This is a genomic window from Pseudomonas baetica (assembly GCF_019733355.1).
Taxonomy (GTDB): domain Bacteria; phylum Pseudomonadota; class Gammaproteobacteria; order Pseudomonadales; family Pseudomonadaceae; genus Aquipseudomonas; species Aquipseudomonas baetica_A.
Window position 1 is genome coordinate 1 of sequence record NZ_JAIHLQ010000014.1, and the last position, 115,343, is coordinate 115,343.

Below are 115,343 nucleotides of genomic sequence, written 5' to 3' on the forward strand. Positions count from 1 at the left end.
GCGGCCCCGCTCGCCGGGGGCCGCAGCACAGGAGTTCCCCATGCTTATTCAACGCATTTTCGCCTCGGTGCTGTTGCTGGCCTGCGTCGGCCTGGCACTGATGGCCTGGCCGTATCAGGCAGCCTTTTCTTACGAACCGGTTGGCCCTCGCGCCTTTCCCCTGTTGATGCTCGGTCTGATGGGCCTGGCCTTGCTGTACATGGTGTTTCGTCCGGCACCGATCAAAAGCAAAGATGACGAGCCGCCGCTGGATCGTGAAACCCTGACCAAGATCGGTATTTGCGTGATTCTGCTGCTGGTCTTCGCCGGCACCTTCGAACCCCTTGGTTTCGTCATCGCCAGCATCCTGACGGGGATACCGATGGCGCGCCTGTACGGCGGCCGCTGGCTACCAAGCATCGTGATCATCAGCCTGATGGCCGTCGGTCTTTACCTGCTGTTCGACCGCGTGATGGACGTTCCGCTGCCCCTCGGCCTGCTCGACGTTCTGGAGAACTGATATGGATACTCTTGGCTATTTGGGTCAGGGTTTTGGCGTCGCGCTAACCCCTTACAACCTGGTCACCGCGCTCTGCGGCACCTTGATCGGCACTGTCGTCGGCCTGCTGCCGGGTCTGGGCCCGATCAACGGCGTGGCCTTGCTGATCCCGATTGCATTCGCCCTCGGCCTGCCGCCGGAATCGGCATTGATTCTGCTGGCGGCGGTTTATCTGGGCTGCGAATACGGCGGGCGAATCAGTTCGATCCTGCTGAACATTCCTGGCGAAGCCTCCACCGTAATGACCACCCTCGACGGCTACCCGATGGCCCGCAAGGGTCTGGCTGGCGTGGCGTTGTCGCTGTCGGCGTGGAGTTCATTCATCGGCGCGTTCATCGCCACTTGCGGCATGGTGCTGTTCGCCCCGCTGTTGGCGAAATGGGCGATTGCCTTTGGTCCAGCGGAATACTTCGTGTTGATGGTCTTCGCGATAGTCTGTCTCGGCGGCATGGCCGGTGATCGACCGCTGAAAACCTTTATTGCGGCACTGATCGGTCTGTTCCTGTCGACCGTCGGCATCGACGCCAACAGCGGCGTGTATCGCTTCACCGGTGACAACATTCACCTGACCGACGGCATTCAGTTCGTCGTGCTGGTGCTGGGCCTGTTCTCCATCAGCGAAATCCTCCTGCTGCTGGAAAAAACCCACCACGGCCAGGAAGCGGTAAAAGCCACCGGCCGCATGATGTTCAACTTCAAGGAAGCGGCGTCGGTGTTCACGGTGAACCTGCGTTGCGGCGTACTGGGTTTCATCATGGGCGTATTGCCGGGGGCCGGTGCGACGCTTGCCAGCGCCGTGGCCTACATGACCGAGAAACGTCTTGCCGGCGCCACTGGCAAATTTGGTGAGGGCGATGTCCGTGGCCTCGCAGCCCCGGAAACCGCCATCGGCGGCGCCGCCTGCGGTGCACTGGTGCCGATGCTGACCCTCGGTGTTCCAGGCTCAGGTACCACCGCGGTGATGATCGGCGCGCTGTCGCTGTACAACATCACGCCGGGCCCACTGCTGTTTCAGCAACAACCGGACATCGTCTGGGGCCTGATCGCCTCGTTGTTCATCGCCAACCTCATGCTGGTGGTTCTCAACATCCCGATGATCCGCATCTTCACCCGCATCCTCGCCGTGCCGAACTGGGCACTGGTGCCGGTCATCGCCATCATCACCGGGATCGGCGTTTACGCGGTGCATGCCACCACGTTCGACCTGTTCCTGATGATCGGTATTGGTATCTTCGGCTACATCCTGCGCAAACTGGACTTCCCGTTGTCGCCGTTGCTACTGGGCTTCATCCTCGGCGAACTGATGGAGCAGAACCTGCGCCGCGCCCTGTCGATCTCCAACGGCGCGTTGGAAATCCTCTGGTCGAGCCCGATCACCCTCGGTTGCTGGGTGCTGACGGGGATCATGCTCTTGATGCCAATCATCCGTATCTGGCGCAAACGTTCCGCTGCCCGTCGCGCCATTGCCGGTGTCTGATCGGTCGCTCAAGACCTGGTGGGGAACGCCGCTGGTCGGTCTGCTTGGCGGTTATATCGCCAGCCAGATCGGCTGGCCACTGCCGTGGATGGTCGGCTCGTTGTTGGCGATTATCCTCGTGCGCTGCCTCACCCCTTGGCAATTGAGCGAAATCCCTGGCGGGCGCAAATGCGGCCAGTGGATTGTGGGGATCGGCATAGGCCTGCACTTCACCCCGGTGGTGATGGAACAGGTGCTGAGTCATTTCGGTTTGATCTTCTTCGGGGCGCTGGTCACCAGTGTGTCGGCGGTGGTCGGTGTGTGGCTGATGCGCCGTACCGGCGAAGATCGAGCTACCGCGTTTTTTTCCAGCATGCCCGGCGGCTCGGGTGAGATGGTCAACCTCGGCGCACGCAACGGCGCGATGCTCAGCCATGTCGCGGCGGGGCAGAGTTTGCGTGTGTTGGTGGTGGTGTTGTGTGTGCCGGCGGCGTTCAAGTATTTGCTCGGCGATGGCACGCCTATTTCCCACGCGGGCAGCGTCGACTGGCGCTGGCTGGCGCTTCTGTTTCCGGCAGGCGCCCTGCTCGCCTGGGTCTGGGAGCGACTGCGTCAACCCAATCCTTGGTTGTTCGGGCCGCTGTTGGTGAGCGCGTCGATCAGCATTGGCTGGGACTTGCACATCGGTCTGCCCGATGGCGGCAGTCAGATTGGCCAGTGGCTGATCGGCAGCGGTTTGGGCTGCCACTTCAACCGGCAATTCTTCCGGCGGGCGCCATCGTTCATGGGCCGCACGTTGATCGGCACGGTGTTGACCATGTTGATCGCAACATTGGCGGCGCTGGGCTTGAGCACACTGACCCATCTGGATCTACGTTCGCTGACCCTGGGCATGATGCCTGGCGGTATCGCTGAAATGAGTCTGACGGCGCAGACCCTGCAACTGTCGGTGCCGCTGGTGACGGCGATGCAGGTGATGCGGCTGTTGTTTGTGCTGTTTCTGGCGGAGCCGTTGTTCAAGTACTGGAACCGCAATCCCGAGTAACACTGACAGACCGAGTTGCCTTCTTCGCGAGCAAGCTCGCGAAGGGGCCAACCCGGTCAACCCATCAAACAGGCGGCAGGCGCCACTCAATCGGCGTTTCGCCATTCTGCTCAAGAAACTTGTTGGTGCGGCTGAAGTGCCCGCAACCCAAAAAGCCGCGATAAGCCGACAACGGTGACGGATGCACCGACGTCAGCACCAGATGCTTGGTCGCATCAATCAGCTTCTGCTTGCTCTGCGCATGGGCGCCCCACAGCATGAACACCAGGTGCGGCTGCTGCTCGCTGACCAACTCAATGATTCGATCAGTGAAAAACTGCCAGCCCTTGTCCTTGTGCGCGTTGGCGGTGGCGCGCTCCACCGTCATGGTGGTGTTAAGCATCAACACGCCTTGATCGGCCCAGCTCTGCAAATAGCCATGGTTGGGGATGTCGATGTTCAGGTCGCGCTTCAACTCTTTATAAATGTTGACCAGCGACGGCGGCGCCGGCACGCCCGGTTGCACCGAGAAGCACAGGCCATGGGCCTGGCCCGGGCCGTGATACGGGTCCTGGCCGAGGATCACCACTTTGACTTTATCCAGCGGCGTCGAATTCAGCGCGTTGAAAATCAGCGGCCCCGGCGGATAGATTTCCTTGCCGGCCGCCCGCTCCTGCTGCAGGAAGTTACGCAACTCTGCCATGTAAGGCTGGTCGAATTCGGCACGCAGTGCCTCCTTCCAGCTCGGTTCGAGTTTGATACGGTCGTCAGCAGTCATGGTCATACCCGGCAAAAACAATGGGGCGAACCCTAGGAAAGCCGACCACGCTTGTCAATTGATCTGACGCAGATCCGGCACTTTCCCACACAGCGATCATACTGAACGCTCAAATTCCCGATCGAGGTCACGATGAATCTGCACTTCGAAGAACTCACCGGCACCGACGGCGCCCGCATCGGTATCGCCAGCCTGGATGCTGAAAAATCGCTGAACGCGTTGTCCCTGCCAATGATCAACGCCTTGAGCGACAAACTGAACGTTTGGGCCAAGGATCCGCAAATCGTCTGCGTACTGCTGCGCGGTAACGGCGCCAAGGCTTTCTGCGCCGGCGGTGAAGTGCGCAGCCTGGTGGAAGCCTGTCGCGCCCATCCCGGCGAAGTGCCGCCACTGGCCGCGCAGTTTTTCAGCGCGGAATACCGTTTGGATTACAGCCTGCACACCTACCCCAAACCGCTGATCTGTTGGGGCCACGGCTACGTGCTGGGCGGCGGCATGGGCTTGTTGCAAGGCGCGAGCACGCGGATCGTCACCCCGAGCAGCCGCTTGGCGATGCCGGAGATCACCATTGGTCTGTATCCGGATGTGGGTGCCAGTTGGTTTCTCTCAAGGCTGCCGGGCAAGCTCGGTTTGTTTCTCGGCCTGACCGGCGCGCACCTGAACGGGCGCGATGCGATTGATCTGGGCTTGGCCGACCGTTTTATGCTCGACGAACAACAACCGGAACTGATCGAAGGCCTGCTGCAATTGAACTGGCAGGAACAGACCGACATGCAACTCAACAGCCTGCTCAAAGCCTTGCAGCAGGAAGCCGTGGCGCAAATGCCAGAGGCGCAGTGGCTGCCGCGTCGTCAGCAAATCGACGATCTGCTCGACGTCAGCGACGTCACCTGTGCGTGGAAAGCCATCAGCCTGCAACGCGACAACAGCGACCCGTTACTCGCCCGCGCTGCCAAGACTCTGAGCGAAGGCTCGCCGGTGACCGCTCATCTGGTCTGGGAACAGATCATCCGCGCCCGTTATATGTCACTCGCCGAAGTCTTTCAGATGGAATACACCCTGAGCCTCAATTGCTGCCGGCATCCTGAGTTCAGTGAAGGGGTCCGTGCGCGGCTGATCGACAAGGATCAGAAGCCGCACTGGCATTGGCCGGACGTTAGCAGCGTGCCGGATGCGGTGGTCGAGGCGCACTTTCACAAGGTTTGGGAGGGGCGACATCCGTTGGCGGATCTGACGCCGTATTGAAGATTGATTGCCCGCGATGGTTGCTTCTCGGAACCTGTCGCGGGCACGCTCAAACGGCCGTTATTTCAACTCGTAAAACTTGATAATTTCCATCGTTGCCTGCATTGCTTCGCCGTCGTTCTTTTTCAAAATATCTTCTGCGTCCCGCAGCGGTGGAAAAGGATGTAGAAACTCAGCGAGTTGGGCCGCTGAATAATCTTGAGTCGATTTCTCTTCTTTTTTGACCCTGATGAAACTGATAGCAGCATCTCCCCCTAGAAAATGATTGGACACCCGGATTTTTGGCGACATACCGTAATTCACAACAATTACAAGATCATCCCTTTCACGGTGAAACTTCAATTGTCCAATGGGCAGATCCATCTCGGAAAAATCGATTCCATCAATCCCGCCCCCCGTGTTATCAATCAAGTCTCTTCCGAGGCCATCATATATATAAACGTCATTGCCAGCGCCACCGGACAATGTGTCATGACCAGGACCACCCAGCAGCACATCATCGCCAACGCTACCAGAGAGCACGTCATTTCCCTGCATGCCTCTGATTTCACCTGCCCCGCTTAAAGTGTCATTACCGCAACCACCTACAAGCGGCAGGGGTTTACCCTCTCGAATGGATCTGGCACCCGTCGTACCTTCAACAAGTGCACCCATGTGATAAGTATCCGGGGCAGGACCTAATTGACTCGACACTAAAAGTTCTTTCAGGCTGACGCTGGATCCATCAGCGAACTTTATAGTTTCAATGCCGTAACCCTCGAAATCCCCCGCACGGGGTAGAACAATGCGAACTTTCTGACCAGTTCCCCATTTTATATCGAGTGTCGAATACAGCATTTTTGCCCGCGGCAGATGGCGATGGGCATCGCGTGGAGGATCGGGGGCCAACTCGACATTTACTGTTTCAATCAACGTTGCCCCCCAACTTAATTGCAGCTTATCCCGCCTCGCCGCAGCGGGGAGAATGACAGTATCTTGATCCACTGACCCAAACTCGTCTCTCCATCCGGAAACACCGACTTCCGGGCGATGAAAAACTGGACTCAGCACATCCGCGATAATGGTCGTTGCACCAGCATGCGCTTGCACCATGTAAGTATCGGCGCCGTTCTCGCCGTAAAGCCAATCAACCCCTGAACCACTGATTAAATAGTCGGCACCTTCGGAGCCGAGCAACGTATCGTTACCTGCTCCAGCCGATAAAATAGCGCCCGGTAATCTGTCATTCACCGAACCATAATCAAGTGGAGCAAGCGAATAAACAACTACCAGGTCATCACCTTTACCGCCATGAAACGTATTTCCTACTTCGAGATTTACTCGTCCCCCTTTATCGTCACCTTGAACAATCTTGTGCTTGATAGTTTCGGTCTTTACATTCCAGCGAAATTCTTTACGGACAGTTTCGCCAGTGCCGAAGCTTCCTGCTGGATAGATGAACCATCCTTCAATGGCGCCTGAGTCTTTTCTATCTTCTACGACCACATCCCCCGCTTTAAACGAAAATCCGCTACCTGAACCAGATCGATAATACTGAGGTTGATGGAGCGATGGGGGTGCCGTTCCTTCTGCCTTTACATCCTTGAAATTGGACTGGGATGTAGAACTTGTCTGCCTATCACTGTACACAGCACTGCCAGAGACAGATTTCATCCACTTCGGCGTATCTGACAGGGATCCGTTTTCGACACTTTCATTGATCAAGTCGATATAGGTGGTGTAGCCCGCATCGGTGGTTACTATCTGGTTTCTGACCCAGATTCCTTGGTCACTCAACGTAAAACCTGTCGCCTTTCTACTTGCCGAACGCTTCCCTTGAATGTCTGCCAGAAACATTTCCGTCTCTTCAATGCCAGTACCCACATCCAACTCGTCTCCGTCGCTGGAAACACCAATGGTTGGCCGAGCCGGAATACCCGCTAAATCTCTGGATTCAGTCGTGTTTTCTATCTTTCCTTTGTCCACCGCCTCTATTTCCGGCGGATCGATCACAGCCATCGGAGCAATCGTTTTCTTGACGACATCCTGATAACTCAGGGCCACACCATCAATAAAACTGAAAGTCGAGGTATGCCACGCCTGATGATTTTTTATCAGGACGGCGTCACCCGATCCATTCGAGAGGCGCAATACCGCGCTCATTTCAATATCAAGAATTTGCGCTTTCAGATTCTCTGCAGAAAATCCGGCTCCAAACTTCATGACATTATTGCCACCCGCGTCGACTATGACATCGAGCCCATCGCCGGCTCCGAAATGGTAAATATCATCTCCGCCCAGCGCTTCCATATAATCGTTGCCGGCCCCGCCCTCAAACACATTGTTTCCTGAATCACCGCGCAGATAGTCCACACCCTCCCCGCCAGATAGCGTGTCGTCTCCGCCGCCGCCAAGTAACGTATCGTTGCCTGAGCCACCGTCCAGATAATCTGCGCCATGCTCGGCCTCAGGAGTTTGCTCGTAGTCGCCAGACAGCAAGTCGTCGTCAGCACCACCGTAAAGCGTATCGGCGCCTAAACCACCCCAAAGGGTGTCGTTTCCCGCATCACCTCGAACATAGTCATCGTTGGTTCCGCCGTACTGCAGGTTTGGCTCGTCGCCATCCAAAGCATCGGCACCCGCCCCCCCTATCAATGTATCGCAGCCACCTAGCCCACGGAGCGTGTCGTCCCCAGGACCGCCATCGAGCAGATCATCACCGTGATAACGAATCGGGTGGTGAGGGTAATCGCCAACCAACTCATCGTTACCTGCGCCACCGAAAAGCAAATCACCTGCTCCGCCGCCCCAAAGGGTGTCGTCGCCCAAGCCTCCCTCTAAAACATCACGTCCGAAGAAATGCGCGGCGTCACCGGCAATACCGTCCAATACGTCGTCGTCACCACGCAAGACATCATTGCCGGGGCCGCCGTACAACATGTCACTACCGCCGTTGCCCGCGAGAGAGTCGTCGCCATCGCCACCCTCCAAAAGATCGTTGCCATGGTGCTTGCTATGCAGACCGCCCCCCCAATCAAGGTTGTCTCCGAGCAATGTGTCGTTGCCACTGCCGCCGACCAGCGTGTCGTTGCCCCCGTCGCCGCGCAACTGATCATCTTCAGTGCCGCCATCGAGTAGATCATCGCCCCAACCGCCGCTAAGAACATCTCGCCCGCCTTGCCCATAAAGCATGTCGTCGCCTCCTTCCAAGGCATCGGCCACGGATGATTTGTCGAAGGTGGTGCGCATGCTGATGACGCCTTGGGCCAGTACAACTTCATGCCGCTCGTATTTCCAGCCTTGCTCCAGTAGCCCGGTCGTATCGTCGCCGTGCAAGAGGTCATCACCCGCTCCCCCCACTAACGTATCTCGACCGTTGCCACCGAGCATGACATCCCGTGAGACAGTTCCGACCAGCAGATCATCGCCCAGCCCGCCGTCTAACCAATCACCACGGTTTACTTTTCCTTTAGCGCTATCAGCCAGGGCTTTTTCCAGGGTTGTTTGCTTGTCACCAAATAAACGGTCATTTCCAGCCTTGCCGAACAGTCGATCAGATCCGCCCAGACCAAGGATGAGATCATCTTCGGCTGATCCGTAAAGTAAGTCGGCTTTGTTCCGTTGCTTAACTTTGGGCAATAGCACCGCGTTGCCCAATTCATCGTAAGCAGGTTGATGGCCGGGGATACTGGGGTCGGCGTCTTTTGCTTTCCAATCGCCCTGAATAACCAGGTCGGGCGCAGACATGGGCTGACGTTGATAATCGGGGAGCTGGACGCCCAGCATGCCTGGTTTGTAGCGCTTGATGACGATGAGATCGTCCAGGCCGTACTTAATGTTAAGCGTGCTATCAACGGTTTCTTCGATGAGCGTTAGCGTTATAGATCGATCTTCCGTAAACCACGTATTACTTAGAGGAGCACTGCGCGTGAGGGCTGGAACAGGAAGACCGTTTATCAACAATTGGCCCTCAACATCCGCATCGAAAATCTCATCGATGCCGTCTCCGTTAGCGAACTCGTACCGATCATTACCCTTGCCACCCGCAAGATAATCGTTACCTTTGCCCCCCACCAAAACATCATCCCCGGTCATGCCGTACAGCGTGTCGCTCCCATCGCCACCCCTTAACGAGTCGTTGCCTCGACCACCTTCAATGACATCATTACCAGCGAGTCCGTCGATCGAATCATTTCCTGCACCGCCATACAGGTGATCGGCATTTGGCGCACCACTGAAAGCTCTCCCGCCGTCATCACCAAACATGACCAGCGGATTGGATACGCCAATCGTCATCGGCGTCTGTTTGCCCGAGGCGATATCGGTATAGGAAAATTTCTGCAGTGTGTTTTCTCCGAACGAGGCATGGGTTCTGGAAATCAAACGGGCCAACATCTCTGCGCGGTCCGAGAGCCACTGCTCGGTAATGTCGCCCTCACCGGTACTCGGGTCATAAAGCTCCAGCCCACGGCCGGGAAAACCGTCGTCTCGCTCTATGACTATTTCACTCAGCTGTTTAAGCGAATTGCGTAATGCCTGACCGACTGGCGTTTTCTGCCCAGCTTGTTTTGCCCACGAACTTGCGCTGCCATATTCGCCAATGGTTCGGGTGACGATGCTTTGGGACTGAGCGGGTGAAAACGCTGAGAAAAACTCATAGGCATCAGACGCAAATGTTTCATCTGTGGTGGGACCCGCCGTAGAGTCTCCGTCGTATGTGCGCCGGAACATGTCAAAAAAATCATGGGTGCCATAGCGCAATATCAGATTAACGGTCGGTGAAATTGGCGTGCCTTTGACAACGTATTGGATGATTGGGTTATAGCTTCCGCTGGCAACTGCAATATTGATTTGTTCAGGTAGTACAGAAAACAAACTCTCAACTGCATTCACGCCGAAATTTTTAATTGCTGCCCGAAGGCCGACACTGTATGAGTCTATGGCGAATAAAATATTCTTGAAATCATCGAGTCGATTGACTTCGGCCAGTTCATGCCTTCCTTTGATTTCGGAGCCAGGGTCTCCAGCAGAAATCAACCTCCAGGTTTCATAGGGAGGCTCTCCGCCTAACAGACTGAAACCGATCGTTCCCGACCAACCTGCGTTGCGACTAACAGCCGTATCGTCCCGACCACATTCTTTCTCGAACAAAACTTCGCCAATAGCACTCGCATCAATGGCGGCGATTTGACTGATTGAAGGTACTGTCCATGGAGCCAAACCGTCTCTCATTTCCCCATACATCAGTACATTCATGAAATTCACGGCCACCTGATTCGAGGACTGTTGCATCCGCTCCTCAGTAAACTTTTTATTTAGTCTAAGCTCGCCCTGCCGCAGGGTACAGGCACGAATTAAAGCAGAATAAGCACCGTGTCCACCATTGGCATCAATCGCCACATCAAGCCAGAGTTTGGCGCTCTGCAATACGCCTATTACATCCGTATCAAAAGCCTCAACACCGACAAGCTTTCCACGAATGACATCTGACAACAATCTATAAAAAGAAGCACAACTCCGCCCCGCTATTGGAACTGCCGTATATCGTTCACTCTCTAAATAAAACAACATCCCACCACAACTATTTGCAGCATAAATAATTGACGATCTTTCCAAATCATTAAAAACATAACTCATCGTTACTTCCCTGTAAGAATGGAGTTTGAAAGATACTCACTGATGAGTTTAAGTGCTTCAGGCGCGCCACGTAGCGAGCGTGTACTTAAGCTAACGCGCGCATCCCCACCAACAAATTCGAAGCTATGTAGCTGTACCGTACAAAAAGCTTGCAAGCCCCCGAAATCAAGCTCCTCTAACTGCGCCTTATTGAACTTAATCAGTTCGACCGCACTCAACTCTCCTGACAAAAATGAAGAGGGCGGAGAATACAAACCATCGCAATAAATTTTTCGCGGTGTTCCGTCGTGCCGACGCCAGTCACGCATAACAAACGCTGTGATGGGAAATTCATTTTTGGAGTGGGGAGGAGGAGCAGCAAGCCAAAGTTCTAATCCTGGATAGTTATTAAGCCTCACAATCAAGTTATCCGGCCAATCCACATGCCGCCCTCCCATTGAGTGCGGTTCAATAAACTCCTTTCGGGTATAGAGCCTGGCGGCGACACGGAAATAACTCCAGCTAGACGGTGGCTCTTTCCCGCTCTCCTGATACTCCGTACGAAGTTCAGTCCCCGTCCACCAAAACGAACCTTCGAGAGTATCGGCAATACACGATCCGTCACTCTTCAATGTGGAGCCGAAATAAAATCCGGGTATCCGGGTTCGATCAAGAAGGCTCCCGCCATGGATCGGAACCTGCTCCATACCCGCCAACGTTCTACGGCAGTCTGCCTGTTCCTTTTGGTAAATCGCCCTGCTCGCCGCTGCCTTCTCCCATTTGATATAGACACTGATGAGCCAAGAGCACATCAGCAAGAGTAATCCATACTTCAGTAAAGCCTTAAACCGCCTATAGGCTGCGTTGCGAGACATCTTAGACATTTCAAATTTCCATTTTAAAATGATAAAATCCGCTCTTTAAAACTTTGCAGCCATCGCATCTTCAAAAATCTGGAAATAACCCTTCAGGCCGTTTTCCACATCAAATTTTCTTGCCGTTTCCCTCGCTGAGTTTCTGATTCGGTCAAATTCATCCGGAGATTCAAGAACGTTGCAAACTGCATCAGCTATCGCTTCATAATCAAAAAAATCGACGAGAATTCCATTACATCCATGGACAATAACTTCTTTGACCGGAGCGGTATCGGAACCAATCACGGTACAACCGGAGGCCATAGCCTCCAACAATGACCACGACAAAATAAACGGATAAGTCAGGTAAACATGAGCCTTTGAGAGTTTCAGAGCAGCCCTGTACTCCTGGTAAGACAGCCTCCCGGTGAAATGCACATTAGACCTATCGAAATCCACTTCCGAAAGCATTCGCTCTCGCCAGTTCTTATAGCCGACAGGCAAACGTCCATAACTGACCTCGTCCCCCCCTATGATGACTATTTGCGCGCTCGGACACTTCGCTTGAATATGAGGAATGGACCTCACAAAGCTATGAAAACCACGATAAGGCTCCAGATTCCTGGCAACATATGTCACGACTGGCTGATCTGCGGTGATCACTACCCCATTGGACAGGATTAAAGATTCAACCGTTTCTAATCCTCGAACTGGAATAACACCTTCATGCATAACACGAATCTTGGAATGATAAACTGGCGGAAAAAGACTTCGCTGCCACACGGCAGGCGCAATTCCAATGTCACACTGCTCAATATTCAATAGATGCATTGAATTCAAGACTTTTAATCTTGAAGAGGAATTCGCCGCACAGGAAAACTCCGGATCGAAGCCCGAATCTGCACCGTGAGATTGATAATAATATTCACAGAAGTGAATAAGTGGGACATCGGGATACACATCCTTTATGAATAACGTCTCACCCCAGCCAGGATGAGCAAGCATGACATCGGGGCGATAGCCTTTTCGCTTGATCTGCCCCAACAACTCGCACACTTTCTGGCCATCAAACACAGCGTCTTCATATTTATGTAAATATGGATGACTCTCCCTTGGCTTTATTTGCGATGACCGATAACGAATCAGTTTTATCCCGGCGACACCCGGTGCCGTATCTCGCCCAATTGCCAGCACATTGAAACGCCTATGAAGCGCCGCCAATGCCACATGGCGAAACTGGCCTGGAAAATTCTGGTGAATAATAAGCAGATTCATACCTGAAAAAACTTCCGTATTTATATACCTCCATTAAATTGAAGTCTTGCGACATCAATAGGCATAGACAAACGCTAACAAGTATTCAGTAATAAAACTGTAGGAGGCTTCCGAGAATTTCCTAGGAGATGGTCACACGATTCATTTTCAGCAGACATAAAAAAGCGGCGCATCATGCGCCGCTTTTTATTTGCGGTGAGTCACCAGCGGTTGCCACGTCCGTTGTGATCGCCGCGACCGCTGTGACGGTCGTAGTTGCCACGACCGCGGTGGTCGTTGTCCCAACCGCCGCGACGGTGGCCGTTCCAGCCGCCACGATCATTGCCCTGCCAGCGACGGCTTTCGTAGTAGCGTGGCGCCGGTTGGTAGTAGCGCGGTTGCTGATAGTAACGCGGTGCTGGCTGGTAGTAGCGCGGGGCCGAGTAGTACGTGCTGCCGCCGCTGTAATAAGTGCCGCCACCGCTGTAGTACGCCGGCGCGGGGGATGAGTAGACCTCTGAGCGGTAGTAGCCATCTCCGTAGGAGTAGGGGACACAACCGCCAATGGAAAAAAGCATCACGGTAAGCAGTAGGATTCGGCGATACATGGCGGCCTCCTGGACCGCGGGTAGCCTCACCAGCGACGCTGGCAGGCGTCAGTCGTTTATTCGGTGACTGACGAATGATCTGACAACGTTTTCGGAATCTGGTGCGTTTCTGTAACAAGTTGAAACAAGTGATTCATGAAACCTTGTTCATCCGCCAACGCCGTCATTGAGCCGCTGATTAACGGTGGTCACCATGATAGCCATGACCATCGTTGGCGACCACGCTGCATCACGGTGCAACAACGCACCAACTCAACGCATCGAACCGCCCACGCGACCTTCGCGTTTCAATCCGAAACCCCGTGCCAGAGCGCCCAACACAACTTGGCACGGCTCTCGCTTTAGCAAACCCGTGCAGGAGTCATCACAGGTTCGCGGCACCACAATTTGCAATGGCTGACTAGGGTTCCGGCTCGCATCTGCGAGTGGCTGGTCCGAGAGTTGGCGACCTCCAGTTGAGGTTACACGGCGGGACAAAAGCCCGGGAGACAAGCCACCGTTCACGGTGCCGCTGCCGTCCTGTCCGCCCTTGATCAACTGGAGAATCCACCATGCCACGACTACGCCTACCCGCCCTGCTCGCCGCCGTCTTCGCCGCGCTTGTCAGCACCCAATCCCCCGCCGCCCAGAAAGACCATTTCAGCGTCTGTTGGACAATCTATGCCGGCTGGATGCCATGGGAGTACGCCGGTAGCCAGGGCATTGTCGACAAGTGGGCGAAGAAATACGGGATCAAGATCGACGTCGTGCAACTCAACGACTATGTCGAATCCATCAACCAGTACACCGCCGGCCAGTTCGACGGCTGCACCATGACCAACATGGACGCACTGACCATTCCCGCCGCTGGCGGCGTCGACAGCACCGCACTGATCGTCAGCGATTTTTCCAACGGCAACGACGGTATCGTGCTCAAGGGTGAAGGCAAGAAAGTCGCCGACCTCAAGGGCATGGACGTCAATCTGGTTGAACTGTCGGTGTCGCACTACCTGCTGGCGCGGGCGCTGGACTCGGTGGACCTGACCGAGAAAGACCTGAAAGTGGTCAACACCTCCGACGCTGACGTTTCCGCCGCGTTCAACACCGATCAGGTCAACGCCGTGACCACCTGGAACCCGATGCTCTCCGACATCAAGGCCAAACCGGGCGTGACCGAAGTGTTTAATTCCAGCCAGATTCCCGGCGAGATCATGGACATGATGGTGGTCAACAGCGCCACCCTCAAAGACAACCCGGCACTGGGCAAAGCGCTGACGGGCGCCTGGTTCGAAGTCGTCGAACTGATGAACGCCAAAAATGCTGCGAGCACAGCCGCGCTGGAGCACATGGCCAAAGCCTCTGGCACCGATCTCGCCGGGTTCCAGTCGCAACTGGACACCACCAAACTGTTCGCCACCCCGAGCGAAGCGCTGAGTTTCGCCACCAGCGAACAACTGCCGGCAACCATGCGCAAAGTCGCCGAGTTTTCGTTCGAGCACGGTTTGCTCGGTGAAGGCGCCAAAGACACCAGCGCCGTCGGCATGTCGTTCGCCAACGGTGTGACCAGCGGCGACACCAGCAACCTCAAGCTGCGTTTCGATCCGACCTACGTGCAGATGGCCGCCGACGCCAAGCTGTAAGCCACGGAGGATTTGGCCATGCGCCTGATCAATCGCCACCCGGATCGTCCGAGCCGCTTGTTGCTGGTGATCCTGCCGTTCGCGCTGTTGCTGTTCGCCTACTTCATGGGCTCGGCCGAACGACTGGCAGACAACCCCAACGACAAACTGCTGCCCAGCGCGGTGCAGATGAGCGAGGCTGTAAAACGCCTGGCCTTCAATGCCGACAAACGTACCGGTGACTACCTGTTGTGGCAGGACACCGCTTCGAGTCTGCGACGCCTGGCCATCGGCCTCGGCATCGCTGCCCTGGCCGGGCTGTGTCTGGGCATCGCTGCCGGGACATTACCGTTGTTCGGTGCACCGTTGTCACCGCTGCTGACGGTGCTGTCGATGGTGCCGCCGCTCGCGATCCTGCCGATTCTGTTCATCGTTTTCGGCTTGGGCGAATTGTCGAAAGTAATGCTGATCGTGATCGGCATCACACCGGCACTCGCTCGGGATCTGGAACAGCGCGCCCGGGAAATCCCCGTCGAGTTGCTGATCAAGGCGCAGACCCTCGGCGCCTCGACCTGGACCTTGATGCTGCGCGTGGTGCTGCCACAACTGCTGCCACGTTTGCTGATTTCGCTGCGGCTGATGCTCGGTTCGGCGTGGTTGTTCCTGATTGCCGCCGAGGCGATCGCCTCCACCGACGGTCTCGGCTACCGGATTTTTCTGGTGCGCCGCTATCTGGCGATGGACGTCATCCTGCCCTACGTCGTGTGGATCACCCTCCTCGCCTGGCTGATGGATTGGGGCTTGAAACACCTGACGCGGCGCGCATTTCCCTGGTACGAAGGGGCCGCCAAATGAGCTTCATCCGTGTGAAAAACGTCTGGCAGCAATACGCCGATCAGGTCGTGCTCGAAGGCCTGAACCTGAACGTCAACGAGGGCGAGTTCTGCACGCTGGTCGGTGCGTCCGGTTGCGGTAAATCGACCTTCCTGCGTTTGCTGCTCGGCCAGGAAACCGCCAGTCGCGGCGAGATTCTGCTCGACGGTCAACCGCTGGCCAGCGAGCCCGATGCCAGCCGTGGCGTGGTGTTCCAGCGCTACTCGGTGTTCCCGCACCTGAGCGTGCTGGACAACGTCGTCATCGGCCTTGAGCTACCGCACTCGCCGTTGCTGGGGCGTCTGTTCGGCAGCGCCAGGCGCGAAGCACGCGAACACGCTTCGGCGCTGCTGCACAAAGTTGGCCTCGGTCATGCGCTGGACAAATATCCGGCGCAACTGTCCGGTGGCATGCAGCAACGGCTGGCGATTGCTCAGGCGCTGATCATGAAACCGCGAGTATTGCTGCTCGACGAACCGTTCGGCGCACTCGATCCAGGCATCCGCAAAGACATGCATGCCCTGCTGCTGGACCTGTGGCGCGAGACGCCGTTGACGGTGTTCATGGTCACCCATGACCTTGCCGAAGGTTTCAGCCTGGGCACTCGTTTGCTGGTGTTCGACAAGGTTCGACTCGACCCGCATGCCCCCGGCGCCTATGGCGCACGCATCACCTATGACATCCCTTTGAACAGCGACCGCCGCGCCCAACGCGCCGCCGTCGAAGCCTTGCCGGCGTCACTGGCGGGCGCACTTCGAACTGCTTGAGAGGCATATTCCAATGACTGATTCGACCCAACTGTTCCCACCGTTCGCAGAAGAAATGCTGCCCGGTGGCGGTCACCGTTCCTTCGTGTTGAAGCGTGGCCAATTGCTGCGCCTGACCGATCTGCGCGGTGGCGCCAACGTCAGCCTGACCCTGCTCAACGCCAACGAAAAAACCGAGCGGCTGAACCTGCCCGACAGCCTCAAATGCCAACACACCGCCAAGCTCACCACCGGCCACTGCCTGTATTCGGACATGGGCCGCGTGCTGGCAGCCATCACCGCCGACACTTGCGGCTGGAGCGACAGCCTCGGCGGTGTGCTTTGCGCAGAAGAAGTCGCGCACAAGTACGGCCAGGGGCGCTACCAGGAACTGCGCAATGGCTTCTTCCGCAATGGCACCGACAACCTGCTGGTGGAACTGGGCAAGTGGGGGCTGGGCCTGTCCGACCTGCTGATGACCCTCAATCTGTTCAGCCGCGTAAACGTCGATGAAGCGGGACATTTCCACTTCGTCGAAGACCACTCCAAGGCTGGCGACTACATCGAACTGTACGCGCCGATGGACACCCTCATCGTCCTCACCGCCCTGCAACACCCGATGGACCCGGCGCCGGACTACGCGCCCAAACCATTGAAGCTGAGCTGGATGAACGCCGATGCCAGCGTCGCCGAACACTGCCGCACCTCGCGCCCCGAGAACGAGCGCGGTTTTATCAACACTGACCGTTTGTTCGCCTGAGGATCGCCGCCATGTCATTTGCCATCGCTACTGCTGACGTTTGCGAAAACAGACAACCCGACACTGCGGTCTACCGCGCGACCATCCCTGCCGGCGAACCCTGGCTGATGGAGGTCAAGGCCGGCCAGACCCTGCGCATTCTTGATCTGGAAGGCAACCAGGCGATCGACACTTTGTTCTACAGCGTCGCCAATCCCAAAGAGCGCTACGACGTGCAACGCACCTTGCGTCGGCAGAACAGCGTCTACCTGAGCACCGGCAGCGTGCTTTATTCCAACCTCGGCAAACCGATGCTGACCCTCATCGCCGACACCTGCGGACGCCACGACACCCTCGGCGGCGCTTGTGCGCAAGAGAGCAACACCGTGCGCTACGCCCTGGAAAAACGCTACATGCACAGCTGCCGCGACAACTACCTGCGGGCCTGTGTGCACGACGGCCGACTGGGTAAAAGCGACATCGGGCCGAACATCAATTTCTTCATGAACGTCCCCGTCACTGCCGACGGTGGGCTGACCTTCGAGGACGGGATTTCCGCGCCGGGCAAATACGTCGACCTGCACGCCGAGATGGACGTGATCGTGCTGATTTCCAACTGCCCGCAACTGAACAACCCGTGCAACGCCTACAACCCGACTCCTGCGGAGCTGCTGGTATGGAACTGAAATTCAGCCGTTTGCGCCGCTGGTTGTTTGCCCTGTGCCAGGCCCGATCCGGGCAGTGCCTGAAACCGTCCGCACGCCCCTGATCAAAAGGTGGGAGCGGGCTTGCTCGCGAAAGCGGTGTATCAGATACACCTGCTGACTGACACAGTTTTTTCGCGAGCAAGCCCGCTCCCACAAGGGTTTTGTGCTGATTGGGAGAACGTGTTTTTCATCCGGGACGACCCGGATGCCAGTCGAAAAACGGCGGGACGGCCCGCTTCCCCTTCAGGGGTTATGCCATGTTCGAAAAAGTCCTTATAGCCAACCGTGGCGCCATCGCCTGCCGCATTCTGCGCACCCTCGCGCCGTTGCAGGTCAAAAGCGTCGCCGTTTACTCCGAAGCCGATGCCGCCAGCCTGCACATCCTGCAAGCCGATGAAGCCCACAGCCTTGGCGAAGGTGCAGCGGCCGGCACTTATCTGGATGTCGATAAAATCCTCGCCATTGCCAAAGAAAGCGGTGCCACGGCGATTCATCCCGGCTACGGCTTTCTCTCGGAAAACGCCGCTTTCGCTGAAGCGTGCCAAACCCAAGGCATCGCCTTCATCGGCCCGACGCCGGAGCAACTGCGAGTGTTCGGCCTCAAACACACCGCCCGCGCTTTGGCGAAACAGCACGGCGTCCCTATGCTCGAAGGCACCGAACTGCTCGACAGCCTCGACGCGGCGCTGATCGCTGGCGAGCACGTCGGCTACCCGGTCATGCTCAAAAGCACCGCTGGCGGCGGTGGCATCGGCATGCGCGTGTGCCGCAGCGCCAGCGAATTGAGCGACTCATTCGAAGCGGTCAAGCGTCTCGGCCAGAACAACTTCAGCGACGCTGGGGTGTTCATCGAGAAGTACATTCAGCGCGCCCGGCATCTGGAAGTGCAGGTATTCGGCGATGGTCGCGGCGAAGTCATCGCCCTCGGTGTGCGCGACTGTTCAGTGCAGCGGCGCAACCAGAAAGTCCTCGAAGAAACCCCAGCGCCGAACCTGCCAGTCGGCATGGCCGATGAGCTGTGTGCGGCGGCGATCAAACTGGCCAAAGCGGTCAATTACCGTAGCGCCGGCACCGTTGAATTTGTCTTCGACAGCGCAGCGCAGCGCTTCTATTTTCTTGAAGTGAACACACGTTTGCAGGTCGAGCACGGCGTCACGGAACAGGTCTGGGGCGTGGATCTGGTGCGTTGGATGGTCGAACTGGCCGCGGGTGATCTGGCGCCGCTCGCCGACTTGTACCGCGACCTGAAACCCGGCGGCCATGCTATTCAGGCGCGCTTGTATGCGGAAGATCCGGGGCGTGATTTTCAGCCGAGCCCGGGCCTGCTGACGGCTGTCGAATTCCCACCGGCCAACGGCATTGAGTTACGCATCGACACGTGGGTCGAGGCTGGCTGCGAGATCCCGCCATACTTCGACCCGATGATCGCCAAAGTCATCTCCTGGGCGCCGAACCGTGAACAAGCGCGCACAGAACTGCATCAGGCGCTCGGTGACAGCCAGTTGTACGGCGTAGAAACCAACCGCGATTACCTGCGCCAGATTCTGCTCGACACCCCGTTCGCCAGCGGTGAACCGTGGACCCGCTGCCTTGAGAACCTGGTCTATCGCGCCAATACCTTTGAAGTGCTCAGCGCCGGCACGCAAACCAGCGTGCAGGATTATCCCGGTCGCCTCGGTTACTGGGCCGTCGGTGTACCGCCCTCAGGGCCCATGGACAGCCGCGCGTTGCGTCTGGGCAATCGCCTGCTTGGTAATGCCGACGGCGCAGCGGCGCTGGAAATCACCATGAGCGGGCCAATGCTGCGCTTCAACTGCGAGGCGGTGGTGGCGGTGACCGGGGCGCCGATTGCCTTGGCGTGCGATGGTCAGACCGTACCAATGAACACCGCGCTGCTGATCCCGGCGGGCGCGACGTTGAACGTTGGCAGCATCAACGGTGCCGGGGCGCGCAGTTATCTGTGCCTGCGCGGCGGCTTGCAGGTGCCGGACTATCTGGGCAGCAAAAGCACGTTCACCCTCGGCCAGTTCGGCGGCCATGGCGGTCGTGCCTTGCGCGCTGGCGACGTGTTGCACATACCGGCGCTGGCCGATCGCAGCGCCGGTCAACACCTCGCAGCGCAGCACATCAGCGTGTTGCCGGCCGTGCGGCAGATTCGCGTGATCTACGGCCCTCACGGCGCACCGGAATACTTTACCGAACACGCCATCGACACCTTCTTCGCGACCCCGTGGGAAGTGCACTTCAACTCCAGCCGCACCGGCGTGCGCCTGATCGGCCCGAAACCGGAATGGGTGCGCGCCGACGGTGGCGAGGCCGGGTTGCACCCCTCAAACATTCACGACAATCCCTACGCCATCGGCGCCGTGGACTTCACCGGTGACATGCCGGTGATCCTCGGCCCGGACGGCCCGAGCCTTGGCGGGTTTGTGTGCCCGGTGACGGTGATCGAAGCCGATCTGTGGCAGCTAGGGCAGCTCAAGGCTGGCGATAAAATCCAGTTCATCCCGGTGGGCCTCAAAACCGCCCGCGAACTCGCCCTGAAATGGGATACCCCCTGTGGGAGCGGGCTTGCTCGCGAAGAGGCCGTGTCCGTCAACATTGATGTGCCTGACACACCGCTTTCGCGAGCAAGCCCGCTCCCGCAGGGTTTGGTGTCGCCTGTGGTGTTGGAGTTGGGTCAGGGGGATCGGCGGCTTGTTGCGCGAGTCTGCGGGGATACTCACCTGTTGCTGGAAATCGGTGAGCCTGAACTCGATCTGGTCCTGCGCTTCCGCGCTCACGCCCTGATGCAAGCTTTGGAAAGCAAAGCCCTGCACGGTGTGATCGACCTCACGCCGGGCATTCGCTCGCTGCAAGTTCACTATCAGCCCGAACAATTGCCACTCGCCGACCTGCTCGGCATCGTCGCAGGGGAATGGGACGCGGTGTGCGCTGCCAAGGATTTGCAGGTGCCGTCGCGCATCGTGCATTTACCGCTGTCCTGGGACGACCCGGCCTGTCAGTTGGCGATCGAAAAATACATGACCACCGTGCGCAAGGATGCCCCATGGTGCCCGAGCAATCTGGAGTTCATCCGCCGCATCAATGACCTGCCGAACCTCGACGAAGTACAGCGCACGGTGTTCGATGCGAGCTATCTGGTGATGGGCCTTGGCGACGTCTACCTCGGCGCGCCGGTGGCCACTCCGCTCGACCCACGCCATCGATTGGTCACCACCAAATACAACCCGGCACGCACCTGGACCGCCGAGAACTCGGTGGGCATCGGGGGCGCTTACCTGTGCGTATACGGCATGGAAGGCCCGGGCGGTTATCAGTTCGTCGGGCGTACGTTACAGATGTGGAATCGCTATCGCGAAGTGGCGGCATTCGATGGCAAACCGTGGCTGCTGCGCTTCTTCGACCAGATTCGTTTTTACCCGGTCAGCGCCGAGGCGTTGTTGCGTATCCGCAGGGATTTTCCCCTCGGGCGTTTTGAACTGGACATCGAACACAGCCAACTCAACCTCGCTGAGTATCAGGATTTTCTGAGCCGTGAAGCGCACAGCATCAGTGCGTTTCGCAACCAACAGCAAGGCGCATTCAACGCCGAGCGCGAGCGCTGGATCGCCAGCGGTCAGGCGCACTTCGACAGCGAAGAAGTGGCGCCGCCATCAACCGAGGACGCACCGTTGGCGCACGGCTTGCAGAGCATCGACAGCCATATCGCCGGCAACCTCTGGCAAGTGCAAGTCGAGGCTGGCAGCCGCGTCGCGGCGGGTGATGTGCTGGTGATTCTCGAATCGATGAAGATGGAAATCCCCGTGCTCGCGCCAATGGCTGGCGTCGTACGCGAAATTCGTGTGCAGCCGGGTTCGGCGGTGCGCGCAGGTCAACGGGTCGTGGTGCTGGAACTCGACTGAACCCATTTGGAAAAGGATCAACTCATGAATCTGCAACTCGATGTTCTGCGCCAGGCCTATATCAAGGGCGAAACAACACCCCGCACATTGCTGCCTGCACTGCGCGAAAAAGCCGCCGCGCTGAATCCCGACTATCACCTGTTCATCCACTTGCTCAGTGTCGAAGAACTGGAGCCGTACCTCGCCGCCCTCGACGGCCGCGACATCGACGGCCTGCCGCTGTACGGCGTGCCGTTTGCGATCAAGGACAACATCGATCTAACGGGCATTCCCACCACCGCCGCGTGCCCAGCGTTCGCGTACACGCCGCAGCGTTCGGCGACCATCGTCGAACAGTTGATTGCGCTGGGGGCGGTTCCGCTGGGCAAGACCAACCTCGATCAGTTTGCGACTGGCCTCAACGGCAGCCGCTCACCCTACGGCGCATGTCCGAACAGCGTGTTGCCGCACTATCCGTCCGGAGGTTCCAGCGCCGGTTCGTCGCTGGCGGTGGCGTTGGGCGTGGCGAGTTTTGCCTTGGGCACCGACACCGCAGGTTCAGGGCGAGTACCGGCGGGCCTGAACAACCTGGTCGGTTTGAAAGCGAGCAAAGGGCTGATCTCCACGGCCGGGGTGCTGCCGGCGTGCCGGACGCTGGATTGCGTCACCACGTTTACCGCGACCGCGCGCGAGGCCAGTCAGTTGTTGGCACTGACCGCAAAACTCGATCCACGGGATGAGTACAGCCGCCCTAATCCGGCGTGGAATGACGGCTCGGCATTCGGTGCGCCACAGCCGTTTCGCTTCGGAGTCCCACGTGCGCAGGATCTGGAGTTTTTCGGCTGCGTCGAAGGCCCGCTGCTGTTCGGCGATGCCATCGACCGGCTCCAGGCCCTGGGTGGCGAAGCGGTCGAGCTGGATTTGTCGCCGTTCCTGGAAGCCGCACGCTTGCTGTACGAAGGGCCGTGGGTCGCCGAGCGCTACAGCGTGGCGGGCGAATTGATGGAAGAGAATCCCCAAGCGGTCTTGCCGGTGATCCGTGCTGTGCTGGCCAAGGCTGCGGCGGTGACGGGCGTGCAGACCTTCCGCGCCCAATATCGGCTGCAAGCCCTGAAAGCGCTTTGCGATCAGGCACTCGAAAACCTCGACTGCGTGCTGACCCCGACCCTCGGCCGTCCCGTGACACTGGCGCAATTGGACGCCGAACCGGTGCTGCGCAATTCCGAACTCGGTTACTACACCAACTTCATGAACCTGCTCGATTACGCCGCCGTCGCCGTGCCAAGCGCGTTCATGGCCAATGGTTTGCCGTGGGGCGTGACGCTGTTCGGACGGGCGTTCACCGATCAATACCTGTTGAGCGTGGCGGATGCGCTGCAGCGCCAGCAAGATTGCGCGCAGCCAACACCTGCGAACGTGGCACGCAATGACCGCGCGCGTGTGGTGGTGTGCGGCGCGCATCTGCAAGGTTTGCCGTTGAACGGACAGCTCACGCAACGGGGTGGGCGCTTGCTGGAAACCACGTTCAGCTCGCCGGACTATCAACTTCACGCCTTGGCTGGCGGCCCACCGAGGCGCCCAGGCATGGTCCGGGTGAAGGATGGCGGCGTGGCCATTGCGGTGGAAGTCTGGGAGTTGCCGAGCAGCGAGTTGGGCTCGTTCCTTACCGGTATTCCCGCCCCACTCGGCCTGGGCAAGGTGCAACTGGCGGATGGGCGCTGGGAGAGCGGGTTCATCTGTGAGCCGTATGGCTTGGAAGGCGCCGTGGATATCAGCCATCTGGGCGGGTGGCGGGCCTATCTGAAAACCCTGGTCTGAGGCGCTCCTTGGCAGGCGTGAGTCTGCTCGCGATGGAGGTGTTTGAGCCGCATCATGGGTGAGTGTCACAGCCCCATCGCGAGCAGGCGCCCACCTACAAAGGGTGGTGTCACTTCAGGCGAATACAGGAACGACCATTCGCGCCGCACATGGGGCAGATATTTCCCCCGCAGTCCCATTAGAATGTTTGCCATCGGGCCACTGCCAACGGATCTGCCATGCCGCTTCGTTCTCCGCTGTACTCCCAACGTTCACTGGTGTTGACGCTGATCGCCCTGCTGGGCGCCGGTTTCCTCGCCACCTCGTTGCTCAGCTACTACGCCTCGCGCACGTCGATCCGCGACAACATCGTCAACACCGAACTGCCGCTGACGTCCGACACCGTGTATTCGGAAATCCAGAAAGACCTTGTCAGGCCGATCCTGATTTCCTCGATGATGTCCCGCGACACCTTCATGCGCGACTGGGTGGTAAACGGCGAACAGAACCCCGAGCAGATGACCCGTTATCTCGACGAAGTCATGACCCATTACGGCGCCTACACCGCGTTCTTCGTCTCCAACAGCACCCTCACCTACTACCACGCCAAAGGCGTGCTCAAGCAGGTCAAGGTCGAGGAGCCGCGTGACGCCTGGTACTTCCGCGTGCGCGACATGAAAGACCCGTACGAGATCAACGTCGACCCGGATCTGGCCAACAAGGACAACCTGACGTTCTTCATCAACTACAAGGTCTACGACTACCACAACCGCTTCATCGGCGCGGCGGGTGTCGGCCTGACGGTGGACGCGGTGATCAAGCTGATCGACAAATACCAACAGCGCTATCAACGCAGTGTGTACTTCGTCGACACCTTTGGCCGACTGGTATTGACCGGTGCCCAGGGCGGACCTGAAGGCGCGCACATTGGCCAGAGCCTCGGCGAAATCGACAGCATGAAAAGCCTGGTCAGCCAATTGCCCAAGCCCCACAGCGGCAGCTACGAATATTCCGCCCACGGTCAGGGGCACTTCCTTAACGTGCGGTTTATCCCGGAGTTGAACTGGTACTTGTTCGTTGATAAACGCGAAGACGGTGCACTGAGTGAAATCCGTCAGTCGCTGTACCTCAATCTGCTGATCTGCCTGCTGGTGACCTTGATTGTGTTGGCGCTACTGAACCGCGTGATCAAACGGTTTCAATCGAAAATCCAGGCCCAGGCCACGCTCGACAGCCTCACCGAACTGCCGAACCGGCGCGGCTTTGATCTGCTGGCCGCGCAAGCCCTGCACGAAGCGCAACGCGAAACCAAATCGCTGACCGCGTTGCTGCTCGATCTCGATCACTTCAAAGTGCTGAACGACACCTACGGCCACATGGCAGGCGATCAAGTGTTGATCGGTTTCGCCCGGGATCTACAGAGCTGCCTGCGCCATGCCGACATCGTCTGCCGCTGGGGCGGTGAGGAATTTATCGTTTTGCTGAAGGACACCGACGGCGAAACCGGTCAGAAAATTGCCGAGAAGATCCGTCAGCACGTCGAACAACACGAATACGCCTACAACGGCCACACGCTAAATCTGACGGTGAGCATCGGCGCCACCACCCTGCAACGGGATGACACCTTGCACAGCCTGCTGTCCCGGGCCGATCATGCGATGTACCGGGCCAAACAAACCGGCCGCAACCGCACCTGCGTGGAAATGCCTCACTCGACTTATGCCTGACGTCATTGAAAGACCCGACCTCTGCCCGGCCTGCGGTGCCCGCAACGACTGCAGCCTGGCCGACCCGCGCACCGCCGACCGCGCCTGCTGGTGCTACGGCGTGAGCATCGACCCGGCAGTGCTCGAAGCATTGCCGCCCGAACTGCGCGACAAATCCTGCCTGTGCCCACGGTGCGCGCAGGTCGAGGCGCAACTGCAAGCGGCCAGCCAGCCAATCCCGTAAGATGCGCGCCCTTCACCCAGCGAAACCTGAACATGCGCGTCGACCGTTTCCTCAGCAATCTGCCCCGCTACAACCGTCAGCAGGTTCGCCTGTTGCTGGTGGAAAAGCGCGTGCGGGTTGACGGAAAAATCGTCATCGATCCCCACAGCGATGTACTGGAATTCAGCCGCGTCGAAGTCGATGACCAAGTGCTGCAACTCGGCAAACCGGCGCGCTACTTCATGCTGCACAAGCCTGCGGGCTGCGTCAGCGCCACCCGCGACCCACAACACCCGACCGTGCTCGAGCTGATCGATGAGCCGGACAAAGACGACCTGCACATCGCCGGCCGCCTGGACTTCAACACCACCGGGCTGATGTTGATCACCAACGATGGCACATGGTCGCGACGCCTGACCCAGCCGCAGACCAAATTGCCGAAGGTCTATTACGTCGAGACCGAACAGGACATTGGCGCGCACTACGCGCTCACGTTTGCCGAGGGGATCTACTTTGCTTTCGAGGATCTGACCACGCAACCGGCGCATCTGGAGTTGCTCGGCCCAAGATCGGCGCGCTTGAGCATCGTCGAGGGCCGCTACCATCAGGTGAAGCGCATGTTTGGCCATTTCAACAACAAAGTCCTGCGCCTGCACCGCGAATCCATGGGTCCGTTGCTGCTCGATCACGCGCTAAAACCGGGCGAGTACCGCGCTTTGCGCACCGAAGAGATTCAATTGTTCTAAACCCGCGACCGCTCAGCAGAAGTCGTCGAAGAATTTACCAACGGCACTTGCGCGATCCTGATCCCCCTGCTTGAATCAGGACGTCGGCCGAAATGTGACCGGCGAGTCACACCATACCTCTAAGAAACTTTTTGCCGGTAGACAGCCCTCAGGGCTGCGCCTCAGCCGGCAGACTGCCCGCCAATAACAATACCCGTCGACCTGCCGTACCGGATCGACATGGGCCAAGCAAATTTCAGGCGTATGCCTACCTGTCACAAAGCTCGTGCAATCTCTATTTGCGCGCATACCCGCTTGCTTGCCAGGAGTCTTATGACATGAGGCCAGAAATCGCTGTGCTGGATATACAGGGTCAGTATCGGGTTTACACGGAGTTCTATCGCGCAGACGCCGCAGAAAAGACCATCATCCTGGTCAACGGCTCGATGGCCACGACTGCGTCGTTTGCACAGACTGTGAAAAACCTGCACCCGCAATTCAACGTGGTCTGCTACGACCAGCCCTACGCGGGCAAGTCAAAAGCCCACAACCTGCACGAGAAACATCTGACGAAAGAAGTCGAAGGGCAGATCCTGCTGGAGTTGATCGACCACTTCGGCGCTGAGCATGTGTTGTCGTTTTCCTGGGGCGGCGCCGCCACACTCGTTGCCCTCGCACACCAGCCACGGCGCATCGAAAAAGCCGTGATCAGCTCATTCTCTCCGGTGATCAACGCGCACATGCTCGATTACCTGGAGCGCGGCGTCGACTACCTCGGCCAACGCGATGGCGACCGGGTCGGTGAACTGGTCAACAGCACCATCGGCAAACATCTGCCGTCGCTGTTCAAGCGCTTCAACTACCGCCACGTCAGCAGCCTGGCCGAGCACGAATACGGGCAGATGCACTTCCACATCAGCGACGTGCTCCACAGTGATCGTCTGTGCTATTTGAATGCAGCGCAGAAAATCAACGTGCCGGTGCTGTTTCTCAACGGTGAATGGGACGAGTACACCGCCGCCGACGATGCGCGCCTGTTCGGCAACCATGTGGCGCAGAGCACCTTCACCACGCTGCAGGCCACCGGGCACTTTCTCGACATGGAGCACAAGACAGCATGTCGCGACAGCCAGAACGCCCTGCTCGGCTTTCTGAAACCGGCACCGCAGGCGAGCCGAACGCGTTACTCGTTTGTTCAGGATCACCATGCACTGGCCATTTGAAAAAGCGTCGTCGCGAGCGAGCCTGCCGGGCTGAGATTTTCGTTTACTTACCCGCAGCGCTCACCCGCGATTGACCGTTTTCAGCGATTTAAAGCCATCGCACGCAAAAGAAAACTTCAAATTCGTTGGCGACTCTGGTACAAAGTCAGCCGCTCTGAGCGGGTATAGTTTAATGGTAGAACAGTAGCTTCCCAAGCTTCCGACGAGGGTTCGATTCCCTCTACCCGCTCCAATCGAATATAGGTCTCACGTCATGCTTTTTGACGGGGGATGCAGAAACAGAAAAAACCGGCCTTGATGGCCGGTTTTTTTGTGTCTGAAAACGGGTCCATGTCAGTTTGTCGAAACAATGCAAAAGCCGGCAACACACTCTCCAGCCCCTCGACAGTTCCTTTTCTAGACGCCCTCTCGCCACGATCTCGACAACGGACGATGACCACTCGGTGGTTATAGTGTTGATCACAGAAAACCAGTAGGCATAGCACCCACCGAGCACACCACAGAGAGGTGTTGTGAATAGCCATTTTTAATCGGCCGGCTCGTCGCAGGCATTTGGTATTGAGTGAGCGTCAGAGGCCGTCATCATCACTTCAAGCATCCGACCAAGCCTGGACTGGTCACGGTGCCGCACCCGAAGAAGGATCTGTTGAAGAAATTTTGCAGCAGGGTTGAATTTTGCTACAGCCATGAAAAACCGGTCTTGAAGACCGGTTTTTCATGGCTGTAGAAAGCCGCGCCGCGCCTACTCCGCAGGCATGACGTTATCCAGCGCCTGATTCACCGCCAATTCGCCCAACATGACGACCTGCGCAATGCCGAGTATGGTCTTGCGGTGCGAGTTGTCGAGCAGCGCGGCGAAGTTGTTGAGCATGGTGGTGGCCGAGCCGAGGGTTTCGCTGGCGTTGGCCAGCAGGGATTCGGTGTCGTACGCCGGATTGGCGAGAAACATCGGTTCGGGCTCGTTGGTAGAGCCCATGATTTGGGCTGCTGGGTTGAGACCGTGGTCGAGGGCGCGTTTGGCGGCTTCGTGGGATTTTTCTGAGCCGGTCGATTCGTAAGGGGATGCCGGATCGGTTTCTGGGGGGTTGGGCGTAACTTTGAACATGAAATCTTCCTCTATCGGTAACCGCAACCATCCCGCTGCTATACGAAAGGGTGGCAGCTGTGCGCAAGTTAGCAGACCGGTAGGAAGACCAAAAACCCGGCGCATCCGAAGATGCCATGCGCACAGCCACCATCAAGCGCAGGCGAACCTGACTGGAAGATGCATGTGCAACCGTTGGTCAAACCTAGCCGGGCTGCTAAACCCGATCACTGGAAATCAGTGACGCGAACCAAGTTACCGACCGCCCCCCAGGCGCACAAGCCGGCGGATTCTGGCGTACCGGTAGGCAACGACGCAAGGATTTGTAGGCTTCAGGACGTAACACCGAACGCCTCTAAACACATCCTTCAGAAAGCGTTTACGCACACCCAAAAAACGTCGATTCGTCCGACATTACAGATCCACAACACTCCACCGGTTCTCACTTGGTGCACGACCCGCTAGCATTTCCTCATCGACCACCCCCCTCTCCCTGCGCGGCCATCGACGAATACGCGTCATCACTTTCGAGGGAATCCCAATCGCGGCCAATTTGCCGCTGACGACTGAACTCAAAAGAGCACTTCACCCATGACTCAAAACATTTACGACGATCCCGAATTTTTCCAGGGCTACAGTCAGATGAACCGTTCCATCGGCGGCCTCGATGCCGCGCCGGAATGGCCGGCGCTCAAAGCGCTGCTGCCCTCCCTGCATGGCTTTAACGTGGTGGACCTGGGCTGCGGCTATGGCTGGTTCAGCCGCTGGGCCAGTGAACAGGGCGCGGCTAACGTGCTGGGGCTGGATGTCTCGGAAAAAATGCTGGAGCGCGCGCGCGAAACCACCACGGCGGCGAACATCCGATACGAACGCGCCGATCTTGAACAACTCGCCTTGCCCGCTTGCAGTGTTGACCTGGCTTACAGCTCGCTTGCGCTGCACTACATCAAGGATCTGCCGGGGCTGTTTGCCCACCTCTACGGCGCGCTGAAACCGGGTTCGCACTTTGTGTTCTCCATCGAGCACCCGATCTTCATGGCACCGCGCAATCCGGGTTGGCTGATCGACAGTGAAGGTCGCAAGCGCTGGCCGCTGGACAGTTATCAGATGGAAGGGGAACGCGTAACGAACTGGCTGGCCGAGGGCGTGATCAAGCAGCATCGCACGGTCGGCACGTTGCTCAATTCATTGATTGGCGCTGGTTTCAGCATTCGTCATGTCAACGAATGGGGGCCAAGCGATGCGGATATCGCGGCGCAACCGGCGCTGGCTGAAGAACAGGAGCGGCCGATGATGATGTTGGTGGCGGTGCAACGCTGAGCACAAACCCATCGACCGTCGCTAGCCGGTTTAGGGTGATAATGCGCGGGCTATTCAATCGCCCGCGCATTATCGGATAACAGAATATTCGGCGTGCGCCGACGCGTTGCGCCGAGGCAGCAAATCATCACTCAAGGAAGCAAGATGCAGATCACCCAAGGACAGCGGCTCCCCCTGTCAAACATTCTTCAGGGGCAATCGCTCACACTCGCGGTACAGATCCAGTCCAGCGACGTCATCGATTTCGTCTGTTTCGGCGTCGACGCGCAAGGCAAACTTTCAGACGATCGCTACATGGTCTTTTTCAATCAACCGACGACGCCATGCGCCAGCGTAAAAATCGAAGATCAGGGCCGCTTTCAAATCAACCTCGCGCAGTTACCCACCTCCATAGACCGCTTGGTGTTCACAGCCTCCATCGACGGCCAAGGGACGATGAGCGCTATCGGTGCCAGTCACTTCAGCGTGTCCAACCCTGCCGGCCAGACCGTCGCTAAATGTGCGTTTTCCGGGGCGACGTTCAGCGCCGAGAAAGCCATTATGGTTGCCGAGCTGTATCGCAAGAACGGCGAATGGCGCTTGCTCTCGAACCTGCAAGGTTACGCACAAGGTCTGGATGCGCTGGTGAATCACTTCGGTGGCGAGGTTGCTGAAAGCCCTGCGCCAGCACCAGCACCAGCACCAGCACCAGCCAAAATATCCCTCGAGAAAAAAATCGCCGACGCCGCACCGCATCTGGTCAGCCTGGCAAAGAAAGCACAGATCAGCCTGGAAAAAGCCAACCTCACCCATACCAAGGCCCGGGTTGTTCTGGTGCTTGATGCTTCTGGTTCAATGAACCATAAGTACGCCAAAGGCCGGGTGCAGGAAGTGGTCAACCGGCTATTGCCGCTGGCGGTGTCGTTCGATGAGGACGGCGAGCTCGATTGCTGGGCGTTCGGCGCCAAGCCGTTGCGCCTCTCGCCGGTGACGCTGGGCAATCACAAGGCATTCATCGACACCGACAATAGAGGTTGGAGAAACTGGGAACTCGGCAGCCGGATCAACGATGAGCCGAAAGTCATCCAGAAAGTCGTGGAGCAGTTTAAGCAATCCGACGACGGCACGCCGATGTATGTCCTGTTCATCAGCGACGGCGGCGTGTCTGAAAGCCGCAAAATCACTCGTCTGATGGTCGACGCGGCGAACCTGCCGATTTTCTGGCAATTCGTCGGGCTCGGTGGCCACGGCTACGGCATTCTGGAGAAACTGGACACCCTGCCGGGACGCGTGGTCGACAACTGCGGCTTCTTCGCACTGGACGACCTGCACGACATCAGCGAGGAACAGCTCTATGACATGCTGATGGCCGAGTTCCCGATCTGGCTCAAAGAGGCCAAGGCCAAAGGCATTATTCGCTGACGGCGTGCGGATAATTGCGCTGCCCGAACGCCGGGCAAGAAAAAGCCCCCTCGCGAGGGGGCCCCTCCCAACCCTTTCAGGTTAGCCGATGCTCACGCCGTGAGCTTCGGCCAGAGGCTTCAAGCCGCCAGCGAAACCCTGGCCGATCGCCTTGAACTTGAACTCTTCGCCGTTGCGATACAGCTCACCGAAGATCATCGCTGTTTCGGTGGAAGCGTCTTCGCTCAGGTCGTAGCGGGCCAGTTCTTTACCGTCAGCCTTGTTGACCACACGGATGTAGGCGTTGGACACCTGACCGAAGCTTTGCTTGCGAGCTTCGGCGTCATGGATGGTCACCGAGAACACCAGTTTTTTCACAGCGGCAGCCAGGCCGTTGAGTTTGACGGTGGCTTGTTCGTCATCGCCTTCGCCAGCACCCGAACGGTTGTCGCCCATGTGCTCAACGGAACCGTCGGCAGAGGTTTTGTTGTTGTAGAAAATGAAGCCGTTGTCGTCGAGCACTTTGCCGTTTTCACCGACGATGAAAATCGACGCATCCAGGTCGAACTCGGCGCCGTCAGTGACACGCGGATCCCAACCCAGGCCCACGATCACTTCGGACAGGCCCGGAGCTTCTTTGGACAGCGAAACGTTGCCACCTTTGGACAGACTTACAGCCATGTTCAGATTCCTTTTGTTGGGGGTTGCTTAGAAGTTCATACCGTAGGAGTTGGCCAAGGCGCGCAGGCCGCCGGCGTAACCCTGACCCACGGCTCGGAATTTCCACTCGCCGTTGTGGCGATACAGCTCTGCGAACACCATCGCTGTTTCAGTAGAGGCGTCTTCAGCCAGGTCGTAACGAACCACTTCGGCACTGGTCACGTCATTAACGACACGGATGAAGGAACCACCCACCTGACCAAAGCTTTGCTTGCGCGCTTCGGCGTCGTGAATGGTCACGACGAAGACCACCTTGTCTACGTCAGCCGGGACACGGCTCAGGTCGACCTTGATCACTTCGTCGTCGCCGTCGCCAGCACCGGTGCGGTTGTCGCCAGTGTGCTCAACCGAGCCGTCCAGGCTTTTCAGCTGGTTGTAGAAAATGAAGTCAGCTTCGCCGCGGACCTTGCCATTCGCACCCAGCAGAAGAGCGCTCGCGTCCAGGTCAAACTCGGCGCCGTCAGTTGCACGCGGATCCCAGCCCAGGCCAACCAGAATCTTGCTCAGGCTCGGGTCGGTTTTGGTCAAAGACAGGTTTGCACCCTTTTGAAGAGTCAGTGCCATGGGTATTACTCCTTGTGGTGAAGACGATTACTCATTGGTTTTCAAGCGGTGCATCTTCCTTTGCAGGGAAGATCAGACTGGCAACGACGCCTATCGCCAGAACAACCATCACGATCAGCAAACTGGTGTTCGCGTCGATGGTATAGCCGTGATGGAACATATGATCCGTTGCATTCAAGCCCAACTTGACAGCAATGAAGAACAACAGTGCGATAACCGATTTTTCCAGGTGGACCAGATAGCGTTTCAGGGCTTCCAGAACGAAGTACATGGTGCGCAGGCCCAGAATGGCGAACAGCATGGCCGAGTAGACGATCAGCGGCTCGCGACTCACGGCGATCACCGCCGGCACAGAGTCGAAGGCGAACAGAATGTCGGACACCTCAGCCACCACCAGGCACAGGAACAGCGGCGTGGCGAACAGCGTGCCTTTGGCCGCGAGCGTCATACCCTGGTGCTCAGGTTTCTTCAGTTCCACTTCGAGTTGCTTGCGGGACACAAAAAAGTTGTGGCCATACAGCTTTGGCCATACAGGAAAGAGCTTTTGCGCGAAGCGGTAGGCCATGTGCTTGGAATAGTCCTCCTCTTCTTCGTCATCACCGCCGCTGCGCAGCATCATGATGGCGGTCCAGGCGACGATCACGGCAAAAACCACCTCGACCCATGGGCCAAACGCCAACAGGCCGGTGCCAATGGCAACGAAGATCCCACGGAACACGATCGCGCCGATGATCCCCCAGTACAGCACCCGGTGACGCATGCCATCAGGCACTTTGAACCAGGCAAAAATCGCCATGAACACGAACAGGTTGTCGACGCTCAGGACTTTCTCCAGCGCATAACCGGTGACAAACAGGCTCGCGACCTGCGGCCCGTGCTGGACATACAGAAAGCCTGCGAACGCCAGCGAGATGGCAATCCAGAAAACCGACCAGATTGAGGCTTTAGCCAGCGAAATGGGCTTGTCGCCACGGTGCGTAACCATGTCGAGCAGCAGTGCGCCCAGCGCAATACCGACGAATACCGCCATGGTCAGTGGGGGAAATCCAATGTGACTGTCCAAGTACAGCTCCTTAAAGTTCGAAATCAGCCGGGTTCAAACCCAGCTCAAGGCAAATCTGACGGCAAGCCGCTTTTTCTTTGTCGTCGAAGTTGCCATCCGACGCGCCGATGGCGCAGGCAACACGGACCAGTAAGCGGCCAGCACCCGCATCGTTCTTGATCTTGCCGATGGTCTTCAGCGCTTCCGCCTGACCGATCTGAAAGTCGAACTCAAACTTTTCGCAGTGAGCGTTGAAGGACTTGATGACGTCGGCCATGTTGAAAACCTTCAATTCTGACGAGTTGTTGATGAACCCGGCCATTTTGGTTTTCTCGGCGGAGGAGATCTCTCCGTCTGCAGCAGCGACCAATGCGCAGGCTGCGGTCGTGGCATCCATGAATTTCTGATTTTTGAACTTGCTGACCTCAGAGGTCAGTTTGTCGCGTGCCAATGCAGCGTTTTCTTTAAGCCATGCAAGCATTTTGAAGTCCTCTAAAAGGGCGGGGCCCCAAGCCCCGCCAAGGTAACTATTTCGAACCGGCGCGCCAGTTCATGCCCCAGCCGTAGGCTTTATCCACCGCAGAATGCCCACGGTGGAAATCCACCCGCCGGGAAACCTTGACGGCGCCGTTGTCATTTTCGAGCATCGCAATGGCGCACATACCATCGCGTCCGCCCTCTTCGTTGAGGCGAACCTCGATCTCCGGCTGATTCGGGATGTAGATGGTTACTACGCCATCGGTCTCGCGCCAGTTAGGAGCCCCTTCGTAGATGAAGGCGAAAATCAGGATGCGGCGTACTTCAGCCCACTTCGCGCCATTGATGTGCAGCCACTCGCCACCGGCGACAGAGCCGGTACGGTCGTCACCCATCAGTTGAATGTAAGGCTCTTGGTTCAGGCTGCCGAAGCAGTTGCCAAGCGCTTGCACGACGCCCTTCTCACCGTCCTGCAACTCGTACAGGCAACCCACGTCGAGGTCGATCGAAGAACTGCTTTTGAAGAAGCCGCCAGAGCTGCGCTTGTTCCAGTTCAGGTTGACCTTGATCTCACCGAAACCGGCCGCGGTCTTCTCCAGACTGATAGAGCTGCGCGTCTTGTCGAGGGTCACCTTGCTCAGGCTGATCGACGACTTCGGCGCCGCAGGTGCAGGCGGCACGGGTGTTGGAGCGGGTGCTGGCGCCGCTGCTGGCGCGGCGACATCGACCCCGAAGTGCTTGGCCAATGGCTCAAGCCCGCCGTTGAAGCCCTGTGCAACACAACGGAATTTCCACTCACCCTGGCGACGATAAAACTCGCCCAGGATCAGCGCGGTTTCCTTCATGCCACTGGTAGAGATCTGCGCTTCGATACCACCGGACACCACGACCGACAGCTGCGAGACGCGCTCGAAACTGGCCTTGTTTTCGTAGATCGTGGCGGTCAGTGCGACCTTTTCCACGGCCGGCTCCAGTCGGCTCAGGTCAACTGTGAACACCGCGCGACCCGCCGAGGAGTCGGACAAGGTGACCGCACCGCCCAGCACACTCGGCTGACCGTAAAAGCACATATCGCCATCGCCGCGAACCTTTGCCGTGGTTCCCAGAGCGAAGGCCGAGACATCAATATCGGCGCCTGGAATCGGCGAATAATTGATGTCGACGCGAAGCGGGCCGCTGGCAACGGGTGCGTTGCCGCCCGGAGCAAGAGTGGCCATTAGCGCAGCGCCTGAACGGCCAGGTTCACCAGGTCATCGGCGGTACGGCCGTTGGTGGTCTGGCCGATAGCGGTGAACTTCCAGCCATCGCTATCACGAGACAGGCTAGCCATCACGATGCCGGTGTGGGCGCCACGCTCGGACAGATTGAAGCGGGCCAGCTCATTCTTGTTACTGGCGTTGACGATGCGGCAGTAGGCGTTTTCGACTTTTTCGAAGTTCTGCCCGGTGAAGCTGTTCACCGTAAAAACCAGGTGCTGGACGACCGCCGGCAGACGCTGCAGATCAACGTGGATGGTTTCGTCGTCACCCGCGCCTTCACCGGTACGGTTGTCGCCGGAATGCTGGATCGAACCGTCCTGAGATTTCAGTTGGCGGAACCACACCAGGTCGATCGGTTGAAGGCTGGCGTCGAGCAGGATGCACGAAGCGTCCAGGTCGATTTCACCACCATTGCCCATCAACTTGCCGAGAAAACCGGCCTTTACCGGGTCCCAACCCAGGCCGAGGCTGACGCTGGTCAGCGCAGTGCCGGCGGTTTTTTCCAGGGAAATGGACTGTTTTTTGCTCAGGGTAAGTGCCATCGTTACGCTCCTTGTTGGTCATCGGTGTTCATGTGGCGATCGGATGTGCGCGCCACATGCAGGTCGGCCTGCGCACCGCGCACGCCCGGATTTATTCCATTGGCGACTCGCAGACGTCCACGACGCCATGCCGGATGAAAATGCCGCCAGTGCGGTTCTTCGGCTGCGGCGAGCAACTCATGATCACCTCGGGTATCGCCCCAGGCTTTGATCCGGAATTGCTGCAAAACGCCGTAGACAGCCTCAAGCCTCTGGACTTTGTTCTCGCATCTGCAGTTGTTGCCGGTGATGTGCCCGGTCAATACGCCGTCCACCACTTCCAGTTCGGTGCCGATCAAACTGACGCCAAGACGCTCGGCGAAAGGCTGCAGTACCAGCGCCGGTGAAGCTGAACAGAGCGTCACCACCGCGCCGGATTTGATCTCGGCCTCAATCGCCAGCAAGCCCGAAGGACGCATCAATCGCGGCCAGACCCGCGTGCAATAACTCGCGGCTTGCTGTTGCAGCCACTCAAGCTTCACACCGGTCAGAAACGTGCGAATCAACTGCGCCTTGAGTTCGTCACGGCTCATGCGCCGCACGACGAATCGCAGGCTGGGTAGCGCCAGACTGAGCAGGCGCCGATTGAACTCCCGTGCTCCGAATGCAAACTTCAGAAACGGTACGAAACTGTCGTGCCGGGTCAATGTGCCGTCGAAGTCGAACACCGCAAGGACTGGCCGCTGCAGCGCGGTTGCATTGTCGATCTGCTCTTTCATCCTGAGGCCTCAGCCAGACGAATCGATGTTTCGCCGGCACCGGCTTCCGCATGACGGATACCGTGCCACCGCGCGCGCTCAAGAATCCGGGTCGCCCATTTGTAATGGGTCGCGGGCTCACACATTGCGTCGTTATGCCTGAATACCGCCGGTGCTACGTCGCTGACGATCAGTTTGGCGCTGTTGAAATCCTCGAGGCTGACGCGCAGGGTGTCCTGAATGATTTCAATCTGACTGGGGTGAATGGCGGTCTTGCCGACCAGACCATGGGCGATATCGAACTCCAGTTCTTCCTTGAGCAACTGAGGCGACGCCAGTTGCTCGAACACCGGTGCCGTCAACGCAAAACCTTGCGACCCCATGACCCCTGCCAACATCGGGATCACGTATCCCATCGGCGTGCTGTAGAGCGTGGTGCTCGGATTGCGACGCAGGCCAAGGCTGCCCATCAAGTCGTTTCCACCGATGCGCAAGGCGATGATTCGCTGGTCGAGGCTGGCCTTGAGCGCCTGCCCCAGTTCAACCATGGCGCCAGGATTGAAGACATCTGTGGTTTCCAGCGTCGGCATCAGGAACAGCGCGGGATTAGTCACGGCCTGCTCCCAGGCGCCCAGATTGGCCAGCGTCAGTTTCGGGATGACGAATCCATCGACATGCGACATCAGCGGCCAGTCGTTGAGTACCGCAGCCATCTGCGAGTCACGCGGGCGAACGAACAACAACGGGCCGCCCTCGGGACGACCGCCACGCTGATCGATAACCGTCAGCAAGCCATGCAGATTGGCCAGCGCCGTTTCGATATCAATGTCTGCAATCGCGTCCTCGAGGCAAACCACCAGGGAGCGAAGTTCCGGCAATTTGCTTCGGAACACCACATCAAGCAGATCCGGCCGGGTGGCGGGCATGTAAAGCGTGGCACCGAGGGCATAGGGCGAGAGGGTCTTCATCAGCCCAGACTCCGAATGATCGTCACTGCCCGGTAAGGCCCCAACTGCGCACCGACCTCCTCGACTGGAACGCCGGCAGCTTCTGTCAGGTGCATCAGCAATTGCACATCGCTGTCGCTACGGTCGCGGATCAACACATGGTGCGGGACACGACGCAACACGGCGCGTGTCGCCTCGGCGATGCCCGGCTTGACCCGATTGAGATTGGTCACCTCAAAACGTGCCGCCAGCGATTCGACGACGTGGGTGGCCGCGCCCTGGAGTTCGAGACGCTGTTCGTCGGTCCACGGCAGGGCTTTGGGGACGATGCCCAAGACTTTGCGCTGGGCTTCGATCTGCTCGATGAATACCTGTGTCACATCGTGCTCCTGCAGGTGGTCATAGACCACGCAGCCGTGCAGCCCGCCGTTTACAGGCCAGATCGAACGTGAGACGAGACCGGAGACTGTGGCTCCCAGAATCCCCGAGGGGATGACCCAATCCTCGGCGGACGCCGCCATCCACGCTCGGCCGCAAGGATCGGCCAGCACGACAAGTCGCGGAGATTTCGGGAAGCGTGCATCAGCGCTCAGGCTGCGCTGAATTTCGCCGCTGATCGCGCCCTTACCGGTCCAGCCATCGACGAAGACGATGTTCTCGGCCCCGTGAGTCTGAATGATGGCCTCCAGGGCAACCGTGTCGATGCCGCGATCACGGACGATGCTGATGCCGTAATGGAAGGCTTCGCGCCCCATCTCGATCAACGCACGACGCAACAGCACACCCAGCGGGAGGCCGGCGCGTACAAACGACACCAGCACGATAGACGTGCCGGTACACGCCTCATTCAAACCTAGCGCCAGTGCTTGAACATCCGTGGCCATGCGCGCACCGTTTTGCGCCAGAACACGCTCGTACAGTGCCTTGTGAGTTTCACTTGGGGCGCTTTCCTGACTGATCATTTCAGAATAGTGCTTCTGCTTCGTTTGAATCAGTCGCTCTTTTTCCTCGACGTCCGTCACGTCCATCTGCACGGCCTGCAACAGGAAATGCACGTCATCCGGCGCATAGCTTCCGCTGCCCACCGTTACCAGGTCGGTGATGGTTTCATTCATGGATCGAAGCCCCTGCCCGCTTGGCCAATTGGCTGCGCGTCGGAGTCGCCCACAGGTGGCACTCCTCCATGAAGGCCAGATCGGTGATGCTGTCGCCAAAGCCCAGCACAGGGCGTTCACCGTTGATTTCACGATCACGGCGCAACCACTCCTGAACCGCTGCCTGCTTGGACAAGCCCTGCGGCAGGAACGCCAGGTTGTTGCTATTGGCGTGAATATGCATGCCATCCAGCAATCCCTGAGCCTGAACTTCAGCCAGCACCGCGCTCAGCACCTCGTCACTGGATTCGTTGTGCTTGGTCACCACGTAGTGGCGCAACCCCTGCTCTTCAACCACCCAACCGCGCAAGGAAATGCCCAACTGCCGGCCAATGGCCAGCGTCGCCTCACTGAGCTCCGGCAGGCGGCTTTGGTAGGCCGCGAGGATATCGCTCATGCGGTCCTGCCAGGCCTGATCGAGCTTGCCGTCCGGTCCCAGGATCACACCGCCATGGGAGCAAATGGCGCCTTGTTGAAATGGCAGCTTGACCCGCGTGAACGCTTCTACGCTGCGCGCCGTTACCGCTACCACATCGGTCGTTGCCAGCAGCCATTCGGCCATCGACTTCTGCACAGGGCTCATGTAGCCGTTGGGCTGGCCATGTATATCAAGTGTCGCCGTGTGGCGTGGTGTGCCTTCTTTCATCTTGCGCGCGGTTTGAAACAACGTGTCGTCGAGATCAACCAACGCCAAGGGGCGATTAATTGTCATCGACGATCACCTGCGCGTTCAAAGTCTGCAGCAACTCGGCAGAGACCGCCTGCGCTGGGGTTTCCGAACAGATCAGCACCCGATCGAATTGACCCGGGCGCACATTGTAGAGGAAGTTGGGAATGCCCAGACCGTAGTTATCAGCGAACGATAAGGCGTGCTCGATCACGTGGCCCAGTGCAATCGGCGAGCGGCTGGTCGAACTGAAATGCACATCCGCGCCCGCGCGCTCCAGACGTTCGGCGAGCAAGAACGGACGCCAGACAAACTCACTGGTGCCCACGACCAGAATCCGCTCGCCGGGTTGTACGTGAAGGTCTGGGGCCAACGAGTCGCCAACAGAGCGCACGCCCAAGCGTCCCCAGTCATTATCCGAATTCACCGGCCAGTCACCGGCGGCGATAGTGCCCACCGCAGGCATATCGGGCAATGGCGCATCGGGGTCTTCGAAGAATTGGTAAGAACCCTGCAACAGCGACACTTGATGCGCGCAATCACCCAGCGCAGCACGCACTGCGCCGCCGGACCAATCCGTCAGCACACAGGTCACGACTTGTTCGACCTTGTCCAGACCGGCATCGACCAGAGCACGGTGCAGATTGATGAACGTCTTGCCCGTCGAGGCCTCGTCATCAACCAGCACCAGCGAACGGGCATTGAGCATCTGCTCACGCACTTGCGGATCGACTGGCAAGTGAATCAGATGCGCACTGGCATGGCTGTGCTCTTCTTCAAAACGGGTAAACAACTCGGTTCCCGTGGGATGACGGGTGCTGACCATATACACCGTATCGGGGCGAGTGGCGCTATATGCCCGATGCACGCCGGCACCGAGGCCGACGGCGGTTTCGGCCATGCCGATAACCAGGACAGGCCCCGGCAAATCCGCCGGAATTTCTGCGGCCAGGCTTTCAAAACTGGCGGCCATCACCGAGGGACGCACCGGAATATGTCGTCCGAGCACTTTAGACACGAACAGGAATGCCCGCTTCGGATTACGACGCTCGGCGAAGCCGAACAGTGAGTCGGGGGCAATGACAGCATCATCAACGTTGACGTCAAGACGTCCACGCATCAGTTGTGCGCTCAGCGCTTTCGTTGCTGTACGAGGTTCCATTAACAAATTCCTGCCTTGGCGTAGGATCACGATCCAGCGCCTCTTCGGTGGGTTTCAATTCAAAGATGAATCAGAGATTGGTAGCTTCCACCCGCCACATTGATGTTTGAGCTTCGCGCGCTATCTGCGCCGCGGTGAACGTCTGGCCAGATGCGTTTTTTTTGCCATCAACACGACAGGCATCAAGGAAAGAAATCAGCAGCGACGCTTTCACCGCAAAATTCATGTTCTGTGCATCGGGTACCGATGAGGTGACGAGGCCGACCACGGCTCCCGAAAAATCAAACAGCGGGCTGCCGCTGGACCCAGGCTGGATGGCAGCAGTGAACTGCAACAGGCTGGCGTCGTTGTGCAAACCGAACAGCGCCGACACCCCACCTTGAGTGACGTGGACGCCGCCACCGGCAAAACCGGCCAGTGGAAAACCCAACGCGACAATGTCTTCACCCAGATCGCAACCGAATCCGGATTTGAAGGCCACTGGCTTCAACACGGGGGAATCGATCACCCGCAGCAGGGCAATATCGTTACGCCGATCAATCACCACGGGGTCGACACGATAGCGCCCGTCAAACGAAGCGATGTGAATCTCACGCATACCTTCAATAACATGGGCGCAGGTCATGACATGGTTGGCCGAGACAGCGAATGCTGTGCCGCTGGCGCTGCTCGCGGATCGGCCAGCCCCTGGCGCGTTTGGGCGTCCCTTGGGATGCGCTTCGTCGATCTCGAGACCGATGCGACGGCCGAGCGCCGCCAGACCGTAGGCAGAACCCTCGGCCAACGCGCGAAATTTCCATTGCTGATTGCGGCTGTAAAACTCGCCGATGATGATGGCGGACTCGCCGTTTTCGCGCAGATCCAGGGAGAACTCGATCTGGCCATCCACCTGCAGGTGCAGGTTTCTCAGTTCGCTGATCGGGCCGATGGCAGAAAACGTATAAACCACAAGAAGCACGCGGTCGCTACCCGCCGGGATGTCATCAAGGTTCAGCTTGCAGCCGACTTTTTGCTGATCACCTACCCATTCCATCCACGCGCGTGGCGTTTGAAAAAGGGCGGCTTCACCTTTCGGGCGGCGTTTGTCATCAACCGGCAATATGGCAACCGCGGCATACTCCCCGAAAGCCGAAGAGTTTCCGCACTCCAGAGTCCATTCACTCCGGGCGCTTGATATTGCGGTGTTTGCGCCGGGCGCGAGCACCATCATTCCTTGAAAACTCCTTGTTTTGCTTCCTGCGTGGGTCGGTGTCGAACCACACAAACGCGCAAATGGTACCAGACTTCATATGTCTATTTAATATCAGGGGCGTGTTACCGCAGCAACGCTGACACCTTTTACACGCACGTTCGGCTGCCAAACACCCGGCGGCTCTGGCAAACCCAGTCGGCGAGTGGCGAATATGCCGGGGAGGTTCAAACCGGCCGCCCGGGTGTAACCGATGCCTCCCGAATAACGAGCGTTAATCTCCAACAGGTGTGGTTTACCGTCTGAGCTGTCGCGAGTCTGGACATTGACGATGCCATCACATTTGAAGTGCTCGGCGGCCCTGAGGGCGAGTTCGACGGCTGCACCTTCACGTTCAAAAACCTGATGCAGCCCTTTTTTGCGACGACCAACGAAAGCAATGGGGCGACCGGCTTCGCACACCATATCAACCGAACATTCGATTCCGGGCATGTAGGGCATCACGAGCATCGGTGGCGGCGGCGTAACCGCCGAGTGGTAGGCGTGCATATAAAGGTCGAAGTTGACCTCACGCGCATCCGGGTTGGCGAAGCAGCGGAAAGGGTCAGCGCTTGCCTTGAACCGCCAGAAACCTTGACCATAAATACCCACAGCCGGTTTGACGCAGACTTCGCCCAATGCGCTGAGCGTCTGAAAGGCCGCGAACATTTCTTCGGCATTGGCGGCGGTGATCGCTGGCACGCAGGCCAGGCCCACGCGTTCCGCTTCTGCCGTGAACTGGCTTTTGTCATCGACCAGATCAAATGTATTCAAAGAAAGCGCACCGGTGACCAGGACGAGACCAGCGCGCTCGAAACGCTCCCGATCGTGCTCGAACTCCCGACCAACACGGCCTGCCAGGACGACTTTGATTCCATGAGCCAGCGCGGTGGAAATGACCCAATCAATACGCTCTTGATTGTCCGCAGGCTCGGTGAAACTGACGTCGGCAAGCGAGGTGATTTCAGGACGATCCTGTCGATGCGAGGCATAAACCTTCACTTCGGCCGGCAGCGCCTCGCGCGCACCGAGAATGATGTCCCGTTGACTGGATTGCCCTTCTAGAAACCAGATCACTATGTTTACTCTTCCTTTTACAGACACCGAAAGCCGCGATATTTCTTGAAAACGTCGCTAGACCCGTACCGTGGGCAAGAACGGTACCGCCCTCCCACGCAAACTCAAGGGTAACATTGCGAATGGATCTGGCGTCCGCCGAACGCTCTGAGCGCCTTACTGGATTATTCTCGAGTAGCCACAATAAACAACCGCGGAAACGGCAACAGCACCGAACCATCCGCCAGCGCAGGGTAAGCCTTCGCGACTTCTGCCAGATACTGCTCCAGATACTGCGTGCGCTGCGCCTCGGTCAGCGGGTTCAGAAACGGAATCAACCCGCTGCCCTTGAACCACTCCACAACCCCCGCAGCCCCGCCTGGCAACTGATGGTGATACGTCGTGCGCCACACATCGACCCGGGCACAATGCGGTCGCAACATCGAGAAATAATCACTGGCACTTGCCATATCGGTTCGCTGACCGGCAGCGCCGGAGAGTTTGCTGGCCCATGGGCCGTTGGCGGCGACTTCGCGCATCAGTCGATGGGAAGACTCATTGAGGTTGTCGGGCATTTGAATCGCCAGACTGCCGCCCGACGAGAGTTTGCTTGCCAGCGCCGGCAGCAAACTGGCGTGATCCGGTACCCACTGCAACACCGCGTTGGCGAAGATCACATCAAACGGCCCCGCATCGGCCCATTGATCAATCTCTGTCACGTCGAATTGCAACTGTGGCAAGCGCTTGCGCGCCGCTTCGATCATGTCCGGTGAACTGTCGAGCCCGCTGACTTTTGCCCCTGGAAAACGCTGCACCAAAAGCTCCGTCGAGTTGCCGGGACCGCAACCGATATCCACCACTGAGCGGGCCTGCGCCGTGGGAATCGCCGCCAGCAGATCGCGGGCCGGGCGGGTGCGTTCATCTTCAAAAGCGACGTATTGTTTGGCGGACCAGCTCATTGTGTTTTCCTTTTGGGACAAAAAGCGCATGAAGCCACGATACAGATAACAGGCTGATCAGACCTCCCTACGAACGTCGCGCAACACACCTGGATTTGTAATAAGAATTTTCAGGTTTCAGCAGGTGTCAGCATTTCAAGCGCTCCCCAATAAATTAGCCACCAGAAAGGCGCAGAACGCCATGCTCGGCTTGGAATCACTGGATTTGAAGCAACTGGAGGCGTTGCGCGAACACTTTCGCAAACTGGGCGAGGGAGCAGTGTTGAACCTTGAAGGACGGGGCGAGAAGAGCAAAGCGAAGCAGAACCTGAATGACTGCTGATAATCAAAAACGGCGCCAAAGCGCCGTTTTTATTTGAGGTCGGCCCTTAGCGGCTGGCTTGCAGCGCTCGGGCCATTTGCAGGTGATTCTGCAGTTTGGGCAACGTCTCATCGGCGAAGGCTTTGATCTCCGGCACGTCGGTGGTCTGCGCTTGCTGCTGGATCTGCTCAATGGCTTCTTCGGTGGCTTTCACCTGACTGGCGGCGTAGGCCTGGTCGAATGTCGCGCCGTCCTTCACTTGCGGTATCAGTTGCTTGGCCTTGTCGGCCATTTCTTCACGGGGCGCGACGGGAAGATCGAGCTTTTTGGCAATCTTCGCCAAGTGCTGGTTGGCCGTGGTGCGGTCGTTGATGACCACGATGGTGTAATCCTTGACCTCTTTGGACTCGGTCTTCTGATGCGCCATACGGCTGGCCTCGATGTCGGCCATGCCTTTGGCGGACGCATCGTTGATGAATTCGGCGGGCGACTGGGCGAAAGCACTGCTGGCAAACAGGCCCAGTACGGTGACAAAACTGAAAGTGCGTATACGGGTGGCCATCCGGCTCATGGTCGCGCCCTCCTTCTCTGTAAATTCAAGCGGAAGCTTAGGCCCCCGCCGCTCAATCAAAACCACCGTCAACGACGACGTCGATGTCTGAACGGGCTAAACCCCTTTCGGTTTTCGACAGTCATTTTGGTGGTTTCCCCACCTTTGCGACCCGTTTCAGAAGCCTTCGTTCGGTCGTTGGCGAAGTTTCCCCCCAGTTCGGGTTTCTTGAATCCGGCATGAGTCTCTTGCGCTGGGTCGTGCTCCGGGCGAACAGGTGCCCACCTCAGTTGAGAATTTCCTGGCCGACAAAGGTTTAGAAAAGTTGCAGTTACCACGACGAACGGTGACCACCGTTCAGATATCCAGCGCCCGATGATTCAGACGTTTGGCGGCATACATCGCCTGATCGGCATGGCGGAACAGTTGCTGTTCCTCGCGGCCGTGCTCAGGGTAGCGGGCGACGCCGATACTCGGTTCGATTTGCAAGTTGTGGCCATCCAGGCGCATGGGTTGCACCAGCACTTGTCGCAGCTTTTGCGCCACGCTGTCGGCATCTTCCGTTGCTTGAACGCTGTGCAGTAACACAACGAATTCGTCACCGCCAATGCGCGCCACCGTGTCAGTCTCGCGCACACACCCCTTGAGGCGGTTGGCCACGGTTTGCAGCAGCATGTCGCCCACAGCATGCCCGAAGGAGTCGTTGACCTGCTTGAAACGATCCAGGTCGACATACAGCAACGCCATGTGCCCCGCTTGTTCCCGGGCGCAGGTCAACGCAGCCTTCACACGGTCGCGCAGCAACTCGCGATTGGGCAATTGCGTCAGTTGATCGTACTGCGCCATGCGTCGCAGACGGGCGTGTAACTGCTGGCGCTCGATGGCCGTGGCCACTTGGGCGCAGACGTATTGCAGCAATTCTTTGTCTTGCTCGGTGTAGCGTTCGCCGCCCGGCAGGCTTTTGACGATCAGCGCACCGATGGTGCCGTTTTTCGAGTTCAACGGAACGCCGAGCCAGCAAGGTGAATTCTGCCCCGCCACCAGTGCGGCGAAATCGGGCGCCGAATCGGGACTGTCCGGCGTCAGAAGAATCGGCTTACCGCTACGGATGACTTCCGCACACAGACGTCCGGTGACGGTGCCGGGTTGTTCAGGCTGCAACTCGTGATCGTTGACGTGATAGGGAAAATTCAGCTGAGCGCACTGATCGTCGTAGAGCGCCACGGAGAAATTCAGTGCCGGCAGCCACTCGCCGATGATCAGATGAATGCGCTTGAATAGCGCCAACAAGTCCTCCGCCGCATGCGCCGCCTCGGAAATCGCATACAACGCCGCTTGTCGCGATTCGGCTTGTTTGCGCTCGGTAATGTCACGGGCCACGGCAATGCGCAGTTGATCGACCTCCGACCAGCGCGCCGACCAGAGGATGTGCGCGACGCTACCGTCCTTGCGTATGTAGCGGTTCTCGAAGTTGTGCTTGGGCTCACCGCCCATGATTTGACCGGCGGCAGCCAAGGTGCGCTGACGATCAGCCGGGTGCACCAGTTCGATCATCGGACGGCCGATCAACTCGTCTGGCGTGTAGCCGAAAACCCGCTCGCAGGCCGCGCTGACAAAAACGAAGCGGCCTTGCTTGTCGACTGCACAAACGGCGTCCAGTAACAGGTCGATAAAACTCGCCAATGGCGCGGAATTTCGGCTTTCCATGGTTCAGTTTGGGTGTCCGAGTATTGCAGCATTGATCAACCATCCATGACCTTTTGAGAGCTCATCCCTGCAAACAAAATCAAGCCCTGTTCGGCATCAGCCCAGGCAGTGCATGCACCAGCGCATTGATGGCGAAACCAATGAACATCACGCCACACAAACGGGTGATCAGCCGCTCATGGCGTTGATACAGCATACGCACCCGCTGCGCGCCGACAACGCCGATGAGGATAGCGTAAGCCAACAACCCGCCGAGAAAGCTCAAGGCGATCAGCGCCGGCAGCATCGTCCAGTTGAGCAATTCGGCGCGGCTGGACAACAGCGCGGTAAATGTCGCCACCGCGACCGGGTAGGCCTTGGGGTTGGTCAGGCCAAACACAATGCCGTGCCAGAACGGCTTGCGTGCCGCGCCTTGGGGCTCGTCACCGTTGCGGCGCTGGGCACGCACCGCCCGCCAACCGAGCCAGAACAGATACAAACCACTGAGCACGCCGAGCACATCAAACGCGGTGCTGCCGATTTCCCGGGCGCCGACAATCGCGATCAACGCCGTGCTGCACCAGACCACATCACCGAGCAAATGCCCACACAGAAACCCCGCCCCCGCTCTGCGCCCATGCGCCGCGCCGATGCCAAACACCGCCAGCACACCAGGCCCCGGTGTGATGCCATAAATGAAACCCGAGGCCAGCACGGCCATTAACAACGATGGGGTCATGGAACACCTGCACATGACGACGCAAATGATGGCCAGTCTATATCAGCTCAACGCGTCGGGTCAGGACTCGTCGTAGAAACGCATGCCGACGTACGGATTCAGCCGACATGCCGCTAGCCGCGAAGCGAGATCACCGACGTGGGCTTCCAGTTTGTGACCATCAGGATCAAGGAAGTAGAACGACGCACCTTCGCTGCGGTTGTCTCGCCACTCCCGCACGTTCACCGCTTTTAGCTTCTGTACGAAAAGCGCGAAATCCTTGGCGTTCAGGCTGAAAGCGTAATGGGTGTAGTCGGCGCAGGGCTCGTCGCCGCGCTTCGAATCAAGCGACAGGCACAACCAAAGCCCAGGCAGCGATAGATAGGCGCCGGCGTCCCAAGTGGCTTCGACACGCAGATCAAGCACATCGCGATAGAACCCAAGGCTGCGGTTCAGATCCCGGACGGCGAGGGTCAGATGGTTGAGGCCGGTGAGCATCGGTTCAGTAACCTCTGAGGTCTTCAGGCACGACGTATTGTTGGCCGTCGTAGGTCAGGGTGATTCGGGTTTTCTTCAGGTTGGTGTTTTTTGAAATGCACTGTTTTCCCGATTGGGTGTTTTTCATTTTGGTGCCGCTGGTGGTGACGATCAGATCGGCGAAACCGTAGTGACTTGATGAACCGACCTCGACGGTTCTGCGGATCTTCCTGGCGTAACCCTCGCAATCACTCATGAATTCGCCGTTGTTCTTGTAGACCACCAAACCTTCCAGCACCGGGCGCAAGGTATCGCCCTCGCGCACATACAGCGCCAGATCGGTTTTCTCGTAGGGAATGGCGTGGGAACTGTGGACGAACTTCGAACGCAGGCCAAAAGCACGGACGTCCGGTGCCAGTCGGTAGCGGCCTGTGTCGACGCGCAGATCATCAAACCGCACGGCATCGGAGTTGTACGCGCCCGGTTTACGGTAAGTGGCGACGGGTTTGGCATTGCTGGCGTTGACGATCGCCAGATCCAGATCGAACACCCCGGCATCGTCGCCACCGGCATCAGCAAGGTAGGTGGACTTGACCGCGATCGCCTGACTCGGGAAGGCCGGCCAGACGATGCAGCGTGACAGTGATTGGCCGTCGAAGGCGTTTGTGGTGCAGGCGGCTTGGGCTTGGGCAGTGACAGCCAGAAAACCGAGGGCGATAAGGAGTCTGGTGGGGATGAGCATGGTTCTTCCTTGATAAAAATCGTTGTTGGCAGGCTGGCTACAGACCTTTGAAACCGGGTGGCAGGACGTAAGAATTTCCGTCGTAGCGCAAGGTTGTCAAAACCGGGCTGTAGACGGTGGTTTTATCTTCACACGCGTCCCCTTCACCTTCGCTTTTCGTGCCTGTTTGCTGGGTTTTGACGATCAAGTCTGCGTAACCGTGGGAGCTCGTTTTAGCGATATCGATAGTTCTTGAGATCTCGAAGCGCTCCCCAGCGCAGTTGTCATCCCACTCGCCGCCGTACTCATAAACCACCAACTGACGCAGGACTGGGCGCAATTTTTCACCCTCCCTGACGTAGAGCGAGAGTTGATTTTCTTCCAGTGGATTGAGGCGAGAACCGTTGGTGAGCAATGCCCGCACGCCAAAAGCGCGAAGGTCGGGGGTGAGTTTGTAGCGAGCCGTATCCAGTGTCAGCTCGCGCAAGCTGACGCCATCCATCACGAAAGCAGTGGCCTGGTGATAAGTCGCAATCGGCTTCGGTTGCGCGTCTTTCAGCACCGAAAGGTCCAGATCATGGGTGCTGAGCGCGCCAGCGGCGGCACGGGTGAACCGGGTTTTGGCGCTGATGGTCAGTCCCGGGTAAGCCGGCCAGTCCTTGCAGACTGACAAATCCTCGTCACCCATTACCGGCGCCGGCGTGCAATCGGCAAACACCTGCCCCGCCATCAGCCACCCGCACAGCGCCACACCGCCGATCAATCCAGACTTCATTGTCACATCCCGCTCCTCGATAGCTTTTCAGCCGCGCACTATCCCCTCCTGAACGAACGGTTTCAACCGAGTGAACTCTAAATGGCCACTACCTAATACGGTCCAGTCAAACCAGTGGAGCTAGCCGGTGCCACGCAGTGCACTGCCATCGCGAGACCGCTCATTCCCCCCAAAAAACCGTGCTTCAACTCGATATCAACTGTGCGTCAGCAATCGGATCAACTGTGCGGAGTCGTTCTTTGTTCCCAGCACCACGACTGAAGCGTCTTGCAAGCAGGCATCGCCGGCGATCCAGTCGATCTCGGCCGTGCCATCGAGATCAAACGACTCGTCCACCGCACCGTCCTTCAGGAAGCCCCCCGTCAGCAGATTGCGATGCCCTCCCGAGGTCTGACCCACGGCGACAATGCGCTGATCCGCAGAATCATCCACTACAAACCCAGCAACCCAGCTCTTGAGTTCCTGCGGTTGCGTCGAAGCGCTAAGAACCGGCGCGCCGCCATTGAACGACGGATCAATTTCTCCGGCGTGGGTGATACCGGTCATGAACGCATGTTGACGCTTCTCCCCGCCAGCCGCCTCGACAGCAGCGCCGATCAAGAGTAAGCGCTGTGCCGACTGCTCAACGATGCCGTTCACCGAGCTTTCCAGCGGAGTGCCTTCATTGCGAATGTTCAACAGCAAAGTACCGTCATTGCCGAATGACTTCGCAACCTGTCCGGCATTTTCAAACGCCATGATCCACCCCTGATGGGTGACTTCTGTCTTGCCATAAACCAGTATCAGCCCACTGTTCAGTTGCGTGACGCCTTGCAACTGAATGGCGACTCCGGGGTGCGTGATGTAGATCCAGCCGTTGGCATTAAACGCGGTGTCATCGCTGCCATCGAGGAAAAAGCGCGTCAGCAGCGCGCCCCCCTGTTTCGAAGTGGCGAAAAGCAACCTGTCGTGCGCCGCCGCTTTTTGGTCCGATTGCGCCAATTCCAGGCTTCCGGCAACCGCACCGAAGAGAGAAGGAACGCGCATGGGAATAATTTTGTAACCGCTCTGGCTGTCACCGAACTCAAGATCAGGCGAACCGTCCGGCAGAAAGCGCGCAATGATTTGCTCGTAATCGACAGACGTCCCTTTGATGAGTCCGCACACCCAGATCCCGCCGCTCGCATCGATGCTGAGTTTCCCGCCGTGTGAGGGCACATCACGCCTGTATTGCCCCACGACATAGCCGGCCTGGCCAAAAGTCGTATCAAGATGACCATCGGCGCGCAGACGCGCCAAGCCATAACACAAACTGCCCGATGCATCGGTGACGGTCGCACTGACCATGATCTGACCGGTGGGCGTTGTCGCCACACCCTGACCTACGGTCTTGTGTGCAGTGGGGAACTGCAGCGTTTGCAACCCGGCATTTGCAAAGGAACGATCCATTTCACCGGCTGACTGCGCTTCACGTGCGTTGGTTCGTGACATGTTCGTAGGCTCCTCAAGAGATCGGGTTTGATCCGTTTCCCGGGCCATTCGATCCGAGTCCCCCACAGACCACAACTGATAGAAATGACAGTCTTTTAGAAGAAATCGCAATTATTCATCGAACAAAAAAACCTAAAGAACTGTTACTTCTTACAGGTTCTCTAGAAAAAGAACCGTGCCAACCTTTCGCTTCATTCCACCCGGCAACGAGAGCACGTCATGAGCGCTTCGCCCCATTCCAAAATTGAGTCAGTGCCTGCCCCGGTCATCACCTACCCTGCCGCAGACGCCGAAACGGGCCCGGCAACACTCTTACTGGGCATCGGGGTACCCGGCGCTTTTGTCGAAGTGTGGGACATCGAACACACACAGTTGCACGGAAAAGGATCCGTCAACGCGAATGGCCGATGGGCCTTTAGTTTCAGTGGCGATCTTGCGCAGGGACCACACCGTATTCACGCCCGCCAAACGTTCGACGACGAAACATCCCCATGGACTGACATTCGTTTGTTTAATGTCCTCCTGCAACCGGATGTCAATGCACCTGCGATTGGCACGCCGCTGGAAGGAGAACAGACGGATAACGCTGCGGTTTTATCAGGCGATGTACGACAGCCCGGTGGCATCGTGGACATTATTGACCTCGACGCCAACCTGTGGATTGCCTCGGCAACGGTGGAGGGCGACCTGAGTTGGCAAGCACAGGCATCGAGCCCATTGTCGGCAGGCCCCCATCGGATTTCGGCCATTCACCGCGTGGCGGGCAAGGTTTCCGATTGGGCGCGTATCCGGACATTTTCGGTACGCGACGAGACGTAAGGCCAGGCGAACAAACCGTTCAGGCTGTTCGCCCAATCCGCGCACTTCAAAACGCGTTGCGGAAAATCTCCTCGATCTGGCGCTGATCCGCCGCCCGTGGGTTGGTCAGGCCACAAGCGTCTTTCAGAGCATTGGTGGCCAGGATCGGGATGTCCGTGAGTTTGGCGCCGAGTTCACGCAAACCACCGGGGATCTCGACGTCCTTGGCCAGACAACGGATCGCGTTGATCGCCGCCTGAGCGCCCTCCTCAGGGCTGAAACCGCGAACATCGGCCCCCATGGCCTGCGCCACATCGGTCAAACGTTCAGCACACACCAACGCGTTAAACGTCTGCACATGAGGCAGCAACACGGCGTTGCACACGCCATGGGGCAAGTCGTAGAAACCGCCCAACTGGTGCGCCATCGCATGCACGAAACCGAGCGAAGCGTTGTTGAACGCCATACCCGCGAGGAACTGCGCATACGCCATGTTCTCCCGCGCGATGAGGTCGCTGCCATCGCGCACGGCCAGGCGCAGATTGTTGCTGATCAGGGTCATGGCCTTCAGCGCGCAGGCGTCGGTAATCGGGTTGGCGGCTGTTGAAACGTAGGCTTCGATGGCGTGAGTCAGTGCGTCCATGCCGGTGGCGGCGGTCAGGCTTTTCGGCATGGCGACCATCAGCGCCGGGTCGTTGACCGACAGCAGCGGCGTGACGTTGCGGTCGACGATGGCCATTTTTACGTGGCGCGATTCGTCGGTGATGATGCAGAACCGGGTCATCTCGCTGGCAGTGCCGGCGGTGGTGTTGATGGCGACCAGCGGCAGTTGCGGTTTTGTGGATTGGTCGACGCCTTCGTAGTCGCGGATCTGCCCGCCGTTAGTCGCACACAGAGCGATGCCCTTGGCGCAGTCGTGGGGTGAACCACCGCCCAGCGACACCACGAAATCACAGCGGCTTTCCTTGAGCAGCCCCAGTCCGGATTCGACGTTGGCGATGCTCGGGTTCGGCTTGGCGCCGTCGAAGATCACCGAATCAATGTCCTGCATCGCCAGTTTCTCGGCGACCATCGCCGCCACGCCCGCCTTGGCCAGCCCCGCGTCAGTGACGATCAGCGCCTTGCGAAAACCATAGTTGCGGATCGCGACCATGGCTTCATCCAGGCATCCGCTGCCCATGATGTTTACGGCCGGAATGAAAAAAGTGCTGCTCATGCGCCTCTCCTGACTGGGGCCGAATCGACTGCTGCGATCCGGCGGACGCACACAGGATCGACTGATCGGTCACACCGGATGTTGATCTGGCTCAATGCCTGCTCGTGATAAAGTCGCCGCCCATCAGCCCCTTTGTTTTGAGACCTCCCACGCAATGACCGATTTTCTGGATGTCGACGCCACCCTCGAAGACTGGAATGCCTTGCGCGCCGCGACCGAGTTCAAGGGTTTGCTGGTGGGTAACGGCGCCAGTCGCGCCGTGTGGGACGACTTCGGCTACGACTCGCTGTTCGAAAACGCCCGCACCGTGGAAGAGAAACCGCTGAGCCCGTCGGAACTGGCCGTGTTCGACGCGATGCACACGCGCAGCTTCGAGCAGGTACTGGGCGCACTGAAAACCACCAGCCGGGTGAACAAGGCACTGGCCATCAGCTCAGCCGCACCGCGCAATCGCTACTACGCGATCAAGGAAGCGCTGATCAACGCCGTGCACGCCGTTCATATCCCGTGGCGACGGGTTCAGGCCTCGACGCTGACCACGCTCAACGGAGAACTGGCGCGCTATCGCACGGTGTTTACCACCAATTACGACTTGCTCAACTATTGGGCGCTGCAGCACAAAAGCGAGACCATCGACGATCTGTTCAATGGCACGAATGCGAGTTTTGATCTGAGTGAAAGTGCGACTGAAAAACCGCGCTTGCTGTATCTGCACGGTGGTCTGCATCTGGTGCGTAATCAGGACGGCACCGCGCGCAAACTGACCTCCACCGAGGGCACGCTGCTCGGCAGTTTTGCGATCAACAACACGATCAAAACCCTGGATGACGTGCCGTTGTTCGTCACTGAAGGGCCAAGTGCCGAAAAACTCAAAACCATTCGCAGCTCGGATTATCTGTCGTTCTGTTATGCGCAGTTATTGGCGCATGGCGACAGTTTATGCATCTTCGGCCATGCCTTGAGTGAGCAGGACGCTCACATTGTCCGGGCGCTGCGTTTGGCGAAACCGAACGCCGTGGCGATCTCGATTTATCCGCGCAGTGCGGCGTTCATTCAGCATCAGAAGCGGCATTACGCCAAGGTGTTTGAAGGGACAGGGGTTGAGTTGCGGTTTTTTGATGCCAAGACGCATGCGTTGGGGAGCCCGAAGCTTTCGGTACCCGTCGAGGTCTGATGTCAGCGGGCCTGACGCCTTCGCAAGCAAGCCCGCCCACCTATTGACCTTCAACGTTCCTTAGAGAACCGGCAGGGTCTTGTCCTTGATGGTTTTGGTTGGCCCGTTGGCCTTGACGCTGGCGATGCCTTTGGCGCAAGCGGCGTCTGAGGAGTACGACTCGCTGCTGCCGATGATCTGATGGTTGGCGGCCTTGAGGTTGAAGTACGGATGCCCGTCCTTCGTCGTTTTTTTCTCGTAGCGTCCATCCAGCGGGCTATTGGTCTGCACCGAAGCAATGCCATTGTCGGCTGCCGCGCGGGTGGTGTAGAGCTCGCTGGTGAGAATGGTTTCAGCGTTGGCGGCTTTCAGCACAAACCTGAACTGGCCGTTGCTGCTTTTACTGACTTCGTACCATCCGGACATGCTCGTTTCTCCTTGGCGGTTGAGAGGTTACGCGCCAATGAGTAAAGACCAGCCTCAGACTTCTGTCGCCTGAACCAGCCTCTTCGCGAGCAAGCCCGCTCCCACATCTGGAACGCATTACCCTTGTGGGAGCGGGCTTGCTCGCGAATGAGGCGACTCGGTCCCGGCTATTTCACCCGCGCACGCACCACCGACAACGGCGTCTCAGCCACCCGACGCTGACTCAGATACCGCGTACAACTCACCCGCAAGAACGACGCAAAGTTCACCACCTCCCCGCGATAATCCATCACCTCTTCGTACAGTTTGGCGATCAACTGGTTAGTGGTCATACCGTCGACCTCGGCGATTTCGCTGAGGATGTCCCAGAACTGGTTCTCCAGGCGCAACGTCGTCACCACCCCGCAGATGCGCAATGAACGCGAGCGCGATTCGTAGAGGATCGGGTCGGCCTTGACGTAGAGCTCGCACATGGGCGAATCCTCGTTACAGGGTGATTTGGGTGCCCAGCAGACCGAGGAACCCGGCCAGCCAGTTCGGATGCGCAGGCCAAGCCGGCGCGGTGGCCAGATTGCCTTGAACGTGGCCGTCGGTCACGGGGATGTCGATGTACGTGCCGCCCGCCAGTCGGACTTCCGGCGCGCAAGCCGGATAGGCGCTGCATTCACGTCCTTTTAGCACGCCCGCTGCCGCCAGCAACTGTGCACCGTGGCAAACGGCGGCGATCGGCTTTCCGGCCTTGTCGAAGGCACGCACCAGTTCGAGGACTTTTTCGTTGAGACGCAGGTATTCCGGGGCACGACCGCCAGGAATCAGCAGCGCATCGTAATCGGCCTCGCTGACCTTGGCGAAATCGAAATTGAGTGCGAACAGGTGACCGGGTTTTTCGCTGTAGGTCTGATCGCCTTCGAAGTCATGGATGGCGGTGCGTACGGTCTTGCCGGCAGCCTTGTCCGGGCACACGGCGTGGACGGTGTGACCGACCATTTGCAGGGCCTGGAACGGCACCATGACTTCGTAATCTTCGACGTAATCGCCGACCAGCATCAGGATCTTTTTCGCGGCCATGGGGAGGACTCCTCTGGGAAAGGGCTTGCGGGAGTATTCAAGGTAGACCTTATCGGGACGAGCAGGTAATAACCGACTACTACCGAGTTATCGTTCTTCGCGGGCAAGCCCGCACACAGGTTCTGCGTCGATCACAGGTTGTGTGTGGCACGCAAATACTCTGGGGCGGGCTTGCTCGCGAAGGGCCCCTGACAGCCGACAGCTTCGTTGACTGTCAGTACGCCTTCGCGAGCAAGTCGAATCGGCGCACCGCCGCTGTCACAGGATCAGAGGTAACCGTCAGCGCGCAGCAGGGTTTCCAGGCAGTGCTCGCTGATGTTGTAGAACGCCTTCAACTCCTGAATCTTCACCAGCAACTGAGCCGGGTCCACCGGCTCAGCGCGTTTGACCGCCAGAATCATCTTGTTCTTGTTGGTGTGATCCAGCGAGATGAACTCGAACACCTTGGTTTCGTAACCACAGGCCTCAAGAAACAGCGCGCGCAGACTGTCGGTGACCATCTCCGCTTGCTGCCCCAGGTGCAAACCGTATTGCAGCATTGGCTTGAGCAGCGCCGGGCTCTGGATCTGCAAGCGGATCTGTTTGTGGCAGCACGGCGAGCACATGATGATTGAGGCGCCCGAACGGATGCCCGTATGGATGGCGTAATCGGTGGCGATGTCGCAGGCATGCAGGGCGATCATCACGTCCAGTTCGCTCGGCGCGACGCTGCGCACATCACCGCATTTGAATACCAGCCCCGGGTGATCCAGCTTTGCCGCAGCGCTATTGCACAGGTTGACCATTTCTTCACGCAACTCGACGCCGGTGACTTCGCCCTCGGCCTTCAAGGTGTTGCGCAAGTAGTCGTGAATCGCAAACGTCAGGTAACCCTTGCCCGAACCGAAATCCGCGACCCGCACCGGTTTGTCCAGCGCCAGCGGTGACGAGGTCAGGGCATGGCTGAACACTTCGATGAACTTGTTGATCTGCTTCCACTTGCGCGACATTGCCGGGATCAGCTCGTGCTGCGCGTTGGTCACGCCCAGATCCTTGAGGAACGGACGGCTCAGCTCCAGAAAGCGGTTTTTCTCGCGGTTGTGTTCAGCGGACGGAGCCTCACGCAATTGCTGAGGTTTGCTCCTGAAGAGCGAAGGCTTGCCCTTTTTGCTGTATTCGAGCTGTGCTTCGTCAGCCAACGCCAGCAAATGCGCATTTTTGAACGAGGCCGGCAACAGCGCGGCGATCATCGCTACGCCTTCCAGCAACGGCAGGTTCTTGGTGATGTCGCGGGTCTTGTAGCGATAGACGAAGGACAGGTTAGGCTGCGCCTTGACCGTCACCGGTTTGATGATGACCCGTTGCAAATCCGCCTCTTCGCCGACGTACTTGGCCAGCACCAGTTTGATGAAGCCGTTCTGTTCGAGGCTGGTTTGCAGCAACTCGATGAACTGGGCGTGGTGATCCGGCGCGGATGGCGCGGTGGGGGCGGTGACGGACATGAACAAGCGGCCTCGGACGGGGCGAATCGGGAGTGGCGGGTATTTTAGGGGGGATGCGGGTTGGGGACACGCTCTTATTTACCGAACGGCATAAACTGCGCCGCCCCCACACCACAAGGGACTGCTGCGCCCTGAGATTTAACCCAACACCACCAACCGATTTGGCAATTCATTGCGTACCTGCGTCACCGGCACATGCACTTTGAGCAATTCGCCACACGCCTCGATGCAGGTGACAAACCCTTCCAGCGTGCGCCCCTGCCGCACCTGCTCGGTAAACGCCGCGACAATGGCATCCCAGCTTTTATTGTCCAGTCGCCGGGAAATGCCCTCGTCCACCAGAATTTCCACATACCGCTCAGCCTCGCAGACAAAAATCAGCATCCCGGTGCTGCCCACCGTGTGATGCAGGTTCTGTTCGAGAAACTGCCGACGTGCCAGATTCGAGGCGCGCCAGTGACGCACCCGGCGAGGCACCAGATGAGTGGTGATCTTCGGCAAGCGAAACAACAGACACAGCACAATGAAAATGCCCCACTGCACCAGCAGCAGACTGCGCATGGTCAGCCAGCCGGTCAGGTAATGCACAACGCCCGGTACCACCAGCGCCAGCAGGCTGGCCCACATCAACGGGATGTACGCGTAATCGTCGGCGCGGGCGGCCAGCACGGTCACCAGTTCCGCGTCGGTGTCGCGCTCGACGCGGGCGATCGCCTCGGCGACTTTGCGTTGTTCGTGTTCAGTCAGTAATGCCATGTCAAAGAGTGCCTGCTCATTATTGTTGTGTGCTCACCAGCCGCCCGACGAACCACCGCCGCCGAAACTGCCCCCGCCGCCGCTAAAGCCCCCGCCCCCGCCTCCACCGCCGCCGAAACCTCCACCGCCAAAGCCACCGCCACCACCGGAGCCGCCACGGCCGGCGGGAAGGATACCGAGCATCTGGCAGACAAACACCGTCAGGATGAACAACATCACTAAAAACACGAACAACGTCGGGTGCCGAGAGATGAAATCATCGGAAGGATCACCGCTGGGCTCATACACCGTCGACGGCTCGTCCAGCGGATTACCCCCCAGTACCACCAGCATCGCCGCGACGCCGTCGCTGATGCCTTTGCTGAAGTGGCCGGCTTTGAAGGCAGGCGTGATGACTTGATGGATGATCACCGACGTCTGCGCATCGGTCAGCCGGTCCTCCAGGCCATAACCGACTTCAATGCGCAATTTGCGCTCGTCCCGGGCGACGATAAGCAATGCGCCGTTGTTTTTGTCTTTCTGGCCGATGCCCCAGTGCCGGCCCAGTTGCACGCCAAAATCTTCGATGGTGGTGCCTTGCAGATCCGGCAGCGTCACCACGACCAATTGCTCGCCGGTCGCCTGTTCGTGCGCCTGCAACTGCTGGCTCAGTTGCGCACGCACTGACGGCTCGATCATCTGCGCGTCATCCACCACCCGCCCGCTCAGCGCCGGGAACGTCAACTCGGCCCGGGCGCTGACGGCGAACAGCCACAGCATCAGCACCAGGCCCATTTTCAACACACGCATGGGCAACCTCGGATCAGAACTTCACTTCGGGCGCCTTTTCTGCACCGGGGGTGGTGGCTTCAAAGGTTTCGCGGATCGGCAGGTCGCTGTACATCACGCTGTGCCAGAGGCGTCCCGGGAAGGTGCGGATTTCAGTGTTGTATTTCTGCACCGCCAGAATGAAATCGCGCCGCGCCACGGAGATACGGTTTTCCGTGCCCTCAAGCTGCGATTGCAAGGCCAGAAAGTTCTGGTTGGCCTTCAGGTCCGGATAACGCTCAGAGACCACCATCAAACGGCTCAACGCGCCGCTCAGTTGATCCTGCGCCTGTTGGAACTGCTTGAGCTTTTGCGGGTTGTCGAGGGTGCTGGCATCCACCTGGATCGACGTCGCCTTGGCCCGCGCCTCGATCACGGCGGTCAGGGTCGCCTCTTCATGCTTGGCGTAGCCTTTCACCGTTTCGACCAGATTGGGGATCAGGTCAGCGCGGCGCTGGTACTGGTTCTGCACTTGGCTCCAGGCCGCTTTGGCCTGCTCGTCGAGGGTCGGGATGTTGTTGATGCCACACGCGGTCAATACCGTGGCCAGTACCAGCAATGTGGCGACCTGCAAACGCGAGCGGTTGATTGGGCTGACATTCATCAAAGCGATGCTCCTTGGCACATTTCATTAAAAACCGTCGGCGAAAACTTCGGGACCGGCTCTTGGGGCATAATCGGCCTCGTCACTGGAATGCGACGGGCGAATGGGCTAAAAAGTGCCCTGCGCGTTCACGCTACCGAGTGTCGGCTATGGTTTTTGGGCTCGGTATTTTTGAGCCGGCACCCGAACAACAATAGTCGCTCCCTAAATTTTGGCTGGCCGGCATTGCATTGCCGCTTGGGCCCTTGAGAAAAACATTCATGAAGAAGCTGTGTTTGCTGGGTCTGCTCGTCAGCCTGGCCAGTCATCACGTATTGGCCGCCACGACCCCGGTGCCCCTGGAAAACAAGGACGCGTTCATCAGCCACCTGATGAGCCAAATGACCCTCGAAGAGAAGATCGGCCAGTTGCGCCTGATCAGCATCGGCCCGGAAATGCCCCGCGAACTGATCCGCAAGGAAATCGCCGCGGGCAACATCGGCGGCACGTTCAACTCGATCACTCGCCCGGAAAACCGTCCGATGCAGGACGCGGCCATGCGCAGCCGTCTGAAGATTCCGATGTTTTTTGCGTACGACGTGATCCACGGTCACCGTACGATTTTCCCGATTCCGCTGGCGCTGGCGTCGAGCTGGGACATGGACGCCATCGGCCTGTCCGGACGCGTGGCGGCCAAAGAAGCGGCGGCCGACAGCCTCGACATCACCTTCGCCCCGATGGTCGACATCTCCCGCGATCCGCGTTGGGGCCGTAGCTCCGAGGGTTTCGGTGAAGACACCTACCTGACCTCGCGCATCGCCAAAGTCATGGTCAAGGCTTATCAGGGCCAGACCCCGAGCGCCGCCGACAGCATCATGGCCAGCGTCAAGCACTTCGCCCTGTACGGCGCGGTCGAGGGCGGTCGTGACTACAACGTCGTCGACATGAGCCCGGTAAAGATGTACCAGGATTACCTGCCACCGTACCGCGCCGCGATTGATGCCGGTGCCGGCGGTGTGATGGTCGCGTTGAACTCGATCAACGGCATTCCGGCCACCGCCAACACTTGGCTGATGAACGATTTGCTGCGCAAGGATTGGGGCTTCAAAGGCCTGGCAGTCAGCGACCACGGTGCGATCTTCGAACTGATCAAGCACGGCGTGGCCCGCGACGGTCGTGAAGCGGCGAAGCTGGCGATCAAGGCCGGCATCGACATGAGCATGAACGACACCCTGTACGGCAAAGAGCTGCCGGGCCTGCTCAAGTCCGGCGAGATCGAACAGAAAGACATCGACAACGCCGTGCGCGAAGTGCTCGCCGCCAAGTACGACATGGGCCTGTTCAAGGACCCGTACTTGCGCATCGGCAAGGCTGAAGACGATCCGGCCGATACCTACGCCGAAAGCCGCCTGCACCGTACCGAGGCTCGTGAAGTGGCGCGGCGCAGCCTGGTGCTGCTGAAAAACCAGAACGAAACCCTGCCGCTGAAGAAAACCGCGAAAATCGCGCTGGTCGGTCCATTGGCCAAGGCGCCGATCGACATGATGGGCAGTTGGGCGGCGGCCGGTAAGCCGGCGCAATCAGTCACGCTGTTCGATGGCATGAGCGCGGTCATCGGCGACAAGTCGAACCTGATCTACGCCCGTGGCGCCAACATCACCAGCAACAAGAAGGTCCTCGACTACCTGAACTTCCTCAACTTCGATGCACCGGAAGTGGTGGATGATCCGCGCCCGGCCAACGTGTTGATCGACGAAGCGGTGAAAGCCGCCAAAGACGCTGACGTGGTCGTTGCGGCAGTGGGCGAATCCCGCGGCATGTCACACGAATCCTCCAGCCGCACCGACCTGAACATCCCGGAAACTCAGCGCGAGTTGATCCGAGCTCTGAAAGCGACCGGCAAACCGCTGGTGCTGGTGCTGATGAACGGCCGTCCACTGACCATCCTTGAGGAAAAGGAATCGGCCGACGCCATTCTGGAAACCTGGTTCAGCGGCACCGAGGGCGGCAACGCCATCGCCGATGTGCTGTTCGGTGACTACAACCCGTCGGGCAAACTGCCGGTGACCTTCCCGCGATCCGTGGGGCAGATTCCCACCTACTACAACCACCTGAGCATTGGCCGGCCGTTCACGCCAGGCAAACCGGGCAACTACACCTCGCAGTATTTCGACGACACGACCGGCCCGCTGTTCCCGTTCGGCTATGGCTTGAGCTACACCGATTTCAGCCTGAACGACATGGCACTGTCGTCGACCACCCTGAACGCCACCGGCAAGCTCGACGCCAGTGTCACGGTGAGAAACACCGGCAAGCGCGACGGCGAAACCGTGGTGCAGTTGTACATTCAGGACGTTACCGGTTCGATGATCCGCCCGGTGAAGGAACTGAAGAACTTCCAGAAAATCATGCTCAAGGCCGGCGAACAAAAAGTCGTGCACTTCACCATCACCGAGGATGACCTGAAGTTCTACAACGCCCAGCTCAAGTACGCCGCCGAACCTGGCAAGTTCAACGTGCAGATCGGCCTGGATTCGCAAGACGTGACGCAGCAGAGCTTCGAACTGCTGTAACTATTCAGGCCACACATGCCCGTGTGAGAGGGGCCATTGTGGGAGGGGGATTGCTCCCGAATGCGGTGTATCAGCTAAATACATGCTCAATGACATGCCGCCTTCGGGAGCAAGCCCCCTCCCACATTGGAATCCACTGGTTTCGGAATTGGCGTTAACCGCGTCTGTCGAGAATGTTGACCACCAACCGATCCACCCACCCCCACACCCGCTGCTTGACCCTCCGCCACAACGGCCGACGCTGCCACTCCTCCAGGCTCACCCGCTGACTCAAGCCGAAGTCCTTCTCGAAACTCGCCCGCACCGCCGCCGTCAACGACGGATCGAGTGCCTCCAGGTTCGCCTCCAGATTGAAACGCAGGTTCCAGTGATCGAAGTTGCACGAGCCGATGCTGACCCATTCATCCACCAGCACCATTTTCAGATGCAGGAAACACGGCTGGTATTCGAAGATCTGCACCCCTGCCTTGAGCAAGCGCGGGTAGTAGCGATGCCCGGCGTAGCGCACGGAGGGGTGATCGGTGCGTGGGCCAGTCAGCAGCAAACGCACATCGACGCCACGAGCGGCGGCCTTGCGCAGGGAGCGGCGGATTTTCCAGGTCGGCAGAAAATACGGCGTGGCCATCCAGATGCGTTTCTGCCCACTGTTCAGGGCACGGAACAGCGACTGCAGAATGTCGCGATGCTGGCGGGCGTCGGCGTAAGCCACGCGGCCCATGCCGTCGCCTTTATCCGGCACACGGGGTAAACGCGGCAGGCCAAAATGCGCGGCCGGGCGCCAGGCGCGGCGATAGCGGTTGGCGATCCATTGCCGGTCGAACAGCAATTGCCAGTCGATGACCAATGGACCGCTGATCTGCACCATCACTTCATGCCATTCGCTGGTGTTGTGGCCTGGCGTCCAGAACTCGTCGGTGACGCCCGTACCACCGACCACTGCAGAACATCGATCAACCAGCAACAGCTTGCGATGATCACGATAGAAATTGCCAACCCAGCGTCGCCAGCTCAGACGATTGTAAAACCGCAGTTCGACCCCGGCCTGGATCAGGCGCTGGCGCAGATTGAGGGTAAACGCGAGGCTGCCGTAATCATCGAACAGACACCGCACACGCACACCGCGCTCGGCTGCCAGCACCAGCGCTTGAACGATGGTTTCGGCGCAGGCGCCCGCCTCGACCAGATACAGCTCAAGTTCGACCTGTTCTTTGGCCTGGGCAATGTTCTGGAGCATGCGCGCAAAGAATTGCGGGCCGTCGATCAACAACTCGAAGTGGTTGCCGTCACGCCACGCAAACACCGCGCCGCGCATGTCAGCGCGCCGTGAAGATCAGCACCGCACCCACCGGCACCGACAGACTGATGGCCGACAGACCGGCCAGTTTGCGCAAGCTTTCAAGCCCCGGAGCCAGGTCGAAATCCTCGGCATTGATCACCAGCGGCTCCAGCGTCACCACTTGAAAGCGCCGGTCATCGAGACGTGTTGCGAGCAACTCGGCGGGGTATTCATGTTGCTTGCCGTGCAGGTTGACGGTCAGCGGCAAACGTAATTCAAGTTGTGCGCCGGGGGCCAGATCGTTGATCGGGCGCAGGTCGATCCGGGTGGTGATGGTCGCAGCGGGGAACTGCTCAATCTGGAACAGCTCCTTGCGCATACGCTCGTCACGCAGAGGGATGCCGCTGTTGATCGAGTCCATCTCGATTTCGACTTCGGCGCGACCATTGGGGTCGACTTTGCCGTGCAACACCAGAAAGCGCTGCACTTCGGCAAGGCTGGCGTTTTTTGTGCTGACGAACGACAGCCGCGACGACTCGCCATCCAGATACCAGTTGGCCTGCGCGGGCAGCGCAGCGGCGGCCAATAACAGGCTGGACAGGGTTGCAAACAGGGAACGGTTGAACATTGAAGACTCGTGGGGCCGATAAACCTGAGCCGAACATTAACCGCCCGTGGCGTTATTGCAAACTTTCAATCCTCGCCAGTCCATTGGCTGGAAAAGTTCCCGTGGGCGGGCTTGCTCGCGAAAGCGCCGGCACAGGCAACATTTGTGGTGACTGACACACAGCCTTCGCGAGCAAGCCCGCTCCCACAGGGGGACGAGCACATCAAGGATTGAGGCGGCAGCCTTGGCGTTCGCCCGACCACTGGGCGCTGTTGCTGCGCCCCATGCCGCTGACGGTGATGGTCTTGCTGGCGGGCTCTTCGTTGAAACGGCTGGTCGGCAGCCACTGTTTCACATAGCCCCGGCAGTATTCGGCCTCGTTGTTCATCACGTAACGGCACGAACAATATTCCTTGGCGGTGTAGGCGCTGATGATGTCGGGGAAGGCCCACAGGTTTTCGCGTTCGTATCCAATCCAGCCCAGCAGCACGACCAACAGCACCAGCAAGAAGCGCTTCATGGCTGCACCGCCTTCAGCACACGTTTGAGCAGTTCGTTGTGGCGATAGCGGCCGTCGCGATCATCGGCGTAGCGCACGATCACCAGTTTCTCGCTAGGGATCACGTAAAGGGCCTGGCCCCAATGGCCGAGCGCGGCGAAGGTGTCGGGTGGTGCGTCGGGCCAGGGCGATGCGCCACCGTCCACCGGGCGATTAAGCCACCACTGGCCGCCGGGGACGGCTTCGTCCTGATGGGCCTTGTAGCCGGCGAAGGGTTTGAGGTTGAAGGCGAGCCAATCCTTGGGCAGCAATTGCCGATCAGCCCAGCGCCCGTCGCGGGCCATCAACAGGCCGACCCGCGCCAGATCCCGTGCGGTGAGGTAGGCATAAGACGAGGCGACAAACGTGCCGTTGGCATCGGTTTCCCACACGGCATGGCGTATGCCCAACGGGTCAAACAGGGCCGTCCACGGATAGTGCGGATAACGCTGCGGGCCGACGATGGTTTTCAGCGCGGCCGACAACAGATTGCTGTCGCCGCTGGAGTATCTGAACGACCGCCCCGGTGCCGCATAGCTGTCGTGATTGGCCGTGAACGCCGCCATGTCGCGATGACCACGGGTATAAAGCATCGCCACCACCGAGGATTTGAGCGGCGCGTATTCGTAGTCTTCCTGCCAGTCGAGGCCAGAGGCCCAGTGCAGCAGATCGGCCATTGTGATGGCGGGGTGTTTTTCCAGGGCCGGGTAAAACTTCACGGCGGGATCATCAAGCCTGAACAGGCCTTCGCCGTACGCCACACCCAGGACTGTGGCCATCAGACTTTTACTGATCGACCAAGTCAGGTGCGGGGTGTCGGCAGTGGTCGGGCCGGCGTAGCGTTCGTAGACGATCTGGCCGTCGCGGATGACCAGCAACGCGTCGGTGCGCATGCCTTGGCGGGTGGTGTCGTCGCGGGGCGGGAAGGCGTAGGTCTCCAGTTCCTCAACCGCTGGGCCAGTGAGCTGCGGGCCCGTCGACCATTGCTCGCCGGGCCATTGCCCGGCCTGAACGGTGAAACTGATCAGCAGCAGGAGCAGGCCTTTGAACATGGTGAGGGCTCTTGAAAATAACCTGCTGAGGGTAGTCGGGGTTTATGACAAATGTGTGGTGTTTTCAGGGCCCCTTCGCGAGCAAGTATTCGAGTTCCTTCAGTTGGAATGCAATCAAACTGTGGGAACGGGCTTGCTCGCGAAAAGGCCGGTCAGGCCTGCGCCAAAGCCTTGGCCAGCCGCTTGGCCCTGGCCCCCGAAGCCAATTGCATCACGCCTTGATCACGCTGCCACATCGCCGCCCACTCGGGATTCCCATCGGCCAATGCCTGATCGACTTCAGGCTTGAGCGCCTCAAACTGGGCAAACAACCCACCCAGCAACACATGCCCGGCCGGGGTATTGGGTGGCTGCCGACTCATTTCGGCACACCCGGCCAACAACGCCAGCAAGCGTAATTGCAGCGCTTGTGGCCAATCGCTGTCCTGCCCGACGCCATACAACCACGCGGTCATCGCACTCAACACATAGACATCTTCCAGGGTGCGGAACGGTTTGACGTAAGCATCCCAGCCATCCCCGGCGAGCAATTCGCACAGGGCGCCATCGAGGTGCAGCCGACCATGGCTGATGTCTGGCATCAACGGCAGCGCCGGCAGTTTTTCCACGCGCACACCGGGTTCGCCGGGATACACCACCGCCAGGCTCAGGCGCGGCGTCTGGCCGGGGTCTTCACTGCGCGCGGCGATCAGCAGCCAGTCCGCCGCATCGCCAGCGGTGACGAAATCCTTGCGCCCGCTCAGATGCAAATCGGTCAGCCGCGTTTGCATATCCGCCGGGCGCAAACTGCGCTGTTCAGTCGCACACAACGCCCCAAGGCTCAGCGGTGCGCTGGGCCAAAGCATGCGCAACGCCGCTTGATAACCGACCAGAAACGCCAGCCCCGGCGTTGCCATCAACCGCCCTCCCGTCACCGCCAATTCGAACGGCGTGACGTTGCCCAGCGTGTGCAACAACGCCGCAAAACCTTCTGCCAGGTCAGCAACGACGGGCATTCGTTCACGGCTTTCAAGCAGATCGGGCCAAGGCATAAGAGGCTCCTCGTGGGCTGTCATATAAGCATCACCAAACGTTCATGGCGATGACACCGGGGCTACATAGCCTGACTTTGCACAACACGGCTGCATAAAGAAAGTCGATCGGCTGCAACCCACGACGGGTTAAAGGCCCGTACGGAGATTCACATGACTCAGATCGCCCGCATCAGCGACACCGGCAATGAACGCCGCCTGCAAGCCGAACGCCTGATCGGCGCCGAGGCCTTGCAGCAAGCCCAGGCCTTGCGTTTCAACGTGTTCAGCGGCGAGTTCAACGCCAAACTGAAAGGCGCTGAACTGGGTTTGGACATGGATGATTATGATGTTCACTGCAGCCACATCGGTGTGCGTGACCTGAACACCGGCCGCCTGGTGGCGACCACTCGCTTGCTCGACCACACCGCCGCCAGCAGCTTGGGCAAGTTCTACAGCGAAGAAGAATTCAGCCTGCATGGCCTGGCGCATTTGAAAGGCCCGATCCTGGAAATCGGCCGCACCTGCGTCGACCCGGCCTACCGCAACGGCGGCACCATCGCCGTGCTGTGGGGCGAACTGGCCGAAGTGCTCAATCAGGGCGGATACAGCTATTTGATGGGCTGCGCGAGCATCCCGATGCAGGACGGCGGCGTGCAGGCTCACGCGATCATGCAGCGTCTGCGTGAACGTTATCTGTGCACTGAACATTTGCGTGCCGAGCCGAAAAATCCGCTGCCGACCCTGGATATTCCGTCCAACGTGATTGCTGAAATGCCGCCGCTGCTCAAAGCCTACATGCGCTTGGGGGCGAAAATCTGCGGCGAGCCGTGCTGGGACGAAGACTTTCAGGTCGCCGACGTGTTCATCCTGCTCAAGCGCGACGAACTCTGCCCACGCTACGCCAAGCACTTCAAGGCGGCGGTGTAATGAGCCGATTGCGGGTGTACGCGCGAATCGCGCGAGTGCTGCTGGTGGTGACGCTGGGGTTGACCATGGCCAGTGTCTTCGGGGTTTTTGAGCGTATTGGCCTGGCCCATTCGATGGAGCGCCGACAGCGCTGGTCGCGCTTTTTCATGGCACGCCTGAGCAACGCCCTGCCCTTTCGCGTGACCGTTCACGGCGAGCTGCCAACACACTCGATGCTGTGGGTCAGCAATCATGTGTCATGGACTGACATTCCCCTGCTCGGCATGCTCACGCCACTGTCGTTTCTGTCCAAGGCCGAAGTACGCACCTGGCCGGTCGCCGGTTGGCTCGCGGCGAAGGCCGGCAGCCTGTTCATCCGCCGGGGTTCGGGCGATAGCCAGTTGATCCGCAAGCAGATGACCCGTCACCTGCAAACCGACCATCCGCTGCTGATGTTCCCGGAAGGCACCACCACCGACGGCCGTTCGTTGCGCACCTTTCATGGTCGTCTGTTGTCGGCGGCGATTGATTCGCAGGTGATGCTGCAACCGGTGGCGATCCGTTATCTGCGTGACGGCGATATCGACCCGCTGGCACCGTTCATTGGTGACGATGACTTGCTGTCGCACTTGATGCGTTTGTTCAGCAATGATTGCGCCGATGTCGAAGTGCATCTGCTCAAGCCGATTGCCTGCCAGGGCCGGGAACGCGCGGCGCTGGCGTTCGAGGCACAACAGGCGGTGCAGAAGGCGTTGTTTGGGGCAATCCCGGACACACAACAGACACCGATGCGCCCGGCAATCGCGGCCTGATACACAGGCTCTGACAGCGGCCGAGTCCCCCTGTGGGAGAGGGCTTGCTCGCGAAAGCGGTGTGCCATTGAGCATGTATGCTGGCTGATACACCGCTTTCGCGAGCCCGCATTAGGTTTTCAATGGCTCGGCGTGTTGGGCGAAATCCTGAAGTTGTGGGTAGAACAACGCAAAATCTTCACTCAACGGCTCATACAAACGCCGCAATTCCTGCATCGCACCCGCCAACTCTTCCGGCCGGGTCAAGCGTCGGGAGATCCCGCGCAACACCTGCTCCAGCACTTCAAACTCCTGATACGACCCCAGCCAGTCATTGGCAACCATGTGCGGCGCGATCTTCGCCAGACGCTCGGGCAGTTGTCGCTCAAGCGATAGCACTCGATAGACGTCCGTCGTGAACTGCTCCAGCGGCTGGTCGGCGTACAAACGCCAGTCTCGCGCCAGGCAATGGTCGAAAAACACGTCGAGGACGATCCCGGCATAACGTCTTCGAGTAGCGGAAAACCGCCGCAACGCGATGTCCACCCGCGGATGGCGATCGGTGAAGACGTCAATCCGCCGGTGCAACTGGATGGCCGCCTCGACCTCGGGCGCAAACTGCCCCTGCAGCCGGCCTTTGACGAAGTCGCCATACAAACTGCCGAGTAATTGGCCCGGGCGCTGGCCACCGAGGTGCAAATGTGCGAGATAGTTCATGGGCGCAGCTTAGCACTGCGCCTTCATCGTTACACTCAACATATCGTTATAACCCGATATACCGATTTACATGATCTTCAGATCAAAATCATATTGGTATATCGCGAAATACCGATTTAAAGTTCGCCTCATCGCGATATAGCGCTACAGACATCACGAGCCCAAGCCATGAACCTCGACCTCGACGAAATAATAAAAGCCCTGGCACACCCAGTACGGCGAGACATCCTCATCTGGCTGAAAGACCCCAAAGTCCAGTTTCCGGAACAGATTCACAACCACGAGTACGGCATCTGTGCCGGGCAGATCGACCAGCGTTGCGGCTTATCGCAATCGACGGTGTCCGCCCACCTCGCCACGCTGCAACGCGCCGGGCTGATCAGCAGCCAGAAGGCCGGTCAGTGGAACTTCTTCAAGCGCAACGAGGACGTGATTCAGGCGTTCCTCGACGCCATCGTCAAAGAGCTCAGCGCTCCTCCAAGGAATTGATGCACATGCCCCTCTCGCTACTCATTTTGGCCTTGAGCGCCTTCGCCATCGGCACCACCGAGTTCGTCATCATGGGCCTGCTGCCCGATGTGGCGGCCGACCTCGGTGTGTCGATCCCGGGCGCCGGCTGGCTGGTGACCGGTTACGCCCTGGGCGTGGCCATCGGTGCGCCGTTCATGGCACTGGCCACCGCCAAACTGCCGCGCAAGGCTGCATTGGTTGCGTTGATGGGCATCTTCATTGTCGGCAACCTGCTCTGCGCCATGGCCAGTGATTACAACGTGCTGATGTTTGCCCGTGTCGTCACCGCGCTGTGCCACGGTGCATTCTTCGGTATCGGTTCGGTGGTGGCGGCCGGCCTGGTGGCACCGAACAAACGCGCTTCGGCAGTCGCGTTGATGTTCACCGGTCTGACCCTGGCCAACGTGCTGGGTGTGCCGTTGGGTACTGCGCTGGGTCAGGAAGCCGGCTGGCGTTCGACCTTCTGGGCAGTGACCGTGATCGGTGTGATTGCGCTGATCGGCCTGATCCGCTTCCTGCCGGCCAAGCGTGACGAAGAAAAACTCGACATGCGCGCCGAACTCGCCGCCCTCAAAGGCGCCGGCATCTGGCTGTCGCTGAGCATGACCGCGCTGTTCGCCGCCTCGATGTTCACCCTCTTCACCTACGTCGCCCCGTTGCTGGGCGATGTCACTGGTGTTTCGCCAAAAGGCGTGACCTGGACCCTGCTGTTGATCGGCCTCGGTTTGACGGTCGGCAACATCATCGGCGGCAAACTGGCAGACAAACGCCTCGGCGCCACCCTGATCGGCGTGTTCGTGGCGATGGCGGTGGTTTCCACCGTGCTGAGCTGGAGCAGCGTCGCGTTGATCCCGACTGAAATCACCCTGTTCCTTTGGGCCACCGCCTCGTTCGCTGCCGTGCCGGCCCTGCAAATCAACGTGGTGACCTTCGGCAAGGCTGCACCGAACCTGGTGTCGACCCTGAACATCGGCGCGTTCAACGTCGGTAACGCCCTTGGCGCCTGGGTCGGCGGCAGCGTTATCGCTCACGGTTTCGGGCTGACCAGCGTGCCTCTGGCCGCAGCCGCTCTGGCAGTGCTCGCCCTGATGGTGACCCTGATTACTTTCCGTCAGAACGGCAATGCCGATCTGGCCCCTGCTACCCACTGATTAACCACTTCACTGACGAGGGTTGTACACATGGCAACTATTTTCGATCCGATCAAACTGGGCGACGTCGAGCTGTCCAATCGCATCATCATGGCCCCACTGACTCGCTGCCGCGCCGACGAAGGCCGCGTGCCGAACGCGCTGATGGCCGAGTACTATGTGCAGCGCGCCTCTGCCGGCCTAATCCTCAGCGAAGCGACTTCGGTAACGCCGATGGGCGTTGGTTACCCGGACACCCCAGGCATCTGGTCGAACGATCAAGTGCGCGGCTGGGCTAACGTGACCAAAGCCATTCACGGCGCTGGCGGCAAGATTTTCCTGCAACTGTGGCACGTCGGCCGGATTTCTCACCCGTCGTACCTCAATGGTGAAGCGCCGGTCGCACCGAGCGCCATCCACCCCAAAGGTCACGTCAGCCTGGTGCGCCCATTGGCCGACTACCCAACCCCACGCGCACTGGAAACCGCTGAGATCGCCGACATCGTCGACGCCTACCGCACCGGTGCCGAGAACGCCAAAGCCGCCGGTTTCGACGGTGTGGAAATCCACGGTGCCAACGGTTATCTGCTCGACCAGTTCCTGCAAAGCAGCACCAACCAGCGCACCGACAACTACGGTGGTTCCCTGGAAAACCGTGCCCGCCTGTTGCTGGAAGTGACTGACGCCGCCATCGAAGTCTGGGGCGCAGGGCGTGTTGGTGTTCACCTGGCACCGCGCGCGGACTCCCACGACATGGGCGACGACAATCTGGCTGAAACCTTCACTTACGTGGCTCGCGAGCTGGGCAAACGTGGCATCGCGTTTATCTGCTCCCGCGAGAAAGAAGGCGCCGACAGCCTCGGCCCGCAACTCAAAGCAGCTTTCGGTGGCCCGTACATCGCCAACGAACGCTTCACCAAGGACAGCGCCAATGCCTGGCTGGCGGCCGGCAAGGCTGACGCCGTGGCGTTCGGCGTGCCATTCATTGCCAACCCGGATTTGCCGGCACGCCTTAAGGCCGATGCACCGCTGAACGAGCCGCGTCCTGAGCTGTTTTACGGCAAAGGCCCGGTTGGCTACATCGACTATCCGACGCTGTAAGTCTTAATGCAGAAACGCAAAAGCCCCGACTCGCAAGAGCCGGGGCTTTTTCTTGGGTGCCCGGTATTGGGGCCGCTAACATTCCTTCACACAGGCGACACAAAATCACTACAAAATGCGTGGCTCGCTACCTATAAACTGCGAACCGCAAACGTATATAAAAGCGGGCCAATTGACATAAGCTGTGCCCATTACGCGCTTGTTTTCATCGGCGCAGACTGGGGCTTAAGCGCAGCATGTCCAACCCTGTATCGACCCAGCGCTCGGCTTCGGCATGCAACTCAAAGCTGTCCGGAGCTAACAGCCAGCCATACAGGAGGCCATCTATATAGGCATGAATGCTGATGGCTGCACGGGCAGTGTCGAGATCTTCAGGCAACTGGCCGCGATTCACCGCATTACGCAGGGTCAGCCCGATACGCACATTGCAATCGAGACTGGCCGTCCGGCGCTGCTGGCGCAGATCGCACATTTCATCGGTGAATTCGCACTTATGAAACAGAATTTCGTTGATACGCCGAGTCTTCGGGTCCAGTGCAACTTGATGAAACAAATGAATCAGCAGCTTGCGCATGCAGCCCAGCGGGTCAAGTTCATCCTCGCTCTCACTGGCCTTGGCCAGTTCATCCAGCGGCTCGTGCAAGCTATCGAGCATGGCTTGGACCAGGTCGGCCTTGTTGCTGAAATGCCAGTAGATGGCGCCGCGCGTGACGCCGGCCATGCTCGCGATATCCGCCAGCGTCGTGCGAGCGACGCCCCTTTCATAGAAGGCTTTCTCTGCCGCTTCCAGAATCTGGCTGCGGGTTTCTTGAGCTTCCTCTTTGGTACGACGGACCATGACAGTAAAACCTCAAACAGGATGTTTCAGGGATGGCTGAATATCCGCTGAATAAAGAGGGGGCGATCTCTCGCGGATCGACTCCCCGGCCTACAATTTCGAACCTTGCGACGTTTTTTGTAACAGGGTGGGTACAGCGCCAAGGTGTTTACAAACAACCATGAACGTAAGTATATTCCTTAGCAAGCTACTTATCCACCCGGCAGATTTTTTTACTTCCACACTTCTTGTGCGTTTTTCGCGCGCCTGACCCGAGGATTTTCATGCAATTCAAGCCAGCTGTTACCGCTCTGGTCACTGCCGTCGCCCTGGCATCGCTGCTCAGCGGATGTAAAAAGGAAGAAGCGGCCCCAGCCGCTCCGCCTCCTCAGGTCGGCGTTGTCACCCTGCAACCACAAGCGTTTACCCTCACGTCCGAACTGCCGGGCCGCACCAGTGCGTTCCGCATTGCTGAAGTTCGCCCACAGGTCAACGGCATCATTCTCAAGCGACTGTTCAAGGAAGGCAGCGACGTTAAAGCCGGCCAGCAGTTGTATCAGATCGATCCATCGGTCTATGAAGCGACCCTGAAAAGCGCCGAAGCGAACCTGCGTTCGACCAAGTCGATCTCCGACCGCTACAAACAACTGGTCGATGAGCAGGCCGTCAGCCGCCAGGAATACGACACCGCCGTGGCCAACCGCATGCAATCGGAAGCGTCCCTGCAGAGCGCGCAGATCAACGTGCGCTACACCAAGGTCTATGCGCCGATTTCCGGCCGCATCGGTCGCTCTTCGGTCACGCAGGGCGCGCTGGTCAGCAACGGCCAGACCGACGCGATGGCGACGATCCAGCAGCTCGACCCGATCTACGTCGACGTGACCCAGTCTTCAGTTGAACTTCTTGAACTGCGCCGTGAGCTGGAAAGCGGTCGCCTGCAAAAAGCCGGCGACAACGCCGCTGCGGTCAAACTGACCCTGGAAGACGGCAGCCAGTACAAGCTCGACGGTAAGCTGGAATTCTCTGAAGTGTCGGTCGATCAGACCACCGGTTCCGTGACCCTGCGCGCCGTGTTCCCGAACCCGGATCACACCTTGTTGCCTGGCATGTTCGTCCACGCCCAGTTGCAGGCGGGTGTGAACAGCGCCGCGATCCTCGCCCCGCAGCAAGGCGTGACCCGTGACCTCAAAGGCACACCGACCGCACTGGTCGTTGGTCCGGACAACAAGGTCGAGTTGCGTCAGCTCAAGGCCAGCCGCACCGTCGGCAGCCAGTGGCTGATCGAAGACGGCTTGAAGGCCGGCGATCGTCTGATCACCGAAGGCCTGCAATTCGTCAAACCGGGCGCCGAGGTCAAACCGACCGAAGCGACCAATATCGGCGCAAAGAACCCGGCCCCCGCACAGGCAGCTGATAAAGCCGCTGGCGGCAAAGGGGAGTAACCCATGTCAAAATTCTTCATCGACCGTCCGATTTTCGCTTGGGTAATTGCCCTGGTGATCATGCTGGTCGGGGCACTATCGATCCTCAAGTTGCCGATCAACCAGTACCCGAGCATTGCGCCACCGGCCATTGCGATCTCCGTGACCTACCCGGGCGCTTCGGCGCAAACCGTGCAGGACACCGTGGTTCAGGTGATCGAGCAACAGCTCAACGGTATCGACAACCTGCGTTATGTGTCGTCGGAAAGTAACTCCGACGGCAGCATGACCATCACCGCGACCTTCGAGCAAGGCACCAACTCCGACACCGCGCAGGTGCAGGTTCAGAACAAGCTGAACCTCGCGACTCCGCTGTTGCCGCAAGAAGTGCAGCAACAAGGTATCCGTGTGACCAAGGCAGTGAAAAACTTCCTGCTGGTGATCGGCGTCGTGTCGCGTGACGGCAGCATGTCCAAGGACGACCTGTCCAACTACATCGTGTCGAACATGCAGGATCCGATCTCGCGGACCGCCGGTGTCGGTGACTTCCAGGTCTTCGGTGCCCAGTACGCGATGCGGATCTGGCTTGACCCGGCCAAGTTGAACAACTTCAACCTAACGCCAGTCGACGTGAAAACCGCCATCGCGGCGCAGAACGTTCAGGTCTCGTCCGGTCAGCTCGGCGGCTTGCCGGCCGTGCAAGGTCAGCAACTGAACGCAACGATCATCGGCAAGACCCGTCTGCAAACCGCCGAGCAGTTCAAGGAAATCCTGCTCAAGGTCAACAAGGACGGCTCTCAGGTTCGCTTGAAAGACGTCGCCGACGTCGGGCTCGGTGGTGAAAACTACGCGATCAGCGCCCAGTTCAATGGCAGCCCGGCTTCCGGTCTGGCAGTGAAACTGGCCAACGGCGCCAACGCCCTGGACACGGCCAAGGCCCTGCGCACTACCATCGACGGCCTCAAGCCGTTCTTCCCGCCAGGCATGGAAGTGGTATTCCCGTACGACACTACCCCGGTGGTGACTGAATCGATCAAAGGCGTGGTCCACACGCTGGTCGAAGCAGTGGTGCTGGTGTTCCTGGTGATGTTCCTGTTCCTGCAAAACTTCCGCGCCACGATCATCACTACCATGACGGTGCCGGTAGTATTGCTCGGTACGTTCGGTATCCTCGCCGCCGCCGGTTTCAGCATCAACACCCTGACGATGTTCGGTATGGTGCTGGCCATCGGTTTGCTGGTGGACGACGCCATCGTCGTGGTGGAAAACGTCGAGCGGGTGATGGCGGAAGAAGGCCTGTCACCGAAGGAAGCGACCAAGAAGTCCATGGGCCAGATCCAGGGCGCACTGGTCGGTATCGCGCTGGTACTGTCGGCGGTATTGCTGCCGATGGCATTCTTCGGTGGTTCGACCGGGGTAATCTACAAGCAGTTCTCGATCACCATCGTCTCGGCCATGGGCCTGTCGGTGCTGGTAGCTTTGATCTTCACCCCGGCGCTTTGCGCGACCATGCTCAAACCGATTCCTCATGGTGAGCATGGCACGCCGAAAAAAGGCTTCTTCGGCTGGTTCAACCGCAACTTCGACCGCAGCGTCAAAAGCTACGAGCGCGGCGTCGGCAACATCTTGAGTCAGAAGGTCCCGTACTTGCTGGCCTACGCGCTGATTCTGATCGGCATGATCTGGCTGTTCATGCGTATTCCTTCGTCCTTTCTGCCGGAAGAAGATCAGGGCGTACTGTTCGCTCAAGTGCAAACCCCGGCCGGCTCCAGTGCCCAGCGCACTCAGGTGGTCGTGGATGAAATGCGTGAGTACCTGCTGCGTCCGACCAAGGACGGCGGTGAAGGTGACACGGTTGCCTCGGTGTTCACCGTGACCGGCTTCAACTTCGCCGGCCGTGGTCAGAGCTCAGGTATGGCGTTCATCATGCTCAAGCCATGGGACGAACGTGACGCCGAGAACAGCGTGTTCAAACTGGCGGCTCGCGCCCAGCAGCATTTCTTTACCTTCCGTGACGCGATGGTGTTCGCCTTCGCCCCGCCGGCGGTATTGGAATTGGGTAACGCCACCGGTTTCGACGTGTTCCTGCAGGACCGCGCCGGTATCGGTCATGAAAAACTGATGGAGGCACGCAACCAGTTCCTCGGGATGGCGGCGCAGAGCAAGGTGCTGTCGCAGGTGCGCCCGAACGGTCTGAATGACGAGCCACAGTTCCAGCTGGAAATCGACGACGAGAAGGCCAGTGCCCTCGGCATTACCATCAGCGACATCAACAACACCTTGTCGATTGCCTTGGGCAGTAGCTACGTCAACGACTTCATCGACCGCGGTCGCGTGAAAAAGGTGTACGTGCAAGGTCAGCCGGATTCGCGCATGAACCCGGAAGACTTGAAAAAGTGGTACGTACGCAACGCCAGCGGCAGCATGGTTCCGTTCTCGGCATTCGCCAAGGGCGAGTGGATCTACGGCTCGCCCAAGCTCTCGCGCTATAACGGCGTAGAGGCGGTGGAAATCCTTGGTGCCCCGGCTCCGGGTTACTCCACAGGTGAAGCCATGGCTGAAGTCGAGGCCATCGCCGCGAAACTGCCGAAAGGCGTGGGCATCTCCTGGACCGGTCTGTCCTATGAAGAGCGTCTGGCAGGGTCGCAAGCCCCTGCACTGTTCGCGTTGTCGCTGTTGATGGTGTTCCTGTGTCTGGCGGCACTCTACGAGAGCTGGTCGATTCCGATCGCAGTCGTGCTCGTGGTGCCGTTGGGGATCATTGGTGCTCTGCTCGCGACCAGTCTGCGCGGCCTGTCCAACGACGTGTACTTCCTGGTGGGCCTGTTGACGACCATCGGTCTGGCGGCGAAAAACGCCATTCTGATTGTTGAATTCGCCAAGGAGCTGCACGAACAGGGCGCCAGCCTGCGCGACGCAGCCATCGAGGCTTGCCGCATGCGTCTGCGTCCGATCATCATGACCTCGCTGGCGTTTATCCTCGGCGTGGTACCTCTGGCGATTTCCAGCGGCGCAGGTTCAGGTAGCCAACACGCAATCGGTACGGTGGTAATCGGCGGTATGCTCACGGCCACGATCCTGGCGATCTTCTGGGTTCCACTGTTCTTCGTCACCGTGTCGTCCATTGGCCAGCGCAAAAACGCCGGCAAGGATGACGCCAAAGAAACTCCTAAAGAGGCTGGCCAATGAGCAAGTCGCTACTCTCCCTCGCCGTCGCGGCCTTCGTGCTGAGCGGTTGCTCGCTGATACCTGATTATCAGCAGCCTGAAGCACCGGTTGCAGGCCAATACCCTCAGGGCCCGGCGTATTCGCCGGCCCAGGCACCGGCGCAAGCCGCTGCCGAGCAGGGCTGGAAGCAGTTTTTCCACGACCCTGCCCTGCAACAGCTGATCCAGGTATCGCTGGAAAACAACCGCGACCTGCGTGTTGCGGCGCTGAACATCGATGCCTATGCGGCTCAATACCGCATCCAGCGTGCCGACCTGTTCCCGGCCGTTTCGGCCAATGCCAGCGGCAGCCGTCAGCGGGTTCCGGCGCGGGCTTCGCAGACCGGTGAAGCGGGCATCACCAGCTCCTACTCCGCCACTGTCGGCATCAGCGCCTACGAGCTCGACCTGTTCGGTCGGGTTCGCAGCCTGGGCGAACAAGCGCTGCAACAATACTTCGCCACCGAAGAAGCGCGCCGCAGCACCCAGATCAGTCTGGTCGCCAGCGTCGCCAATGCGTATATGACCTGGCAGGCCGACAAGGAACTGCTCAAGCTGACACAAGACACCCTGGGTGCCTTCGAAGAAAGCTACAAGCTGACCAGCCGCAGCAATGAAGTCGGTGTCGCTTCGGCACTGGATCTGGCTCAGTCGCGTACCTCGGTGGAAAATGCCCGTGCCCAATTGGCGCGTTATACCCGTCAGGTCGCGCAGGACGAAAACAGCCTGACTCTGCTGCTCGGCACCGGTATCCCGGCCAATCTGCAAGCGGCCAAACCGCTGGCCGACGACCTGCTCAGCGACGTACCGCCCGGTCTGCCTTCGGATCTGCTGCAACGTCGTCCGGACATCATGCAAGCCGAGTACAACCTGAAGGCCGCCAACGCCAACATCGGCGCAGCGCGCGCAGCGTTCTTCCCGAGCATCAGCCTGACCGCCAACGCGGGCAGCCTGAGCCCGGATCTGTCCGGCCTGTTCAAGGGCGGTTCCGGTACGTGGCTGTTCCAGCCGCAGATCAACCTGCCGATCTTCAACGCCGGCAGTCTGCGCGCCAGCCTCGACTACGCCAAGATCCAAAAGGACATTGGCGTGGCGAACTACGAGAAGGCGATTCAAACCGGCTTCCAGGAAGTCGCCGATGGCCTGGCCGCCCGCCAGACCTACACCGATCAGTTGCAAGCGCAGCGTGACTTTGTGCAGGCCAACCAGGATTACTACCGCCTGGCCGAGCGTCGTTATCGCATCGGCGTCGACAGCAACCTGACCTTCCTCGATGCCCAGCGTCAGTTGTTCAGCGCGCAACAGTCGCTGATCACCGATCGCCTTGCGCAACTGACCAGTGCGGTCAACCTGTACAAGGCTCTCGGCGGTGGCTGGAATGCGCAAACCGCGCAGAACGAACCGCTGAAAGAAGAAGCACCGAAGATGAAGCTGTTCTGATCATCTGATGGACACAAGGAGCCCACCGTTTGGTGGGCTTTTTGTTGTCTGGCAGAACGTGATGTTGTCGGCACTGGCCTCATCGGTGGTTTGCCAGCGATGAGGCCCTCAGCTCACCACAAAATCGCGAACAATCTTGCGTTCGATAATCGCCCAAAACCCGCTTTCCCCGATTGAAACCCCGCCTCCGCGCCCCGCACCATTCGCTCCACAAAACCAATAACAACAGGTTCGACACCATGCCCCCGCGCCCTGCCCTTTCCGGCTGATCGCCTTCGCTTCGTCTCCCCAATTGCATTCCATATCTGCACCCCGAAAGCGGCGGCAGCGCCCCCGTTCGACTACAAAAACCAGAGAGATCCAATCCATGACAGCTTCCCCTGCGCCTTACGTATTTCCTGGCCTGATCGCCTTGGCCCTGGTCGGCGCCGCGCTGCCCGCTGCGGCTGAAGAAGCCGGATTTGTTGAAGGCGCCAAGGTCAACCTGAACCTGCGCAACTTCTACATCAACCGCAACTTCACCAACCCGACCAAGGCTCAGGGCAAGGCTGAAGAGTGGACACAAAGCTTCATCCTTGACGCCAAATCCGGCTTCACTCAAGGCACCGTCGGTTTCGGCATGGACGTGCTGGGCCTGTATTCGGTGAAGCTCGATGGCGGTAAAGGCACTGGCGGTACGCAGTTGCTGCCGCTGGATCATGACGGCCGCCCGGCGGACAACTTCGGGCGCACCAACGTGGCGTTCAAAGCGAAGTTTTCCCAGACAGAAGTGAAAGTCGGCGAGTGGATGCCGGTGTTGCCGATCCTGCGTTCGGACGACGGTCGCTCACTGCCGCAAACCTTCCGTGGCGGGCAGATCACCTCGAAGGAAATCGACGGCCTGACACTCTACGGCGGCCAGTTCCGCGCCAACAGCCCGCGCGACGACAGCAGCATGAGCGACATGTCGATGTCCGGCAAAGCGGCGTTCACCTCCGATCGATTCAACTTCCAGGGCGGCGAATATGTGTTCAATGAAAAACGCACACAAATCGGTCTGTGGAATGCCGAACTCAAGGACATCTACAGCCAGCAATACATCAACCTGATCCACAGCCAGCCGCTGGGCGACTGGACCTTGGGCGCCAACCTCGGTTTCTTCTACGGCAAGGACGACGGTAGCGCCCGCGCTGGCGATCTGGACAACAAGACCTGGTCGGGTCTGTTCTCAGCCAAATACGGCGGCAACACCTTCTACGTCGGCTTGCAAAAACTCACCGGCGACAGCGCGTGGATGCGGGTCAACGGCACCAGCGGCGGCACCTTGGCCAACGACAGCTACAACGCCAGTTATGACAATGCTCAGGAACGCTCCTGGCAACTGCGCCACGACTACAACTTCGCGGCTCTCGGCGTCCCGGGCCTGACCCTGATGAACCGCTACATCAGCGGCGACAATGTGCATACCGCGACCACCACCGATGGCAAGGAATGGGGACGTGAATCGGAACTGGGTTACACCGTACAAAGCGGTGCGCTCAAGGACATGAACGTCAAGTGGCGCAACTCGACCATTCGCCGCGACTTCAGCAACAACGAGTTCGACGAGAACCGTTTGATCGTCAGCTATCCGATCAGCTTGCTGTAACCGCACGCCTGCTCCCCCAGTTGATCGTTTTTCAACTCGGGGAGCAGGCTAGATCACTCTCGGGATTCAACACCCAGTTCATCCCAAACCGATTCGGCCAGATGGAACGTCGCATTCGCCGCAGGAATCCCGCAATAGATCGCGCTCTGCATGATCACTTCCTTGATCTCGTCACGGCTCACGCCGTTATTGGCTGCGGCCCTGAGGTGCAGTTTCAACTCACCTTCGCGGTTCATGCCGATCAGCATGGCGATGGTGATCAGGCTGCGGGTATGGCGAGGCAACCCCGGACGCGTCCAGATATCACCCCAGGCGTGGCGAGTGATCATCTCCTGGAACTCCGAGTTGAACTCGGTCAGCGTGGTCAGGCTCCGATCAACGTGAGCATCACCCAGCACCGCACGGCGCACTTGCATGCCTTCGTCGTAACGTTGTTTCTCGTCCACAAAAACGTCCTCAGTTAGCCTGCAAAAAATCCAACACGCGATCACTGAAATCCGCACCGGCCTGTACGTTGGACAAATGCGCCGCGTAGAACTCGGCGTACTCGGCCCCACGTACATGCTCCTGAATGAAACGCCCGCCAGACGGCGGCGTGACAGCATCTTCAGTGCCGGCGATCACCAGCAACGGCACAGTGATCGAGGCGATCTGATCACGAAAATCGGCATCACGTACCGCCGCACAATTGGCCGCGTAGCCTTCAGGTGAAGTGGCCGCGAGCATGTCGGTAATCTGCTGGGCCGCTGCCGGCTGGGCCGCGGAAAAATCCGGGGTAAACCAACGGGCAATCGAGGCATCACGCAGGGCGACCATCGCTGCCGCGCCGTCACGCAATACGGTTTCGATGCGCGGGTTCCACACCGCTGGCTCGCCGATTTTCGCAGCGGTGTTGCACACGATCAGCGTGTGCAAACGGTGCCCGGCGTTGATCCCCAGCCACTGGCCGATCAAGCCGCCCATCGACAGACCGCAGAAATGCGCGCGCTCGATGTGCAGCGCATCCAGCAGCGCCAGCACGTCGCGGCCCAGTTGCTCGATGCTGTACGGCCCTGGCGTCACCAGCGATTGGCCGTGGCCACGGGTGTCGAACCGCAGCACGCGAAAATGCTCGGTGAACGCCGGCATTTGCGCGTCCCACATGTGCAGGTCAGTGCCCAGCGAGTTGGACAGCACCAGCACCGGCGCATCGACCGGGCCTTCAATGTTGTAGTGCAGTTCGCCATCGGCGAGTTGAACGAAAGCCACAGCCCTCTCCTTCAGACAGTCAAAGCGTTGTGTTCGGCCACCGCCCGTTCGACCCAGACGTGTGCCTGTCCGAGGTAATGGGCGGGGTTGAGTAAGTGATCCAGTTCAGCATTGTTCAGTTGGGCGGTAACCTTTGCCTCGTCACCGAGCACGGCACGCAGATGCCGTTGCTCGGCCACTGCACGTTTGCAACATTGTTCGAGCAAGTGATGCGCGGTGTCGCGACCGACCCGTTGCGCCAGGACGATACTGACCGCTTCGGCCAACACCAGCCCTTGAGTCAATTGGAGGTTACGGGCCATGCGTGCGGCGTCCACTTCCAGGCCGTCAGCGAGCAATCGCGCCTGTTGCAGTGATCCCGAAACGAGGCAACAGATCTCGGGCAGGGTTTCCCATTCGGCATGCCACAGACCGAGGCTACGCTCGTGCTCCTGGGGCATGGCACTGAACAATGTCGAAACCAGGCCCGGCACCCGCGTCGCCGCGCCGATCAGCACCGCCGCCCCGACCGGGTTGCGCTTGTGCGGCATGGTCGAAGAACCGCCCTTACCCGGCGCCGAGGGTTCGAAAACTTCCGCCGCTTCGGTCTGCATCAACAGGCTGATGTCGCGCCCGAACTTGCCGAGGCTGCCGGCGATCAATCCAAGTACCGCGCCGAACTCCACCACGCGATCGCGCTGGGTGTGCCACGGCTGTTCCGGCATGGTCAGTTGCAGTTCTTCGGCCAAGGCTTGGGCAATCGGCAAGGCCTGTTCACCGAGCGCTGCGAGTGTCCCCGACGCGCCGCCGAATTGCAGCACCAGCAAACGTGGTTTGAGTTCGCGCAGACGTTGACGACTGCGCGTGACAGCGCCCAGCCATCCAGCGATCTTCATGCCGAGGGTCACCGGCGTCGCGTGTTGCAACCAGGTACGCCCGGCCAGCGGTGTTGCGGCGTAACGTTGTGCCTGGATCGCCAGCGAGTTCGCCAGTTGTGCCAGATCACGTTCGATCAACGCCAGCGCCTGACGCAATTGCAGTACCAGCCCGGAATCCATTACGTCCTGACTGGTGGCGCCCAAATGCACATAACGCTCGGCCTCGGCATCCGTTGCGGCGATCTGCTTGCCCAACGCCTTGACCAATGGAATCGCCGAGTTGCCCGCCGTGGCGATCGCCTCGCCCAACGCGGCGAAGTCATAGAGCCCGGCGTTGCAGGCGTTTTCAATGGGTGAAACAGCACTCGTCGGAATCAACCCCACACGCGCTTCGGCCCGGGCCAGTGCCGCTTCGAAGTCGAGCATCGCCTGCACACGGCCCTGATCGCAGAACACTTCGCGCATATCGTGGGCAGTGAAATAGGCATCGAACAATTGATTGCCCGGTCGCTGAGTCATAGAAGTCCTTGCTGGCGCGGGCCACATTGGCCCCCGCGTTTCGGGTTAGAGGTCGTGGTGCAAATATTTAGCCTGTTTCGGCAAGCGCAGGCTGAACAGGAAGGCCACCGCCATCATCAGCGTAACGTACCAGTAGAAGGCGTTTTCCATGCCGCCGGCCTTGAGGCTCAAAGCCACGAATTCCGCCGAGCCGCCGAAGATCGCGTTCGCCACCGCATACGCCAGGCCAACGCCGAGGGCGCGCACCTCGGGCGGGAACATTTCAGCTTTCACCAGACCGCTGATCGAGGTGTAGAAACTCACGACGGCCAATGCCAACGTGATCAGCACAAAGGCCAGGAATGGGCTACTGACGCTTTTGAGCGTCAGCAGGATCGGCACGGTCAACAGCGTACCGAGGGCGCCGAACCACAGCATCGAATGACGTCGGCCGATCTTGTCGGCGAGCATGCCGAACAGCGGCTGCATGCACATATACAAGAACAGCGCGCCGGTCATGATGTAGCTGGCGGTCTTGGCGTGCATGCCAGCAGTGTTCACCAGGTACTTCTGCATGTAAGTGGTGAACGTGTAGAAAATCAGCGAACCACCCGCGGTGTAACCCAGCACAGTAATGAACGCCGCTTTGTGGTCACGGAACAACGCGGTGATGCTGCCGGCGTCCTTGTTTTCACGCATTTCCTTGCTGCTGGTTTCTTTCAGCGAACGTCGCAGCAGCAAGGAAATCACCGCCGCCGCCGCGCCGACCACAAACGGAATCCGCCAGCCGTAAGCACGCAGGTCTTCTTCAGTCAGGAACTGTTGCAGGATCACCACCAGCGACACCGCCAACAATTGCCCGCCAATCAACGTCACATACTGGAACGAGGCGAAAAACCCGCGCTGCCCCTTGAGCGCCACTTCGCTCATGTACGTCGCCGTGGTGCCGTACTCGCCGCCCACCGACAGACCTTGCAGCAACCGCGCGAACAACAGCAGCAACGGCGCCCATACGCCGATGGTGTTATAGGTCGGCAGACAGGCGATGAGCAACGAGCCGAAGCACATCATCAGTACCGAGATCATCATCGAGGCCTTGCGGCCCTTCTTGTCCGCCAGGCGACCGAAGATCCAGCCACCAATCGGTCGCATCAGAAACCCGGCGGCGAACACGCCCGCGGTGTTGACCAACTGCACCGTGGGGTTGTCGGAGGGGAAAAACGCCGGGGCGAAATAGATCGCGCAAAAGGCGTAGACGTAGAAGTCGAACCATTCGACAAGGTTGCCGGACGAGGCACCGACGATGGCGAAGATACGCTTGCTGCGCTCTTCGCCGGTGTAATGGGAAGTGGTGGTTGTCATTGTTTTTCACTCAATAGGGACAGTGAGAGTCTAGACATACTTTGCAACACTCCCGTTCCACGGAGATATCCGTCCCCTGCAGAGCGCGGGGACGACCCGCGGGGAGGCGTTCTTCAATAATCGAAGAACACCGTCTCGGCATCAGTGCCCTGCAGAACCACATTCCACTGATACACACCCGCCGCATCCGGCTTGGCCAGCAATGTCCGACGGCGCTCGGCCGGTACGCATTCGAGCAGCGGATCATTCACGTTCGCCGGATCGCCCTCGAAGTAAATCCGCGTCAGCAAGTGCTTCACCAACCCGCGAGCAAACACCAACACCACCAGATGCGGCGCCTGGGTCGAGCCCTTCAAACCCTCGACTGTGCCCGGTTTGATCGTGGTGAAACGAAAGCGTCCTTCGGCATCCACCGGAACGCGACCGAAACCTTCGAAGTGCGGGTCCAGCGGTTTGTCTTGTTCGTCTTCCGGGTGGTCGTATTTGCCGGCGGCATTGGCTTGCCAGACTTCAAGCATGGCGTCGTTGACGATGTCGCCGTTGCCATCGACGACTTGCCCGGTGATCGCCACACGCTCGCCGAGGGTTTGTTCGACAGCCAGGTGTTCGCGGTTCAGCCAGGTCAGGCCGATGTGGTAATACGGCCCGACGGTGTGGGACGTGGTTGCAGTCAGGGGCATTTTATTTCTCCATCGGCGTGGCTTCACGGCCGCGCAGCACGATGTCCCAGCGGTAACCGAGAGCATAGGAAGGAATGGTTTTTTCCAGATCGAAAGCAGCGATCAGACGCTCCTTGGCCCAAGTGTCCGGTACGCAGTTGTAGATCGGGTCGTAAGCCAGCAACGGGTCACCGGGGAAATACATCTGCGTCACCAGCCGGGTGAGGATGCTCGGCCCGAACAGCGAGAAATGGATGTGCGCCGGACGCCAGGCATTGTGGTGGTTGCCCCACGGATAGGCGCCGGGCTTGATGGTCTGGAACTGGTACCAGCCATCGGCGTCGGTCACGGTGCGGCCGGTGCCAGTGAAATTCGGGTCCAGCGGTGCGTCGTGCAGGTCGCGCGGGTGGTTGTAGCGACCGGCCGCGTTGGCCTGCCAGATCTCCACCAGAATCCCCGGCACCGGCAGACCGTTTTCATCCAGGACACGGCCGTGGATGATGATGCGCTCGCCCTGCGGTTCGCCGCTGTGCTGCGCAGTCAGATCGTTGTCGGTTTCAGCCACACGCTCGGCACCGATGGTCGGCCCAGTGATCTCCGACAGCGAATGCGGCAGATGCACCAAAGGCTTGGATGGCGAGCGCAAATTGGTCGATTGATAGGTCGGGTGCAGGTACTCAGGCTGGGTGCCTTCCTGCGGGCGACGGTAACCAGGCTTGTCAGTCATTTCGCTTTCCTCAGTTCTTGTTCTTGCCGCTGTGCGTCAAACGCGTTCGATGGCCAGGGCCAGACCCTGTCCGACACCGACGCACATGGTGGCCAGACCTTTCTTGCCACCGGTCTTTTCCAGGTGATGCAACGCGGTCAGCACCAGGCGCGCACCGCTCATGCCCAACGGGTGCCCCAGGGCAATCGCCCCACCATTGGGGTTAACTTGCGGCGCATCGTCCGCCAGCCCCAGTTCACGCAGCACCGCCAAACCTTGGCTGGCGAACGCTTCGTTGAGTTCGATCACGTCGAAATCGCTGACCGCCACGCCGAGGCGCTCGATCAGTTTGCGCACCGCCGGCACCGGGCCGATGCCCATCACGCGTGGCGCGACACCGGCGCTGGCCATGCCCAGCACTTTGGCGCGGGCAGTCAGGCCATGTTTTTTCACGGCTTGAGCCGAGGCCAGAATCAACGCCGCGGCGCCGTCGTTAACGCCCGAGGCATTGCCGGCGGTGACGGTTTTGCCCACGCCGTTGACCGGTTTCAGTTTGGCCAGAGCTTCGATTGTGGTGTCGGCGCGCGGGTGTTCGTCCTGACTGACCACGGTTTCACCCTTCTTGTGGGCGATCCGCACTTCGACGATTTCTTCAGCGAAGTAGCCGGCGGCCTGTGCGGCGGCAGTCCGTTGCTGGCTGCGCAGGGCGAAAGCGTCCTGATCCTCGCGCGACACTTTATAGTCGTCGGCGACGTTATCAGCGGTCTGCGGCATCGCATCGACGCCGTACTGAGCGTTCATCAAAGGGTTGATGAAACGCCAGCCAATCGTGGTGTCTTCCAGTTTCATGTTGCGAGAGAACGCCGCGTCGGCCTTGCCCATCACGAACGGCGCGCGGGACATCGACTCGACGCCGCCGGCAATCGCCAACTCCATCTCACCGCTGGCGATGGCGCGGAACGCCGTACCCACCGCATCCATACCCGAAGCGCAGAGACGATTGAGCGTTACGCCCGGAACGGTTTCCGGCAAGCCAGCCAGCAGCAGCGCCATACGTGCGACGTTACGGTTATCTTCGCCGGCCTGGTTGGCGCAGCCGAGGAATACCTCGTCGATCGCGCTCCAGTCCACAGACGGATTGCGCTCCATCAGCGCCTTGATCGGCACGGCGGCGAGATCATCGGCACGCACGGCAGACAGACCACCGCCGAAACGGCCGATGGGCGTACGAATCGCATCGCAGATATACACATCACGCATCATGCTTCTCCCGGTGCCTGGCCATGGGCGGCGGCGGTGCGCGCTTCGAGATCGCGCAGCGCGGTCAGTTCGACGTCAGTCGGTGCCGCAGTCGTTTCAACGTCGTCGGCAAACCGGATCGCCCAACCAGTGGCGGCAACCACTTGTTCGCGGGTGACGCCCGGATGCAGCGCGGTGACCACGAACTCGTGAGTCCCCGCTTCCGGCTCCATGATGCACAGGTCGGTAATGATGCCCACCGGTCCGGCACCCGGCAGGCCCAGACGCTTGCGTGAATCGCCACCCTCGCCATGACCGACCGAGGTGATGAAGTCGAGCTTGTCGACAAACGAACGCGCCGACTGTTTAAGGATGATCAATACACTCTTCGCCGAGCCGGCAATTTCCGGCGCGCCACCGGCACCCGGCAAGCGCACTTTCGGTGCGTGATAATCGCCGACCACCGTGGTGTTGATGTTGCCGAAACGGTCCACTTGCGCGGCGCCGAGAAAACCGACGTCGATGCGCCCGCCCTGCAACCAGTAGCGAAAAATCTCACCGGTCGGTACGACGGTGTCAGCGGTTTCCGCCAACTCACCGTCACCGATGGACAGCGGCAACACACTGGGCTTGGCGCCAATCGGGCCCGATTCGTAAATCAGCACCACGTCCGGCGATGACGTCAGGCGCGCCAGGTTCGCAGCTTTCGACGGCAGGCCGATGCCGACGAAGCACACCGAACCGTTCTTCAAGCGACGGGCCGCCGCGACGGTCATCATTTCGTTGGTGGAGTACGTCATTATTTGGCCTCCGAAGCAGCGGCCAACTTGGCCTGGAACTCGCTGAAGTCAGCGCAGCCATGGATGTATTCGTTGATCCATGCGGTAAACGTCTCACGGTCACGGGCAATCGGATCCCACGCCTGATAGAAACGATTGTCGCGTTCGGTGTAACCGTGGGCGTAGGACGGATGCGCACCGCCCGGTACGTGGCAAACCGCGCTCAGGGCCCAGGCCGGCAGGACACAGGCGTTCATCGGAGCCTTGAGGTCGTCGACGATTTCTTCCACGGTGACGATGCAGCGTTTGGCGGCCAGTGCCGCTTCTTTCTGCACACCGAGAATGCCCCACAACAGAACGTTGCCTTGGCGGTCGGCTTTCTGCGCATGGATCACGGTGACGTCCGGGCGTACCGCAGGGACCGCCGCCAGCACTTCCCCGGTGAACGGGCAAGTGACGGACTTGATCAGTGGATTGACCTTCGGCAGGTCTGAACCGGCGTAAGCCCGCAGCACCGCGAACGGCAGGCCGGAGGCGCCAGCCACGTAAGCATTGGCCAGGTCGGCGTGGCTGTGTTCTTCGATTTCCAGCGGGTGCGGCCACTGCTTCTCGACCGCGTCGCGCAGACGGTGCAGCGAACCCACACCCGGGTTACCGCCCCAGGAGAAAATCAGCTTGCGTGCACAACCGGCGCCGATCAGTTGGTCGTAGATCAGGTCAGGCGTCATCCGCACCAGCGTCAGATCTTTCTTGCCCTGACGAATGATTTCATGACCCGCTGCCGTAGGGATCAGGTGAGTGAAGCCTTCGAGCGCGACCGTGTCGCCGTCGTTGACGAATTGCTTCACCGCGTCGTGCAGCGAAAGGATCTCAGCCATGGAGCGGGCTCCTGTTTTTGTAATGAATCGCCAGTGATAAAAAGGCGCGAGGTTCAGCGCCGGAGTCACTGCAGATTAAGCCTGGGAAAATCGCCAAACAATCCGATAATCGACTGAGTGTTCGTTTATCGAACAGATTGTTACCACCCTAACAATCGACAGCAAAAGCTTCGTCGGAACGCCGCCCGGCGCAAACCCGCTCCCACATTTTGAAATGCATTTCAATGTGGGAAAGGGCTTGCCCGCGAAGGGGCCAGAACATTCAACAAATGTTCTTCCCCTTTAAACTCAAGTCGCATCCGCGTGGCTGACTATCCCTTTGATCACCACAGCCGCCGCCGCCAACGCCGCCGGAATCACCAACGCCGTCAAAACCTGCTCAAAGTTCCAGCCCAGCCCCAACAGCGTCGCGCCCATCCAGGCCCCGAGAATCGCGCCAAACCGACCAATCCCCAGCATCCACGACACCCCGGTCGCCCGCCCTTGAGTCGGATAGAACCGTGCCGCCAGCGAAGGCATTGCCGATTGCGCACCGTTCACGCACATCCCCGCCACCAGCACCAGCGTCGCCAGTAGCGTGATGTTGCCCAGGCTCTGCCCTACCGCGTAGGCAAACACGCCGGCCAACAGGTAGAACGTGCCGATGACCTTGTGCGGATTGAACCGATCCATCGCCCATCCCACAGCGACCGCGCTCAACACTCCGCCGAACTGGAACAACGCGCCAATGAACGCTGCCTGCTCCATGCTCGCGCCACTGTCACGCATCAGCGTCGGCAGCCAACTGGTCAGCAGGTAAACGATGACCAGGCCCATGAAGTAGGTCAGCCACAGCAGCAGCGTACCGGTGCTGTAGGTGCCAGAGAAAATCACCGCGAACACGTTGCGTGCCTTGACGGTTTTCTGTTCCGGCACGCTGAAGCTTGAGGCCTGGGCGACGACGACAGGATCAATCGGTGCCAAGGTCTTGCGCACCTTGTCGGTGCCACGGTTACGCACCACCAGATAACGTGCCGACTCCGGCAGCCAGAACAGCAGTACGACGGCGAGGATCAGCGGCAGAATCCCGCCGATCAGCAACAGGCTGTGCCAGCCGAACGCTGGAATCAGCTTCGCCGAAATGAATCCACCGCCAGCCATACCAAGGTTGAAGCCGCAGAACATGCTGGTCACCAGCAGCGACTTCTTGCGCTCCGGGGTGTATTCCGAGAGCAGCGTGGTGGCGTTGGGCATCCCGGCGCCAAGACCCAGGCCGGTCAAAAAGCGCAGCACCAGCAGTTGGTCGAGATTACTGCTGTACGCCGACGCGAGGCTGAATGCACCGAACAGCAGGACCGCGCCCACCAGTACGACTTTTCGCCCAAAACGGTCAGCCAACGGGCCGGAACCGAGGGCGCCAAACACCATGCCGATCAATGCAGCGCTCATCACCGGGCCGAGGCTGGCGCGGTCGATGCCCCAGTCCTGGGACAACGCCGGGGCAATGAAGCCCATCGCGGCGGTATCGAGACCATCGAGGAACACAATCAGAAAACACAGGATCACCACCCGCCATTGGTAGCGCGAGATCGGTTGGGCATTGATGAAGGTCTGCACGTCGAGGCATTGACCTACAGCGGACTGAGGCTGGTTCATTATTTTTATTCCACGCAAAAAACGCAGTCGAACGGGGGCCGGCCAGAGAGCGGCACGGTCACAAGAATAGAAGGTGTGAATCAGGCGTTGCGGTGAACCCGGCAACACGGGCTAAAGCTTTGACAGTCGGGGAACGTGCACATGGGGAGTTGCCTCTTGTCATTATTATGGGGGTCGGCAGTCCGGCGAGGCCATTGACGTCAGCGCCGGATGACGCTGCCGCGACATTAATGATCCGAGGGTTTTAGCGTCAATTCGATAAACGCAACACTGTGCGTTTATCGAACAGCTTCATCAGGCGAACAACTGCGCACTGAGGTCGCGACTGGCACTGAGCAGGCCTGGCAGGAAGCGCTGTTCCAGCTCGCTGCGGCTGACGCGGCCGGCGTGGGTACTGACGTTGAGCGCCGCCACCACTTGGCCCGATGCGTCGTAGACCGGCACCGCTATCGAACGCAGCCCTTGCTCCAGTTCCTGGTCGACGATGCACCAGCCCTGCTGCCGCACTTCTTGCAGGCATTCGAGCAACGCCTCGGGCGTGTGAATCGTGCGGCTGGTCTTGGCCACCAGTTCGGCGTGGTCGAGGTATTCACCCAAGGTCGTGTCGTCCAGCGCGGCCAGCAGAATGCGGCCCATTGAAGTGCAATAGGCCGGCAGGCGCCCGCCCACTGACAAATCCACCGAAATCAGCCGTTGAGTCGTCGCCGAACGGGCGATGTAGAGAATGTCGTCGCCCTCGAGCGTGGCCATGTTGCAGGCTTCGTGCAGTTGCTCGCTCATACGGTCGAGGTAAGGCTGAGCCGAGACGGCGAGCGGCGTCGAGGACAGATAAGCGTGGCCGAGGGTCAGCACTTTCGGCAGCAACGAGTAGGTACGGCCATCGGTGGTGGCGTAGCCGAGCTTGATCAAGGTGTGCAGGCAACGGCGTACGGCAGCACGGGGAATTTCCGTGCGGTGGCTGATCTGAGCGATGGTCAGGTGCCGCTTGCGCTCCTGAAACGCCTGCACCACGGCCAGGCCTCGGGCCAGCGAGGTCATGAAATCCGGATCGCCCGTCAACGCCTGGATCCGCTTGGCCGGCGAGGCGACGATCGGCGGCGCCACGGAGGTGAAGGAGTTACGCATTTGATCGTTCATTTCAGGTCCTTTATCCGGCTCGGATCAGTGGCTATACAAACGGCTCGCGGGCTAATACACAAGCAACGCCCCTCAAGATCGGGCGATTATCGAACCGCCGACCGATAATCGCAACAAACCCACAGGCCCGCATCACCGCTTGATCCGCTCGCCCAACTTCGCTGACACACTGAATCGCCCCCTTAGTTGATCGAGTAAATGGCGCCAAAAACAGAACGCGTGGCAAATAACGATTTACCTGCACTTCAACTAGCGACAAAAGTTGCGAGTAACAAAACAATCACACATCCAGAACCGTTTTTAACTTGGCAAAGATAGTCATTCCTGAATCGGCCGCTATAATGCACCCCAGTGAGGCCGCGATTTTTTAATCAGCAAGGTCGCCACTGGCTTTCGCGATATCCATCGTCGTCAGCCCCAGCCAGCGCTTGACGCTCATTATTCATGCAACGCCAGCGCTCGCTGAAACAGGAAACTGATGCTGCGTCAGTTTTAATCTGGTGCCGTAGCCGCCTGTAACACGGAAGTCTTGATCGCCCTGCCGATGCCACCAATGCCTGTTCAGGCGTGGCGCGCTCGACGGGTCTGTTCAATTGATTCGTTGCAGTGCGTTTCACCAGATATTTATCTCAACTCAAACAGGTAGCACTGTGACGAAAGACGAACTGCGCGCGGAACTTGAGCGCCAGGAACAACGTTACAAGGAAGTTTACGGCGGGGAAGTCACCACCTACGCCGCTCAGCCCGAACCGGAGCGCAAGCCTTGGCGTAAGCGCGCCACCGTTCAGGATCAGGTCTTCAAGCAAGAGATTGAAAAGATCGAAAAGGAACTCAAAGCCGAAGAGCCATGAGCCACGGGTTTTGATTATTTCGAAGGTCGTGCGCGCACCGGCTACAAGCGCGGTGTATCGACGATGCCTTGCGCGCCCGCTATCCGCGGGCAGCGGCAGCTATGCACCGCCCTAAAGGCCAATGGCATGCTTCAGACAGGTTTCAGAGATATTTCAGACAAGCGTTTGAGCCAGCGACACTGCCTGAAAAACGCTCACCTTCAGTGGTTTTTCTCAATAAAACCAATAGATTAAAAAACCCTGCGTAACGCTGGGTTTTAACGCTCTGCAACAAATTAAATCGAAGAAGAATGTTACCAATGAGCAGGTAGGGCATCGATTTCGAGACTTTTCTGGCATAATCGCGCCCCCTTACGACCGGGTCAGAAAACCTTCATGATCGATTTATTCAGCGGACTGGATGCTTGGGTGCTTGTGAGCCTCTTGCTCGCCCTGACGTTTGTCCTCGCCTTCGAGTTCATCAATGGATTTCATGACACCGCTAACGCGGTAGCCACTGTTATCTACACCAAAGCCATGCCGCCTCACCTGGCGGTGTTCTTTTCCGGTGTGTTCAATTTCCTCGGCGTGCTGCTGGGCGGCGTTGGCGTGGCGTATGCCATTGTTCACTTGCTGCCGGTTGAACTGCTGATCAATGTGAACACGGGCCATGGCCTGGCAATGGTGTTCTCCTTGCTCGCCGCGGCCATCGCCTGGAACCTTGGCACCTGGTACTTCGGTATTCCCGCCTCCAGTTCCCACACCTTGATCGGTTCGATTCTCGGTGTCGGCCTCGCCAACGCCCTGATCAACGATATTCCGTTGGCCGACGGGGTTAACTGGCAGAAAGCGATCGATATCGGCGCCTCGCTGGTGTTCTCGCCAATGGCCGGTTTCCTGGTTGCAGGCCTGGTGCTGGTTGGCCTGAAATGGTGGCGCCCGCTGTCGAAGATGCACAAGACACCGGAACAACGCCGCAAGATCGACGACAAGAAGCACCCGCCATTCTGGAATCGCCTGGTACTGGTGATGTCAGCCATGGCCATGAGCTTCGTGCACGGCTCCAACGATGGTCAGAAAGGCATCGGCCTGATCATGCTGGTCCTGATCGGTATCGTGCCTGCTCAGTTCGTACTCGACCTGAACAGCACCACTTACCAGATCGAACGTACCCGCGACGCCACCCTGCACCTGAGCCAGTTCTACCAGCGCAACGCCGAAACCCTCGGCGAGTTCCTGGCCCTGGGCAAAAGTGTCGAAGGCGACCTGCCGGAGAAATTCCGCTGCAACCCGCAGCAGACCGAACCGACCATCTCCGCCCTGCTCCACACCCTCAAGGGTGTAGCGGACTACCACTCCCTGCCGGCCGACAGCCGCATCGAAGTGCGTCGTTATCTGCTCTGCCTGGACGACACTGCGAAGAAAGTCGCCAAGCTGCCGGGCCTTCAGGCTCGCGAAAAAGCTGATCTGGACAAACTGCGTAAAGATCTGACCACCACCACCGAATACGCCCCGTTCTGGGTAATTCTGGCGGTCGCCATGGCCTTGGGTCTGGGCACCATGGTCGGCTGGAAGCGCGTGGTAAAAACCATCGGCGAGAAGATCGGCAAGCAAGGCATGACCTATGCACAGGGCATGTCAGCCCAGATCACCGCCGCAAGCATGATTGGCTTGGCCAACATCTTCAGCCTGCCGGTGTCCACCACCCACGTTCTGTCCTCGGGCGTGGCCGGTACCATGGTCGCCAACAAAAGCGGCCTGCAAGGCGGGACGGTTAAAACCATCCTGCTGGCATGGGTTCTGACCCTGCCGGCAACCGTGGCACTGTCGGCCGGATTGTTCTGGCTGGCGTCCAAGGTGCTGGGTAGCTGATAGACAGCAGAAAATGAAAAAGGCTCGATTCGAGAGGATCGCGCCTTTTTTGTTCATCTCGGGAAAAAGGTAACACTGGCAGAGATGGGGCGATTGGGCCGCCTCTTCGCGAGCAAGCCCACCTTTCAAAACGTATACACCGACCAAAGCATGGTTGGCCCGCAGGCCGCCAAGCACACAAAAAAAAGGGCAACCGAAGTCGCCCAAAATGCCTTGCGTGCTCATCAATCCAGAAGAACCTACTTCTTGCGTTTATTCGCATCCTTCCAGATAAAAAATCCAAACCCTGCAAAAAACAGAACCATGAGGCCCACTGTCAGGACTCCGGCAAACACCACGTTATCGAAAAACATGACTGGCCTCCTGGCCCCTGCTCTGCTGCGATGGAGCTAAGTTAACCAATCAGGCAGGCGCGGAAATTGACCGAGGTCAATGCCACTGAAGAAGAGGAGTAAAGGCGGGAAAATAACTGACCTGCATCAAAGGATGCAGGGGGAGATCAACGCTTTTTCGGTTTGTTTTTCGACTTTTTCTTGGCTTTTCCCAACGGCATGGCCTGTTCGAAGGCATTGCGCACTTCATTCAGACGCTTCTCGTTGAGGTCATGCACGCGTTTGGCGCGTTCGGTACTGAGGTCGATCAGCTTGTCGTCTTGGCTCATGGCGTTCGATGCATCGCTTGAAGAAAACACAACTGCCAGATCACCGGCAGGACTGCGTCAATAATGCAGCCTGACGTCAGCGCTGACCAGCCATCAGATCTCGATATCAACCCACATGCCCTGACGCGGCTGATCTTCCATCAGCGGCACCACCGGCACGGTGTTGTCGGCATTGAGTTCTGTGCCTGGCACGGCGAGATGTTCTTCGGGGTCTTCATCCGCTTCGCGGCGGCGACGCTCGCGCTCCTGCTGACGGCGCTGTTCCTCGCGCAATTGCAGCGCGGCCTCTTCCGGGTCGCGCTTTTGCAGGTCGATCGTGCTTTCGCTGGAGCTTTCCTGCACCGGCACCACCGGAGGAATGTCCGGGCGCTGGCGGATCGGGTCCTGCTGGGAAGTGATCGGCACAGCGCTCAGGGGGAGCATCGGTGGCAGCATATAGAGGGTCTCCTGTCAGCAGGCTATCGGCTTGAGCGATCATGGCTTGAGCCGTCGGTCGCAAACTTGTGACCGGATTGGCACTCACAGGTGCCCTGCCACTTCCTGAAACCGACGCATGGCCTAATCTTCCCTGAACACATAAAAGCTGGGCGCGGCTCCTAATCCTTTGGCCTCGGGGCCTCATTCCGTTAAGATAGCCCGCTTTTTCAAGGTGGGAGTCAGGCAGCATGGCGCAGCAGTATCAACCGGGGCAACGCTGGATCAGTGACAGCGAAGCAGAGCTTGGTTTAGGCACCGTTCTGGCACAGGACGGCCGCTTGTTGACCGTGCTTTACCCGGCCACTGGCGAAACCCGCCAGTACGCGCTACGGAATGCGCCCCTCACCCGCGTGCGGTTTTCGCCGGGTGACAGCATTACCCACTTCGAAGGCTGGAAGATGACCGTGCAGCAAGTCGACGATGTCGATGGGCTGATGGTCTATCAAGGCCTCAACGCGCAGAACGAAGCGGTAACACTGCCGGAAACCCAGCTGTCGAACTTCATTCAGTTCCGTCTGGCCAGCGACCGTCTGTTTGCCGGGCAGATCGACCCGCTGGCCTGGTTCTCCCTGCGCTACAACACCCTCGAACACACCAGCCGCCAGTTGCAATCTTCGCTCTGGGGCCTGGGCGGTGTGCGTGCGCAGCCGATCGCGCACCAGTTGCACATTGCCCGTGAAGTCGCCGACCGTATCGCGCCGCGGGTTTTGCTGGCGGACGAAGTGGGCCTGGGTAAAACCATCGAAGCCGGTCTGGTGATCCATCGCCAACTGCTCTCGGGCCGTGCCAACCGCGTGCTGATCCTGGTGCCGGAAAACCTCCAGCACCAGTGGCTGGTGGAAATGCGCCGCCGCTTCAACCTGCAAGTTGCACTGTTCGACGAAGAGCGTTTCATCGAAAGCGATGCCACCAACCCGTTCGAAGACACCCAACTGGCGCTGGTCGCGCTGGAATGGCTGGTCGACGACGAAAAGGCGCAGGACGCCTTGTTCGCCGCGGGTTGGGACTTGCTGGTCGTCGACGAAGCGCACCACCTGGTCTGGCACGAAGAAAAGGCCAGCCCCGAGTATTCGCTGGTCGAGCAATTGGCTGAAGTAATCCCGGGCGTGCTGCTGCTCACCGCCACTCCGGAACAACTCGGTCAGGACAGCCACTTCGCCCGTTTGCGCCTGCTTGATCCGAACCGTTTCCATGACCTGGCCGCATTCCGCGCCGAGAGCGAGAACTATCGCCCGGTGGCCGAAGCCGTGCAGGAACTGCTCGACAAAGGGCGCCTGTCGCCTGAAGCACACAAGACCATTCATGGTTTCCTCGGCAACGAAGGCGAAGCCCTGTTGACCGCAGTCAACGATGGCGACACCGAAGCCAGCGCTCGCCTCGTGCGTGAACTGCTTGACCGCCACGGCACCGGCCGCGTGCTGTTCCGTAACACCCGCGCCGCCGTGCAGGGGTTTCCGGAGCGCAAACTGCACCCGTACCCGCTACCGTGCCCGGACGAATATCTGGAACTGCCGCTGGGCGATCATGCCGAGTTGTACCCGGAAGTCAGCTTCCAGGCCCAGCCGGATGCCAGCGAAGAAGAACGCTGGTGGAAATTCGACCCGCGCGTCGAATGGCTGATCGATCAGCTGAAAATGCTCAAGCGCACCAAAGTGCTGGTGATCTGCGCCCACGCCGAAACCGCGATGGATCTGGAAGACGCCTTGCGCGTGCGCTCCGGCATCCCGGCCACGGTGTTCCATGAAGGCATGAACATCCTTGAGCGTGATCGCGCTGCCGCCTACTTCGCCGATGAAGAATTCGGCGCACAAGTGCTGATCTGCTCGGAAATCGGCAGTGAAGGTCGCAACTTCCAGTTCGCTCACCACCTTGTGCTGTTCGACCTGCCGTCGCACCCGGATCTTCTGGAACAGCGTATCGGTCGTCTCGACCGAATCGGCCAGAAGCACATCATCGAACTGCATGTGCCGTACCTGGAAACCAGCCCGCAAGAGCGCCTGTTTCAGTGGTACCACGAAGCGCTGAACGCGTTTCTCAACACCTGCCCGACCGGCAACGCCTTGCAGCACCAGTTCGGCTCGCGCCTGCTGCCGCTGCTCGAAGAAGCTGACGATAGCGAGTGGCAAGCGCTGATCGACGAAGCGCGTACCGAGCGCGAGCGTCTGGAAGAAGAGCTGCACACCGGTCGCGACCGTCTGCTGGAACTCAACTCCGGCGGTTCGGGCGAAGGCGATCAGTTGGTCGAGGACATCCTTGAGCAAGACGATCAGTTCGCCCTGCCGATCTACATGGAAACCCTGTTCGACGCGTTCGGCATCGACAGCGAAGACCATTCGGAAAACGCCCTGATCCTCAAGCCGAGCGAGAAGATGCTCGACGCCAGTTTCCCGCTGGGCGACGACGAAGGCGTGACCATCACTTACGACCGCAACCAGGCGCTGTCGCGTGAAGACATGCAGTTCATCACCTGGGAACACCCGATGGTGCAGGGCGGTATGGATCTGGTGTTGTCCGGTTCGATGGGCAACACCGCCGTCGCACTGATCAAGAACAAGGCGCTGAAACCGGGCACCGTGCTGCTGGAGCTGCTCTACGTCAGCGAAGTGGTTGCCCCGCGCTCGCTGCAACTGGGCCGTTACCTGCCGCCGGCCGCATTGCGCTGCCTGCTCGACGCCAACGGCAACGACCTGTCGGCACGCGTGTCGTTCGAAACCCTGAACGATCAGTTGGAGAGCGTGCCGCGTGCCAGCGCCAACAAGTTCATTCAGGCCCAGCGCGATCAACTGACACCACGGATCAACGCCGGTGAAGACAAGATCACCCCGCGTCACGCCGAACGCGTGGCCGAGGCTCGCCGCCGCCTGGCGGCCGACACCGACGAAGAACTGGCGCGCCTGACCGCGTTGCAAGCGGTCAACCCGACCGTGCGTGACAGCGAACTGGTTGCCTTGCGCGAGCAGCGTGAGCAGGGCCTGGCGATGCTGGATAAAGCGGCGTTGCGCCTGGAAGCGATCCGGGTGTTGGTAGCGGGTTAAACCGCCCCGCCCCACCGCTGAAAACAAGAAGGCCCGCAGTGATGCGGGCCTTTTTGTTTGGCGGGCAATTAACAGGGTGATGCTGTCGGCCTCTTCGCGAGCAAGCCCCACTTTGGAATGCATTTCAAATGGTGGGGCTTGCTCGCGAAAGCGATTATGCAGTCGCCACTGCTCCATCAGGTTCAACGACAGCCACCAACCCCTCCTTCATCCGCTTGGCATCGCGAACAAAACACCGAGAGGCCAAAAACAGAAACACCATCGTCAAAAACAGCGCCACCGGAATCAGGTACATGGCGTCATGCAAGCCAACGGCTTTATAAGCCTCGGTCATTTGCTCAGCACCCTCGGCCAACATCGCCGTGTGCGCGAAATGATCCGACAACCCGCCTACCACCACCGGTCCCAAACCACCGCCCAGCAGGTACAACCCGGCAAAGAACAACGCCATCGCCGTGGCCCGCAGGCGCGGTTCGACCACGTCCTGAATCGCCGTGTACACGCAAGTGTAGAAGTTGTAGGCAAACAGCCAACCGACACTGAACACCGCGACAAACACACCTATTTCGATTCGCCCGGCATGCAGTGCCCACGCCGTGCACAGCGTCGAGATGATCAGACTGAACCCCGCAAACAACAGTCGGCCACTGGCCACCCGCTGATGAATCTTGTCAGCGATCCAGCCGCCAAGCGTCAGGCCGATCCACCCGGTGACGCCGACGATCAATCCCGTCGCCACCGCCGCATCCTGCAATGGCATGAGGAAATAGCGCTGCAGCATCGGCACCAGAAACGAGTTACAGGCGTAAGTGGCGAAGTTGAAGCACAACCCGGCCATCACCAGCCACAGAAAAGTCGGAACCGCCAGAACGCGACGGATCGGCTTGTCGACCTTCTCTTGGGAAACCTGCACGGCTTCGGCAGCGCCGCGCTTGGGCTCCTTGATGAAAAACATGAAAATCGCGAGGATCAACCCCGGCACAGCAGCGATGAAGAACGGCGCCCGCCAGCTATCGAACGCCTTGACCATCGCGCCGATGGTGAAAAATGCCAACAGCAACCCCAGTGGCAGGCCCAGCATGAAGATGCCCATGGCCCGCGCCCGACGATGGGCCGGGAACAGGTCGCCAATCAGCGAGTTGGCCGCCGGCGCGTAACTCGCCTCGCCGATGCCGATACCCATGCGCACGATCAGGAAGCTCCAGAAACTGCCCACCAAGCCGTTGACGGCGGTCAACGCGCTCCACGTCGCCAAACCCCAGCCCATGAGTTTGCTACGCGAACCGGTGTCGGCCATGCGCCCTAAAGGCAGGCCGGCGACGGCATAAACGATGGTGAAGGCAGTGCCGATGATCCCCAACTGAAAATCGCTGAGGTGCCATTCCATGCGGATCGGCTCAATGATGATCGCCGGGATGGTGCGGTCGAAGAAGTTGAACAGGTTGGCGAGGAACAGCAGGAACAGAATGCGCCAGGCATTCGCCGCTTGGGTCGAGTTCTGCATGGGTCCGTCTCTTTATTGTTATAGGGCTTCACTGCCGACGCATCCGAGCCCGGAACCTGCAATCTAGTCAGCCGCACAGGGGCTGTCTGTGATCATTCGTCTGCCTGATATCGGGCCATCGCACTGTAACGAAACGTAAGCTCTTGATAACGCTGCAATCCCCCGAAAACCGGGGCTTTTGTCGAAAAAAACTGCCACAAAAAAATAGTTCCGCGCCCCCCTTCCCAAGCCCGTGGCGAAGCCTAGAATGGCCGCCGGATCCGTCCGGATCTTCCGATCAATCCCTTTGATACCCCCGCCCATGTCCGAAGTCAGTCCGTGTCTGAATTGCGGTGCCTGCTGTTCCCATTTTCGTGTGTCTTTCTTTTGGGGTGAGTGCTCATCCTCTGGCGGTACAGTCCCCGATGAACTGGTCACGCAAATCACCCCAAGCCGGGTGGCAATGATCGGCACTGACCGCAAACCACCGCGCTGCACCTCGTTGGCTGGCGAAGTCGGCAGTACGGTGCAATGCACGATCTACGACAAGCGCTCCAGCACCTGCCGCGAGTTCGAGGCGTCCTGGGAAAACGGTGAACACAACCCCGATTGCGACGCCGCCCGTGCCCGCTTCGGCTTGCCGCCACTGCAAGAGGGCTGGGCCGAAATCCCTTTGGAAAAGATCGCCTGACGCTTAGCGCCAATCGCTATTGCGGTAATGCCGAAATCATTACCGCCAATGTGCCACTACGGCTTCTGCAGCAAAAACCGCCTCTATACTCCAGACATTCGCCTGCGTTAACCGCGCGGTAGTGACGACTTCAGAGACGGGGCATGCTATGGAGTGGCTTGGTTTGCAGTTTGTTGCCGAGCTGCCGGAGAGCGGGCAGGTCATATTCAATGGCACACACAACCCCTTGCTGATGCTGGTGGCCTATCTGGTCGCGTGCGCCGCGAGTTTTGCCACCCTCGACATGGCCGAACGAGTCGGTCACGCCGAAGCCCCGGGCTCGCAGCGGGTGTGGCGCTGGGTCGGCGCGACGTGTCTGGCCGGCGGCATCTGGGCCATGCACTTTATCGGCATGCTCGCCTTCCAGGCCCCGATCGAAATCCACTATGACTTGCCGATCACCCTGTTCTCCCTGCTGATTGCGCTACTGGCCTCATGGCTGGCGATGCACACGCTGAGCGAGGCGCAACCGAGTCTGGTGCATTGCCTCAAAACCGCCCTGCTGATCGGGCTTGGCATCGCCGGTATGCATTACGTTGGCATGGCAGCCATGAAATCGAACGCCCCCCTCTACTACCAACCGTTCTTGTTCGTGCTGTCGATCGTAATCGCCATGGGTTCCAGTTTCGCTGCGTTATGGGTGGCGCGCTATCTGCGCGAAGGCAGTGGCCTGTTTCATCAGATGCTCAAGTACGGCGCCGCGCTGATCCTCGGCGCTGGTATTTTCAGTACGCACTTCACCGCGATGGCCGCGTTGAAATGGGTATTGCCACCGGGCAACGTCCCGCCCCTGCCAGCGGAAACCAACCACCTGCAATTGGGCCTGACCGTGGCGCTGATCATCTTGCTGATCCTGGGCAGTGCAATCAGCGCCGCGCTGGCCGACAAGAAACTGCAGAACAAGGAACACGACCTGCGCCGGGTCAACGCCCTGCTCAGCCAACTTGATCAAGCGCGTATGTCGCTGCAACAAGCGGCCAACTACGACGCCCTGACCAACCTGATCAACCGTCGCGGCTTCAACCAGATCTTCGCCGAGAAACTCAGCCAGAAAACCACCGAGGGCGGCATGCTCGCGGTGATGTTTCTCGACATTGACCACTTCAAACGCATCAACGACAGCCTCGGTCACGACGCCGGCGATGCATTGCTCAAAGTGATTGCCAATCACATCAAAGGCTCAGTGCGCAGCCATGACGATGTAGTCGCGCGTTTTGGCGGGGATGAGTTTTGCATCCTGATCGGGCTGAACGACCGTGAAGAAGCACGCAACATGGCTCAACGCATCATGCTGAGAATGAAAGAGCCGATAGAGCTGGCCGGACGGCGCATGGTAATGACCACCAGCATCGGCATCAGTCTGTATCCCGACGACGGTTCCACCTGCGAGGAACTGCTCAAACACGCGGATCTGGCGCTGTATCAATCCAAGGGCGCGGGGCGCAATGGCCTGCATTTTTTCAATTCCAACCTGAAAAGCCGAGCCAGCATGGAGCTGCAGCTGGAGGAAGAACTGCGCCAGGCGTTGGGTGAAGAAAACGGTCTGATGCTGTATTACCAACCGATTTTCGAACTGAAAACCGGTCGGGTCACCAAGCTCGAAGCGCTGATCCGCTGGCAGCATCCGTTACAGGGTCTGCTGACGCCGGACCGTTTTATCAGCATCGCCGAAAACAACGGTCTGATCGCCGAACTGGACAATTGGGTGCTGCGCCGTGCCTGCAAGGACCTGGGCGAGTTGTCGCGCCATGGCTGCGAAGCGTTGAAAATCGCCTGGAACTGCTCGCCGCTCAACCTCACACGGGAAGCGTTGCCCGACGAAATCGAAAGTGCGTTGCGCACGGCAGGTGTCGCGCCGGAGCGCCTGGAACTGGAAGTCACCGAAAACGCCCTGATGGGCAACATTGCCAACACACTCGTGCTACTGCGGCAGATCCGTGCCCTCGGCGTGTCGTTGTCGATCGACGATTTCGGCACCGGCTATTCATCGCTGGCCTACCTCAAGCGCCTGCCGCTCAACACCTTGAAGATCGACCGTTCCTTCATTCTGGACATCCCCAAAGCCACGGCGGACATGGAGATCGTCCAGGCGATCATCGTCATGGCGCACACCCTGCATTTGCAGGTGGTCACCGAAGGCGTGGAAAACCTGGCGCAGTACGAATTTCTCGAGCGTTCGGGCTGCGATTTCATTCAGGGCTACCTGCTCAGTCGTCCGGTACCAATGGACGAACTGCGCCCGGTACTGGAAGAAATCAATCAGCGCAAACATTCACCTGCGGTCAATCCGTTGATTCTGGCGCGCGGTACATTTGCACCAGCGTCGCAGGATCTTTCTCCAGAAAGCCTTGCGCCCCATGCAGGCGCATCAGTTGTGCGGCCAATCCGCTGATCGGCGTCGCCGAACCCTGCTCGCGAGAGAATTTCACCGCCGTGTCGAGATCCTTGAGCAGCGTGCGCACATGCCATTTGATCGGTTCGAAACGGCTTTCAGCCATTTGCGGGGCGAGTATCTGCAACGGTTTGGAGTCGGCAAAACCACCGGCCAGCGCTTCGGCAATCAGGCTTGCATCGACCCCGGCCTGTTCGGCCAGCGCCACCACTTCGGCGATCACCAGTGCATTGCAGGCGACGACCATCTGGTTGCAGGCTTTGGTCACCTGTCCCGCACCGATGCCACCCATGTGCGTAACACGTTGACCGAGATTGAGCAGCACCGAGCGCACGCGCGCAAGGTCCGCCGCATCGCCACCGACCATGATCGCCAGACTGCCCGCCTCGGCGCCGATCACGCCGCCGGACACCGGTGAGTCCATCCAGCGCATACCGGTTTTGTCTGCCAGTTCAGCCGCCATCTCACGCGTCGCCGTCGGTTCAAGGCTGGAAAAGTCCACCAGCAACTGACCGTGCTTCGCGCCCTCGACAACGCCGGCCGGGCCGAACACCACCTCACGCACCACCGCCGTATCAGCCAGGCACAGCATCACCACCTCGGCGTGTTCGCACAGTTCGGCCGGGCTGGCGACTTGTCGGGCACCGGCGTCGACCAGCGCAGCGCACTTGGCCGGATTGCGATTCCACACCGTCAGCGGATAGCCCGCCGCCAACAGGCGCCGACACATCGGCAGGCCCATCAGACCGATTCCGGCGAATCCCAACGAAGGTAGCGTTGACATCATTTAGCCTCCTTTTGATTAAAGATCGCCGAATAATGGCCGATTCATCATCGATCAGGAAAGGATTCCCCCCAGCGACAGTCAGGCCAAATCCCTGACGCTCGGGCTCAATTCGCGCAAAAAAGACGCGAGATCTTATTCCGTGAGGTTCGCTGACATTGGTTATCGAGCCGAACCAGTCCAGGTATATGGCGCACAATGACTTCTAAAAACAATCCCGCCACAGCGGTATCCGATCTGACCGCGAGCCCCGCTGCGAACAGCCCGTCATCGTCCAAGCCATTGGTTCCCTCGCGCCCGCTCTCAACCCAGCAATACCTGTATTTCACCGAAACCAATACCGACCGTATCCTCGACAACCTCGACGGCCTGCGTGATCTGGTGTTCCCGCGTCCGCCGCACCTGGAAGGCGACAACGAACAGCACAACGATCAGGAATTCCCGTCGGTGTGCCTGATCGGCCTCGGTCGTTGCGGCTCCAACATCGCCCTCGACGTGGCCGAGTTGGTTTACAACGCGCGCAAGTTCTACCTCAACGAATTCAATAACGAAGATCGCCTGTCGCCGGACAAGCGCTACGCCGAAAAGGGCTACAGCCCGGCTCAGTGGATCAAAAACAACCTGCGGATCGGCCAGAACAAAGCGAGCAAACCGGTGTTTCTGGTTGAGCCGCTGGTGATGCTCGGCGATCTCGACAAAGACATCGCCGGGCGTATCCGCTTCTCGCGCAAGGGCGAGAAAAGCGGCTTCCTGCGCGACTACAGCAAAATGAAAATCATGGACTTGTCCGAAGTCCACGCCGGTGGCGCCGGTAACGCGCCGATCCTCGGCCAGTACCTGGCCAAGATCATCCTCAACAAGGACACCCAGCGTTTCTCCAGCCCTGACTGGAAAATGATCCACTCCTACCTGATCGACAGCTGCGGCATCAAGGCCAACCAGTCGCGCCTGTATTTTTCGATCTTCAGTGCCGGCGGCGGTACCGGTTCGGGCATGGCTTCGGAATTCGGCCTAGCCCAGCAGCACTCGTACATGAACAAGACGTTCGACACCAAACCGATGGACGAGCATGACGGCAAGAGCGGTCATTCGTTCGTGTTCGAGCCGATCTTCACCAGCGGCATCTGCGTGCTGCCGAACATCTCCGACCACCGCAGCGAAATGTCCGAGGCGCTGCACATCAACGCCGGTCGCTTGCTGTGCAAATACCTGTCGGAAGAGTGGGATTTCTCCTACAACTTCGCCAATGAAGACAGCAGCGAAGCCAGCGTCATGGGCCGTATCCGCCCATGGAACGCAATGATGCTGATCTCCAACGACATCATGCGTTACGCCGAAGAGAGCGATGACGGCAACATCCAGAACATTGATGTCAATGCGATGGAGAAGCACGCCAACCAGTACATCTCGCAGCAGATCTTCAATATTCTGACGGCGCAGGCGGTCACGACTGACTACGACCAGAACTATTTCCGCCGCGCCGGTATCGACATCGGCGAAACCATTCGCCTCGACGCCAACGACCTGTTCATGAGTCTGGCCGGCCCGGTGGCGATTGCCTACGCCGAATCGGTGGTGCCGGAAACGCCGCCGCCGAGCAGCGACAAGTTCAAGGTGTTCGACAAAGAGCCACAGCGCCTGAACATCGATGATCTGTTCTTCCGCTCGATCGACCTGCCGCACTTCAACAAAGTGACCCAGGCCATCGAAGGCATCAGCCTGCTGCCGATCGAATCCAAGCGCTATCGCGCCTCGCTGGAGCAGTACAAGAATTCCGGCTACGACGCTGCCGCGCTGCACGACCTGCACTTCTTCAAGAACTGCTCGTCGGTGGTCTCGATCGTTTCGCTGCCAAAAGACTACAAGCTGTCGTACATGGACCTGAACCGGTTGAAGACCCACCTCAACAGCCTGTTCCCCAACACCACGCTCAAGCGCTACGCACTGGTGATCGGGGCCTCGGCCAACTTGTCGCTGACCACCCTCATCGCCAAGAGCCCGTGCCTGTCGGATGACTTCCTGACGCTGATCGTGGCGTTCATCAAGCGCTGCTTTGCGAAGAACCCGTACCGTTTCGACGAGACGCTGGACAATTCGATCCTCGACTTCATCATCCATGAGGACTTCGACGAAGACCGTATCGATGAACTGCTCAACGAGTTCGAGAACCCGGCAAAGATCCTCGACACCAACTGGTACGCAATCAAACCGATGTACGAGAAGAAGTATCGCGAGTTGATCAACGACAAAGAGAAGTTTGTCTCGATCAATGACATTCGCCTGTCGCGTGATTGTGTGAAGAAGGCGATCAAGTACCTGCGCGAGATCTATCGTCACCGGATTGGCAAGACCAAGGTTATTTCGCTGAATAACCATACCGGCAAGTCGTTCACGGTCTGATCCAGAACCGAGTCGCCCCTTTCGCGAGCAAGCCCGCCCCCACATGTGGAATGCATTCCCCTGTGGGAGCGGGCTTGCTCGCGAGGAGGCCCTCAAGTTCACTGAAGATCTCAACCTTTCCAACATCCAGAAACAATTAAGCAGCCGTTAGGCTGCTTACTAAACTGTTCCCGTTACGTTTACGTCACCGTGAAGCCACCCTCGCTTGTGGCCTTTCTTCACGGCAACGTGCCATCACGCTACTCGGCTACACACTTTTCGTTGAGGGTGTCACGCACCACAAAGGCGCAACCCTTCAGACCTGCGCCCTTTCCTGGACCATAATCCATGGGCGAACGACCACTGCCCACATCTGCGGATCGCGTTCAAACAGATCCAGTGCCCGCGTTTCAGACAGCTTGGCGACCTTGTCTTCGGCCAACCAGGCAGCCACTTTGGCACCATCGTCCGAGGCCACGGCCTCGGCAGCGGCGATCAAATCAAGGCTTGGGTCGACCCACAATAGGGCACCCTTGGCAAAGAACGGCTCCAACTCTTTCCAGGTGATAGATGCGGTTTCACCAAGCAGCTTGGCATAGAGGGTGCTAGGTTCTTGATTCATGGGAACTGTCCGGAAAAGAAATCGACGCGAATAATAACGTCGGTGGTCCGCCAGCAAAACCCGGTTGCAAATAGCTGCACCGAACGAAAACAGCAGGAACGCCAAGGAATGCTGCTGATTGGGATATATGCCCACGAACGCCCCGCCGCAATTCTGTCTTTTTCATTCAAAAATGCGACACCTCCAGGTTTTGTCCCTCGGCGCCTGCTTCCCAGGCTTACAACCGGCGCTCTACACTGTACCGGTACAGTTGCCGGGGGCATTTCCGGAGGGTATCGCAAAGATATCTGACCCGGTTCTGCTGCTACGGCGCCAGAACTCAAAAAAATTACAACAGTAAGAGTGGAGTACTATGACAAAGGCTACTAAGCAGATTTCCAAACTGTTTGCCGCTATGGTTCTGGCCGGTGTTGCCAGCCATTCGTTCGCAGCTGACACCATCAAAATCGGTATCGCCGGTCCAAAAACCGGTCCAGTAGCCCAATACGGCGACATGCAGTTCAGTGGCGCGAAAATGGCCATCGAACAAATCAACGCCAAGGGCGGCGTCGACGGCAAGAAGCTCGAAGCCGTTGAATACGACGATGCCTGCGATCCGAAACAAGCGGTAGCGGTCGCGAACAAGGTCGTCAACGACGGCGTTAAATTCGTGGTCGGTCACCTGTGCTCCAGCTCCACTCAGCCTGCTTCGGACATCTACGAAGACGAAGGCGTGATCATGATCACCCCGGCTGCCACCAGCCCGGAAATCACCGCCCGTGGTTACAAAATGATCTTCCGCACCATCGGCCTGGACAGCGCCCAAGGCCCTGCCGCCGGTAACTACATCGCCAAGTTCGTCAAGCCGAAAGTCGTCGCTGTTCTGCACGATAAACAGCAATACGGTGAAGGCATTGCCACTGCCGTTAAATCCACGCTTGAGAAAGACGGCGTGAAAGTGGCCGTGTTCGAAGGCATCAACGCCGGCGACAAGGACTTCTCCTCGATCATCGCCAAGCTCAAGCAAGCCAACGTCGACTTCGTTTACTACGGCGGCTATCACCCAGAGCTGGGTCTGATCCTGCGTCAGTCCGCTGAAAAAGGCCTGAAAGCCAAGTTCATGGGCCCAGAAGGCGTGGGTAACGACTCCATTTCGCAGATCGCCAAAGACGCTTCCGAAGGTCTGCTGGTAACCCTGCCGAAATCCTTCGACCAGGATCCGGCCAACATCGCCTTGGCTGATGCCTTCAAGGCGAAGAAAGAAGACCCGAGCGGTCCTTTCGTGTTCCCGTCCTACTCGGCTGTTGAAGTGATTGCCGGCGGTATCGCTGCCGCCAAGAGCGAAGACACTGCCAAAGTGGCTGAAGCCATCCACGCTGGCACCTTCAAAACCCCGACTGGCGAGCTGAGCTTTGACGCCAAGGGCGACCTGAAGGACTTCAAATTTGTGGTTTACGAGTGGCACTTCGGCAAACCAAAAACTGAAGCTTCGCCTCAGTAAGGCCCTGCCTGACTGACTGCCAATAAAGCCCACGGCGTGCCGTGGGCTTTGTTTTACGAATGTATGGGCCGCGCTGGCGTGATCCGCCAGTCTCCCCACCTGAAAATCTCAAAACCGTCATCAGCGGTTCGCTGGCAAAACCCGGATTCGAAGTGGATAAAGATCCACGGGGCCGGGCGGGAAAATGACTCCACCAGTGAAATGCGTATCAGGTTTTTAGGAGCGTTGTAATGCCTGACCTCTATCACTTCTTCCAGCAGCTGGTTAATGGTCTGACCATTGGCAGCACGTATGCCCTGATTGCCATCGGCTATACGATGGTCTACGGCATCATTGGAATGATCAACTTCGCCCACGGCGAGGTGTACATGATCGGTTCCTACGTGGCGTTCATCGCCATCGCCGGGCTGGCCATGATGGGAATCGACAACGTACCGCTGTTGATGACCGCCGCTTTCATCGCGAGCATCGTCGTGACAAGTTCCTACGGTTACAGCATCGAACGGATCGCCTACCGCCCCCTGCGCGGCAGCAACCGTCTGATCCCGCTGATTTCCGCCATCGGTATGTCGATCTTCCTGCAGAACACGGTTCTGCTGGCGCAAGACTCCAAGGACAAATCCATCCCCAACCTGATTCCGGGCAACATTACTTTCGGGCCAGGTGGCGCACATGAAGTGCTGATTTCCTACATGCAAATCGTGGTGTTCGTGGTGACCCTCATCGCCATGCTCGGCCTGACGCTGTTCATCTCCCGGTCTCGCCTGGGTCGCGCCTGCCGCGCCTGTGCCGAAGACATCAAGATGGCCAACCTGCTCGGCATCAACACCAACAACATCATCGCCCTGACCTTCGTCATTGGTGCTGCGCTGGCGGCCATCGCGGCCGTGCTGCTGAGCATGCAATACGGCGTGATCAACCCGAACGCCGGTTTCCTCGTTGGCCTCAAAGCCTTCACCGCTGCGGTACTGGGCGGCATCGGCAGCATTCCCGGCGCCATGCTCGGCGGGCTGGTGCTTGGGGTGGCGGAAGCCTTTGGTGCCGATATCTTCGGCGACCAGTACAAGGACGTCGTGGCTTTCGGCTTGTTGGTTCTGGTGCTGTTGTTCCGTCCGACCGGCATTCTGGGCCGTCCGGAGGTTGAGAAAGTATGACTAGGAATCTTAAACAGGCGCTGTTCAGCGCTTTGCTGGTGTGGGCTGTGGCCTACCCGGTACTCGGTCTGAAACTGACCATCGTCGGCATCAACCTTGAAGTGCATAACACCAGCCCGGCCATTCTGGCGACCATCGCCATTTGCTCGGTGCTGATGTTCCTGCGTGTGCTGTTCAACCAGCAGATCAGCAAAGCGTGGAAGTCCTCGCCCGGCATGCCGCTGATCCCGGCCAAGGCCAGCAACTTCCTGACACTGCCGACCACCCAACGCTACATCATCATCGCGCTGATCCTTGGCGCGCTGGTCTGGCCGTTCTTCGGCTCCCGTGGCGCGGTGGACATCGCAACGCTGATCCTGATCTACGTGATGCTCGGCCTTGGCCTGAACATCGTGGTCGGTCTGGCCGGTCTGCTCGACCTGGGTTACGTCGGCTTCTATGCCGTCGGCGCCTACAGCTACGCGCTGCTGTCGCACTACTACGGGCTGAGCTTCTGGATCTGCCTGCCGATTGCCGGCCTGATGGCGGCGACGTTCGGCTTCCTGCTGGGCTTCCCGGTATTGCGTCTGCGCGGTGACTATCTGGCGATCGTGACCCTCGGCTTCGGCGAGATCATCCGTCTGTTCCTGCGTAACCTGACCGACATCACCGGTGGCCCGAACGGCATCAGCAATATCGAGAAGCCAACGTTCTTCGGCCTGACCTTCGAACGCAAGGCAGCAGAAGGCATGCAGACCTTCCACGAGTATTTCGGCCTGCAGTACAACTCGATCAACAAGGTGATTTTCCTGTACCTGGTTGCGTTGCTGCTGGCACTGGCCGCGCTGTTCGTCATCAACCGCTTGCTGCGCATGCCGATCGGTCGTGCATGGGAAGCGCTGCGTGAAGACGAAATTGCCTGCCGCGCGCTGGGTCTGAACCCGACCGTGATCAAGCTTTCGGCGTTTACTCTGGGGGCCGCGTTCGCCGGTTTCGCCGGCAGCTTCTTCGCCGCCCGTCAGGGCTTGGTAACACCGGAATCTTTCACCTTCATCGAGTCGGCGATCATCCTCGCCATCGTGGTGCTGGGTGGCATGGGCTCGCAACTGGGCGTGATTCTCGCGGCCGTGGTGATGATCCTGTTGCCGGAAATGATGCGTGAGTTCAGCGAGTACCGCATGTTGATGTTCGGTGCCCTGATGGTGTTGATGATGATCTGGCGTCCACAAGGTCTGCTGCCGATGCAACGCCCACACATGGAGCTGAGCAAATGAGCCGCGAGATCCTTAAAGTCGAAAATCTGAGCATGCGCTTCGGCGGCTTGCTGGCGGTCAACGGCGTGGCGCTGAGCGTGAAAGAAAAACAGGTGGTTGCACTGATCGGGCCGAACGGCGCGGGCAAAACCACGGTGTTCAACTGCCTGACCGGTTTCTATCAGCCTACCGGCGGCAGCATCCTGCTCGACGGCGAACCGATTCAAGGCCTGCCGGGTCACAAGATCGCTCTCAAAGGCGTGGTACGCACCTTCCAGAACGTGCGGCTGTTCAAAGACATGACGGCGGTCGAGAACCTGTTGATCGCCCAGCACCGTCACCTGAACACCAACTTCCTGTCCGGCCTGTTCAAGACCCCGGCGTTCCGCAAAAGCGAACGCGAGGCGATGGAGTTTGCCGAGTACTGGCTGGAAAAGGTCAACCTTAAAGAGTTCGCCAACCGTACCGCTGGCACCCTGGCTTACGGTCAGCAACGTCGCCTGGAAATCGCCCGTTGCATGATGACCCGTCCACGGATCCTCATGCTCGACGAACCGGCTGCTGGCCTGAACCCGAAGGAAACCGAAGACCTCAAGGCGCTGATCAGCGTGCTGCGTGAAGAGCACAACGTGACCGTGCTGCTGATCGAGCACGACATGAAACTGGTCATGAGCATTTCCGACCATATCGTGGTGATCAACCAGGGCACACCTTTGGCTGACGGCACGCCGGAACAGATCCGCGACAATCCTGAAGTGATCAAAGCCTACCTGGGGGAAGCGTAAATGCTGCAGTTCGAAAACGTTTCCACCTTCTACGGCAAGATCCAGGCCCTGCACAGCGTCAACGTCGAAGTCCGTCAGGGCGAGATCGTGACCCTGATCGGCGCCAACGGTGCCGGCAAGTCCACGCTGCTGATGACGCTGTGCGGCTCGCCGCAAGCCCACAGCGGCAGCATCCGCTACATGGGTGAGGAACTGGTCGGCCAGGACTCGTCGCAGATCATGCGCAAAAGCATCGCTGTGGTACCGGAAGGTCGTCGGGTGTTCGCTCGTCTGACCGTTGAAGAAAACCTGTCCATGGGCGGCTTCTTCACCGACAAGGGCGACTATCAGGAACAGATGGACAAGGTTCTCGGCCTTTTCCCACGCCTGAAAGAACGCTTCAACCAGCGCGGCGGCACCATGTCCGGCGGCGAACAGCAAATGCTCGCCATCGGCCGTGCGCTGATGAGCAAGCCCAAACTGCTGCTGCTCGACGAGCCGTCGCTGGGCCTGGCACCGATCATCATCCAGCAGATTTTCGACATCATCGAAATGCTACGCAAGGACGGTGTGACGGTGTTCCTGGTCGAGCAGAACGCCAACCAGGCGCTGAAAATCGCTGATCGCGCGTACGTTCTGGAGAACGGCCGCGTGGTGATGCAAGGCACCGGTGAAGCGCTGCTGACCGACCCGAAAGTACGCGAGGCGTATCTGGGCGGTTGAGGCTTTTCGTGAAACAGGAAAACGGCCTTCGGGCCGTTTTTTTGTGCACGCTACAAACCTTCAACCCACCGAAAACCCTTTGTGCGGGCTTGCTCGCGAAAGCGGTGGATCAGCCAACACAAGTGTTGAACGTAAAATTGCCTTCGCGAGCAAGCCCGCCCCCACAAAATCAAAAGCCGTTAATAAGGGTTGCAGTGTTGGGCTACGGCAGTGGCCTGATCGACGTAAGGACGTGCCGGTTCAAGGTTCCACTCGGGTTTGTTGCGCACAGGCTTGCCCTCATAGGTCGCCGCGAGGTGGCAAACCATCTGCCGCCGCAACGACCCGCCGTTGACGCTGTACTGCCGCCATTGCTGATCGTCTTTGTGTTTGTTGTACAACTCGGCAAACATCCGGTCGGTCTGATCATCCTTGATCGCGCGGCCGCACGCGGTCGGCACGACTTGCAGTGACCAGGTGTTCGGTCCCAGTTTCGGGTCGGGACGTTGCACCCAAGCGCTCGACTCGATGTATTTTTCGCAGAACTTCGGCGCTGCTGGCGTTGCAGTCTGGATGCACGAGAAGCTGGCCTTGCCGACCGGGGTTCTCGGGAAATCGATCTTGATGATGTTGCGATCCTTGCCGGTCTTGGCCTTGTAGTCGCGCTGGTTGGCCATGGCATCGTTCAAGCCGCGCTGGTCACTGTAGAAAAACGCCAGAATCGGCAGTTCGTCGGTTTTCGGGTTGCCCAGGCGCAACTCCGTCTGCGTCTGAAACTCACGGCTGTTGATGACTTTGCGTGCGCCCATGAAGTTGCGAAAGGCGTCGACCCTATCCTTGCTGCTCATTGGATTGCGCATATTGAAACCGCACTGCAACTGGTCCTGCTGTCGATTGTTGTTGTACTGGGTGAAGTGCGCCACCCAGGCATTCGGCGTCGAAATCGGCGGTTTCATGGCCTGGCAGACCGCCTCGGTCGGGGCGGTGTTTTTGTTGTCACCACAGCCGCGGTCGTTGCGAAAATCAGTCCAGGCGTCGTTGGGAAACGCACAATAGACATGCACCGGCGCTTCGGGGTCGCGTACCAGATCCCTCGGCGTAATGAGGTAGCCGTTCTGCGTGCTCATGCCGGGGTCTTCATAACTGATGCCGTCGGCACGCATATAAGAGGCGGCGAATGTGCCCAGCTCCAGCGCTTTCGGGCTGGGATTCCACACATCCCACTTCTGCCCCTTGGCCGGATCGGCACGGTGCGTGCCGCGCACCAACAATCCCGAACAGTCCGAGGCGGGATCCTGACCGCAGCTGTCGACGGTTTTGTTGTACAACGTTTCGACCTTTTTCAGGGTCTCGTCGCATGACTCGGCATTGGCCCATGTCGCCTGCACCAGCAGCGGTAACAAGAGCAATGGCGCGATTGTGTTCAAACGTTTTTGCATGGCTTGCATCTCCTTGATTAGACAACACACACCTTCAACGCGGGACCGGGTTACAACCCGCCGCCCGGGTTTCGCTGTCCGATAACGCGGGCCTGAACGGCTCGAGATTCCATGGCGTCTTGTTGCGGTAATTGACCAGCACGCAGTTCAATTGCTGACGCATGCTGCCGGCGGACGTTTCGTTGTCGCGCCAGTTGCTGTCCGTGCCCTTGAGAGCGAACAACTGGTCGTACAAAGCGCCGATCTGCTCGCTGGGCAGCGCGCGCCCCACCGCCGTCGGCACGATGCTCAGGCTCCATTCATCCTGGCGGGTGCCAGGGTCGTAACGTTTGATCCAGTCGGCAGAAGCGATGTATTGCGCAGCCGTGGGCGCCACCGGATTGCAGCCGGCTTTCGCTGATTGCTGCGGGCTGACATTGGGACGGAACGGTTCAAGGTTCCATTCTGTTTTGGCCGGATAGTTCTGGATCAGGCAGCTCAGTTGTCCACGCATGCTGCCCGCCGATTTTTCGTTGTCGCGCCACTGGCTGTCGGCGCCACGCAACGCGAACAGCTCCTTGTACAAAGCCTCTTGATCACTGGCCTGAATCGCCTTGCCTTGAGCGGTGGGCGTGACCTTGAGCGACCATTCGTTTTTCTTGCTGCCGGGATCGTAACGCTCGATCCACGTCGCTGCGGCGATGTACTTGGGGGCAGGGGCACCCGCCACCACCATTTCGTCGATCGCCTGATCCGCCGCCACGTAGCTGAAGCGCTCCGCTGCCGGCTTAGTGAAATCCAGCCGCAGGATCGGCACGCTGTAGCCTTGAGCCTGAAGTTTCTTTTGAAAATTGCGCGCACTGTTCAGGCCATTCTCGGGTTTCGGCGGCGCCTGATCACCGCGAGTGGCGAAGTTTTGCGTGCTGTTGACGTTGTAGATGAAGGCATCGATGTACTTCATGTTTTCGCTGCCGTCGCTGGTCGCCGTGGCATTTTTCAACATGAACTCGTTGACCTGGCCACTGAAGGAAAAAGGATCCCTGTTGGTGGTACTGGGCCGGGACTCGTGCACCCGGATCATCGCGTGCCAGTCGCTGGTTTTCTCCGCGTTCCAGGAACACTGGCCGTACTGGATCGGCCCTTTCATCAGCCCGGTGTATTTCTGTGTCCATTGCTCGGCAGTGGTGACGCCCGCTTCTGCACAGGTACCGTAGGCCAACGCGGCATTGCGGTTGTTCATCACGCCTTGCGCGGCACGCGGTGGTTCGCGGCTGTCGAAGAAACCGCAGCCGTACCATTTGCGCTCAGGCCCGGTACCGCCATCGAAGGCGTAGATGCAGGTGAAACCCTGCTCCTTGACCGGCAAGTTCAAAGCCGCAGCATCGGTTGGCGTGCGCAGGACCAAACCGGCCGGGTGAATGAGGATTCGCGTGCTCAGATCCTTGCGGATCCATGAGTAGGACGTTGCGCCGATCTTGATCGCGTAAGGGCTGTAGTCCCAAGGGTTGAACGGCCCGTCATTGACCATGCGCAAAGTCACGCCACTGCAGTAATAGAGACCGCGTGCGGCGGCGGTATCGGGTTCCTGGCAGGCGTCCTTGAGGGTGTTGTAGTTGTGGTTGATGCGTCTGAGCGTGTCCAGCGGATCGGAGACTGTCTGGGCTGCAACCGTCGAGAACATCAAGGGCAACGTGCAGGCCAAAGCCAAGGATGAAGTTCTGCGCCATAGCACAGCTGAAAGCGAGCGATCCTTTGTCATGAGATACCGTCCTGGTAAATAGGCCCGCTTCGATGGGCCTCCAAAATGACTATAGAACACATCTCGATACGCGATCCCCGGAAGGGGCTGGCGCTGCGACAGCTTCTACAGGGGTCTTTGAAAAAAATTTGCGGTGGGTTGTAACGCATTGCCATGAGCTTTCTCTAGAGGGGTATGCAAGCGCAAACCGCTTGTAAAAACCCTGAACAAGACTGGAGAAACATCATGACTGCTACCACTCGCACCCTGTCCGCCACTGCCCTGGTTCTGGCCCTCGGTTCTGCCCTGAGCATCGCCGCCGTCTCCACCGCCCACGCTGCCGATGACATGGAAAAATGCTTCGGCGTAGCCATGAAAGGTCATAACGATTGTGCCGCAGGTGCAGGCACCACTTGCGCCGGCACCTCTAAAATGGACTATCAGGCCAACGCCTGGAAACTCGTTCCTAAAGGCACCTGCGCCACCACCGAAAGCAAAACCTCGCCGACCGGTTTCGGTCAGATGGAAGCTTTCAACGCCAAGTCCTGATACCCGGTCTGCCTGAGTGACGATCATGTTCACATCTCCCGAACCTGCCCTCCCCTGCACTCAGGCAGCCCACACCGGGCTCCCGCCCCGTACCGGGCTGGGGCTCAAGACCGGGCACTTTCGTGAAGTGCTCGGTTCCTTGCCGGACATCGGTTTCTTCGAAGTCCATGCCGAAAACTACATGGTGGCCGGCGGCCCGTTTCACCATTTTCTCGGTTTGATTCGCCAGCAGTATCCGCTGTCACTGCACGGTGTCGGGCTGTCCATTGGCGCCGAAGGCGCACTGGACGACCAACATCTGCAAAGGCTGGCCGCGCTGATCGAGCGTTATCAACCACAATCGTTTTCCGAACATCTGGCCTGGTCGAGCCACGGCCCGGCGTTCCTCAATGACCTATTGCCGCTGGCGTATGACATGCCGACACTGAACCGCGTCTGCGACCATATCGATCAGGTGCAGA

General features: G+C 59.0%; 104 protein-coding genes, 1 tRNA gene, 1 pseudogene and 1 riboswitch (1 of these 107 running past the window's edge). Of the genes and pseudogenes, 45 read left to right on the forward strand and 61 right to left on the reverse strand.

Annotated features, from left to right (window positions below; genetic code table 11):
• The first annotated feature begins 40 nt into the window (after nt 1-40).
• Genes K5E40_RS14265 through K5E40_RS14275 form a run of 3 tightly spaced genes read left to right on the forward strand, consistent with a single transcriptional unit; the run spans nt 41 to nt 3,039 of the window.
• Nucleotides 41-499, forward strand: a complete 459-nt coding sequence (locus tag K5E40_RS14265) for a tripartite tricarboxylate transporter TctB family protein (RefSeq protein WP_221731337.1) — start codon at nt 41-43, stop codon at nt 497-499.
• Between the two features lies 1 nt (nt 500).
• A complete protein-coding gene (locus K5E40_RS14270; RefSeq protein WP_221731338.1) occupies nt 501-2,015 on the forward strand; it encodes a tripartite tricarboxylate transporter permease in 1,515 nt (504 codons plus the stop codon).
• Nucleotides 2,008-3,039: an AbrB family transcriptional regulator gene (locus K5E40_RS14275; protein WP_221731339.1), complete on the forward strand. Its 1,032-nt coding sequence runs from the start codon at nt 2,008-2,010 to the stop codon at nt 3,037-3,039. Before K5E40_RS14270 ends, K5E40_RS14275 begins: the two co-directional genes overlap by 8 nt.
• 64 nt (nt 3,040-3,103) lie before the next feature.
• Here K5E40_RS14275 and ung read toward each other — a convergent pair whose 3' ends face one another.
• Complete coding sequence (gene ung / locus K5E40_RS14280) at nt 3,104-3,796, reverse strand: uracil-DNA glycosylase (RefSeq protein ID WP_221731340.1); 693 nt, start codon at nt 3,794-3,796, stop codon at nt 3,104-3,106.
• Between the two features lie 132 nt (nt 3,797-3,928).
• Between ung and K5E40_RS14285 the strand changes: the two genes are divergently transcribed.
• Entirely contained in the window at nt 3,929-5,041 is a 1,113-nt protein-coding gene (locus tag K5E40_RS14285; protein ID WP_221731341.1) for an enoyl-CoA hydratase/isomerase family protein, read from the forward strand.
• A gap of 60 nt (nt 5,042-5,101) precedes the next feature.
• Here the strand turns inward: K5E40_RS14285 and K5E40_RS14290 are convergent, their stop codons facing one another.
• The 4 genes from K5E40_RS14290 to K5E40_RS14305 form a co-directional block, all read right to left on the reverse strand.
• Nucleotides 5,102-10,657, reverse strand: a complete 5,556-nt coding sequence (locus tag K5E40_RS14290; RefSeq protein ID WP_221731342.1) for a calcium-binding protein — start codon at nt 10,655-10,657, stop codon at nt 5,102-5,104.
• Between the two features lie 2 nt (nt 10,658-10,659).
• Complete coding sequence (locus K5E40_RS14295; protein ID WP_221731343.1) at nt 10,660-11,520, reverse strand: hypothetical protein; 861 nt, start codon at nt 11,518-11,520, stop codon at nt 10,660-10,662.
• A 36-nt stretch (nt 11,521-11,556) separates the two neighbouring features.
• Nucleotides 11,557-12,765 (reverse strand): glycosyltransferase family 4 protein, encoded by a 1,209-nt coding sequence (locus K5E40_RS14300; protein WP_221731344.1) that lies wholly within the window; start codon nt 12,763-12,765, stop codon nt 11,557-11,559.
• A gap of 200 nt (nt 12,766-12,965) precedes the next feature.
• Entirely contained in the window at nt 12,966-13,352 is a 387-nt protein-coding gene (locus K5E40_RS14305; RefSeq protein WP_221731345.1) for a hypothetical protein, read from the reverse strand.
• A 389-nt stretch (nt 13,353-13,741) separates the two neighbouring features.
• Nucleotides 13,742-13,842, forward strand: a riboswitch (guanidine-I (ykkC/yxkD leader).
• A 61-nt stretch (nt 13,843-13,903) separates the two neighbouring features.
• Here K5E40_RS14305 and K5E40_RS14310 point away from each other — a divergent pair.
• The 13 genes from K5E40_RS14310 (at nt 13,904) to K5E40_RS14370 (ending at nt 28,300) form a co-directional block, all read left to right on the forward strand.
• Nucleotides 13,904-14,971: a putative urea ABC transporter substrate-binding protein gene (locus K5E40_RS14310; protein ID WP_221731346.1), complete on the forward strand. Its 1,068-nt coding sequence runs from the start codon at nt 13,904-13,906 to the stop codon at nt 14,969-14,971.
• An 18-nt stretch (nt 14,972-14,989) separates the two neighbouring features.
• Nucleotides 14,990-15,805 carry an ABC transporter permease gene (locus tag K5E40_RS14315; RefSeq protein ID WP_221731347.1) on the forward strand — a complete coding sequence of 272 codons (816 nt, stop codon included), beginning with the start codon at nt 14,990-14,992 and terminating at the stop codon, nt 15,803-15,805.
• Nucleotides 15,802-16,590 carry an ABC transporter ATP-binding protein gene (locus K5E40_RS14320; protein WP_221731348.1) on the forward strand — a complete coding sequence of 263 codons (789 nt, stop codon included), beginning with the start codon at nt 15,802-15,804 and terminating at the stop codon, nt 16,588-16,590. Before K5E40_RS14315 ends, K5E40_RS14320 begins: the two co-directional genes overlap by 4 nt.
• Nucleotides 16,591-16,603: 13 nt before the next feature.
• Entirely contained in the window at nt 16,604-17,329 is a 726-nt protein-coding gene (locus tag K5E40_RS14325) for an urea amidolyase associated protein UAAP1 (protein ID WP_221731349.1), read from the forward strand.
• A gap of 11 nt (nt 17,330-17,340) precedes the next feature.
• Nucleotides 17,341-17,994 carry an urea amidolyase associated protein UAAP2 gene (locus K5E40_RS14330; protein ID WP_221731350.1) on the forward strand — a complete coding sequence of 218 codons (654 nt, stop codon included), beginning with the start codon at nt 17,341-17,343 and terminating at the stop codon, nt 17,992-17,994.
• 278 nt (nt 17,995-18,272) lie between these two features.
• Nucleotides 18,273-21,920 (forward strand): urea carboxylase, encoded by a 3,648-nt coding sequence (uca, locus tag K5E40_RS14335; protein WP_221731351.1) that lies wholly within the window; start codon nt 18,273-18,275, stop codon nt 21,918-21,920.
• A gap of 24 nt (nt 21,921-21,944) precedes the next feature.
• Nucleotides 21,945-23,717: an allophanate hydrolase gene (gene atzF, locus K5E40_RS14340; protein ID WP_221731352.1), complete on the forward strand. Its 1,773-nt coding sequence runs from the start codon at nt 21,945-21,947 to the stop codon at nt 23,715-23,717.
• Between the two features lie 218 nt (nt 23,718-23,935).
• Nucleotides 23,936-25,423, forward strand: coding sequence for a sensor domain-containing diguanylate cyclase (locus K5E40_RS14345; protein ID WP_221731353.1), 1,488 nt, complete (start codon nt 23,936-23,938; stop codon nt 25,421-25,423).
• A gap of 4 nt (nt 25,424-25,427) precedes the next feature.
• Nucleotides 25,428-25,646 carry a cysteine-rich CWC family protein gene (locus tag K5E40_RS14350; RefSeq protein ID WP_311775952.1) on the forward strand — a complete coding sequence of 73 codons (219 nt, stop codon included), beginning with the start codon at nt 25,428-25,430 and terminating at the stop codon, nt 25,644-25,646.
• 32 nt (nt 25,647-25,678) lie between these two features.
• On the forward strand, nt 25,679-26,371 hold the full coding sequence (locus K5E40_RS14355) for a pseudouridine synthase (RefSeq protein WP_221731355.1): 693 nt from the start codon (nt 25,679-25,681) through the stop codon (nt 26,369-26,371).
• A 317-nt stretch (nt 26,372-26,688) separates the two neighbouring features.
• Complete coding sequence (locus K5E40_RS14360) at nt 26,689-27,573, forward strand: alpha/beta fold hydrolase (protein WP_221731356.1); 885 nt, start codon at nt 26,689-26,691, stop codon at nt 27,571-27,573.
• Between the two features lie 158 nt (nt 27,574-27,731).
• Nucleotides 27,732-27,805 (forward strand) — tRNA-Gly (locus K5E40_RS14365).
• A gap of 330 nt (nt 27,806-28,135) precedes the next feature.
• The gene (locus tag K5E40_RS14370) at nt 28,136-28,300 is read left to right on the forward strand and encodes a type II toxin-antitoxin system HicA family toxin (protein ID WP_311775950.1); all 165 of its coding nucleotides are present in this window, start codon (nt 28,136-28,138) and stop codon (nt 28,298-28,300) included.
• A 15-nt stretch (nt 28,301-28,315) separates the two neighbouring features.
• Here the strand turns inward: K5E40_RS14370 and K5E40_RS14375 are convergent, their stop codons facing one another.
• Nucleotides 28,316-28,678: a DUF6124 family protein gene (locus K5E40_RS14375; protein ID WP_221731357.1), complete on the reverse strand. Its 363-nt coding sequence runs from the start codon at nt 28,676-28,678 to the stop codon at nt 28,316-28,318.
• Between the two features lie 570 nt (nt 28,679-29,248).
• Between K5E40_RS14375 and K5E40_RS14380 the strand changes: the two genes are divergently transcribed.
• Complete coding sequence (locus K5E40_RS14380; RefSeq protein ID WP_221731358.1) at nt 29,249-29,977, forward strand: class I SAM-dependent methyltransferase; 729 nt, start codon at nt 29,249-29,251, stop codon at nt 29,975-29,977.
• 144 nt (nt 29,978-30,121) lie between these two features.
• On the forward strand, nt 30,122-31,378 hold the full coding sequence (locus K5E40_RS14385) for a VWA domain-containing protein (protein ID WP_221731359.1): 1,257 nt from the start codon (nt 30,122-30,124) through the stop codon (nt 31,376-31,378).
• Nucleotides 31,379-31,459: 81 nt separating this feature from the next.
• Here K5E40_RS14385 and K5E40_RS14390 read toward each other — a convergent pair whose 3' ends face one another.
• The 14 genes from K5E40_RS14390 to tam all read right to left on the reverse strand — a co-directional run bounded on the left by K5E40_RS14390 (nt 31,460) and on the right by tam (nt 43,871).
• Entirely contained in the window at nt 31,460-32,038 is a 579-nt protein-coding gene (locus K5E40_RS14390) for a TerD family protein (protein ID WP_221731360.1), read from the reverse strand.
• 27 nt (nt 32,039-32,065) lie between these two features.
• Nucleotides 32,066-32,641 carry a TerD family protein gene (locus K5E40_RS14395; RefSeq protein ID WP_221731361.1) on the reverse strand — a complete coding sequence of 192 codons (576 nt, stop codon included), beginning with the start codon at nt 32,639-32,641 and terminating at the stop codon, nt 32,066-32,068.
• 31 nt (nt 32,642-32,672) lie between these two features.
• The gene (locus K5E40_RS14400; protein WP_221731472.1) at nt 32,673-33,671 is read right to left on the reverse strand and encodes a TerC/Alx family metal homeostasis membrane protein; all 999 of its coding nucleotides are present in this window, start codon (nt 33,669-33,671) and stop codon (nt 32,673-32,675) included.
• Between the two features lie 43 nt (nt 33,672-33,714).
• Nucleotides 33,715-34,164 carry a tellurite resistance TerB family protein gene (locus K5E40_RS14405; protein ID WP_221731362.1) on the reverse strand — a complete coding sequence of 150 codons (450 nt, stop codon included), beginning with the start codon at nt 34,162-34,164 and terminating at the stop codon, nt 33,715-33,717.
• Between the two features lie 46 nt (nt 34,165-34,210).
• Nucleotides 34,211-35,377 (reverse strand): TerD family protein, encoded by a 1,167-nt coding sequence (locus K5E40_RS14410; protein ID WP_221731363.1) that lies wholly within the window; start codon nt 35,375-35,377, stop codon nt 34,211-34,213.
• Complete coding sequence (locus K5E40_RS14415; protein ID WP_221731364.1) at nt 35,377-35,961, reverse strand: TerD family protein; 585 nt, start codon at nt 35,959-35,961, stop codon at nt 35,377-35,379. The genes K5E40_RS14410 and K5E40_RS14415 overlap by 1 nt, the downstream gene beginning before the upstream one ends.
• A gap of 2 nt (nt 35,962-35,963) precedes the next feature.
• Nucleotides 35,964-36,719 carry an HAD family hydrolase gene (locus tag K5E40_RS14420; RefSeq protein WP_221731365.1) on the reverse strand — a complete coding sequence of 252 codons (756 nt, stop codon included), beginning with the start codon at nt 36,717-36,719 and terminating at the stop codon, nt 35,964-35,966.
• Nucleotides 36,716-37,666: an HpcH/HpaI aldolase/citrate lyase family protein gene (locus K5E40_RS14425; RefSeq protein ID WP_221731366.1), complete on the reverse strand. Its 951-nt coding sequence runs from the start codon at nt 37,664-37,666 to the stop codon at nt 36,716-36,718. The genes K5E40_RS14420 and K5E40_RS14425 overlap by 4 nt, the downstream gene beginning before the upstream one ends.
• Complete coding sequence (locus K5E40_RS14430; RefSeq protein ID WP_221731367.1) at nt 37,666-38,760, reverse strand: cysteine protease StiP family protein; 1,095 nt, start codon at nt 38,758-38,760, stop codon at nt 37,666-37,668. The genes K5E40_RS14425 and K5E40_RS14430 overlap by 1 nt, the downstream gene beginning before the upstream one ends.
• Nucleotides 38,753-39,511, reverse strand: a complete 759-nt coding sequence (locus K5E40_RS14435) for a trehalose phosphatase (RefSeq protein ID WP_221731368.1) — start codon at nt 39,509-39,511, stop codon at nt 38,753-38,755. Before K5E40_RS14435 ends, K5E40_RS14430 begins: the two co-directional genes overlap by 8 nt.
• Nucleotides 39,501-40,628 carry a phosphoribosyltransferase domain-containing protein gene (locus K5E40_RS14440; RefSeq protein WP_221731369.1) on the reverse strand — a complete coding sequence of 376 codons (1,128 nt, stop codon included), beginning with the start codon at nt 40,626-40,628 and terminating at the stop codon, nt 39,501-39,503. Before K5E40_RS14440 ends, K5E40_RS14435 begins: the two co-directional genes overlap by 11 nt.
• 70 nt (nt 40,629-40,698) lie before the next feature.
• Nucleotides 40,699-41,838, reverse strand: coding sequence for a trypsin-like peptidase domain-containing protein (locus tag K5E40_RS14445; protein ID WP_221731370.1), 1,140 nt, complete (start codon nt 41,836-41,838; stop codon nt 40,699-40,701).
• Nucleotides 41,839-41,931: 93 nt separating this feature from the next.
• A complete protein-coding gene (locus K5E40_RS14450) occupies nt 41,932-42,933 on the reverse strand; it encodes an ATP-grasp domain-containing protein (protein WP_221731473.1) in 1,002 nt (333 codons plus the stop codon).
• Nucleotides 42,934-43,097: 164 nt separating this feature from the next.
• Entirely contained in the window at nt 43,098-43,871 is a 774-nt protein-coding gene (tam, locus tag K5E40_RS14455; RefSeq protein ID WP_221731371.1) for a trans-aconitate 2-methyltransferase, read from the reverse strand.
• 157 nt (nt 43,872-44,028) lie between these two features.
• Between tam and K5E40_RS14460 the strand changes: the two are divergent.
• Nucleotides 44,029-44,193, forward strand: a pseudogene (locus K5E40_RS14460) (low affinity iron permease family protein); the annotation flags it as partial.
• A gap of 46 nt (nt 44,194-44,239) precedes the next feature.
• Here K5E40_RS14460 and K5E40_RS14465 read toward each other — a convergent pair.
• The 7 genes from K5E40_RS14465 to K5E40_RS14495 form a co-directional block, all read right to left on the reverse strand.
• Nucleotides 44,240-44,743 (reverse strand): DUF4142 domain-containing protein, encoded by a 504-nt coding sequence (locus K5E40_RS14465; protein ID WP_221731372.1) that lies wholly within the window; start codon nt 44,741-44,743, stop codon nt 44,240-44,242.
• Nucleotides 44,744-45,079: 336 nt separating this feature from the next.
• Nucleotides 45,080-46,429 carry a diguanylate cyclase domain-containing protein gene (locus K5E40_RS14470; protein WP_221731373.1) on the reverse strand — a complete coding sequence of 450 codons (1,350 nt, stop codon included), beginning with the start codon at nt 46,427-46,429 and terminating at the stop codon, nt 45,080-45,082.
• Nucleotides 46,430-46,508: 79 nt separating this feature from the next.
• Nucleotides 46,509-47,147 carry a LysE family translocator gene (locus K5E40_RS14475; RefSeq protein ID WP_221731374.1) on the reverse strand — a complete coding sequence of 213 codons (639 nt, stop codon included), beginning with the start codon at nt 47,145-47,147 and terminating at the stop codon, nt 46,509-46,511.
• A gap of 60 nt (nt 47,148-47,207) precedes the next feature.
• A complete protein-coding gene (fos, locus tag K5E40_RS14480; RefSeq protein WP_221731375.1) occupies nt 47,208-47,624 on the reverse strand; it encodes a fosfomycin resistance glutathione transferase in 417 nt (138 codons plus the stop codon).
• Nucleotides 47,625-47,628: 4 nt separating this feature from the next.
• Entirely contained in the window at nt 47,629-48,345 is a 717-nt protein-coding gene (locus K5E40_RS14485) for a hypothetical protein (protein WP_221731376.1), read from the reverse strand.
• 37 nt (nt 48,346-48,382) lie between these two features.
• Nucleotides 48,383-49,099 (reverse strand): hypothetical protein, encoded by a 717-nt coding sequence (locus tag K5E40_RS14490; protein WP_260455790.1) that lies wholly within the window; start codon nt 49,097-49,099, stop codon nt 48,383-48,385.
• 195 nt (nt 49,100-49,294) lie between these two features.
• Entirely contained in the window at nt 49,295-50,617 is a 1,323-nt protein-coding gene (locus tag K5E40_RS14495) for a hypothetical protein (RefSeq protein WP_260455791.1), read from the reverse strand.
• 171 nt (nt 50,618-50,788) lie between these two features.
• Between K5E40_RS14495 and K5E40_RS14500 the strand changes: the two genes are divergently transcribed.
• Nucleotides 50,789-51,388, forward strand: a complete 600-nt coding sequence (locus tag K5E40_RS14500; protein WP_221731378.1) for a hypothetical protein — start codon at nt 50,789-50,791, stop codon at nt 51,386-51,388.
• Between the two features lie 46 nt (nt 51,389-51,434).
• Here K5E40_RS14500 and yiaY read toward each other — a convergent pair whose 3' ends face one another.
• Complete coding sequence (gene yiaY, locus K5E40_RS14505; RefSeq protein WP_221731379.1) at nt 51,435-52,583, reverse strand: L-threonine dehydrogenase; 1,149 nt, start codon at nt 52,581-52,583, stop codon at nt 51,435-51,437.
• A gap of 154 nt (nt 52,584-52,737) precedes the next feature.
• On the opposite strand from yiaY, the gene K5E40_RS14510 reads away from it, so the two are divergent.
• Complete coding sequence (locus K5E40_RS14510) at nt 52,738-53,757, forward strand: DUF4917 family protein (RefSeq protein WP_221731380.1); 1,020 nt, start codon at nt 52,738-52,740, stop codon at nt 53,755-53,757.
• A 60-nt stretch (nt 53,758-53,817) separates the two neighbouring features.
• On the opposite strand, the gene K5E40_RS14515 is transcribed toward K5E40_RS14510, so the two are convergent.
• The 7 genes from K5E40_RS14515 to K5E40_RS14545 all read right to left on the reverse strand — a co-directional run bounded on the left by K5E40_RS14515 (nt 53,818) and on the right by K5E40_RS14545 (nt 58,878).
• Nucleotides 53,818-54,162 (reverse strand): YegP family protein, encoded by a 345-nt coding sequence (locus K5E40_RS14515; RefSeq protein ID WP_221731381.1) that lies wholly within the window; start codon nt 54,160-54,162, stop codon nt 53,818-53,820.
• Between the two features lie 167 nt (nt 54,163-54,329).
• Nucleotides 54,330-54,635: a ribbon-helix-helix domain-containing protein gene (locus K5E40_RS14520; RefSeq protein WP_221731382.1), complete on the reverse strand. Its 306-nt coding sequence runs from the start codon at nt 54,633-54,635 to the stop codon at nt 54,330-54,332.
• Nucleotides 54,636-54,648: 13 nt separating this feature from the next.
• Nucleotides 54,649-55,230, reverse strand: a complete 582-nt coding sequence (locus tag K5E40_RS14525; protein ID WP_221731383.1) for a DJ-1/PfpI family protein — start codon at nt 55,228-55,230, stop codon at nt 54,649-54,651.
• Between the two features lie 266 nt (nt 55,231-55,496).
• The gene (locus K5E40_RS14530; RefSeq protein ID WP_221731384.1) at nt 55,497-56,711 is read right to left on the reverse strand and encodes an SAM-dependent methyltransferase; all 1,215 of its coding nucleotides are present in this window, start codon (nt 56,709-56,711) and stop codon (nt 55,497-55,499) included.
• A gap of 138 nt (nt 56,712-56,849) precedes the next feature.
• Nucleotides 56,850-57,467: a TPM domain-containing protein gene (locus tag K5E40_RS14535; RefSeq protein ID WP_221731385.1), complete on the reverse strand. Its 618-nt coding sequence runs from the start codon at nt 57,465-57,467 to the stop codon at nt 56,850-56,852.
• A gap of 33 nt (nt 57,468-57,500) precedes the next feature.
• Nucleotides 57,501-58,256: a YgcG family protein gene (locus K5E40_RS14540; protein WP_221731386.1), complete on the reverse strand. Its 756-nt coding sequence runs from the start codon at nt 58,254-58,256 to the stop codon at nt 57,501-57,503.
• 13 nt (nt 58,257-58,269) lie between these two features.
• Nucleotides 58,270-58,878 (reverse strand): LemA family protein, encoded by a 609-nt coding sequence (locus K5E40_RS14545; protein ID WP_221731387.1) that lies wholly within the window; start codon nt 58,876-58,878, stop codon nt 58,270-58,272.
• 260 nt (nt 58,879-59,138) lie between these two features.
• Between K5E40_RS14545 and bglX the strand changes: the two genes are divergently transcribed.
• Nucleotides 59,139-61,430, forward strand: a complete 2,292-nt coding sequence (gene bglX / locus K5E40_RS14550) for a beta-glucosidase BglX (protein ID WP_221731388.1) — start codon at nt 59,139-59,141, stop codon at nt 61,428-61,430.
• Nucleotides 61,431-61,584: 154 nt separating this feature from the next.
• On the opposite strand, the gene K5E40_RS14555 is transcribed toward bglX, so the two are convergent.
• From K5E40_RS14555 to K5E40_RS14575, 5 genes are all read right to left on the reverse strand, one after another.
• Nucleotides 61,585-62,742, reverse strand: coding sequence for a phosphatidylserine/phosphatidylglycerophosphate/cardiolipin synthase family protein (locus K5E40_RS14555; protein ID WP_221731389.1), 1,158 nt, complete (start codon nt 62,740-62,742; stop codon nt 61,585-61,587).
• Nucleotide 62,743: 1 nt separating this feature from the next.
• Nucleotides 62,744-63,334, reverse strand: coding sequence for a YceI family protein (locus tag K5E40_RS14560; RefSeq protein WP_221731390.1), 591 nt, complete (start codon nt 63,332-63,334; stop codon nt 62,744-62,746).
• A gap of 202 nt (nt 63,335-63,536) precedes the next feature.
• Nucleotides 63,537-63,833, reverse strand: coding sequence for an amidase (locus tag K5E40_RS14565; protein WP_221731391.1), 297 nt, complete (start codon nt 63,831-63,833; stop codon nt 63,537-63,539).
• Nucleotides 63,830-64,903, reverse strand: a complete 1,074-nt coding sequence (locus K5E40_RS14570) for a serine hydrolase (protein ID WP_221731392.1) — start codon at nt 64,901-64,903, stop codon at nt 63,830-63,832. The genes K5E40_RS14565 and K5E40_RS14570 overlap by 4 nt, the downstream gene beginning before the upstream one ends.
• A 152-nt stretch (nt 64,904-65,055) precedes the next feature.
• Nucleotides 65,056-65,934 (reverse strand): acyl-CoA dehydrogenase family protein, encoded by an 879-nt coding sequence (locus K5E40_RS14575; protein ID WP_221731393.1) that lies wholly within the window; start codon nt 65,932-65,934, stop codon nt 65,056-65,058.
• 153 nt (nt 65,935-66,087) lie between these two features.
• On the opposite strand from K5E40_RS14575, the gene olsB reads away from it, so the two are divergent.
• Entirely contained in the window at nt 66,088-66,843 is a 756-nt protein-coding gene (gene olsB / locus K5E40_RS14580) for an L-ornithine N(alpha)-acyltransferase (protein WP_221731394.1), read from the forward strand.
• Nucleotides 66,843-67,634: a 1-acyl-sn-glycerol-3-phosphate acyltransferase gene (locus K5E40_RS14585; RefSeq protein ID WP_221731395.1), complete on the forward strand. Its 792-nt coding sequence runs from the start codon at nt 66,843-66,845 to the stop codon at nt 67,632-67,634. The genes olsB and K5E40_RS14585 overlap by 1 nt, the downstream gene beginning before the upstream one ends.
• A 111-nt stretch (nt 67,635-67,745) precedes the next feature.
• Here K5E40_RS14585 and K5E40_RS14590 read toward each other — a convergent pair whose 3' ends face one another.
• Nucleotides 67,746-68,330, reverse strand: a complete 585-nt coding sequence (locus K5E40_RS14590) for an ACP phosphodiesterase (RefSeq protein WP_221731396.1) — start codon at nt 68,328-68,330, stop codon at nt 67,746-67,748.
• A gap of 168 nt (nt 68,331-68,498) precedes the next feature.
• On the opposite strand from K5E40_RS14590, the gene K5E40_RS14595 reads away from it, so the two are divergent.
• From K5E40_RS14595 to K5E40_RS14605, 3 genes are read left to right on the forward strand one after another with little or no spacing between them, the layout of a single operon-like run.
• Nucleotides 68,499-68,819 (forward strand): helix-turn-helix transcriptional regulator, encoded by a 321-nt coding sequence (locus tag K5E40_RS14595; protein ID WP_221731397.1) that lies wholly within the window; start codon nt 68,499-68,501, stop codon nt 68,817-68,819.
• Nucleotides 68,820-68,824: 5 nt separating this feature from the next.
• Nucleotides 68,825-69,991, forward strand: a complete 1,167-nt coding sequence (locus tag K5E40_RS14600) for an MFS transporter (protein WP_221731398.1) — start codon at nt 68,825-68,827, stop codon at nt 69,989-69,991.
• Between the two features lie 30 nt (nt 69,992-70,021).
• Nucleotides 70,022-71,071 carry an alkene reductase gene (locus tag K5E40_RS14605; protein ID WP_221731399.1) on the forward strand — a complete coding sequence of 350 codons (1,050 nt, stop codon included), beginning with the start codon at nt 70,022-70,024 and terminating at the stop codon, nt 71,069-71,071.
• A 205-nt stretch (nt 71,072-71,276) separates the two neighbouring features.
• Here K5E40_RS14605 and emhR read toward each other — a convergent pair whose 3' ends face one another.
• Entirely contained in the window at nt 71,277-71,909 is a 633-nt protein-coding gene (gene emhR / locus K5E40_RS14610) for an efflux system transcriptional repressor EmhR (RefSeq protein ID WP_221731400.1), read from the reverse strand.
• 263 nt (nt 71,910-72,172) lie between these two features.
• Here emhR and emhA point away from each other — a divergent pair, with 263 nt between their 5' ends.
• The 4 genes from emhA (at nt 72,173) to K5E40_RS14630 (ending at nt 79,582) form a co-directional block, all read left to right on the forward strand.
• Entirely contained in the window at nt 72,173-73,330 is a 1,158-nt protein-coding gene (emhA, locus tag K5E40_RS14615; protein ID WP_221731401.1) for an efflux RND transporter periplasmic adaptor subunit EmhA, read from the forward strand.
• A 3-nt stretch (nt 73,331-73,333) separates the two neighbouring features.
• Nucleotides 73,334-76,498 (forward strand): efflux RND transporter permease subunit, encoded by a 3,165-nt coding sequence (locus tag K5E40_RS14620; protein WP_221731402.1) that lies wholly within the window; start codon nt 73,334-73,336, stop codon nt 76,496-76,498.
• Nucleotides 76,495-77,955, forward strand: coding sequence for an efflux RND transporter outer membrane subunit EmhC (emhC, locus tag K5E40_RS14625; RefSeq protein ID WP_221731403.1), 1,461 nt, complete (start codon nt 76,495-76,497; stop codon nt 77,953-77,955). Before K5E40_RS14620 ends, emhC begins: the two co-directional genes overlap by 4 nt.
• A gap of 367 nt (nt 77,956-78,322) precedes the next feature.
• Nucleotides 78,323-79,582: an OprD family porin gene (locus tag K5E40_RS14630; protein ID WP_221731404.1), complete on the forward strand. Its 1,260-nt coding sequence runs from the start codon at nt 78,323-78,325 to the stop codon at nt 79,580-79,582.
• 53 nt (nt 79,583-79,635) lie between these two features.
• On the opposite strand, the gene pcaC is transcribed toward K5E40_RS14630, so the two are convergent.
• From pcaC to pcaR, 11 genes are all read right to left on the reverse strand, one after another.
• A complete protein-coding gene (pcaC, locus tag K5E40_RS14635; RefSeq protein WP_136492108.1) occupies nt 79,636-80,028 on the reverse strand; it encodes a 4-carboxymuconolactone decarboxylase in 393 nt (130 codons plus the stop codon).
• Between the two features lie 10 nt (nt 80,029-80,038).
• The gene (gene pcaD / locus K5E40_RS14640; protein WP_221731405.1) at nt 80,039-80,830 is read right to left on the reverse strand and encodes a 3-oxoadipate enol-lactonase; all 792 of its coding nucleotides are present in this window, start codon (nt 80,828-80,830) and stop codon (nt 80,039-80,041) included.
• A gap of 11 nt (nt 80,831-80,841) precedes the next feature.
• Nucleotides 80,842-82,206, reverse strand: a complete 1,365-nt coding sequence (locus K5E40_RS14645) for a 3-carboxy-cis,cis-muconate cycloisomerase (RefSeq protein WP_221731406.1) — start codon at nt 82,204-82,206, stop codon at nt 80,842-80,844.
• 45 nt (nt 82,207-82,251) lie between these two features.
• The gene (locus tag K5E40_RS14650) at nt 82,252-83,547 is read right to left on the reverse strand and encodes an MFS family transporter (RefSeq protein WP_221731407.1); all 1,296 of its coding nucleotides are present in this window, start codon (nt 83,545-83,547) and stop codon (nt 82,252-82,254) included.
• 113 nt (nt 83,548-83,660) lie between these two features.
• Nucleotides 83,661-84,227: a protocatechuate 3,4-dioxygenase subunit alpha gene (gene pcaG / locus K5E40_RS14655; RefSeq protein ID WP_221731408.1), complete on the reverse strand. Its 567-nt coding sequence runs from the start codon at nt 84,225-84,227 to the stop codon at nt 83,661-83,663.
• Nucleotide 84,228: 1 nt separating this feature from the next.
• Entirely contained in the window at nt 84,229-84,933 is a 705-nt protein-coding gene (gene pcaH, locus K5E40_RS14660; protein ID WP_221731409.1) for a protocatechuate 3,4-dioxygenase subunit beta, read from the reverse strand.
• 36 nt (nt 84,934-84,969) lie between these two features.
• Nucleotides 84,970-86,175, reverse strand: a complete 1,206-nt coding sequence (gene pcaF / locus K5E40_RS14665; protein WP_221731410.1) for a 3-oxoadipyl-CoA thiolase — start codon at nt 86,173-86,175, stop codon at nt 84,970-84,972.
• Nucleotides 86,172-86,954 (reverse strand): CoA-transferase subunit beta, encoded by a 783-nt coding sequence (locus K5E40_RS14670; RefSeq protein ID WP_221731475.1) that lies wholly within the window; start codon nt 86,952-86,954, stop codon nt 86,172-86,174. Before K5E40_RS14670 ends, pcaF begins: the two co-directional genes overlap by 4 nt.
• Entirely contained in the window at nt 86,951-87,808 is an 858-nt protein-coding gene (locus K5E40_RS14675; protein WP_221731411.1) for a CoA transferase subunit A, read from the reverse strand. Before K5E40_RS14675 ends, K5E40_RS14670 begins: the two co-directional genes overlap by 4 nt.
• Nucleotides 87,809-88,096: 288 nt before the next feature.
• Nucleotides 88,097-89,443 (reverse strand): MFS transporter, encoded by a 1,347-nt coding sequence (locus tag K5E40_RS14680; RefSeq protein WP_221731412.1) that lies wholly within the window; start codon nt 89,441-89,443, stop codon nt 88,097-88,099.
• A 294-nt stretch (nt 89,444-89,737) separates the two neighbouring features.
• On the reverse strand, nt 89,738-90,580 hold the full coding sequence (gene pcaR, locus K5E40_RS14685) for a pca regulon transcriptional regulator PcaR (RefSeq protein WP_221731413.1): 843 nt from the start codon (nt 90,578-90,580) through the stop codon (nt 89,738-89,740).
• Nucleotides 90,581-91,230: 650 nt separating this feature from the next.
• Between pcaR and K5E40_RS14690 the strand changes: the two genes are divergently transcribed.
• Nucleotides 91,231-91,431 carry a hypothetical protein gene (locus K5E40_RS14690; RefSeq protein ID WP_221731414.1) on the forward strand — a complete coding sequence of 67 codons (201 nt, stop codon included), beginning with the start codon at nt 91,231-91,233 and terminating at the stop codon, nt 91,429-91,431.
• Between the two features lie 375 nt (nt 91,432-91,806).
• Nucleotides 91,807-93,282, forward strand: coding sequence for an inorganic phosphate transporter (locus K5E40_RS14695; RefSeq protein ID WP_221731415.1), 1,476 nt, complete (start codon nt 91,807-91,809; stop codon nt 93,280-93,282).
• 239 nt (nt 93,283-93,521) lie between these two features.
• Here the strand turns inward: K5E40_RS14695 and ccoM are convergent, their stop codons facing one another.
• The 3 genes from ccoM to K5E40_RS14705 form a co-directional block, all read right to left on the reverse strand.
• A complete protein-coding gene (gene ccoM / locus K5E40_RS35415; RefSeq protein ID WP_003222396.1) occupies nt 93,522-93,635 on the reverse strand; it encodes a cytochrome c oxidase subunit CcoM in 114 nt (37 codons plus the stop codon).
• A 146-nt stretch (nt 93,636-93,781) separates the two neighbouring features.
• Nucleotides 93,782-93,943 carry a hypothetical protein gene (locus K5E40_RS14700; protein WP_187679436.1) on the reverse strand — a complete coding sequence of 54 codons (162 nt, stop codon included), beginning with the start codon at nt 93,941-93,943 and terminating at the stop codon, nt 93,782-93,784.
• A 93-nt stretch (nt 93,944-94,036) separates the two neighbouring features.
• The gene (locus K5E40_RS14705; protein WP_221731416.1) at nt 94,037-94,378 is read right to left on the reverse strand and encodes an aspartate-semialdehyde dehydrogenase; all 342 of its coding nucleotides are present in this window, start codon (nt 94,376-94,378) and stop codon (nt 94,037-94,039) included.
• A 230-nt stretch (nt 94,379-94,608) separates the two neighbouring features.
• On the opposite strand from K5E40_RS14705, the gene rapA reads away from it, so the two are divergent.
• Nucleotides 94,609-97,455: an RNA polymerase-associated protein RapA gene (gene rapA, locus K5E40_RS14710; protein ID WP_221731417.1), complete on the forward strand. Its 2,847-nt coding sequence runs from the start codon at nt 94,609-94,611 to the stop codon at nt 97,453-97,455.
• A 154-nt stretch (nt 97,456-97,609) separates the two neighbouring features.
• Here rapA and K5E40_RS14715 read toward each other — a convergent pair whose 3' ends face one another.
• Nucleotides 97,610-98,959: an MFS transporter gene (locus K5E40_RS14715; protein ID WP_221731418.1), complete on the reverse strand. Its 1,350-nt coding sequence runs from the start codon at nt 98,957-98,959 to the stop codon at nt 97,610-97,612.
• A 301-nt stretch (nt 98,960-99,260) separates the two neighbouring features.
• Between K5E40_RS14715 and K5E40_RS14720 the strand changes: the two genes are divergently transcribed.
• Complete coding sequence (locus K5E40_RS14720; RefSeq protein WP_221731419.1) at nt 99,261-99,629, forward strand: YkgJ family cysteine cluster protein; 369 nt, start codon at nt 99,261-99,263, stop codon at nt 99,627-99,629.
• 148 nt (nt 99,630-99,777) lie between these two features.
• Nucleotides 99,778-102,060: a bifunctional diguanylate cyclase/phosphodiesterase gene (locus tag K5E40_RS14725; RefSeq protein WP_221731420.1), complete on the forward strand. Its 2,283-nt coding sequence runs from the start codon at nt 99,778-99,780 to the stop codon at nt 102,058-102,060.
• On the opposite strand, the gene K5E40_RS14730 is transcribed toward K5E40_RS14725, so the two are convergent.
• The gene (locus tag K5E40_RS14730) at nt 101,951-102,847 is read right to left on the reverse strand and encodes an NAD(P)-dependent oxidoreductase (protein WP_221731421.1); all 897 of its coding nucleotides are present in this window, start codon (nt 102,845-102,847) and stop codon (nt 101,951-101,953) included. The two genes, K5E40_RS14725 and K5E40_RS14730, sit on opposite strands and share 110 nt — an antisense overlap.
• A 195-nt stretch (nt 102,848-103,042) precedes the next feature.
• Between K5E40_RS14730 and K5E40_RS14735 the strand changes: the two genes are divergently transcribed.
• Nucleotides 103,043-105,244, forward strand: coding sequence for a hypothetical protein (locus K5E40_RS14735; RefSeq protein WP_221731422.1), 2,202 nt, complete (start codon nt 103,043-103,045; stop codon nt 105,242-105,244).
• A 295-nt stretch (nt 105,245-105,539) separates the two neighbouring features.
• Here K5E40_RS14735 and K5E40_RS14740 read toward each other — a convergent pair whose 3' ends face one another.
• The gene (locus tag K5E40_RS14740) at nt 105,540-105,845 is read right to left on the reverse strand and encodes a DUF2288 domain-containing protein (protein WP_221731423.1); all 306 of its coding nucleotides are present in this window, start codon (nt 105,843-105,845) and stop codon (nt 105,540-105,542) included.
• Nucleotides 105,846-106,197: 352 nt separating this feature from the next.
• Here K5E40_RS14740 and K5E40_RS14745 point away from each other — a divergent pair, with 352 nt between their 5' ends.
• From K5E40_RS14745 to K5E40_RS14765, 5 genes are all read left to right on the forward strand, one after another.
• On the forward strand, nt 106,198-107,325 hold the full coding sequence (locus K5E40_RS14745; RefSeq protein ID WP_221731424.1) for a branched-chain amino acid ABC transporter substrate-binding protein: 1,128 nt from the start codon (nt 106,198-106,200) through the stop codon (nt 107,323-107,325).
• Nucleotides 107,326-107,555: 230 nt separating this feature from the next.
• Nucleotides 107,556-108,479 (forward strand): high-affinity branched-chain amino acid ABC transporter permease LivH, encoded by a 924-nt coding sequence (gene livH / locus K5E40_RS14750; RefSeq protein ID WP_221731425.1) that lies wholly within the window; start codon nt 107,556-107,558, stop codon nt 108,477-108,479.
• On the forward strand, nt 108,476-109,732 hold the full coding sequence (locus tag K5E40_RS14755; RefSeq protein ID WP_221731426.1) for a high-affinity branched-chain amino acid ABC transporter permease LivM: 1,257 nt from the start codon (nt 108,476-108,478) through the stop codon (nt 109,730-109,732). Before livH ends, K5E40_RS14755 begins: the two co-directional genes overlap by 4 nt.
• Nucleotides 109,729-110,496, forward strand: a complete 768-nt coding sequence (gene livG / locus K5E40_RS14760; RefSeq protein ID WP_221731427.1) for a high-affinity branched-chain amino acid ABC transporter ATP-binding protein LivG — start codon at nt 109,729-109,731, stop codon at nt 110,494-110,496. The genes K5E40_RS14755 and livG overlap by 4 nt, the downstream gene beginning before the upstream one ends.
• Complete coding sequence (locus tag K5E40_RS14765) at nt 110,497-111,198, forward strand: ABC transporter ATP-binding protein (protein ID WP_008082262.1); 702 nt, start codon at nt 110,497-110,499, stop codon at nt 111,196-111,198.
• 179 nt (nt 111,199-111,377) lie between these two features.
• On the opposite strand, the gene K5E40_RS14770 is transcribed toward K5E40_RS14765, so the two are convergent.
• Together K5E40_RS14770 and K5E40_RS14775 are read right to left on the reverse strand one after the other, a co-directional pair.
• The gene (locus K5E40_RS14770; RefSeq protein WP_221731428.1) at nt 111,378-112,616 is read right to left on the reverse strand and encodes a DUF2599 domain-containing protein; all 1,239 of its coding nucleotides are present in this window, start codon (nt 112,614-112,616) and stop codon (nt 111,378-111,380) included.
• Between the two features lie 34 nt (nt 112,617-112,650).
• On the reverse strand, nt 112,651-114,354 hold the full coding sequence (locus K5E40_RS14775; RefSeq protein ID WP_221731429.1) for a DUF2599 domain-containing protein: 1,704 nt from the start codon (nt 114,352-114,354) through the stop codon (nt 112,651-112,653).
• 225 nt (nt 114,355-114,579) lie between these two features.
• Between K5E40_RS14775 and K5E40_RS14780 the strand changes: the two genes are divergently transcribed.
• Together K5E40_RS14780 and K5E40_RS14785 are read left to right on the forward strand one after the other, a co-directional pair.
• The gene (locus K5E40_RS14780) at nt 114,580-114,882 is read left to right on the forward strand and encodes a DUF2282 domain-containing protein (protein WP_221731430.1); all 303 of its coding nucleotides are present in this window, start codon (nt 114,580-114,582) and stop codon (nt 114,880-114,882) included.
• A 25-nt stretch (nt 114,883-114,907) separates the two neighbouring features.
• Nucleotides 114,908-115,343, forward strand: partial view of a DUF692 domain-containing protein gene (locus K5E40_RS14785; protein WP_221731431.1) — the start only. It continues 452 nt past the right edge of the window; only the first 436 of its 888 coding nucleotides appear in the window; it begins with the start codon at nt 114,908-114,910; the stop codon falls past the right edge of the window.

Excerpts from the sequence above, each read along its gene's own strand:
- K5E40_RS14425 (WP_221731366.1), bottom strand. The coding sequence starts at position 37,666 with ATGAAGACCCTCTCGCCCTATGCCCTCGGTGCCACGCTTTACATGCCC.
- pcaH (WP_221731409.1), bottom strand. The coding sequence starts at position 84,933 with ATGACTGACAAGCCTGGTTACCGTCGCCCGCAGGAAGGCACCCAGCCT.
- K5E40_RS14285 (WP_221731341.1), top strand. The coding sequence starts at position 3,929 with ATGAATCTGCACTTCGAAGAACTCACCGGCACCGACGGCGCCCGCATC.
- K5E40_RS14735 (WP_221731422.1), top strand. The coding sequence starts at position 103,043 with ATGACTTCTAAAAACAATCCCGCCACAGCGGTATCCGATCTGACCGCG.
- K5E40_RS14410 (WP_221731363.1), bottom strand. The coding sequence starts at position 35,377 with ATGGCCACTCTTGCTCCGGGCGGCAACGCACCCGTTGCCAGCGGCCCG.
- K5E40_RS14725 (WP_221731420.1), top strand. The coding sequence starts at position 99,778 with ATGGAGTGGCTTGGTTTGCAGTTTGTTGCCGAGCTGCCGGAGAGCGGG.
- K5E40_RS14630 (WP_221731404.1), top strand. The coding sequence starts at position 78,323 with ATGACAGCTTCCCCTGCGCCTTACGTATTTCCTGGCCTGATCGCCTTG.
- emhR (WP_221731400.1), bottom strand. The coding sequence starts at position 71,909 with ATGGTCCGTCGTACCAAAGAGGAAGCTCAAGAAACCCGCAGCCAGATT.
- K5E40_RS14440 (WP_221731369.1), bottom strand. The coding sequence starts at position 40,628 with ATGGAACCTCGTACAGCAACGAAAGCGCTGAGCGCACAACTGATGCGT.
- K5E40_RS14475 (WP_221731374.1), bottom strand. The coding sequence starts at position 47,147 with ATGACCCCATCGTTGTTAATGGCCGTGCTGGCCTCGGGTTTCATTTAT.
- K5E40_RS14595 (WP_221731397.1), top strand. The coding sequence starts at position 68,499 with ATGAACCTCGACCTCGACGAAATAATAAAAGCCCTGGCACACCCAGTA.
- K5E40_RS14510 (WP_221731380.1), top strand. The coding sequence starts at position 52,738 with ATGACCGATTTTCTGGATGTCGACGCCACCCTCGAAGACTGGAATGCC.
- K5E40_RS14695 (WP_221731415.1), top strand. The coding sequence starts at position 91,807 with ATGATCGATTTATTCAGCGGACTGGATGCTTGGGTGCTTGTGAGCCTC.
- K5E40_RS14415 (WP_221731364.1), bottom strand. The coding sequence starts at position 35,961 with ATGGCACTTACCCTGAGCAAAAAACAGTCCATTTCCCTGGAAAAAACC.
- K5E40_RS14305 (WP_221731345.1), bottom strand. The coding sequence starts at position 13,352 with ATGTATCGCCGAATCCTACTGCTTACCGTGATGCTTTTTTCCATTGGC.
- K5E40_RS14545 (WP_221731387.1), bottom strand. The coding sequence starts at position 58,878 with ATGAATGTCAGCCCAATCAACCGCTCGCGTTTGCAGGTCGCCACATTG.
- K5E40_RS14765 (WP_008082262.1), top strand. The coding sequence starts at position 110,497 with ATGCTGCAGTTCGAAAACGTTTCCACCTTCTACGGCAAGATCCAGGCC.
- K5E40_RS14500 (WP_221731378.1), top strand. The coding sequence starts at position 50,789 with ATGAGCGCTTCGCCCCATTCCAAAATTGAGTCAGTGCCTGCCCCGGTC.
- K5E40_RS14315 (WP_221731347.1), top strand. The coding sequence starts at position 14,990 with ATGCGCCTGATCAATCGCCACCCGGATCGTCCGAGCCGCTTGTTGCTG.
- atzF (WP_221731352.1), top strand. The coding sequence starts at position 21,945 with ATGAATCTGCAACTCGATGTTCTGCGCCAGGCCTATATCAAGGGCGAA.
- K5E40_RS14380 (WP_221731358.1), top strand. The coding sequence starts at position 29,249 with ATGACTCAAAACATTTACGACGATCCCGAATTTTTCCAGGGCTACAGT.
- fos (WP_221731375.1), bottom strand. The coding sequence starts at position 47,624 with ATGCTCACCGGCCTCAACCATCTGACCCTCGCCGTCCGGGATCTGAAC.
- K5E40_RS14535 (WP_221731385.1), bottom strand. The coding sequence starts at position 57,467 with ATGGCATTACTGACTGAACACGAACAACGCAAAGTCGCCGAGGCGATC.
- K5E40_RS14555 (WP_221731389.1), bottom strand. The coding sequence starts at position 62,742 with ATGCGCGGCGCGGTGTTTGCGTGGCGTGACGGCAACCACTTCGAGTTG.
- K5E40_RS14775 (WP_221731429.1), bottom strand. The coding sequence starts at position 114,354 with ATGACAAAGGATCGCTCGCTTTCAGCTGTGCTATGGCGCAGAACTTCA.
- K5E40_RS14495 (WP_260455791.1), bottom strand. The coding sequence starts at position 50,617 with ATGGCCCGGGAAACGGATCAAACCCGATCTCTTGAGGAGCCTACGAAC.
- emhC (WP_221731403.1), top strand. The coding sequence starts at position 76,495 with ATGAGCAAGTCGCTACTCTCCCTCGCCGTCGCGGCCTTCGTGCTGAGC.
- ung (WP_221731340.1), bottom strand. The coding sequence starts at position 3,796 with ATGACTGCTGACGACCGTATCAAACTCGAACCGAGCTGGAAGGAGGCA.
- K5E40_RS14585 (WP_221731395.1), top strand. The coding sequence starts at position 66,843 with ATGAGCCGATTGCGGGTGTACGCGCGAATCGCGCGAGTGCTGCTGGTG.
- K5E40_RS14390 (WP_221731360.1), bottom strand. The coding sequence starts at position 32,038 with ATGGCTGTAAGTCTGTCCAAAGGTGGCAACGTTTCGCTGTCCAAAGAA.
- K5E40_RS14320 (WP_221731348.1), top strand. The coding sequence starts at position 15,802 with ATGAGCTTCATCCGTGTGAAAAACGTCTGGCAGCAATACGCCGATCAG.
- K5E40_RS14755 (WP_221731426.1), top strand. The coding sequence starts at position 108,476 with ATGACTAGGAATCTTAAACAGGCGCTGTTCAGCGCTTTGCTGGTGTGG.
- K5E40_RS14395 (WP_221731361.1), bottom strand. The coding sequence starts at position 32,641 with ATGGCACTGACTCTTCAAAAGGGTGCAAACCTGTCTTTGACCAAAACC.
- K5E40_RS14325 (WP_221731349.1), top strand. The coding sequence starts at position 16,604 with ATGACTGATTCGACCCAACTGTTCCCACCGTTCGCAGAAGAAATGCTG.
- K5E40_RS14470 (WP_221731373.1), bottom strand. The coding sequence starts at position 46,429 with ATGGAAAGCCGAAATTCCGCGCCATTGGCGAGTTTTATCGACCTGTTA.
- K5E40_RS14345 (WP_221731353.1), top strand. The coding sequence starts at position 23,936 with ATGCCGCTTCGTTCTCCGCTGTACTCCCAACGTTCACTGGTGTTGACG.
- K5E40_RS14565 (WP_221731391.1), bottom strand. The coding sequence starts at position 63,833 with ATGAAGCGCTTCTTGCTGGTGCTGTTGGTCGTGCTGCTGGGCTGGATT.
- K5E40_RS14405 (WP_221731362.1), bottom strand. The coding sequence starts at position 34,164 with ATGCTTGCATGGCTTAAAGAAAACGCTGCATTGGCACGCGACAAACTG.
- K5E40_RS14485 (WP_221731376.1), bottom strand. The coding sequence starts at position 48,345 with ATGCTCATCCCCACCAGACTCCTTATCGCCCTCGGTTTTCTGGCTGTC.
- K5E40_RS14400 (WP_221731472.1), bottom strand. The coding sequence starts at position 33,671 with ATGGCGGTATTCGTCGGTATTGCGCTGGGCGCACTGCTGCTCGACATG.
- K5E40_RS14575 (WP_221731393.1), bottom strand. The coding sequence starts at position 65,934 with ATGCCTTGGCCCGATCTGCTTGAAAGCCGTGAACGAATGCCCGTCGTT.
- pcaG (WP_221731408.1), bottom strand. The coding sequence starts at position 84,227 with ATGCCCCTGACTGCAACCACGTCCCACACCGTCGGGCCGTATTACCAC.
- K5E40_RS14270 (WP_221731338.1), top strand. The coding sequence starts at position 501 with ATGGATACTCTTGGCTATTTGGGTCAGGGTTTTGGCGTCGCGCTAACC.
- K5E40_RS14560 (WP_221731390.1), bottom strand. The coding sequence starts at position 63,334 with ATGTTCAACCGTTCCCTGTTTGCAACCCTGTCCAGCCTGTTATTGGCC.
- K5E40_RS14720 (WP_221731419.1), top strand. The coding sequence starts at position 99,261 with ATGTCCGAAGTCAGTCCGTGTCTGAATTGCGGTGCCTGCTGTTCCCAT.
- uca (WP_221731351.1), top strand. The coding sequence starts at position 18,273 with ATGTTCGAAAAAGTCCTTATAGCCAACCGTGGCGCCATCGCCTGCCGC.
- K5E40_RS14590 (WP_221731396.1), bottom strand. The coding sequence starts at position 68,330 with ATGAACTATCTCGCACATTTGCACCTCGGTGGCCAGCGCCCGGGCCAA.
- K5E40_RS14385 (WP_221731359.1), top strand. The coding sequence starts at position 30,122 with ATGCAGATCACCCAAGGACAGCGGCTCCCCCTGTCAAACATTCTTCAG.
- K5E40_RS14330 (WP_221731350.1), top strand. The coding sequence starts at position 17,341 with ATGTCATTTGCCATCGCTACTGCTGACGTTTGCGAAAACAGACAACCC.
- tam (WP_221731371.1), bottom strand. The coding sequence starts at position 43,871 with ATGAGCTGGTCCGCCAAACAATACGTCGCTTTTGAAGATGAACGCACC.
- bglX (WP_221731388.1), top strand. The coding sequence starts at position 59,139 with ATGAAGAAGCTGTGTTTGCTGGGTCTGCTCGTCAGCCTGGCCAGTCAT.
- K5E40_RS14740 (WP_221731423.1), bottom strand. The coding sequence starts at position 105,845 with ATGAATCAAGAACCTAGCACCCTCTATGCCAAGCTGCTTGGTGAAACC.
- K5E40_RS14570 (WP_221731392.1), bottom strand. The coding sequence starts at position 64,903 with ATGTTCAAAGGCCTGCTCCTGCTGCTGATCAGTTTCACCGTTCAGGCC.
- K5E40_RS14650 (WP_221731407.1), bottom strand. The coding sequence starts at position 83,547 with ATGACAACCACCACTTCCCATTACACCGGCGAAGAGCGCAGCAAGCGT.
- ccoM (WP_003222396.1), bottom strand. The coding sequence starts at position 93,635 with ATGTTTTTCGATAACGTGGTGTTTGCCGGAGTCCTGACAGTGGGCCTC.
- K5E40_RS14430 (WP_221731367.1), bottom strand. The coding sequence starts at position 38,760 with ATGAATGAAACCATCACCGACCTGGTAACGGTGGGCAGCGGAAGCTAT.
- livG (WP_221731427.1), top strand. The coding sequence starts at position 109,729 with ATGAGCCGCGAGATCCTTAAAGTCGAAAATCTGAGCATGCGCTTCGGC.
- K5E40_RS14645 (WP_221731406.1), bottom strand. The coding sequence starts at position 82,206 with ATGACTCAGCGACCGGGCAATCAATTGTTCGATGCCTATTTCACTGCC.
- K5E40_RS14540 (WP_221731386.1), bottom strand. The coding sequence starts at position 58,256 with ATGCGTGTGTTGAAAATGGGCCTGGTGCTGATGCTGTGGCTGTTCGCC.
- K5E40_RS14675 (WP_221731411.1), bottom strand. The coding sequence starts at position 87,808 with ATGGCTGAGATCCTTTCGCTGCACGACGCGGTGAAGCAATTCGTCAAC.
- K5E40_RS14290 (WP_221731342.1), bottom strand. The coding sequence starts at position 10,657 with ATGAGTTATGTTTTTAATGATTTGGAAAGATCGTCAATTATTTATGCT.
- K5E40_RS14620 (WP_221731402.1), top strand. The coding sequence starts at position 73,334 with ATGTCAAAATTCTTCATCGACCGTCCGATTTTCGCTTGGGTAATTGCC.
- yiaY (WP_221731379.1), bottom strand. The coding sequence starts at position 52,583 with ATGAGCAGCACTTTTTTCATTCCGGCCGTAAACATCATGGGCAGCGGA.
- K5E40_RS14300 (WP_221731344.1), bottom strand. The coding sequence starts at position 12,765 with ATGAATCTGCTTATTATTCACCAGAATTTTCCAGGCCAGTTTCGCCAT.
- K5E40_RS14745 (WP_221731424.1), top strand. The coding sequence starts at position 106,198 with ATGACAAAGGCTACTAAGCAGATTTCCAAACTGTTTGCCGCTATGGTT.
- K5E40_RS14715 (WP_221731418.1), bottom strand. The coding sequence starts at position 98,959 with ATGCAGAACTCGACCCAAGCGGCGAATGCCTGGCGCATTCTGTTCCTG.
- K5E40_RS14780 (WP_221731430.1), top strand. The coding sequence starts at position 114,580 with ATGACTGCTACCACTCGCACCCTGTCCGCCACTGCCCTGGTTCTGGCC.
- K5E40_RS14730 (WP_221731421.1), bottom strand. The coding sequence starts at position 102,847 with ATGATGTCAACGCTACCTTCGTTGGGATTCGCCGGAATCGGTCTGATG.
- olsB (WP_221731394.1), top strand. The coding sequence starts at position 66,088 with ATGACTCAGATCGCCCGCATCAGCGACACCGGCAATGAACGCCGCCTG.
- K5E40_RS14295 (WP_221731343.1), bottom strand. The coding sequence starts at position 11,520 with ATGTCTAAGATGTCTCGCAACGCAGCCTATAGGCGGTTTAAGGCTTTA.
- K5E40_RS14605 (WP_221731399.1), top strand. The coding sequence starts at position 70,022 with ATGGCAACTATTTTCGATCCGATCAAACTGGGCGACGTCGAGCTGTCC.
- K5E40_RS14465 (WP_221731372.1), bottom strand. The coding sequence starts at position 44,743 with ATGAGCCGGATGGCCACCCGTATACGCACTTTCAGTTTTGTCACCGTA.
- rapA (WP_221731417.1), top strand. The coding sequence starts at position 94,609 with ATGGCGCAGCAGTATCAACCGGGGCAACGCTGGATCAGTGACAGCGAA.
- K5E40_RS14515 (WP_221731381.1), bottom strand. The coding sequence starts at position 54,162 with ATGTCCGGATGGTACGAAGTCAGTAAAAGCAGCAACGGCCAGTTCAGG.
- K5E40_RS14770 (WP_221731428.1), bottom strand. The coding sequence starts at position 112,616 with ATGCAAAAACGTTTGAACACAATCGCGCCATTGCTCTTGTTACCGCTG.
- K5E40_RS14490 (WP_260455790.1), bottom strand. The coding sequence starts at position 49,099 with ATGAAGTCTGGATTGATCGGCGGTGTGGCGCTGTGCGGGTGGCTGATG.
- K5E40_RS14705 (WP_221731416.1), bottom strand. The coding sequence starts at position 94,378 with ATGCTGCCACCGATGCTCCCCCTGAGCGCTGTGCCGATCACTTCCCAG.
- K5E40_RS14700 (WP_187679436.1), bottom strand. The coding sequence starts at position 93,943 with ATGAGCCAAGACGACAAGCTGATCGACCTCAGTACCGAACGCGCCAAA.
- K5E40_RS14420 (WP_221731365.1), bottom strand. The coding sequence starts at position 36,719 with ATGAAAGAGCAGATCGACAATGCAACCGCGCTGCAGCGGCCAGTCCTT.
- livH (WP_221731425.1), top strand. The coding sequence starts at position 107,556 with ATGCCTGACCTCTATCACTTCTTCCAGCAGCTGGTTAATGGTCTGACC.
- K5E40_RS14525 (WP_221731383.1), bottom strand. The coding sequence starts at position 55,230 with ATGGCCGCGAAAAAGATCCTGATGCTGGTCGGCGATTACGTCGAAGAT.
- K5E40_RS14445 (WP_221731370.1), bottom strand. The coding sequence starts at position 41,838 with ATGATGGTGCTCGCGCCCGGCGCAAACACCGCAATATCAAGCGCCCGG.
- K5E40_RS14360 (WP_221731356.1), top strand. The coding sequence starts at position 26,689 with ATGAGGCCAGAAATCGCTGTGCTGGATATACAGGGTCAGTATCGGGTT.
- K5E40_RS14265 (WP_221731337.1), top strand. The coding sequence starts at position 41 with ATGCTTATTCAACGCATTTTCGCCTCGGTGCTGTTGCTGGCCTGCGTC.
- pcaF (WP_221731410.1), bottom strand. The coding sequence starts at position 86,175 with ATGATGCGTGATGTGTATATCTGCGATGCGATTCGTACGCCCATCGGC.
- K5E40_RS14680 (WP_221731412.1), bottom strand. The coding sequence starts at position 89,443 with ATGAACCAGCCTCAGTCCGCTGTAGGTCAATGCCTCGACGTGCAGACC.
- pcaR (WP_221731413.1), bottom strand. The coding sequence starts at position 90,580 with ATGAACGATCAAATGCGTAACTCCTTCACCTCCGTGGCGCCGCCGATC.
- K5E40_RS14435 (WP_221731368.1), bottom strand. The coding sequence starts at position 39,511 with ATGACAATTAATCGCCCCTTGGCGTTGGTTGATCTCGACGACACGTTG.
- emhA (WP_221731401.1), top strand. The coding sequence starts at position 72,173 with ATGCAATTCAAGCCAGCTGTTACCGCTCTGGTCACTGCCGTCGCCCTG.
- K5E40_RS14530 (WP_221731384.1), bottom strand. The coding sequence starts at position 56,711 with ATGTCCGTCACCGCCCCCACCGCGCCATCCGCGCCGGATCACCACGCC.
- K5E40_RS14310 (WP_221731346.1), top strand. The coding sequence starts at position 13,904 with ATGCCACGACTACGCCTACCCGCCCTGCTCGCCGCCGTCTTCGCCGCG.
- K5E40_RS14520 (WP_221731382.1), bottom strand. The coding sequence starts at position 54,635 with ATGTGCGAGCTCTACGTCAAGGCCGACCCGATCCTCTACGAATCGCGC.
- K5E40_RS14375 (WP_221731357.1), bottom strand. The coding sequence starts at position 28,678 with ATGTTCAAAGTTACGCCCAACCCCCCAGAAACCGATCCGGCATCCCCT.
- K5E40_RS14600 (WP_221731398.1), top strand. The coding sequence starts at position 68,825 with ATGCCCCTCTCGCTACTCATTTTGGCCTTGAGCGCCTTCGCCATCGGC.
- K5E40_RS14355 (WP_221731355.1), top strand. The coding sequence starts at position 25,679 with ATGCGCGTCGACCGTTTCCTCAGCAATCTGCCCCGCTACAACCGTCAG.